At 70.5% G+C, this 107,495-nt stretch carries 131 protein-coding genes and 2 pseudogenes (1 of these 133 running past the window's edge); 45 read left to right on the plus strand and 88 right to left on the minus strand.

Going from position 1 to position 107,495, the window contains the following annotated elements; all coding sequences use genetic code 11:
- Positions 1-131: 131 nt before the first annotated feature.
- Positions 132-545: an anti-sigma regulatory factor gene (locus ACFW22_RS03065; RefSeq protein WP_384877261.1), complete on the minus strand. Its 414-nt coding sequence runs from the start codon at positions 543-545 to the stop codon at positions 132-134.
- A gap of 199 nt (positions 546-744) precedes the next feature.
- Positions 745-1,005, minus strand: a complete 261-nt coding sequence (locus ACFW22_RS03070; RefSeq protein WP_384877262.1) for a UBP-type zinc finger domain-containing protein — start codon at positions 1,003-1,005, stop codon at positions 745-747.
- Between the two features lie 362 nt (positions 1,006-1,367).
- On the opposite strand from ACFW22_RS03070, the gene ACFW22_RS03075 reads away from it, so the two are divergent.
- Positions 1,368-2,960, plus strand: coding sequence for a Na+/H+ antiporter (locus ACFW22_RS03075; protein ID WP_386398046.1), 1,593 nt, complete (start codon positions 1,368-1,370; stop codon positions 2,958-2,960).
- Positions 2,961-3,012: 52 nt separating this feature from the next.
- Here the strand turns inward: ACFW22_RS03075 and ACFW22_RS03080 are convergent, their stop codons facing one another.
- Both ACFW22_RS03080 and ACFW22_RS03085 read right to left on the minus strand, forming a co-directional pair.
- Complete coding sequence (locus ACFW22_RS03080) at positions 3,013-3,903, minus strand: 1-aminocyclopropane-1-carboxylate deaminase/D-cysteine desulfhydrase (RefSeq protein ID WP_386398048.1); 891 nt, start codon at positions 3,901-3,903, stop codon at positions 3,013-3,015.
- Positions 3,904-3,989: 86 nt separating this feature from the next.
- Complete coding sequence (locus tag ACFW22_RS03085) at positions 3,990-4,580, minus strand: N-acetylmuramoyl-L-alanine amidase (protein WP_386398051.1); 591 nt, start codon at positions 4,578-4,580, stop codon at positions 3,990-3,992.
- Between the two features lie 253 nt (positions 4,581-4,833).
- Between ACFW22_RS03085 and ACFW22_RS03090 the strand changes: the two genes are divergently transcribed.
- Positions 4,834-6,249 carry a family 2B encapsulin nanocompartment shell protein gene (locus ACFW22_RS03090; RefSeq protein ID WP_386398055.1) on the plus strand — a complete coding sequence of 472 codons (1,416 nt, stop codon included), beginning with the start codon at positions 4,834-4,836 and terminating at the stop codon, positions 6,247-6,249.
- A gap of 117 nt (positions 6,250-6,366) precedes the next feature.
- On the plus strand, positions 6,367-7,422 hold the full coding sequence (locus tag ACFW22_RS03095; RefSeq protein ID WP_386398059.1) for a family 2 encapsulin nanocompartment cargo protein polyprenyl transferase: 1,056 nt from the start codon (positions 6,367-6,369) through the stop codon (positions 7,420-7,422).
- Positions 7,423-7,437: 15 nt separating this feature from the next.
- Here the strand turns inward: ACFW22_RS03095 and ACFW22_RS03100 are convergent, their stop codons facing one another.
- On the minus strand, positions 7,438-8,013 hold the full coding sequence (locus ACFW22_RS03100) for a TetR/AcrR family transcriptional regulator (protein ID WP_386398063.1): 576 nt from the start codon (positions 8,011-8,013) through the stop codon (positions 7,438-7,440).
- A gap of 155 nt (positions 8,014-8,168) precedes the next feature.
- Here ACFW22_RS03100 and ACFW22_RS03105 point away from each other — a divergent pair, with 155 nt between their 5' ends.
- Genes ACFW22_RS03105 through ACFW22_RS03115 form a run of 3 tightly spaced genes read left to right on the plus strand, consistent with a single transcriptional unit; the run spans position 8,169 to position 9,495 of the window.
- A complete protein-coding gene (locus ACFW22_RS03105) occupies positions 8,169-8,750 on the plus strand; it encodes a dihydrofolate reductase family protein (RefSeq protein ID WP_386398068.1) in 582 nt (193 codons plus the stop codon).
- A gap of 43 nt (positions 8,751-8,793) precedes the next feature.
- Positions 8,794-9,033: a hypothetical protein gene (locus ACFW22_RS03110; RefSeq protein WP_386398072.1), complete on the plus strand. Its 240-nt coding sequence runs from the start codon at positions 8,794-8,796 to the stop codon at positions 9,031-9,033.
- Positions 9,034-9,075: 42 nt separating this feature from the next.
- Positions 9,076-9,495, plus strand: a complete 420-nt coding sequence (locus ACFW22_RS03115) for a DUF6304 family protein (protein ID WP_386398077.1) — start codon at positions 9,076-9,078, stop codon at positions 9,493-9,495.
- A 157-nt stretch (positions 9,496-9,652) separates the two neighbouring features.
- Here ACFW22_RS03115 and snpA read toward each other — a convergent pair whose 3' ends face one another.
- Positions 9,653-10,297 (minus strand): snapalysin, encoded by a 645-nt coding sequence (gene snpA, locus ACFW22_RS03120; protein WP_386398081.1) that lies wholly within the window; start codon positions 10,295-10,297, stop codon positions 9,653-9,655.
- A 186-nt stretch (positions 10,298-10,483) separates the two neighbouring features.
- On the opposite strand from snpA, the gene ACFW22_RS03125 reads away from it, so the two are divergent.
- The 10 genes from ACFW22_RS03125 (at position 10,484) to ACFW22_RS03170 (ending at position 18,184) form a co-directional block, all read left to right on the plus strand.
- Positions 10,484-11,449 (plus strand): LysR family transcriptional regulator, encoded by a 966-nt coding sequence (locus ACFW22_RS03125; RefSeq protein WP_386398084.1) that lies wholly within the window; start codon positions 10,484-10,486, stop codon positions 11,447-11,449.
- Positions 11,446-11,934 (plus strand): GNAT family N-acetyltransferase, encoded by a 489-nt coding sequence (locus tag ACFW22_RS03130; protein ID WP_386398086.1) that lies wholly within the window; start codon positions 11,446-11,448, stop codon positions 11,932-11,934. Before ACFW22_RS03125 ends, ACFW22_RS03130 begins: the two co-directional genes overlap by 4 nt.
- A gap of 250 nt (positions 11,935-12,184) precedes the next feature.
- Entirely contained in the window at positions 12,185-13,417 is a 1,233-nt protein-coding gene (locus ACFW22_RS03135) for a PP2C family protein-serine/threonine phosphatase (RefSeq protein ID WP_386398090.1), read from the plus strand.
- 188 nt (positions 13,418-13,605) lie between these two features.
- Positions 13,606-13,923 carry a hypothetical protein gene (locus ACFW22_RS03140; RefSeq protein WP_386398093.1) on the plus strand — a complete coding sequence of 106 codons (318 nt, stop codon included), beginning with the start codon at positions 13,606-13,608 and terminating at the stop codon, positions 13,921-13,923.
- A gap of 48 nt (positions 13,924-13,971) precedes the next feature.
- Positions 13,972-14,379: an SHOCT domain-containing protein gene (locus tag ACFW22_RS03145; RefSeq protein ID WP_386398096.1), complete on the plus strand. Its 408-nt coding sequence runs from the start codon at positions 13,972-13,974 to the stop codon at positions 14,377-14,379.
- A 73-nt stretch (positions 14,380-14,452) separates the two neighbouring features.
- On the plus strand, positions 14,453-15,454 hold the full coding sequence (locus tag ACFW22_RS03150) for a DUF389 domain-containing protein (RefSeq protein WP_386398099.1): 1,002 nt from the start codon (positions 14,453-14,455) through the stop codon (positions 15,452-15,454).
- 120 nt (positions 15,455-15,574) lie between these two features.
- Positions 15,575-16,027 (plus strand): DUF6325 family protein, encoded by a 453-nt coding sequence (locus ACFW22_RS03155; protein WP_386398102.1) that lies wholly within the window; start codon positions 15,575-15,577, stop codon positions 16,025-16,027.
- Between the two features lie 33 nt (positions 16,028-16,060).
- Complete coding sequence (locus ACFW22_RS03160) at positions 16,061-16,354, plus strand: SHOCT domain-containing protein (protein ID WP_386398105.1); 294 nt, start codon at positions 16,061-16,063, stop codon at positions 16,352-16,354.
- A gap of 361 nt (positions 16,355-16,715) precedes the next feature.
- Complete coding sequence (locus ACFW22_RS03165) at positions 16,716-17,417, plus strand: leucine-rich repeat domain-containing protein (protein ID WP_386398108.1); 702 nt, start codon at positions 16,716-16,718, stop codon at positions 17,415-17,417.
- Between the two features lie 92 nt (positions 17,418-17,509).
- Positions 17,510-18,184: a class I SAM-dependent methyltransferase gene (locus ACFW22_RS03170; protein ID WP_386398597.1), complete on the plus strand. Its 675-nt coding sequence runs from the start codon at positions 17,510-17,512 to the stop codon at positions 18,182-18,184.
- A gap of 2 nt (positions 18,185-18,186) precedes the next feature.
- Here ACFW22_RS03170 and ACFW22_RS03175 read toward each other — a convergent pair whose 3' ends face one another.
- On the minus strand, positions 18,187-19,263 hold the full coding sequence (locus ACFW22_RS03175) for a hypothetical protein (protein WP_386398111.1): 1,077 nt from the start codon (positions 19,261-19,263) through the stop codon (positions 18,187-18,189).
- Between the two features lie 226 nt (positions 19,264-19,489).
- Positions 19,490-20,047, minus strand: a complete 558-nt coding sequence (locus ACFW22_RS03180; protein WP_386398115.1) for a hypothetical protein — start codon at positions 20,045-20,047, stop codon at positions 19,490-19,492.
- A gap of 288 nt (positions 20,048-20,335) precedes the next feature.
- On the opposite strand from ACFW22_RS03180, the gene ACFW22_RS03185 reads away from it, so the two are divergent.
- The 3 genes and pseudogenes from ACFW22_RS03185 (at position 20,336) to ACFW22_RS03195 (ending at position 22,218) form a co-directional block, all read left to right on the plus strand.
- On the plus strand, positions 20,336-21,001 hold the full coding sequence (locus ACFW22_RS03185) for a hypothetical protein (RefSeq protein ID WP_386398118.1): 666 nt from the start codon (positions 20,336-20,338) through the stop codon (positions 20,999-21,001).
- An 11-nt stretch (positions 21,002-21,012) separates the two neighbouring features.
- A pseudogene (locus ACFW22_RS03190) lies at positions 21,013-21,366 on the plus strand (tyrosine-type recombinase/integrase); the annotation flags it as partial.
- 213 nt (positions 21,367-21,579) lie between these two features.
- Positions 21,580-22,218 carry a hypothetical protein gene (locus tag ACFW22_RS03195; RefSeq protein ID WP_386398121.1) on the plus strand — a complete coding sequence of 213 codons (639 nt, stop codon included), beginning with the start codon at positions 21,580-21,582 and terminating at the stop codon, positions 22,216-22,218.
- A 28-nt stretch (positions 22,219-22,246) separates the two neighbouring features.
- Here ACFW22_RS03195 and ACFW22_RS03200 read toward each other — a convergent pair whose 3' ends face one another.
- From ACFW22_RS03200 to ACFW22_RS03220, 5 genes are all read right to left on the minus strand, one after another.
- A complete protein-coding gene (locus ACFW22_RS03200; RefSeq protein WP_386398123.1) occupies positions 22,247-22,777 on the minus strand; it encodes an NUDIX domain-containing protein in 531 nt (176 codons plus the stop codon).
- Between the two features lie 141 nt (positions 22,778-22,918).
- Positions 22,919-23,539 (minus strand): DUF5753 domain-containing protein, encoded by a 621-nt coding sequence (locus ACFW22_RS03205; protein WP_386398127.1) that lies wholly within the window; start codon positions 23,537-23,539, stop codon positions 22,919-22,921.
- Between the two features lie 103 nt (positions 23,540-23,642).
- Positions 23,643-23,996 (minus strand): ASCH domain-containing protein, encoded by a 354-nt coding sequence (locus tag ACFW22_RS03210; RefSeq protein WP_386398130.1) that lies wholly within the window; start codon positions 23,994-23,996, stop codon positions 23,643-23,645.
- Complete coding sequence (locus tag ACFW22_RS03215) at positions 23,993-25,108, minus strand: hypothetical protein (protein ID WP_386398132.1); 1,116 nt, start codon at positions 25,106-25,108, stop codon at positions 23,993-23,995. Before ACFW22_RS03215 ends, ACFW22_RS03210 begins: the two co-directional genes overlap by 4 nt.
- Positions 25,105-25,608, minus strand: a complete 504-nt coding sequence (locus ACFW22_RS03220; RefSeq protein WP_386398135.1) for an ATP-binding protein — start codon at positions 25,606-25,608, stop codon at positions 25,105-25,107. The genes ACFW22_RS03215 and ACFW22_RS03220 overlap by 4 nt, the downstream gene beginning before the upstream one ends.
- A 67-nt stretch (positions 25,609-25,675) precedes the next feature.
- On the opposite strand from ACFW22_RS03220, the gene ACFW22_RS03225 reads away from it, so the two are divergent.
- From ACFW22_RS03225 to ACFW22_RS03235, 3 genes are all read left to right on the plus strand, one after another.
- Positions 25,676-25,969, plus strand: a complete 294-nt coding sequence (locus ACFW22_RS03225) for a multiprotein-bridging factor 1 family protein (protein ID WP_386398138.1) — start codon at positions 25,676-25,678, stop codon at positions 25,967-25,969.
- An 82-nt stretch (positions 25,970-26,051) separates the two neighbouring features.
- Complete coding sequence (locus ACFW22_RS03230; protein ID WP_386398142.1) at positions 26,052-27,050, plus strand: XRE family transcriptional regulator; 999 nt, start codon at positions 26,052-26,054, stop codon at positions 27,048-27,050.
- Positions 27,047-27,865, plus strand: coding sequence for a class I SAM-dependent methyltransferase (locus ACFW22_RS03235; protein WP_386398145.1), 819 nt, complete (start codon positions 27,047-27,049; stop codon positions 27,863-27,865). The genes ACFW22_RS03230 and ACFW22_RS03235 overlap by 4 nt, the downstream gene beginning before the upstream one ends.
- A 105-nt stretch (positions 27,866-27,970) precedes the next feature.
- Here the strand turns inward: ACFW22_RS03235 and ACFW22_RS03240 are convergent.
- Positions 27,971-28,401, minus strand: a pseudogene (locus tag ACFW22_RS03240) (DUF4259 domain-containing protein).
- Between the two features lie 102 nt (positions 28,402-28,503).
- On the opposite strand from ACFW22_RS03240, the gene ACFW22_RS03245 reads away from it, so the two are divergent.
- Both ACFW22_RS03245 and ACFW22_RS03250 read left to right on the plus strand, forming a co-directional pair.
- Positions 28,504-28,977 (plus strand): hypothetical protein, encoded by a 474-nt coding sequence (locus tag ACFW22_RS03245; protein ID WP_386398147.1) that lies wholly within the window; start codon positions 28,504-28,506, stop codon positions 28,975-28,977.
- Positions 28,978-29,094: 117 nt separating this feature from the next.
- Positions 29,095-29,244, plus strand: a complete 150-nt coding sequence (locus ACFW22_RS03250; protein ID WP_386398150.1) for a hypothetical protein — start codon at positions 29,095-29,097, stop codon at positions 29,242-29,244.
- Positions 29,245-29,294: 50 nt separating this feature from the next.
- On the opposite strand, the gene ACFW22_RS03255 is transcribed toward ACFW22_RS03250, so the two are convergent.
- Complete coding sequence (locus ACFW22_RS03255; RefSeq protein WP_386398153.1) at positions 29,295-30,209, minus strand: ATP-binding protein; 915 nt, start codon at positions 30,207-30,209, stop codon at positions 29,295-29,297.
- A gap of 209 nt (positions 30,210-30,418) precedes the next feature.
- On the opposite strand from ACFW22_RS03255, the gene ACFW22_RS03260 reads away from it, so the two are divergent.
- Entirely contained in the window at positions 30,419-30,964 is a 546-nt protein-coding gene (locus ACFW22_RS03260; RefSeq protein ID WP_386398155.1) for a hypothetical protein, read from the plus strand.
- A 535-nt stretch (positions 30,965-31,499) separates the two neighbouring features.
- Positions 31,500-31,760: a helix-turn-helix domain-containing protein gene (locus ACFW22_RS03265; protein ID WP_386398600.1), complete on the plus strand. Its 261-nt coding sequence runs from the start codon at positions 31,500-31,502 to the stop codon at positions 31,758-31,760.
- A 43-nt stretch (positions 31,761-31,803) separates the two neighbouring features.
- Here ACFW22_RS03265 and ACFW22_RS03270 read toward each other — a convergent pair whose 3' ends face one another.
- From ACFW22_RS03270 to ACFW22_RS03280, 3 genes are all read right to left on the minus strand, one after another.
- Entirely contained in the window at positions 31,804-31,968 is a 165-nt protein-coding gene (locus ACFW22_RS03270; RefSeq protein WP_386398157.1) for a hypothetical protein, read from the minus strand.
- Entirely contained in the window at positions 31,965-32,201 is a 237-nt protein-coding gene (locus ACFW22_RS03275; RefSeq protein WP_386398159.1) for a hypothetical protein, read from the minus strand. Before ACFW22_RS03275 ends, ACFW22_RS03270 begins: the two co-directional genes overlap by 4 nt.
- A gap of 275 nt (positions 32,202-32,476) precedes the next feature.
- Positions 32,477-33,661 carry a helix-turn-helix domain-containing protein gene (locus ACFW22_RS03280; RefSeq protein ID WP_386398162.1) on the minus strand — a complete coding sequence of 395 codons (1,185 nt, stop codon included), beginning with the start codon at positions 33,659-33,661 and terminating at the stop codon, positions 32,477-32,479.
- Between the two features lie 98 nt (positions 33,662-33,759).
- Between ACFW22_RS03280 and ACFW22_RS03285 the strand changes: the two genes are divergently transcribed.
- Entirely contained in the window at positions 33,760-34,326 is a 567-nt protein-coding gene (locus tag ACFW22_RS03285) for a flavoprotein (protein WP_386398164.1), read from the plus strand.
- Between the two features lie 334 nt (positions 34,327-34,660).
- Complete coding sequence (locus ACFW22_RS03290; RefSeq protein WP_386398167.1) at positions 34,661-35,392, plus strand: hypothetical protein; 732 nt, start codon at positions 34,661-34,663, stop codon at positions 35,390-35,392.
- A gap of 45 nt (positions 35,393-35,437) precedes the next feature.
- Here the strand turns inward: ACFW22_RS03290 and ACFW22_RS03295 are convergent, their stop codons facing one another.
- The 32 genes from ACFW22_RS03295 to ACFW22_RS03450 all read right to left on the minus strand — a co-directional run bounded on the left by ACFW22_RS03295 (position 35,438) and on the right by ACFW22_RS03450 (position 58,284).
- A complete protein-coding gene (locus ACFW22_RS03295) occupies positions 35,438-35,758 on the minus strand; it encodes a hypothetical protein (protein ID WP_386398171.1) in 321 nt (106 codons plus the stop codon).
- The gene (locus ACFW22_RS03300; RefSeq protein ID WP_386398174.1) at positions 35,755-35,982 is read right to left on the minus strand and encodes a hypothetical protein; all 228 of its coding nucleotides are present in this window, start codon (positions 35,980-35,982) and stop codon (positions 35,755-35,757) included. The genes ACFW22_RS03295 and ACFW22_RS03300 overlap by 4 nt, the downstream gene beginning before the upstream one ends.
- Before the next feature lie 12 nt (positions 35,983-35,994).
- Positions 35,995-36,768 (minus strand): hypothetical protein, encoded by a 774-nt coding sequence (locus ACFW22_RS03305; protein ID WP_386398178.1) that lies wholly within the window; start codon positions 36,766-36,768, stop codon positions 35,995-35,997.
- Positions 36,768-37,010 (minus strand): hypothetical protein, encoded by a 243-nt coding sequence (locus ACFW22_RS03310; RefSeq protein WP_386398183.1) that lies wholly within the window; start codon positions 37,008-37,010, stop codon positions 36,768-36,770. Before ACFW22_RS03310 ends, ACFW22_RS03305 begins: the two co-directional genes overlap by 1 nt.
- 67 nt (positions 37,011-37,077) lie before the next feature.
- A complete protein-coding gene (locus tag ACFW22_RS03315; RefSeq protein ID WP_386398186.1) occupies positions 37,078-37,584 on the minus strand; it encodes a hypothetical protein in 507 nt (168 codons plus the stop codon).
- Positions 37,585-37,587: 3 nt separating this feature from the next.
- Positions 37,588-37,989 (minus strand): hypothetical protein, encoded by a 402-nt coding sequence (locus tag ACFW22_RS03320; protein ID WP_386398189.1) that lies wholly within the window; start codon positions 37,987-37,989, stop codon positions 37,588-37,590.
- A 10-nt stretch (positions 37,990-37,999) separates the two neighbouring features.
- On the minus strand, positions 38,000-40,267 hold the full coding sequence (locus ACFW22_RS03325; RefSeq protein WP_386398192.1) for a hypothetical protein: 2,268 nt from the start codon (positions 40,265-40,267) through the stop codon (positions 38,000-38,002).
- Between the two features lie 77 nt (positions 40,268-40,344).
- Complete coding sequence (locus ACFW22_RS03330; protein ID WP_386398605.1) at positions 40,345-43,122, minus strand: hypothetical protein; 2,778 nt, start codon at positions 43,120-43,122, stop codon at positions 40,345-40,347.
- Between the two features lie 154 nt (positions 43,123-43,276).
- Positions 43,277-43,747 carry a hypothetical protein gene (locus ACFW22_RS03335; protein WP_386398195.1) on the minus strand — a complete coding sequence of 157 codons (471 nt, stop codon included), beginning with the start codon at positions 43,745-43,747 and terminating at the stop codon, positions 43,277-43,279.
- Between the two features lie 9 nt (positions 43,748-43,756).
- Positions 43,757-44,269 (minus strand): hypothetical protein, encoded by a 513-nt coding sequence (locus ACFW22_RS03340; RefSeq protein WP_386398198.1) that lies wholly within the window; start codon positions 44,267-44,269, stop codon positions 43,757-43,759.
- 13 nt (positions 44,270-44,282) lie between these two features.
- Positions 44,283-45,269, minus strand: coding sequence for a phage tail tube protein (locus ACFW22_RS03345; RefSeq protein WP_386398201.1), 987 nt, complete (start codon positions 45,267-45,269; stop codon positions 44,283-44,285).
- A 1-nt stretch (position 45,270) separates the two neighbouring features.
- A complete protein-coding gene (locus ACFW22_RS03350; RefSeq protein ID WP_386398204.1) occupies positions 45,271-45,486 on the minus strand; it encodes a hypothetical protein in 216 nt (71 codons plus the stop codon).
- A 40-nt stretch (positions 45,487-45,526) separates the two neighbouring features.
- Positions 45,527-45,994 carry a hypothetical protein gene (locus tag ACFW22_RS03355; RefSeq protein ID WP_386398207.1) on the minus strand — a complete coding sequence of 156 codons (468 nt, stop codon included), beginning with the start codon at positions 45,992-45,994 and terminating at the stop codon, positions 45,527-45,529.
- Positions 45,994-46,806, minus strand: a complete 813-nt coding sequence (locus tag ACFW22_RS03360; RefSeq protein ID WP_386398210.1) for a hypothetical protein — start codon at positions 46,804-46,806, stop codon at positions 45,994-45,996. Before ACFW22_RS03360 ends, ACFW22_RS03355 begins: the two co-directional genes overlap by 1 nt.
- Before the next feature lie 10 nt (positions 46,807-46,816).
- On the minus strand, positions 46,817-47,230 hold the full coding sequence (locus ACFW22_RS03365) for a hypothetical protein (RefSeq protein WP_386398212.1): 414 nt from the start codon (positions 47,228-47,230) through the stop codon (positions 46,817-46,819).
- The gene (locus ACFW22_RS03370; protein ID WP_386398216.1) at positions 47,227-47,532 is read right to left on the minus strand and encodes a hypothetical protein; all 306 of its coding nucleotides are present in this window, start codon (positions 47,530-47,532) and stop codon (positions 47,227-47,229) included. The genes ACFW22_RS03365 and ACFW22_RS03370 overlap by 4 nt, the downstream gene beginning before the upstream one ends.
- 64 nt (positions 47,533-47,596) lie before the next feature.
- Entirely contained in the window at positions 47,597-49,096 is a 1,500-nt protein-coding gene (locus ACFW22_RS03375) for a phage major capsid protein (protein WP_386398218.1), read from the minus strand.
- On the minus strand, positions 49,096-50,037 hold the full coding sequence (locus tag ACFW22_RS03380) for an HK97 family phage prohead protease (protein WP_386398221.1): 942 nt from the start codon (positions 50,035-50,037) through the stop codon (positions 49,096-49,098). Before ACFW22_RS03380 ends, ACFW22_RS03375 begins: the two co-directional genes overlap by 1 nt.
- On the minus strand, positions 50,037-51,371 hold the full coding sequence (locus ACFW22_RS03385) for a phage portal protein (protein ID WP_386398223.1): 1,335 nt from the start codon (positions 51,369-51,371) through the stop codon (positions 50,037-50,039). Before ACFW22_RS03385 ends, ACFW22_RS03380 begins: the two co-directional genes overlap by 1 nt.
- Positions 51,368-51,532: a hypothetical protein gene (locus ACFW22_RS03390; protein ID WP_386398224.1), complete on the minus strand. Its 165-nt coding sequence runs from the start codon at positions 51,530-51,532 to the stop codon at positions 51,368-51,370. The genes ACFW22_RS03385 and ACFW22_RS03390 overlap by 4 nt, the downstream gene beginning before the upstream one ends.
- Positions 51,529-53,007, minus strand: coding sequence for a terminase (locus ACFW22_RS03395; protein WP_386398227.1), 1,479 nt, complete (start codon positions 53,005-53,007; stop codon positions 51,529-51,531). The genes ACFW22_RS03390 and ACFW22_RS03395 overlap by 4 nt, the downstream gene beginning before the upstream one ends.
- A complete protein-coding gene (locus tag ACFW22_RS03400) occupies positions 52,997-53,245 on the minus strand; it encodes a hypothetical protein (protein WP_386398229.1) in 249 nt (82 codons plus the stop codon). The genes ACFW22_RS03395 and ACFW22_RS03400 overlap by 11 nt, the downstream gene beginning before the upstream one ends.
- A 307-nt stretch (positions 53,246-53,552) precedes the next feature.
- The gene (locus tag ACFW22_RS03405) at positions 53,553-53,993 is read right to left on the minus strand and encodes a hypothetical protein (protein ID WP_386398232.1); all 441 of its coding nucleotides are present in this window, start codon (positions 53,991-53,993) and stop codon (positions 53,553-53,555) included.
- Complete coding sequence (locus ACFW22_RS03410) at positions 53,981-54,259, minus strand: hypothetical protein (RefSeq protein WP_386398235.1); 279 nt, start codon at positions 54,257-54,259, stop codon at positions 53,981-53,983. Before ACFW22_RS03410 ends, ACFW22_RS03405 begins: the two co-directional genes overlap by 13 nt.
- 2 nt (positions 54,260-54,261) lie before the next feature.
- Positions 54,262-54,549 (minus strand): HNH endonuclease, encoded by a 288-nt coding sequence (locus ACFW22_RS03415; RefSeq protein ID WP_386398241.1) that lies wholly within the window; start codon positions 54,547-54,549, stop codon positions 54,262-54,264.
- Between the two features lie 16 nt (positions 54,550-54,565).
- Entirely contained in the window at positions 54,566-54,904 is a 339-nt protein-coding gene (locus ACFW22_RS03420; protein WP_386398244.1) for a hypothetical protein, read from the minus strand.
- 263 nt (positions 54,905-55,167) lie between these two features.
- Positions 55,168-55,596: a DUF6221 family protein gene (locus ACFW22_RS03425; protein WP_386398247.1), complete on the minus strand. Its 429-nt coding sequence runs from the start codon at positions 55,594-55,596 to the stop codon at positions 55,168-55,170.
- 17 nt (positions 55,597-55,613) lie between these two features.
- Positions 55,614-56,231 carry a hypothetical protein gene (locus ACFW22_RS03430; RefSeq protein ID WP_386398250.1) on the minus strand — a complete coding sequence of 206 codons (618 nt, stop codon included), beginning with the start codon at positions 56,229-56,231 and terminating at the stop codon, positions 55,614-55,616.
- Positions 56,231-56,737 (minus strand): hypothetical protein, encoded by a 507-nt coding sequence (locus ACFW22_RS03435; protein WP_386398253.1) that lies wholly within the window; start codon positions 56,735-56,737, stop codon positions 56,231-56,233. Before ACFW22_RS03435 ends, ACFW22_RS03430 begins: the two co-directional genes overlap by 1 nt.
- Positions 56,737-57,771, minus strand: coding sequence for a DUF2637 domain-containing protein (locus tag ACFW22_RS03440; RefSeq protein WP_386398255.1), 1,035 nt, complete (start codon positions 57,769-57,771; stop codon positions 56,737-56,739). The genes ACFW22_RS03435 and ACFW22_RS03440 overlap by 1 nt, the downstream gene beginning before the upstream one ends.
- Before the next feature lie 43 nt (positions 57,772-57,814).
- Entirely contained in the window at positions 57,815-57,973 is a 159-nt protein-coding gene (locus ACFW22_RS03445) for a hypothetical protein (protein ID WP_386398257.1), read from the minus strand.
- Positions 57,973-58,284 carry a hypothetical protein gene (locus ACFW22_RS03450; protein ID WP_386398259.1) on the minus strand — a complete coding sequence of 104 codons (312 nt, stop codon included), beginning with the start codon at positions 58,282-58,284 and terminating at the stop codon, positions 57,973-57,975. Before ACFW22_RS03450 ends, ACFW22_RS03445 begins: the two co-directional genes overlap by 1 nt.
- Positions 58,285-58,472: 188 nt before the next feature.
- Here ACFW22_RS03450 and ACFW22_RS03455 point away from each other — a divergent pair, with 188 nt between their 5' ends.
- Positions 58,473-58,766 (plus strand): hypothetical protein, encoded by a 294-nt coding sequence (locus tag ACFW22_RS03455; RefSeq protein WP_386398262.1) that lies wholly within the window; start codon positions 58,473-58,475, stop codon positions 58,764-58,766.
- Entirely contained in the window at positions 58,763-59,188 is a 426-nt protein-coding gene (locus ACFW22_RS03460) for a DUF6221 family protein (protein ID WP_386398264.1), read from the plus strand. Before ACFW22_RS03455 ends, ACFW22_RS03460 begins: the two co-directional genes overlap by 4 nt.
- A 53-nt stretch (positions 59,189-59,241) precedes the next feature.
- Here ACFW22_RS03460 and ACFW22_RS03465 read toward each other — a convergent pair whose 3' ends face one another.
- The 22 genes from ACFW22_RS03465 to ACFW22_RS03570 all read right to left on the minus strand — a co-directional run bounded on the left by ACFW22_RS03465 (position 59,242) and on the right by ACFW22_RS03570 (position 70,779).
- Positions 59,242-59,883 (minus strand): hypothetical protein, encoded by a 642-nt coding sequence (locus ACFW22_RS03465; protein WP_386398267.1) that lies wholly within the window; start codon positions 59,881-59,883, stop codon positions 59,242-59,244.
- A gap of 103 nt (positions 59,884-59,986) precedes the next feature.
- A complete protein-coding gene (locus ACFW22_RS03470) occupies positions 59,987-60,973 on the minus strand; it encodes a hypothetical protein (protein WP_386398269.1) in 987 nt (328 codons plus the stop codon).
- Complete coding sequence (locus ACFW22_RS03475; RefSeq protein ID WP_386398272.1) at positions 60,970-61,206, minus strand: hypothetical protein; 237 nt, start codon at positions 61,204-61,206, stop codon at positions 60,970-60,972. Before ACFW22_RS03475 ends, ACFW22_RS03470 begins: the two co-directional genes overlap by 4 nt.
- On the minus strand, positions 61,203-61,451 hold the full coding sequence (locus ACFW22_RS03480) for a hypothetical protein (protein ID WP_386398275.1): 249 nt from the start codon (positions 61,449-61,451) through the stop codon (positions 61,203-61,205). Before ACFW22_RS03480 ends, ACFW22_RS03475 begins: the two co-directional genes overlap by 4 nt.
- Positions 61,448-62,446: a hypothetical protein gene (locus ACFW22_RS03485; protein ID WP_386398278.1), complete on the minus strand. Its 999-nt coding sequence runs from the start codon at positions 62,444-62,446 to the stop codon at positions 61,448-61,450. The genes ACFW22_RS03480 and ACFW22_RS03485 overlap by 4 nt, the downstream gene beginning before the upstream one ends.
- A 69-nt stretch (positions 62,447-62,515) precedes the next feature.
- On the minus strand, positions 62,516-62,767 hold the full coding sequence (locus ACFW22_RS03490; protein WP_386398281.1) for a hypothetical protein: 252 nt from the start codon (positions 62,765-62,767) through the stop codon (positions 62,516-62,518).
- 85 nt (positions 62,768-62,852) lie between these two features.
- On the minus strand, positions 62,853-63,182 hold the full coding sequence (locus tag ACFW22_RS03495; protein ID WP_386398284.1) for a hypothetical protein: 330 nt from the start codon (positions 63,180-63,182) through the stop codon (positions 62,853-62,855).
- On the minus strand, positions 63,179-63,373 hold the full coding sequence (locus tag ACFW22_RS03500; RefSeq protein WP_386398286.1) for a hypothetical protein: 195 nt from the start codon (positions 63,371-63,373) through the stop codon (positions 63,179-63,181). Before ACFW22_RS03500 ends, ACFW22_RS03495 begins: the two co-directional genes overlap by 4 nt.
- A gap of 24 nt (positions 63,374-63,397) precedes the next feature.
- Positions 63,398-63,553: a hypothetical protein gene (locus ACFW22_RS03505; RefSeq protein ID WP_386398289.1), complete on the minus strand. Its 156-nt coding sequence runs from the start codon at positions 63,551-63,553 to the stop codon at positions 63,398-63,400.
- Positions 63,554-63,580: 27 nt separating this feature from the next.
- Positions 63,581-63,826, minus strand: coding sequence for a hypothetical protein (locus tag ACFW22_RS03510; RefSeq protein ID WP_386398291.1), 246 nt, complete (start codon positions 63,824-63,826; stop codon positions 63,581-63,583).
- A complete protein-coding gene (locus ACFW22_RS03515; protein ID WP_386398293.1) occupies positions 63,823-64,059 on the minus strand; it encodes a hypothetical protein in 237 nt (78 codons plus the stop codon). Before ACFW22_RS03515 ends, ACFW22_RS03510 begins: the two co-directional genes overlap by 4 nt.
- Entirely contained in the window at positions 64,056-64,280 is a 225-nt protein-coding gene (locus tag ACFW22_RS03520; protein ID WP_386398295.1) for a hypothetical protein, read from the minus strand. Before ACFW22_RS03520 ends, ACFW22_RS03515 begins: the two co-directional genes overlap by 4 nt.
- Positions 64,277-65,020 carry an ATP-binding protein gene (locus ACFW22_RS03525; RefSeq protein ID WP_386398298.1) on the minus strand — a complete coding sequence of 248 codons (744 nt, stop codon included), beginning with the start codon at positions 65,018-65,020 and terminating at the stop codon, positions 64,277-64,279. Before ACFW22_RS03525 ends, ACFW22_RS03520 begins: the two co-directional genes overlap by 4 nt.
- A gap of 2 nt (positions 65,021-65,022) precedes the next feature.
- Complete coding sequence (locus ACFW22_RS03530; protein WP_386398301.1) at positions 65,023-65,880, minus strand: helix-turn-helix domain-containing protein; 858 nt, start codon at positions 65,878-65,880, stop codon at positions 65,023-65,025.
- 73 nt (positions 65,881-65,953) lie between these two features.
- Positions 65,954-66,814 (minus strand): hypothetical protein, encoded by an 861-nt coding sequence (locus ACFW22_RS03535; RefSeq protein WP_386398304.1) that lies wholly within the window; start codon positions 66,812-66,814, stop codon positions 65,954-65,956.
- On the minus strand, positions 66,811-67,326 hold the full coding sequence (locus ACFW22_RS03540) for a hypothetical protein (RefSeq protein WP_386398306.1): 516 nt from the start codon (positions 67,324-67,326) through the stop codon (positions 66,811-66,813). Before ACFW22_RS03540 ends, ACFW22_RS03535 begins: the two co-directional genes overlap by 4 nt.
- A complete protein-coding gene (locus tag ACFW22_RS03545) occupies positions 67,326-68,144 on the minus strand; it encodes a hypothetical protein (protein ID WP_386398309.1) in 819 nt (272 codons plus the stop codon). Before ACFW22_RS03545 ends, ACFW22_RS03540 begins: the two co-directional genes overlap by 1 nt.
- Entirely contained in the window at positions 68,141-68,986 is an 846-nt protein-coding gene (locus tag ACFW22_RS03550; RefSeq protein WP_386398312.1) for a PD-(D/E)XK nuclease-like domain-containing protein, read from the minus strand. Before ACFW22_RS03550 ends, ACFW22_RS03545 begins: the two co-directional genes overlap by 4 nt.
- The gene (locus ACFW22_RS03555) at positions 68,983-69,762 is read right to left on the minus strand and encodes a hypothetical protein (RefSeq protein ID WP_386398314.1); all 780 of its coding nucleotides are present in this window, start codon (positions 69,760-69,762) and stop codon (positions 68,983-68,985) included. The genes ACFW22_RS03550 and ACFW22_RS03555 overlap by 4 nt, the downstream gene beginning before the upstream one ends.
- Before the next feature lie 98 nt (positions 69,763-69,860).
- Positions 69,861-70,226: a hypothetical protein gene (locus ACFW22_RS03560; RefSeq protein ID WP_386398318.1), complete on the minus strand. Its 366-nt coding sequence runs from the start codon at positions 70,224-70,226 to the stop codon at positions 69,861-69,863.
- A gap of 78 nt (positions 70,227-70,304) precedes the next feature.
- Positions 70,305-70,523, minus strand: coding sequence for a hypothetical protein (locus ACFW22_RS03565; protein WP_386398321.1), 219 nt, complete (start codon positions 70,521-70,523; stop codon positions 70,305-70,307).
- 10 nt (positions 70,524-70,533) lie between these two features.
- Positions 70,534-70,779, minus strand: coding sequence for a helix-turn-helix domain-containing protein (locus ACFW22_RS03570; RefSeq protein ID WP_386398324.1), 246 nt, complete (start codon positions 70,777-70,779; stop codon positions 70,534-70,536).
- Positions 70,780-70,953: 174 nt separating this feature from the next.
- Here ACFW22_RS03570 and ACFW22_RS03575 point away from each other — a divergent pair, with 174 nt between their 5' ends.
- Complete coding sequence (locus ACFW22_RS03575; RefSeq protein WP_386398326.1) at positions 70,954-71,397, plus strand: hypothetical protein; 444 nt, start codon at positions 70,954-70,956, stop codon at positions 71,395-71,397.
- A 404-nt stretch (positions 71,398-71,801) separates the two neighbouring features.
- Positions 71,802-73,166 carry a hypothetical protein gene (locus tag ACFW22_RS03580; RefSeq protein ID WP_386398329.1) on the plus strand — a complete coding sequence of 455 codons (1,365 nt, stop codon included), beginning with the start codon at positions 71,802-71,804 and terminating at the stop codon, positions 73,164-73,166.
- A gap of 134 nt (positions 73,167-73,300) precedes the next feature.
- Here ACFW22_RS03580 and sodN read toward each other — a convergent pair whose 3' ends face one another.
- Positions 73,301-73,696: a superoxide dismutase, Ni gene (sodN, locus tag ACFW22_RS03585; protein ID WP_041131199.1), complete on the minus strand. Its 396-nt coding sequence runs from the start codon at positions 73,694-73,696 to the stop codon at positions 73,301-73,303.
- 162 nt (positions 73,697-73,858) lie between these two features.
- Between sodN and sodX the strand changes: the two genes are divergently transcribed.
- Positions 73,859-74,293, plus strand: a complete 435-nt coding sequence (sodX, locus tag ACFW22_RS03590; RefSeq protein WP_384877306.1) for a nickel-type superoxide dismutase maturation protease — start codon at positions 73,859-73,861, stop codon at positions 74,291-74,293.
- Here the strand turns inward: sodX and ACFW22_RS03595 are convergent.
- On the minus strand, positions 74,197-74,826 hold the full coding sequence (locus tag ACFW22_RS03595; protein ID WP_386398334.1) for a CGNR zinc finger domain-containing protein: 630 nt from the start codon (positions 74,824-74,826) through the stop codon (positions 74,197-74,199). The genes sodX and ACFW22_RS03595 overlap by 97 nt on opposite strands.
- A gap of 94 nt (positions 74,827-74,920) precedes the next feature.
- Between ACFW22_RS03595 and ACFW22_RS03600 the strand changes: the two genes are divergently transcribed.
- Positions 74,921-75,670: a class I SAM-dependent methyltransferase gene (locus ACFW22_RS03600; RefSeq protein WP_386398337.1), complete on the plus strand. Its 750-nt coding sequence runs from the start codon at positions 74,921-74,923 to the stop codon at positions 75,668-75,670.
- A 62-nt stretch (positions 75,671-75,732) separates the two neighbouring features.
- Here ACFW22_RS03600 and ACFW22_RS03605 read toward each other — a convergent pair whose 3' ends face one another.
- From ACFW22_RS03605 to ACFW22_RS03615, 3 genes are read right to left on the minus strand one after another with little or no spacing between them, the layout of a single operon-like run.
- Entirely contained in the window at positions 75,733-76,500 is a 768-nt protein-coding gene (locus ACFW22_RS03605; protein WP_386398339.1) for an amino acid ABC transporter ATP-binding protein, read from the minus strand.
- A complete protein-coding gene (locus ACFW22_RS03610) occupies positions 76,497-77,444 on the minus strand; it encodes an amino acid ABC transporter permease (RefSeq protein WP_384877313.1) in 948 nt (315 codons plus the stop codon). Before ACFW22_RS03610 ends, ACFW22_RS03605 begins: the two co-directional genes overlap by 4 nt.
- Positions 77,445-77,475: 31 nt before the next feature.
- Positions 77,476-78,432: an ABC transporter substrate-binding protein gene (locus tag ACFW22_RS03615; protein ID WP_386398342.1), complete on the minus strand. Its 957-nt coding sequence runs from the start codon at positions 78,430-78,432 to the stop codon at positions 77,476-77,478.
- Positions 78,433-78,971: 539 nt separating this feature from the next.
- On the opposite strand from ACFW22_RS03615, the gene ACFW22_RS03620 reads away from it, so the two are divergent.
- The 3 genes from ACFW22_RS03620 (at position 78,972) to ACFW22_RS03630 (ending at position 82,850) form a co-directional block, all read left to right on the plus strand.
- Entirely contained in the window at positions 78,972-80,183 is a 1,212-nt protein-coding gene (locus ACFW22_RS03620) for an NADP-dependent malic enzyme (protein WP_386398344.1), read from the plus strand.
- A 164-nt stretch (positions 80,184-80,347) separates the two neighbouring features.
- Complete coding sequence (locus ACFW22_RS03625; RefSeq protein ID WP_386398347.1) at positions 80,348-81,313, plus strand: zinc-binding dehydrogenase; 966 nt, start codon at positions 80,348-80,350, stop codon at positions 81,311-81,313.
- 94 nt (positions 81,314-81,407) lie between these two features.
- On the plus strand, positions 81,408-82,850 hold the full coding sequence (locus ACFW22_RS03630) for a cellulase family glycosylhydrolase (protein ID WP_386398608.1): 1,443 nt from the start codon (positions 81,408-81,410) through the stop codon (positions 82,848-82,850).
- Between the two features lie 171 nt (positions 82,851-83,021).
- Here the strand turns inward: ACFW22_RS03630 and ACFW22_RS03635 are convergent, their stop codons facing one another.
- Together ACFW22_RS03635 and ACFW22_RS03640 are read right to left on the minus strand one after the other, a co-directional pair.
- Positions 83,022-83,921 carry a helix-turn-helix transcriptional regulator gene (locus ACFW22_RS03635; protein ID WP_386398350.1) on the minus strand — a complete coding sequence of 300 codons (900 nt, stop codon included), beginning with the start codon at positions 83,919-83,921 and terminating at the stop codon, positions 83,022-83,024.
- Position 83,922: 1 nt separating this feature from the next.
- Complete coding sequence (locus ACFW22_RS03640) at positions 83,923-84,795, minus strand: DUF4097 domain-containing protein (RefSeq protein ID WP_386398353.1); 873 nt, start codon at positions 84,793-84,795, stop codon at positions 83,923-83,925.
- A 150-nt stretch (positions 84,796-84,945) separates the two neighbouring features.
- Between ACFW22_RS03640 and ACFW22_RS03645 the strand changes: the two genes are divergently transcribed.
- Positions 84,946-85,911, plus strand: coding sequence for a hypothetical protein (locus tag ACFW22_RS03645; protein WP_386398355.1), 966 nt, complete (start codon positions 84,946-84,948; stop codon positions 85,909-85,911).
- A gap of 22 nt (positions 85,912-85,933) precedes the next feature.
- Here the strand turns inward: ACFW22_RS03645 and ACFW22_RS03650 are convergent, their stop codons facing one another.
- Positions 85,934-86,116, minus strand: a complete 183-nt coding sequence (locus tag ACFW22_RS03650; protein WP_005312030.1) for a DUF6104 family protein — start codon at positions 86,114-86,116, stop codon at positions 85,934-85,936.
- 98 nt (positions 86,117-86,214) lie between these two features.
- Between ACFW22_RS03650 and ACFW22_RS03655 the strand changes: the two genes are divergently transcribed.
- The 7 genes from ACFW22_RS03655 to fxsT all read left to right on the plus strand — a co-directional run bounded on the left by ACFW22_RS03655 (position 86,215) and on the right by fxsT (position 97,860).
- Complete coding sequence (locus tag ACFW22_RS03655; protein ID WP_386398359.1) at positions 86,215-86,742, plus strand: CU044_2847 family protein; 528 nt, start codon at positions 86,215-86,217, stop codon at positions 86,740-86,742.
- Entirely contained in the window at positions 86,739-88,784 is a 2,046-nt protein-coding gene (locus ACFW22_RS03660; protein ID WP_386398362.1) for a trypsin-like peptidase domain-containing protein, read from the plus strand. The genes ACFW22_RS03655 and ACFW22_RS03660 overlap by 4 nt, the downstream gene beginning before the upstream one ends.
- A 121-nt stretch (positions 88,785-88,905) precedes the next feature.
- Complete coding sequence (locus ACFW22_RS03665; protein ID WP_386398365.1) at positions 88,906-89,922, plus strand: AAA family ATPase; 1,017 nt, start codon at positions 88,906-88,908, stop codon at positions 89,920-89,922.
- A gap of 7 nt (positions 89,923-89,929) precedes the next feature.
- Positions 89,930-93,130, plus strand: a complete 3,201-nt coding sequence (locus tag ACFW22_RS03670) for an SAV_2336 N-terminal domain-related protein (RefSeq protein WP_386398370.1) — start codon at positions 89,930-89,932, stop codon at positions 93,128-93,130.
- Between the two features lie 90 nt (positions 93,131-93,220).
- Entirely contained in the window at positions 93,221-93,427 is a 207-nt protein-coding gene (locus ACFW22_RS03675; protein WP_386398375.1) for a hypothetical protein, read from the plus strand.
- 78 nt (positions 93,428-93,505) lie between these two features.
- Entirely contained in the window at positions 93,506-94,783 is a 1,278-nt protein-coding gene (locus ACFW22_RS03680) for an HEXXH motif domain-containing protein (RefSeq protein ID WP_386398378.1), read from the plus strand.
- Positions 94,784-94,842: 59 nt separating this feature from the next.
- The gene (fxsT, locus tag ACFW22_RS03685) at positions 94,843-97,860 is read left to right on the plus strand and encodes an FxSxx-COOH system tetratricopeptide repeat protein (protein ID WP_386398381.1); all 3,018 of its coding nucleotides are present in this window, start codon (positions 94,843-94,845) and stop codon (positions 97,858-97,860) included.
- A gap of 86 nt (positions 97,861-97,946) precedes the next feature.
- Here the strand turns inward: fxsT and ACFW22_RS03690 are convergent, their stop codons facing one another.
- From ACFW22_RS03690 to ACFW22_RS03725, 8 genes are all read right to left on the minus strand, one after another.
- Complete coding sequence (locus ACFW22_RS03690) at positions 97,947-101,711, minus strand: multifunctional oxoglutarate decarboxylase/oxoglutarate dehydrogenase thiamine pyrophosphate-binding subunit/dihydrolipoyllysine-residue succinyltransferase subunit (protein WP_386398385.1); 3,765 nt, start codon at positions 101,709-101,711, stop codon at positions 97,947-97,949.
- A 269-nt stretch (positions 101,712-101,980) separates the two neighbouring features.
- Complete coding sequence (locus ACFW22_RS03695; RefSeq protein WP_386398389.1) at positions 101,981-103,111, minus strand: ATP-binding protein; 1,131 nt, start codon at positions 103,109-103,111, stop codon at positions 101,981-101,983.
- Positions 103,108-103,845 (minus strand): response regulator transcription factor, encoded by a 738-nt coding sequence (locus ACFW22_RS03700; protein WP_384886224.1) that lies wholly within the window; start codon positions 103,843-103,845, stop codon positions 103,108-103,110. The genes ACFW22_RS03695 and ACFW22_RS03700 overlap by 4 nt, the downstream gene beginning before the upstream one ends.
- Positions 103,846-103,916: 71 nt before the next feature.
- Entirely contained in the window at positions 103,917-104,588 is a 672-nt protein-coding gene (locus ACFW22_RS03705; protein WP_386398394.1) for a spermidine synthase, read from the minus strand.
- A 229-nt stretch (positions 104,589-104,817) separates the two neighbouring features.
- The gene (locus ACFW22_RS03710) at positions 104,818-105,426 is read right to left on the minus strand and encodes a hypothetical protein (RefSeq protein WP_386398397.1); all 609 of its coding nucleotides are present in this window, start codon (positions 105,424-105,426) and stop codon (positions 104,818-104,820) included.
- Positions 105,423-106,742, minus strand: coding sequence for a hypothetical protein (locus ACFW22_RS03715; RefSeq protein WP_386398400.1), 1,320 nt, complete (start codon positions 106,740-106,742; stop codon positions 105,423-105,425). Before ACFW22_RS03715 ends, ACFW22_RS03710 begins: the two co-directional genes overlap by 4 nt.
- Positions 106,739-106,885, minus strand: coding sequence for a hypothetical protein (locus tag ACFW22_RS03720; RefSeq protein WP_386398403.1), 147 nt, complete (start codon positions 106,883-106,885; stop codon positions 106,739-106,741). The genes ACFW22_RS03715 and ACFW22_RS03720 overlap by 4 nt, the downstream gene beginning before the upstream one ends.
- Positions 106,882-107,495 carry the 3' portion of an ABC transporter ATP-binding protein gene (locus ACFW22_RS03725; RefSeq protein ID WP_386398407.1) on the minus strand. It continues 184 nt past the right edge of the window, so the window shows 614 of its 798 coding nt (coding positions 185-798); its start codon lies beyond the right edge, outside the window; it ends in the stop codon at positions 106,882-106,884. The genes ACFW22_RS03720 and ACFW22_RS03725 overlap by 4 nt, the downstream gene beginning before the upstream one ends.

Below are 107,495 nucleotides of genomic sequence, written 5' to 3' on the forward strand. Positions count from 1 at the left end.
CAACCGAGATCAACACTCAAAGAGAACATCGGGGTGCTGCTCGTGCTCGCTCATCTGGTCCGCCTGCTCCGTAGCGACCCTGTTCGGCCGCGCCTGCTGCTCAGGGATGCCGGCCGTCGCGTCCCCGCTCCTCACGCCGGGCCTGGCCCCGCGCCGCGCTGTTTGTACAGGCTGATCGACACCGTACGGTCATCGGACACCGACGATTCGACCTTCCCCGCGAGTGCCGACAGCACCGTCCAGGCGAAGGTGTCCCGCTCGGGGGCCCTGCCGTCCGTCGTCGGGGCGGAGACCGTCACGTCGAGGGAGTCGTCGACCAGCCGGAAGACACAGCTGAGGACGGACCCCGGCACGGCCTGCTGGAGCAGGATGGCGCAGGCCTCGTCGACCGCGATCCGCAAGTCCTCGATCTCGTCGAGGGTGAAGTCCAAGCGCGCCGCGAGGCCGGCCGTGGCCGTACGCAGCACGGACAGATAGGCACCCGCAGCGGGCAGCCGGACTTCCACGAAGTCCTGGGTCCCGGGCTCGCCTGCGATCTGGGACACCCTCACCTCCAAGGTGGCACAAACTCATTCGGGGCTCGGAGGAGAGGCCCCCGAACCGGGGCGGTGCGCAGGGGGTCTGCGCGGTCCGCCGTGACGCTATCGCGATCCATCCTGCCGTGTCGCCGTGAGCCCGGGGCCCACCGGGTTTCCCCCGCCCCGGCGGCCGCGGAGACCCGCGGAGGGGTGACGTACCCAGCCGTCAGACGATCGAACCGTCCACGAAGCACCAACGCCAGGTCTCGCCCGGCTCGAAGGTGCGCATCACGGGGTGTCCGGTGGCGGAGAAGTGTCCCGTCGCGTGCCGTCCCGCGGAGGAGTCGCAACACCCCACGTGCCCGCAGCTGAGACAGAGCCGCAGCTGGACCGGGTGCGTGCCGTCCGCCAGGCACTCGGGGCAGGTGTCGGCCAGCGGAGCCGGTTCGGGACGCGGCATTTCGGCAAGGTGCAGGCACTCGCTCATCGGATCCCTCCGTGGATGTTCCGTCCTTCGGGGCGAGGGGGGAAGCGCGACCGGTGGCTCCCTCCCGCCCGGGCCGTGCTCCCCCCGCGGCACCCTGCGGGACGCGGTGCCGCCCGCCGTCCGCACCCGGAGGCGCGTCCGGGCCCGCGCCCCGGCACGCGGGCGCGGGGCGGGGACGGCCGGTCCCCGGACGGGCGGCGTCGGCCGGTGGGGCCGGTGCAAGACCTCAACGGGGTCCTCCGGATGGGCGGTCGGCAAGGAACCGGGAAGTACCGCGGCGCGAGCCGTGGGAATTCCCCCCTTCAGGGGGGAGGGCGTCAAGATGACCAGGTTACGTTGCGGCACGGGACGGGGTCGGGATCATGGACGCACTGCAGTTGGTGGGGCTGGTGGCGGCGAGCGCCGCCGTGGCGGGCCTCGCCCGCAAGACCCCGGTGCCCGCCCCGCTGCTCCTGGTCGCCGCCGGACTCGCCGCCTCGTACGTCCCGGGAGTGCCGGACTACACCCTCGACCCGCACATCGTGCTGCCGCTGATCCTGCCCCCGCTCCTCTACACGGCCGCCATCGACTCCTCCTACCTCGACCTGCGGGCCAACGCCAGGCCCATCGCGCTGCTCTCCGTCGGGTACGTCCTCTTCGCCACCGTGGCCGTGGGCTGGCTCGCGCACCTCCTCGTCCCGGACCTGCCGCTCACCGCAGCCCTCGTGCTCGGTGCCGTGGTCGCCCCGCCGGACGCGGTCGCGGCCACCGCCATCGCCCGCAAGCTCGGTCTGCCCAACCGGATCACGACCATCCTCCAGGGCGAGTCCCTCGTCAACGACGCCACCGCGATCACCGCCTACAAGGTGGCCCTCGCCGCCGCCGTCGGCGAGGGGGTGAGCTGGGCCGGTGGCATCGGAGAGTTCGCACTCGCGGCGATCGGCGGCGTCGGGGTCGGCCTGGTCCTGATGGTCCCCCTCCACTGGCTGCGCCGACACCTGCGCGAGGCCCTGCTGCAGAACACCCTCTCGCTCCTCATCCCCTTCGCCGCCTATGCGGCTGCCGAGGAGCTCGGCGCCTCGGGGGTCCTCGCCGTCGTCGTGGTCGGCCTCTTCCTCGGCCACCGCGCCTGGCAGGTCGACTTCGCGACCCGGCTCCAGGAGGAAGCCGTGTGGAAGATGGTCGCCTTCGTCCTGGAATCCGCCGTCTTCGCCCTGATCGGCCTCCAGCTCCCCTACGTCGTCCAGGGCCTCGGCCGGTACGGCATGGCGGAGGCGGCCTGGTACGCGGTCGGGGTCTTCGTCGCCGTAGTCCTCGTCCGCTTCCTCTGGGTCTATCCCGCGACCTTCCTGCCGCGCCGGTTCTCCGCCCGCGTCCGGGAACGCGAACCGGGCGTGGACTGGAGGACCCCGCTGATCGTCGGCTGGGCCGGCATGCGCGGAGTGGTCTCCCTCGCCATCGCCTTCTCCATCCCCGTGGTCGCCGACGGCGAGGAGTTTCCGGCCCGGAACCTCGTCCTCTTCCTCACCTTCACCACGGTGATCGGCACCCTCGTCGTCCAGGGCCTCAGCCTGCCGCCGCTCATCCGGGTCCTCGGGCTCCCCGGACGCGACCGGTACGCCGAGACCCTGGCCGAGGCCCAGGCGCAGAGCGAGGCCTCGCGGGCCGCCGAGGAACGCCTCGACGCGCTCCTGGCCGATGAGCGCAACGCCCTGCCGCAGCCCCTCGCCGAACGTTTGCGCACGGTGCTGGAGCGACGCCGCAACGCCGTCTGGGAACGCCTCGGCGCGGTCAACGAGGCCACCGGCGAGACCGCGGACGACACCTACCGGCGCCTCTCGCGCGAGATGATCGAGGCCGAGCGCGAAGTCTTCGTCCGGCTGCGCGACGCCCGTCGGATCGACGACGAGATGATGCGCACCCTGCTCCGCCGGCTCGACCTGGAGGAGGCCGCCGCCTACCGGGAGACCGACTGAAGGGGGTCGGGCAGGCGCTGCCCCGCCCGCACGCCGGCGCCCGCGGCACGCTTCACGGCGCGCCCGTGACCACCGCCACCAGGCGACTGCCGGGGGGAAAGGCCCCCTGCTCGGCGAGGGCCACGAGGGCGTACAGCATTTTGGCCACATACAGTCGCTCGATGGCGAGTCCATGCCGTGCCTCGAAGTCCCGGGCGAACTCCTCCAGGGCCGGGGAGGTGCGTGCGTAGCCCCCGCCGTGGAACCCCTCCGCCAGCGTCCAGTCGCCGCGCGGACCGCCGAACGCCGCTTCCTGGAGCGCACGGACCTCGCCGTCGAGGAAACCGCCCTTGAGCACCGGTACGCCCAGGGCCCGCTGCCCCGGGAGGAGGCCGGCCGCCAACCCCGCGAGGGTGCCTCCGGTGCCGCAGGCGACGGCGACCGCGTCCGCCGTCCCGGCGAGCTCGCGCCCCAGCTCCACGCACCCGTGCACGGCGAGCGCATTGCTGCCGCCCTCCGGCACGACGAACGCGTCCGCGGGGGCCCGCTCACGGAGCGCGGCGAGCGTGGCCGGGTCGCCCTTGGCGCGGTACGTGGTCCGGTCCACGAACTCCAGCCGCATCCCGTCCGCCGCGCACCGTGCGAGCGAGGGGTTGAGCGGGCGTCCGGCCAGTTCGTCGCCGCGGACCACGCCGACCGTCGGGAAGCCGAGCAGCCGGCCGGCGGCGGCCGTCGCCCGCAGGTGGTTGGAGTACGCGCCGCCGAAGGTCAGCACGGGCCGTCCGGCCGCCTCGCGCAGATTGGGCACGAGCTTGCGCCACTTGTTGCCCGGCAGCTCGGGGTGGATGAGGTCCTCGCGCTTCAGCAGCAGCCGGAGGCCCCGCCGGGCGAAGCGCTCGTCCTCCACCGGTTCCAGGGGCGAGGGGATCCGGGGCCGCAGGCGGGAGGGGTCGAACGCGTTCACCCGGCCATTGTGTCGTCCGCGGCGGCGGACCGCCGCGGAGCCCGCACCCGGGCGGTTCCGTCCGGGGCGGTCGTGGACGGGAACGCCTAGCGCAGCTGGTCGGCGATCCTCTCCCGCATCGAGGCCATCGTGAAGCCGCGCGGATCGATCTTGCCCGGCTGCCACTCCAGGTGCCCGATGACCGAGCGGTGGGTCCAGCGGTGCACCCGGCAGACCGCGGCCGCGGCCTTGGCGATCGCCTCCAGCTGGACCTTGGGCCAGGGGTCCACGCCGTCCCCGAGGTTCTCGCACTCGAAGCCGTAGAAGTGCCGGTTGCCGTCGGTGGTGGCCTCGTCGTCCGGCGGCAGCCTCCGCTCGGCGATGACCGCGCGGAGGACCTCGTCGTCCCCGAGTCCCGCGTGGTTGGTGCGGCCGTAGCCGACGAGGTGGACCGTGCCGTCCTTGGCGATCACGCCGTGGCACAGCGGCCCGGGCAGGCCCGCGTAGCCGTCCCGGCAGATCCGTACGGTGCTGGCGGTGCCCCGGGTCACGGTGTGGTGGATCATGACGCCGTGCACGGGGCCCCACGGGCCCTTGTGGTTGCGGTTGTGGGTGGTCCAGTGGCCGACCTGGACGACCGTGAGGCCTTCGCCGCGCAGGGCGCTGAGGAACCTGCTCGCCGACATGGGTGAGGACATGACCGACTCCTTCCGGAGGACGGGGTGAACTTCCGGAGTACCGGAGTCCGCCACTCCGCTGCCATCCGTTCGGGCCGTGTGCGAGCCGATCCGGACAGATCGTCACGAGGCGTGCGGGGCTGCGCCGTTCGGATGGAAAACGCAGGACATGCCCCGAAGATCGTCGAACAGTCCCACCCGATTGTGTAATGGCGTCAACACATTCCGTGCTGAAAGGCTTCTCTCGTCACTCAGTCATACGAGAGGGAGTTCCATGTCCGTTGGTTCGGTTGGCGACGAGACCCGCGCGGAGCAGCGAGCCCCGCAGCAGAGCCTCGGCACCGCTGCCGCGCGGAACCTCGCCACGACCACCAAGTCGGCCCCGCAGATGCAGGAGATCACCTCCCGGTGGCTGCTGCGCGCACTGCCGTGGGTCCAGGTGCAGGGCGGCACGTACCGGGTGAACCGAAGGCTCAGCTACTCGGTGGGCGACGGCCGCGTCACGTTCGTGCAGACCGGAGAGCGCGTCGCGGTGATCCCCGCCGAACTCGGTGAACTCCCCGCGCTGCGCGGTTACGAGGACGAGGGCGCCCTGGTGGAGCTCGCGTCCCGCTGCACCCAGCGGGAGTACGGGGCGGGCGAGATCATCGCCGTGGCGGGCGCCGCCACCGACCGGGTGTACCTGCTGGCCCACGGCCGCATCGAGCAGATCGGCGAGGGCCCCTACGGCGACGAGGCCGTCCTCGGCGTCCTGGCCGACGGCGCCTACCTCGGCGAGGCCGCCCTGCTCCGCGAAGACGCCACCTGGGCCTGGACCGCCAGGGCCGCCACGGCCTGCACGGTCCTGGAACTCACCCGGGACGACGTCCGGAACCTCGCCGAACGGGCCGGCTCGCTCGCCGCCCACCTCGCGGCCGCCGCAGCCCTGCCCGACCAGCGCACCAACCCCTACGGCGAGGCCTCCATCGACCTCTCCGCCGGTCACGTCGGCGAGGCCGTCGTCCCGCACACGTACGTCGACTACGACGCCTCGCCCCGCGAGTACGAACTGAGCGTCGCCCAGACCGTGCTGAAGGTCCACAGCCGCGTCGCCGACCTCTACAACCAGCCGATGAACCAGACCGAGCAGCAGTTGCGCCTCACGGTCGAGGCGCTCCGCGAGCGCCAGGAGCACGAGCTCGTCAACAACAAGGAGTTCGGCCTCCTCGCCAACTGCGACTACGGACAGCGGCTGCAGCCGCACGACGGCGTCCCCAGCCCGGACGACATGGACGAGCTGCTCTCCCGCCGTCGGGGCTCCAAGATGTTCCTCGCCCACCCGCGTGCCATCGCCGCCTTCGGCCGCGAGCTCAACAAGCGCGGCCTGGTGCCCGAGACCATCGAGATCGCGGGCAACCGCATCCCGACCTGGCGGGGCGTGCCGATCTACCCGTGCAACAAGATTCCGGTCTCGGACGCCCGGACCACCTCGATCATCTGCATGCGTACCGGCGAGGCCGACCAGGGCGTGATCGGCCTGCACCAGACCGGCCTCCCCGACGAGATCGAACCGAGCCTCTCCGTCCGCTTCATGGGGATCGACGAGCAGGCGATCATCTCCTACCTGGTCACCGCCTACTACTCGGCGGCGGTCCTCGTCCCCGACGCGCTCGGCGTCCTGGAGAACGTCGAGGTCAGCCGCTGGCGCTGAGCCGGCTCCGCCCGGGGCGGGTACCGAACCGCCCCGCCCCGGGCGCTCCCGGCCCGTCACGGCGGGGCACCGCCGTGACCGATCGCCGTGGCGGACGCCGCGGAGGATGTGAAGGAAATGACCGTGACCACGAGCAGCGCGGATGCCGTCGTCGAAGGGCAGGGGGCCCTGGGGCTCCTGGACCGGACGCGCACCGCCGTCGACCCCCAACTGCGCGCCACCGTCGAGTCCCTGCCCGGCTCCGTGCGGCGGGTGGCGATGTACCACTTCGGATGGGAGCGCGCCGACGGCACCCCGGACGCGGGGCGGGCCGGCAAGGCGATCAGACCCGCCCTCGTCCTCGCGGCGGCCCGGGCCCTGGGCGCCGAAGAGGCCCAGGCGGTGAAGGCCGCCGCGGCGGTGGAGCTGGCGCACAACTTCACCCTGCTCCACGACGACATCGTCGACGAGGACCCGACCCGACGGCACCGGCCCACCGCCTGGACCGTCTTCGGCGTTCCGGACGCCCTGATGGCCGGTGACGCGATGAGCGCGCTGGCCCTGCGCCTGCTCGCCGAGGACCCCCACCCGGCTTCCGCCGCGGCTTCCGCCCGCCTCGCCGCCTGCATCATCGAACTCTGTGCCGGCCAGCAGGCCGACTGCGCCTTCGAGCGCCGCGATCCGCGGAAGGTCTCGCTCGACGAGTGCCTCGCGATGGCCACCGCCAAGACCGGTGCGCTGCTCGGCTGCTCCTGCGCCCTCGGGGCCCTGTACGCGGGCGCGGGGGAGGGGGCGGTCGCCGCGATGGACTCCTTCGGCCGGGAGGCCGGCCTCGCCTTCCAGCTGATCGACGACCTCATCGGCATCTGGGGCGATCCGGAGCACACCGGCAAGCCGGCCGGTGCCGATCTGGCCGCCCACAAGAAGTCGCTTCCCGTGGTGGCGGCACTCACCTCGGGCACCCCTGCCGGGGAGGAGCTGGCCGAGCTGTACGCCCGGCCGACCCTGGACGTCGCGGCGGTGCGGGCGGCGGCGGACGCCGTCGAGCGGGCCGGTGGCCGTGACTGGGCCCAGGCGCAGGCCGCCGAGCGGATGGGGCGCGCCGTCGAGCACCTGGCGCGGGCGGTTCCGGACCTGGCGGCGGCGGATGACCTGCTCGCCCTCGCGGAGTTCGTCACCCGGCGCAGCCGCTGACCGTGCGGTGACCGCTCATGCCTCGGGAACGATCCGGGTGACCACGGTCTCGATCAGTTCGTCCAGGTCCCGGTCGCCGAGGAGTCCCGGCACCGTGAAGTGGTCGAGCAGCAGGCCGGTGAGGGCGAAGTAGAGCGCGCGGACCGTGTCCGCGTCCCCCGGCATCCCGGAGTCGAGGTGCAGCCGGACGTTCATGTCGAGGTCGGCCCGGAGCACTTCGGTGAATCGTTTCTGGAGTTCGGGACGGCGCGCGGCCTCCAGGCGCAGTTCGAAGAGCCCGAGGTAGCAGGTGCGCTCCGCCGTCAGGCGTCGGGCGAGCCAGCGCATCAGCTCGACGACCAGGGCGCGGCTGGGTTCCCCGCGGAGCGCGGTGTCCACGGCGCCGGACTCCGGGGTCAGTCGTACGAAGATCCGGTCGGCCACCTGCGTGAGCAGCCGGTCCCGGTCGCTGAAGTAGTTGGACGAGGTGCCCGTGGGGACCCCCGCCCGGGCGTCGACCGCCCGGAAGGTCAGTCCGCGGGCGCCTTCGTCCGCCAGTACGTCGATCGCGGCGTCGAGCAGGGTCGTGCGGCGCTCGGGGTTCCTCGCCACGTGGGGCTCCTCTGTGCGGGGCGGGATGCATCCGCGTCGAACGCTTCGCATCGGACCGGTCGGAACAAGGGGCTTGCCCAACCACTACAGGTGAAGCACTATGAGCGTCGTGGTTGTAGGGGCAGCCTACTCCCTCCAGGACGAAGAGGACCGGTTTGCGCAAGCTCACGTACTACGTCGCCTGCACCATCGACGGCTTCATCGGCGACCCCCAGGGCGACGCCAGTTCCATGTTCAAGTACTCCGAAGCCCCCTACACGGCCTGGATGGCCACCGCATACCCGGAGGTCGTTCCGACCCACGGGCGGGAGGCGCTCGGCGTCACCGGCGCGAACAAGCACTTCGACACCGTCGTCCAGGGGATGCGCTCGTACCAGCTGGCCCTGGACGTCGGCGTCACCAGCCCCTACGCCCACCTGCGCGAGTTCGTCGCCACCCGTTCGCTCGCCGAGTCGCCCGACCCCCACGTCGAGCTGATAGCCGACGACCTCGTCGGCCGGATCCGCGAGCTCAAGGCCGAGGACGGCCCCCTGGGCATCTGGCTCTGTGGCGGGTCCACCATCGCGGGGCAGCTCGTCGAGGAGATCGACGAGCTCGTCATCAAGACCTACCCGCAGGTCTACGGCACCGGCATGCCGATGTTCGGTGCCGGCTTCACGCCCCGCGACTTCGAGCTGGGGGAAGTGCGCGCCTTCGGCAACGGCGTCCTGGTCCGGACGTACACCAGGAAGCGGTAGCGGCGGGGGAGCGGTGCCCGGGCGGGCGGCCTACCCTGGAGGCATGGGTGACGAGGCGCCTCGCACGACGCGGGACCCGCTGGCCGAACGGCACTGCCCGGCCTGCGGCGAACCCCTCGCGGTGGTCGCCACCCGGCACAAGGTCCTCGGGGCCTGGGTGCCGGAGTGGCAGGTGCAACCCTGCCGCAACCCCGAGTGCCCGCTCTCCGAAGGGGCGGAAGCCGCTACCACGCACGTGACCGGCAAGAACGGCGAGAACGGGAGAAGTCCGGCCCCCGGGTGACCGGACGCGCGGTGGAGCCGGTCATACCGCTACAGTCCGCGCATGTCATCGGAGTCGACAGAAGTCTGGACCGGCTGGTACCGGGACCGCAGCGGCGCGGAAGCGATCGTCATCACGGCCGACGGGCGGCGCGTCACCACCCGCATCAGGGGCATCGAGTACACCGGCGAGGGTTTCGCCGCGCTCCGCGCCACGGACGGGGACGGGCAGCCCCTCGGGGGGTGCGTCCTGGAGTGGGACCTGCCCCTGCCCGTCGTCGTGGACGGCGCTTCCCATCGGGCCACGCTGGCCTGCCTGCTGACCCTCAACGAGCGGGCGGACCTCAGCCTGACGCTGCACTACGAGGGCGCCGCCTTCGAGGCCTGCATCGCCGGCGGCGACTTCGAGGAGGCACTGGAGCGGGTGCGGAGCCAACTGCCGGCCGGCGCGGACTTCGGCCGCAGGCTCCTCCAGACCGCCTAGGGTGCGGGGCGCCCCGGCGTCGACGACGCGGCGGTGGCTCCCCGGAGGGGGAGAAGCCACCGCCGCGGGTGACCGTTCATCACTTCCCCGGGGGAGCCGGCCCTCGAACGGCACGGACGGTGTCCGTGCGAAGCGGCCGGATCCCCGCGTGCTTCCCTCAGCCCTTGAACGCGGAGGTGAGGCCGTAGCGCCACAACTGGTCGACGCGGTACCGCTCCTGTGCGTTCGGCTGGGCGTTCTGACAGGACGTGCCGGGACCGCCGCCCGACATCAACTCGCTGCACGGGCCGCTGTAGTGGTCCGGCAGCCCGAGGACGTGACCGGTCTCGTGGGCGGTCACCCGGGTCGAGTTGTACTGCTGGTTCTGCCGGTAGTCGAGGAAGATGTAGCCGCGACCGTGGCCGTCGGTGCTGGCGTACGAGCCACGGGAGTCATTTCCCTCGTAGTACGCGAAGTCGGGGTTGCTGCCCTCGACGAGACGGACGTTCGCCACCGAGCCGTTCCATATCTGTGCGGAGCGTGCGATCTGGGTGCGGAAGCTCGGCGCGTAGGCGGCGCTGTACACCACGGTGACGGCGGTCGCGCCCTGGGTGGTGGCCCGCTTCTTCGCCACGGACTTCATGACGGCGTCGAAGAACGCCTGGTTCGCCTTGGCCTCCTCGGCCGAACCGGCGTACGCCACGCGGGCGGTGCCGGCCCCGCCGTTGCCGACCGCCGCCGCCGGCGCCGCACCGAGCGATGCGGCGAGACCGAGTCCGAGGGCGGTGGTCAGCACGGAAGTGAGGACCTTGGGGTGTCGCATGGGGGGCTCCTCCTGTAGGGGATGAGGAGAGTCTCGGGGGAGTCGAGCGGCTCGGGATGATGTCAGCCGCCGATAGCCCCGGAGCATCACCCGGATGCGAATTTCCCTCAACTCCCTTCAATTGCAAGGTGATTGAGAAGGTTTGGGCATCTGGTGTCACTCTCGGAGCCGCCCTAACCTCGGGGCATGGAGCTGGAGGTGAGACACCTGCGTGCGCTCTGCGCCATCGCGGACACGGGCAGCCTGCACAAGGCCGCCCGGCAACTGGGCATGAGCCAGCCCTCGTTGACCACCCAACTGCGCCGGATCGAGAACTCCCTCGGTGCCGAGCTCTTCTCCCGCGGCCGCACCGGTTGCCGCCCCACCCCACTCGGCCGCTCCCTGCTCAGCCGGGCCCGTCCGCTCGTCGCCGACATGGCCGCGCTCATCACCGAGGCCCAGGCCGCGGCCCGCAGCGACGGTCCCGGACTCCGCGTCGGATCGACCGCCAGCAGGGCGCTCCCCGGCTGGCTGCGCCGACTCCGCCAACGCCTGCCCGGCACCGACGTCGGCCTCCGGGTTGACGTCTCCGCCGACGCACTGCTGCGCACGGTCGCCGCCGGGCAGCTCGACGTGGCGTTCGTGCACGAGGTGGAGGGCTCCCCGCTCCGGGTTCCCCAAGGCCTCACGGAGCGCGTGCTGGTCGCCCGCGAACCCCAGTTCATCTCCATGGCCCGCGACCATCCTGCCGCCGCCCGGCCCGTCGTCGACCTCGTCGACCTCGCCGCGGACCACTGGATGGTCGATCCGGCCGTCGACGGCGAATGGGCCGGACTCCGACGGGTCCTCGCCGCCGCCGGCATCGACCCGCCACTGCTGCACGGCGACTACCACACGGCCGCCTCGCTCATCGCCCTCGGCGAAGCCGTCGCCCCCTGCCAGCCCACCTCGAGTCCGCGCGAGGACATGGCCGTCCGTCCCCTCCGCGGCGATCCGCTGGGCGTTCGGCTCCTGCTGTACGGCCGGCCCGGCGCGCCCCTGGACGTGCTCTACGCGGAACTCGCCGCGGCCTACCGGGAAGTGGCCCTGCGTGCGGCCCCGTACCGGGAGTGGCTCCGCCGACAGGGAGCGGCGGCCGGGGCGTCGGTGGGACCGTGCATGATGACCGCATGAGCCAACGCGAGGACGGCCCCGGCGGAACGGCAGTGGTGCGGCACGCGCGCCCCGAGGACCTGCCCCGGGTGGTGGAGCTCATCACCGAGCACGCCGCGTACGAAAGGTCCGTGCCCCCGAAGCCCGGCCTCGCGGACCGGCTCGCGGACCTCCTCTTCGGCCCCGGCCCGCGCCGCCTCGGCTGTTTCGTCGCGGTCCTCCCCGACGGCACCCTCGCCGGCTACGCCACCTGCGCGCCCACGCCGTCCACCTGGGACGGCACCGAATACCTCCACATGGACTGCCTCTACCTCGCGGAGCGCTCCCGCGGCCACGGCATCGGCCCGCTCCTGATCGCCGCGGTCCGCTCCGAGGCCCGGGAACTCGGCCTCCCGGAACTGCAGTGGCAGACGCCCGAGTGGAACGAGCGGGCGATCGCCTTCTACGACCGGCTGGGCGCCACCTCCCTGTCGAAGCGCCGCTACACCCTTCCGACGGAAGGCTGAGGGGGCCGGTCCGCCCGGCGGTCGCCGGGCGGCGAGGGCGTACAACCGCGACAATGACGTCATGATCCAGGGCATGTGCCTTCGTCGAGTGCGGCGCGTGCGACGACCGGCTTCCCCGGAGGTCCGCCCGTGGCGGGACCGCCCGGCCGACGACCGGGAGTAGCGGACGGTGCCGGACCGGTAACGTGGAGTTTCCGCACCCATCGGGAAACCGCAACACAGAGACGGTCGGCGTCGAGGTGAGCAGCACATGAGGGAACCGCAGATCGACTACGCGGCGGTCTTCCACGCCCTGCCCGGCATGGTCGCGCTGCTCACCCCCGACCTCGTCTACGCCGACGCCAGCGAGGACTTCCTCCGCTTGGCCGGACGCACCCGGGAGCAGCTGCTGGGCCGCTACATCTTCGACGTCTTCCCCGAGAACCCGAACGATCCGGCCGCGGCCGGCATGCGGGAGACCCAGGCGTCGATGCTGCGGGTGGTGGCGACGGGCGAGCGCGACACCATGGCGCTGCTGCGCTACGACATCGAGGACTCCGAGCGGCCCGGCCGTTGGGTGGAGCACTTCTGGAGTCCGGTCAACGCGCCCGTACTGGGCCCGGACGGGCGGACCGCGTTGATCCTGCACCGGGTGGAAGAGGTCACCGAGCTGATCCGTGCCCGGGGCGGGGCGGGCGGCGACGGCAACCGGGCCCGCGTGCTGGAGGCCGAGCTCTACACCCGCTCCCGCGAACTGCAGGAGGTCAACGAACGCCTGCGCAGGGCCCATGCGCGCGAACGCGAGGTCGCCCTGACCCTGCAGGCGGCGATGCTGCCGGCGCCGACGCTGGTCGGACACCACAGGGCGGCCGTCCGCTACCGACCCGCCGTCGGCACGCTCAACGTGTGCGGCGACTGGTACGACCTCGTCGACCTGCCCGGGGACCGCGTCGCGGTCGCCGTCGGCGACGTCGTCGGCCACGGCCTGGAAGCCGCCGGCGTCATGGGGCAGCTGCGCAGCGCGCTGAGCGCGGCCGCCCGCGTCGCCGAGGGCCCGGCCCGGGCGCTGGAAGCCCTCGGGCTCTACGCCCGCCGCGTCGACGGCGCGGAGTCGACCACGGTGGTGAAGATCTACATCGACTGGGACGCCCACACCCTCACGTACAGCAGCGCGGGCCATCCGCCACCCGCCCTGCTCCACCCCGACGGCACGGTGACCTTCCTGGACCGGGCGACCGATCCGCCCCTGGGGGCGCGCCCGGAACACGTTCCGCGGCCGGAGGCGACCACGACCTTCGCCGAGGGCGCCACCGTGGTCCTCTACACGGACGGTCTGATCGAACGCCGCGACGAGGACATCGACGTCGGTCTGGCCCGCCTCGCCGACTCCCTCGCCCGGCACGGCCAGGCCGACCCGGAAGCCCTGGCCGACGCGCTCCTGGCCGACCTCCTCCCGTCCACGGGCAACACCGACGACACGGCCCTGGTCATCATCCGCCTCTGACGGCCCGCCCGGCCCCTCCCGGTCCCGCCCGGCCCCTTCCGGCCCCGCCTGGCCCCGCCCCGGGCCTCCCCGGGCCGGACCCAGGCCCGGCCCGCTCCAGAACCCGCAACGCGCCGTGACGGGAAGCCCGGAATCGACTGCATGCCCGATTTGACTCTCCGGGCGGTTCTGCCAACGTGGTGAGTGTCATGTCCCACGCATCTCGCAGTTCCGTTCGCACGGGCGCCGCCGGGACCCTGACGCCGAACGGCGAGCCCGTTCCCACCGTCCGGCGCTCCGTCCGCGGCGTTCCGGGAACCTTCGCCCGCGGCGTGCCGGGGACGTGCGTCCACGCCCCCGGACGACCGGGTGCCTCCCCCGATCCGTACCTGTTCGACGTCGGCGCCGCCGACGACATCCTCGTGCTCCCGGAGAGGTTCCGGGGCACCCTCGTGGCCCTCGCCCCCGTGGTGGGCAGCACCCCGCGCGGTGACCGCCGCGCGGCACCGGGAACGCCTTCGGGCTGACCCCGTTGCCCTTGCCCTGGGCGGAGGCGAGGAAGAAGGAGCGATGACATGAACCTGGCCTACGACTACCCGGTCCTCGGAGCCTTCTGGACGGTCATGTGGATCTTCCTGTGGGTCCTGTGGATCGTCCTGCTCTTCCGGATCATCGGCGACATCTTCCGGGACGACGAACTCAGTGGGGTGGCCAAGACGATATGGCTGCTCTTCGTGGTCGTGGTCCCCTTCCTCGGCGTCTTCGTCTACGTCCTCGCCCGGGGCAAGGGCATGGGGCAGCGCGAGGTGAAGCACGCCCGGGCCCAGCAGCGGGCCTTCGACGACTACATCCGCGAGACGGCGGGCAGCGGGACGGGGCCCGGCAGCGAGGCGGACCAACTCGCCAAGCTCTCCGAGATGCGTGCCAAGGGCGACATCACCGACGCCGAGTTCCAGCGGGCCAAGGAGAAGATCCTCCACTGAGCTCGGGTCCGGAGGCGGTCATCCGCCCGTGTCCTGCCCGTGGAAACCGTGCTGGTCATGGTTTTTTGGAGGAATGAAAAGCAAGGTTCGCGCCCGTGTTCTGCCGGCCTCTCAGCGCCGCTCGCTGGACGAACTGATAGGGGATCTGATCCTCTCGTCCGGGGACGCCGCGTCCAAGCGCTCGGCCTTCTGGACGATGCTGACGCTGTCCTCGGTCATCGCGGCCGGTGGGGTGATCACGGACTCGACGGCGACGGTGATCGGAGCCATGATCATCGCGCCTCTGTCCACGCCGATCATGGGCATCGCCCTGGGCTCGGTGCAGCGCCGCCGTACCGGATCGGCCAGGACCGTCCTCCTGGCGTGCCTGCTGGTGATCGCGGTCGGAGTGGTCATGTCGCTGGTGCTGCCCGGCAACTACGACCTGCTGTCGAACAGTCAGATCTCCTCGCGGACATCGCCCGGCCTGATGGACCTGATCGCCGCCCTGGCGACCGGCTTCGCCGGCGCGGTGGCACTGGCCCGCCGGGACGTCGCCGCCGTACTGCCCGGCGTCGCGATCGCCATCTCCCTCGTTCCGCCCCTGGTGGTGGCCGGGGTGTGTCTGGGGCAGACGTCGGGCTGGCTGGCCCTGGGCGCGCTGGCGCTGTTCGTGTCGAACCTCTTCGCCCTGGTCTTCGCCGGCATGGTGATGTTCGCCTCGCTCGGTTACGCCTCGGAGGCGGACAAGGCGGCCGGACGCCCCGCCCGCAGGACGGCCGTCGCCATGGCCCTGCTGTTCGTCGTGGTGTTCGTCCCGCTGACGGCCAACACCGTGACCACACTGCTGCTCAACGTCTGGACCGGCCGCACCAAGGCCGCCGCGGAACAGTGGCTCGCCGGGGATCCGGACGCCACCGTCACCAGCGTCGACGCGACCTCCCGGACGATGTACATCCAGGTCCGCACCCCCGGGGACCTCCCCCCGCTGGAGTCCCTGCTCGACCGGCTCGAAGGACAGATTCCGGACGGCATCCCCGTCGTGGTCGACGCCTCGCGGGGGCGACGCATCGACGTCGGAAGAGTGGGCGGCTGAGCACCGCCCCGCAGGACCTCCGCCGTATCGAGGTGCGACGGGCGCGACCCGATGATGCAATTGGGGTGCGTGAGGTGGGGGTGTCAGAGGGAAAAGCCACCAGCTTCCAGAGGTGACGCAGTGAGCGACGCATTCGAAGGAACGGACGAAGTCGGCCCGATCGACTACGTGATCGTCGAATTTCCCGGCAACCGGATGACCGGGGAGGGATTCCCCCTCCTCGTCGACCTGGTGGACCGCGGCCTCATCCGGATCCTCGACCTGACGTTCGTCAGGAAGGACGAGGACGGAACCGTGACCGGCCTGGAGATCGCCGATCTCACCGGCGACGGCGAGCTCGACCTGGCCGTCTTCGAGGGCGCGTCGTCGGGGCTGCTGGGCCAGGACGACCTCGAAGAGGCGGCCACCGCACTGGAGCCCGGTAACTCCGCCGGCATCCTGGTCTACGAGAACCTCTGGGCGGCACCCTTCGCAGCCGCCCTCCGCCGCGGCGGAGCGCGGATGGTCGCCTCCGGGCGGATCCCGGTGACCGACCTCGTCGCCGCCCTCGACGAGACCGAGAGCGCCTCCTAGGACGGCGCTCACCCGTACAGAAGGGACACGACCATGCCAGGTCTCATCCGCGGGGTCGCGCGCACCGCGGTCGTCGCCGGAACGGCGACCGCCGTGTCGAACCGCGTGTCACGCCGGCAGCAAGGACGATGGGCGGCGCAACAGGCGTACGAGGCGCCCCCGCAGCAGCAGGCCTACCAGGCCCCACCGCCCCCGGCTCCGGCTCCGGCTGCTCCCGACATGAGCAGCAAGATCGACCAACTGAAGCAGCTCGGCGAACTCAAGGACCAGGGCGTCCTCACGGAGGCCGAGTTCGAGGAACAGAAGCGCGCGATCCTCGGGTCCTGACCGGCCCGGGCGACGGCGGCGGCACGACGGGGCCCGCCCGCGCGCCGGCTGCCACGCTCCGGCCCCGTCGGCCCGCGCAGCGGACGTCAACCGGGCCTGACGGGCCTGACGGACCCCGTAGGCCCCACGGCCCCGTATGCCCCGCCGCCCCGTAGGCCTCGGACCCGTTCCCCGCTCGGCCGGGTCCACGGACGTCCGCCCCTCGCTGCCGATGCGCAGCAGCACGGTGCGGCGGCCTCGGTAGTGTGGGGCCATGAAGGACGGGGGAGCATCTGACCGCTTCGTGAACCGATGGGGCGACACTTCGGCTCCGGACCCGGAAGGGCGTGGGCCCCGCCAGGACGCCTGCTCCTGTTTCGACATGTCCAGGCTCCGCCCGCGGGCCCGCGTCGGTTTCCACGCGGAGCGGCAGGACCCCACCGCTCCGGGCTGGCGCCGTCTACTGGAGCTGATCGAGGAGGCCGCGGACGACGGGCGCGAGGAGTTCAAGCCGCTGATCGGGTTGAGTCCGGAGCACCGGCGTCAGGTCGTCACCCTGCCGCCGAGCATCGGCACGCTGACGGCGGTCAGGCACCTCGTGCTCTACGGCAGCAACCTGGTTCGGCTCCCGCCCGAGATCGGGGCGATGACCGGCTTGGAGGAGTTCACCCCGTACACCTCCTACCGGCTGCACTGGTTCCCCTACGAGATCACCCGCTGCCGACGGTTGACCCGCAGTACGGTGAGCACGCGGGCCCTCTTCGGAAACCGCAAGTTCCGGCCGCCCTTCCCGAAACTGGCCTCGTCGCCGGACGTCCTCAGGGGTCTCGATCCGGAACGCCCGGACCCAGGGCGTTGGGGTCCCACGAACCTCCGGGGCTGCAGCGTCTGCGACGGCCCGATGGCACCGGGCGGACTCCAACAGGCATGGATCTCCCTGCGCGTGGCCACGGACGTGTTGCCCCTCCTGGTCAACGCCTGCTCGCCGAAATGCCTTGCCGCCCTCCCCCGTGGTGCTGACGACCACATCCCCACGGCCCACAGGGGCGGTCGAGTCGACCAGCCGCCGCCCCGCCGGGGCTGAAGGACGTTGTACACAGGGGCACGCCAACGGCGGAGCCGGTGGGGGAGCCGGTCGGGGAGTCGCGCCCCCACGCGGATGTTCCACGGGTTCCGATCGGGCGCTCCGGGGCCCCGAGCGGATGCTCGGCGGGACGGCACCACCATCCGTCCAACAGCCGGTCACCGCAGTGTGGGCGGCGTACGGCGGGGTTGTCGCTAGTCGGCCTCGACATCGCTCCCGGCATCCTTGCCGGCGTGCCCGGCCCGGTCGCCGTGGCGGACGCCACGCGGCTTCCCTTGGCGGCGGGGAGCGTCGACGCGGCTCTCGCGCTCCACATGCCGTACCACGTGCCCGACATCCCCCAGGCGGTCAGGGAACTGGCCCGGGTCGTGGCGCGTGACGGGTTGGTGGTCGCCTCCACCAACAGCGACCGGGACAAGGTCGAGCTCGATGACCTCTGGCGGCGGGCCGCAGGCGACGTCCTCGGCGTCGGCCGGGGCCCGGCCCGCATCTCGCTCGGCGCTCGCTTCTCCCTGGAGCAGGCGCCGGCCCTCCTCGGCGAGGAGTTCAGTCGCGTGGAGGTCGTCGAACTGCCGGGGACCATCACCGTCCGCGACCCCGAGCCCGTCATCGCGTACCTGGCTTCGTACCGCGCCTGGGCGGACCAGCACGATGTCCCGTTCGACGCGACCATCGACCGCGCCCGCACGCTAGTGGCCGACCACATCGCGCGGCACGGGGCGTACGAGATCACCTGCCTGGGCGGCATCCTCGTCTGCCGCCGGTGAGATCAGCCCAGTGGCGGCCATGGCACGGCGAGCAGGTGTCCTGCCTCCTCGACGATCGCTTCCGCCAGCTGGTCCCGGTCGCCGCGTCGGATCGCCGCCCAGTCGTTGTAGGCGTTGGTCTTGTCGACCAGCGGCCTGAGCGACTGCGGCCGGGCCAGTGCGCACCACCCTTCGTACGTGATCAGGTCGCCGCCGGCTCCGGGGTCCAGGCTGCCGTTCACGATCAGCTGGAGCCACCAGCGGACGAGTTCCCAGCGGGCCGCTTCCCATGGGAGGTCGGTGGTGTCGGCCGGGAGGTCCTGGAGCAGGCCGAGTTCGTCAAGCACCTGGTCGAAAAGGACGTCGGCCTGCTCGTGCTCGGAGCGTGACAGGCCGGCGAGGAGGGGGAGGGACTTTGTCTCGACGTCGAGGACCAGGGCCGTGAGGCCTGCTTCGATGAGCTGCTCTGGGTGGTGCCGGCGGCCGACCAGGCGTTCCAGGGCCAGCTTCCTGATGCAGTCGACGGCCTCCTGTGCGCTCCTTGCGTACGGCGTGAACGGTGTGGGCAGGGAGACGTCGATGCCTGGACCGCCCTCGACGAAGTACGACCAGAAGTCGACGGTCGCGTGGGCGAGGAAGCTGCTCGACCGGCCGGCGAATTCGTGCTGGATGTAGTCGGTGAGGTTGTCTCCGTACAGGATGATGTCGGTCTGCCAGACGGATAGGACGGGATGCCCGTGCTCGCCCGCCGTACCCGGCAGGTAGCGGTGTCCGTAGACCGGGACCAGCTGCGGTGCGCTCTCCAGCTCGGTCCTGGCGGCGCGCAGTGCTTCGGATGTCTCCGTCGGCCTCGACGGCCAGGCGGGATGCCAGAAACCGTTGTGCTCCACGTCGAAGAGCACCCCCTCCACCGGCCACGCCAGCTGCCCGGCCAGGTCCTCGGGGGCGCCGTTGCGCCAGTCGGGCCACCGCGACGAGCCGTGCGGGAGCCCGGCGGCGAGGAAGACCCTGTGATCCGCCGAGAAGGTGAAGCCGAACCGTGTCTCGACCGCGTCGAGCTCTCGCTCGGTGAGCCCTGGCCCGATCTCGGTTCGGAGCATGCCCTGAAGGGCACGGGCCGCATCCAGGGTCAGTCGGGGCGTCGACGGCGTGTGCACGTCTGCCAGCGTAGTGAGCGGTACGGCCGCACATGCCAGGACGCTGTGGCAGTCCGCTGCCTCATCACGCATTCGCTGCGACGGACTGCGACGACCCCGGCGCCGTTCGGGCTCCCCGCAGTGTCCGCCCGGAGGGAGGCGATTGGCAGGTCCGCCGGTGTGGTGGCGCCTACCCGAGTGCGGCGGCAGCGGCCTTGTAGTCGGCGGCCTGGGTCGGGGTGAGGTAGTGGCTGACGCGGATGAGTACGGTGCCGCTGACAAAGTCGTACTCGGCGAGCACGGGCATGCCCTTGGTGACGTTCTGGATGTAGTCGGCGCGGGCCCGGGAGTCGGCTGCGGTCGTGAAGACCTCGATCGCTCCGCCGAGTCCGACGCTGCCGGGCTCGGCGTCGGCGACGTCGTCGACCTTGATGCGGGAGTCCGTGAACGTGACCTTGCTGGTGTATTGGTTGGGGCGGCCGAGGAGATGGTTCGGGTCGTCGTCCTCGGTGACAACGCCGGAGAGCTTGGCGGACGCGACCTTGCCGGAAAGGGCCTTGAAGGCGTCGCTGGCGGTGAGTTCCTTCGCGGCCGGCTTGGTCGGGGCGCCAGCGGTTGCAGTGGTGGTGTTCTTCGGTTGGTCGTTCTTCTGACCGTTCCCCGAACCCGAACCCGAACCCGAACCGCATGCCGTCATGGCCGCGAAGGCGATGACGAGGGCGGCAGCAGACAGGGCGGGCTTACGCATGATGGCTCCGAAGCGTGGCGGGCTTGGGTGTGTTGATCAGGTCGCAGAACTATTGCACTGCGATGTCGCAGTGCGTGCGGATACGGGAAGACCGACTGGTGTCAGTCCACGGCCGGGTAGGCGGCGGGCGATTGCGGAGGAGCGCAGGGACTTGTCCGATGGCGTCTATCGGCAGCTCCGGATGTTCAGACGTGCGGAATAGGGCCATCGACCGGGGGAGGGCCGCTTCTGGATGCGGAGTCTGGACCTGGGCGCGCTCTCCCGCGGCCACGGGATAGCGTCCCTCGGGTGAATCTTCACCTCATCAACGATGTGCCCGACGGCCTGACCCGACGAGCGCGATCCTTTGTCTCCGCGCATGGCGTCAAGGTCGACGTTCCCCCCGTCGAGGGGCACCGGCAGCGGTGGCTTGAGCGGGACATCCCAGCAGCGGTGATCGATCGAGTGGCGGCCTACCAGGAGCGATGGGGCGGTCTGCTCTTGCCCCCCGCACCGCAGTACGACGGAGGCCCCAAGTACCTCGATCCGGACTCGCCCGAAGAGGACTCCGCAGGATGGTGGTTCGAAGCCGGGATGCAGCGGACCGCAGTACCCTACTCATTCATGATCAGTCCGTCTGGTGAGTTCGGTATCCAGGGTGGTCGATGGGCGCCCCTCCACACGACCGTCGAGGGCTGGGTGGAGTCGCTTGCCTTGGCTCGCCACGCATCTATGTGGGCAAGGCAGGTCACCAAGCTCGTCGGCGATGACGTCGACGGCATCGACCTGAACGGCTATGCGCCGGTGCGCGAGGTGATGGGCCTGGCGGACACCTGGTGGAGAGGGCCCGACTCGCTGGTAGCCCTCTATAGCGGGGAGGCCACGGCGCTCGACTTCCCCAGAGGCCGCGTCGCAGTGATCTACTCCGGCCTCGATGAGTGGGGACTGCGAGGAGGCGTGGACGACGATGGCTGACCTCGTCGTTCCACTACCGGCGGTGGAAGACCGAGTGGAACGGGGCTCGCAAGGCGCTCCAGGCAGCCGAGAGCGGGGCCGCCGAGCGCGAGGGCCGCAAGCCCGTTGAGCTGCCGCACATGGTGACCCACGACCTGCGGCACTTCTACGCCTCCGCGCTCATCGCCGGCGGCGCGAGCGTCAAGCAGGTGCAGCTCGTCCTCGGGCACGCGTCCGCCGTCATCACGGTGCGGATCTACGCGCGCCTGTGGCCGGGCGAAGAAGACCGCACCCGGGCCGTCAGGGACGCCGTGCTCGGCGGCCTGCGGACCGGGTGCGGACAGGTAGGCGACATGACCAGCGAAACCGCAGGTCAGGCGGCCTAGCCAAAGATCAGGCCTTCTTGGTCTCCTAGTAATGGGCCGGGTCGGTGACCTGCGGGGATCTTCCCTGTAGGTCGCTGACCTGGCCTTTTGCTGATGGCTGGCGATGGGGTACGACGGTCCTGATCGGGTGTCCTGCGGACTGTGTGCGGACTGGGGCGGGCACTCTTCGGTATTCGAATGCGCCGGCCCGCAGGGATGCCGCACACTCTCCGGATGATCGTCCTGCAGCCCGTCCTGGAGACCTGTGCCACCGATGGCTTCGACCTCTGGCCGGTGGCCGAGTGTGGGGCTTACGACTTCCTTGCGCTCGGCGGTGCGCTCAGCCCTGCCGAGGTCGGCACGGCTGTCATGTGTATTGCCGAGTGCAACAACGTCGACCTGGAGGGTGAGGGGCGACCGCAACGGCCTACCGATCCGCTAGGGAACTTCCTGCACGGGCTCCTCACTATGGACAACCTTTTCGCCGCCGGCGGCCTGCGGGTGACTGATACAGCAACCGGCATCGCCCTGTCGCCGGGCTGTTGCAGCGGGCTGGACGAACGACGCGACTGGCTTGCGGTCATCGATGGAGATGGCTGGGCCTCCTTCGGCCATGACCCCTCTCCGCTCGCCGAACGGATGGGCGACGTGGTGCGGCTGACCATTGACGCTGAGCAGCAGGACAGCCCTGTGATCGAGCTGCCCATCATCGATCTGCGTCGCCTGCTCGCCGATGCGGAACGCGACCTGGCTGCCTTCCATCGCCTTGCCATCGGCTGGGCAGCCCTGCACTTGCCTGACCATGCTGACCCCGTTTGTGCGGCTCTTGCTCGTGCCCTTGACCTGCCCGCGCCTGCCGTCCCGAAGCCGTAGGGCGACGACGTGCCCGTACCTGGCGCTTCTATCGCCAGCCGCACAGGGAGACCTCCGGGCCTCCGGTGAGGTACCGGTGGAGGGCACTTGACGTGGTGTCCACGAAGTTCTCGGGGATGGAGTCGGCGCGGACCCAGCCGACTTGGGCGTGCTTGAGCGGTTCGCGGTTCTCGGGCTCGCCTGCCCACTCGTGGGCGACGAAGACGACTGTGAGGAAGCCGTTGGGGGCCTCCATACCCCAGGCACCGTGGATGACGTGGACGACCCTGAGGGACTCGGGCTTCACGCTGAGCCCCGTCTCCTCGTGGAGCTCGCGTACGGCGGTTTCGGTGATGGGTTCGCCCGGCTCGCTCTTGCCGACGGGGAGGTCCCACAGGCCCTGGGCGAACTTGGCGTTCTCGCTGCGCTGGAGGAGGACGACTTGGTTGGTGGCCTTGTCGTGGACGATGACGGCCGCGACCAGCAGGGTCATCGATTCGAGCGCCGGTTTCAGGGCCTTCGGCTGGTCGTCGGCCTGCTGGGCCACTGGGTCCCCTTCCTCGGGCGGATTGCCGGGCATGTGAGGGAGATGGCCTCGGCGGCACTGGTTTGGATGGCGAGGCTGTCGCCGAGGTTCTGACTGCGGGCGATGGGGCGCGACGGTCTTGATCGGGTGCGCTTCGGACTGCTGCGTGGCGCTCCGCCGCTGGAGGACGAGGGGCTACTGCCGGAGCGGGGTGTTGGTCCAGAAGGAGTGGGCCTTCTTCAGGAGCCCCTCGGCGGCGTCGCCGTATGATGCCGCACTGCTCAGCGCGGTGAAGGCTTTGTTGTAGAGGTCGAGTTCGCTCTGTTCCGTGATGTCCACGGAGGAGGAGACGAGTTCGACGTGGGCCCGGTCGCCATCGCCGTAGATGTTGAACGCGTGGACGGGGAACAGGTCCACCCGTGCGGTGGAGGGAAGGATCCCGAGTGTGAGAGAAGCCAGGCCGAGCTCTCGCAGGAGGCGCTCGATCTGTTCTTGCATGACTTCGGGTCCGCCGATGTTCGTGTAGAGCGCCTGCTCCCCGAGGACGACGTCGTAGTGGTGCTCGCCGTTGTACAGAACCTCCTGTCGCTGCATGCGCTTGGCGACGCCTGCCGGTACGTCGTTCGGGATGCCGAGGAAGTCGACGACCTGGCCGAGGATCACGGTGGCGTACGCCTCGGTCTGGAGCGTGCCCCAGATCATCGTGGGCACGTACGCCTTGCCTTCGCGCGTGCTCTGGTACCAGCCCACCACGTCGTCCTGAGTCGCTTCCGTACCGGTGGACAGACGATCCGTCCAGCGAACTGAACTGGTCACCGCATCCCCTCCTGGGTGGTGCCGCCGGGGGCGGCTTCGATGGGCGTTGCCGTTCCGGTCGAGGATGGCTCCGAGTATCCGATCTTGTAAGAGCGGGAATCGGTCAGGCCATGCGCTTGATCTCGATGGCGAGGGCTCCGAGGGCTTCCTTCTCGGGCCCGTAGATGGTGCGGATGTTGGCCAGCTGCTGGTCGCGGGTGGCGGTCGGGTTGACGCTGGAGGGGCCTTCGCCGTCGAGGAGGGCCTCGAAGTCGGGGTACTCCGTCACCCGGAGGACTTCGACGTCGCAGGTTTCGTCGGTGTCCTTGATGCGGAAGCGGATGGTGTCGCCGGCGGTGAGGTCCGCGAGGTGCGGGTACTTGACCCGCACCTCGATGGTCTTGGTGCCCGCGGCGACGAGCTCGAAGTACTGGCGGTAGAGGTTGAGCTCGCGGACGCGGGCGGTGCGGTCGGTCATCGGGAGGGAACGCTCCTGGGGGACGGTGCGGTGATCAGGCGGCCGATCTCGGCGGCCGAGTACGAGCGGAAGAAGTGGCGGGGGTCGGAGAGCAGGGTCTCGGCCATGGCGAGCAGCTGGTCGGCGTACTCGATGACGGTGCCGGGCCACTGCCGGGTGTCGAGCATCCAAGGGGCGGCTCCCTCGGGCAAGGGGGCACGGCCTTCTCGTATGAGCGATTTCGACAGCTTGGCGCCGGTGTCGGTGACGACCTGAGGGCAGAACAGACGGGCCGGCAGCTGGGCGCGGGTGAGGCCCACGGCCCGGAGGGCCTCGTCGACGAGGTGGGAGCCGAAGACCCAGTCGCCGCCCTTGACCATGACGTGCAGGGTGCCCTGGGGGCTGGCCGGGGCGAGTTCCTTGACCAGGTTGCGGTAGAGGGTGGCCAGGTCGAGGTAGCCGCCGGCGGTGGGCGTGATGGTGACCTCGTACGGGCCGTGGTGGAGGCAGACGGCGGAGACCACCGCCGACTCGGGCCCGGTGAGGCGGACCCGGGTGCGCTCGGCGTGCTTCTCCGCCCAGCCGCAGCCGGGGTGCGGGCAGGGGACGCGGAGGTGCGGGGTGCCGGTGGAGGGAGCGAGCCACCAGCGGGCGGCGTCGATGCGGGGGAGGAGCCGGAGCCAGGTGCGGCGGTAGTGCTCGCTGGCCTGCTGCTGGGTGTACGTCTCGATGCGGTGCGGGATGCCCAGGCGCCTGGACAGAGCGGTGAAGAGGGGCTGGTAGAGGGCGGTGACGAGGTCGATCAGGGCCTGCTCGCCGAGGGCCTGGGCGTAGGCGCGTTGGTAGCGGTGGCCACTGGCGGGGTCGGAGGCGAGCTCGTGCGGGGCGTTGTCGAGGGCACTGAAGAGCACCTCGGTGGGGAGGCCGAAGCGGTTGCGCAGTCGGGCGGCCATGGCGAAGGCCAGGGACTGCACGAGCGAGGTGCCGATGTGCGGGGCGCCGTTGATCTGGGTTCCGACGACCAGCACGATCCGCTCGGGCGGGGTAGCCAGGATGCGCGGGGTCAGGACGTCCTCGGCGTGGTGCAGGGCGTTGGCGAGAACGGTGTTCGGCGAGACGGGGTGGGTGGTCATGTGGTGCCTCCCTGGTGGGGGCCGGTGGTGTGGGGCGGCAGGGGAGCGGCCCCGTTCTTGGCACGGTCGAATGCGGCCCAGACGCACTTTCCGGGGCCCGTCCGCTCCTTCACGCCCCAGCTCTCAGCGGTCGCGGCGACGATCAGCAGACCGCGGCCGTCGACGGCGGACTCCTCGGGAACGCGCTTCGTCGGCCTCTTCTCGCCGCTGTCGTGGACCTCGATCCGCAGCTCCGCGTCAAGGGACTCGACCCGTACGAGGACGAGGCGGCCCACGGCCGCCCCGTGAAGCACGGCGTTGGTGACGAGCTCCGAGGTGCACAGCCGCATGTCGTCGAGGCGGCTCGTCTCACCCCATTCGGTCAGCGTGGCGGCGACGAAGTCGCGAGCGGTACGCGGCGTGGTCCGACGGCGGGGGAACAGTGTGGTGCGGTGCCGACCCGTGCCCGGAAGGAGGTCCGGGGCGGCGTCGATCGCCTGGTTGGTGAGTCTGCTTGCCATGGTCAACAGCAAAGCGAATTAACTCATTTGGGTCGGGAGCCAGCACGGGGCCAAGACGGGGGCCACTATGGGGGCCAGAGGTCACGTGTTCCTGGGGGACGGCATGGGCGACACCGGGATCGGCGCCTTGCTCGTCCGGCTGCGCAGCGCGCGCGGCTGGAGCCAGCAAAGGGTTGCCGACGAGTACAACGCCCTGGAGGGGCGCTCCGCGAAGACCGGCAAGGAGATCGGGCGGTACGAGCGCGAAGCCCGAGTCCCTGTTCCCTACACCCGGAAGTACCTGGCGCAGCTCTTCGGTGTCGATGTCGCCGTACTCGACCAAGCCGTTGCCATCAGCAAGGGGCAGCGGGACGGGGGCTGACGCCGCCGAGGTCGAGACCGTGCCGTCGGTGCTGCCGCCCGAAGACACTCACGTCCGTGGAGACCCGCTTTCGGAGGACGCGGTGCGTTCGGCGGACTTCGCCCGCTTCATCGCGCAGCGGAACGCCGACGAGTTCGTCGTCGAGCAGCTGGAGGCTGATGTCGGCCGGCTCGCCCGTACGTACGTCAGCCACCCGTTGATGGAGCAGTACGTCGAGATCAGGTGGTTACGGGACGGGGTCTTCGAGCTGCTGCGCGGGCGCCAGCACCCCCGGCAGACCACTGACCTCTACCTCTCCGCTGCTCGCCTCTGCGGCCTGTCCGCGCACGTCTGCCTCGACCTCGGCGACTATGACTCCGCCGCCACCCACGCCCGTACCGCGCGGGCCTGTGCCGAAGCGGCCGGGCACGAGGGGATGCTGGCTTGGGTACGGGCCGTGGAGTCATTGATCGCGTACTGGACCGGGCGGTACGAGCAGGCGGCCCGGCTGGCGCAGGCCGGTCGGCGGCATAGGGCCAGCGGCAGCATCGGCGCACGGCTGGCGAGCCTGGAGGCGCGGGCGTTGGCGATAGTCGGCGACTCGGCAGGCGCGCTCGCCGCCCTGTCGGATGCCGAACGATCGCGCGAGGCGATCTCGGGCCGGGACGAGGTACTGGGAGTCTTCGACTTCCCCGCGGCCAAGCAGTTCGCGTACGCCGGAACGACCCTCTTGGCCGTAGGCGGGCAGGAGCACGTCCACCGGGCCATCGTCAGCGCGGAGACGGCGATCCGCCTCTACCGCAGCGCGGACGGAGATGACCAGTCGGTCGGTGACCTGTTCGCCGCGCACCTTGACCTCGCCAGCGGGCACCTGCTCCTGGGCGACCTGGACGGCACGGAGAAGATGCTCGGCTTCGTTCTCCAGTCCTCGCCGGAGCGCATGTCGGCCAGTATCGTGCGCCGGCTCACCGTTCTCGGGCGGGAGCTGGAAGGGCCGCAGTACGGTGGAGCCGCGCAGGCAGTGCACCTGCGCGAACGACTCCAGCACACGGCCGTCCGTGCGTCCCTGCCCGCCGCCCACCCACCGGAGTTGCCGACGTGACCGACCTGTCCGCCGCCCACGACGCCGCCGTCACCGACCGGGCCCGCCTGGCGGGCAGCGCCTACAACGGAGACCGGGACCTGGCCGCCCGGCAGTCGCTCTACCAGTGGCAGACCCCTCGGTACGACCTCCCCGGCCTCGTGGCCGAGCAGCTAGGCGACGTACGCGGGCGGGTTGTCGACATCGGCTGCGGCAACGGCAAGTTCATCCAGCGGCTCCGCCAGGACCGCCCGGACCTGTCCCTGCTCGGCTTCGACATCGCGCCCGGCATCCTCGCCGGCGTCCCCGGCCCGGTCGCCGTGGCGGACGCCACACGGCTTCCGCTGGCGGCGGGCAGCGTCGACGCCGCTCTCGCGCTTCACATGCTCTACCACGTACCCGACATCCCTCAGGCGGTCAGGGAGCTGGCCCGGGCCGTCGCCCGTGACGGGCTGGTGATCGTCTCCACCAACAGTGACTGCGACAAAGCCGAGATGGACGACCTCTGGCAGCGGGCCGCCGGCGACGTCCTCGGCGTCGAGCGCGGCCCGGCCCGCATCTCTCTCAGTGCCCGCTTCTCCCTGGAGGAGGCCCCGGCCATCCTGGGGGAGGAGTTCAGGCAGGTGGAGGTCGTCGAACTGCCCGGGACCATCACCGTCCGCGACCCTGAGCCCGTCATCGCCCACATGGCCTCGTACCGGGCCTGGGCAGACCAGCAGGACGTGCCCTTCGATGCGACCATCGACCGGGCCCGCACGCTGGTTGCCGACCATGTTGCCCTGCATGGGGCGTACGAGATCACTTGCCTTGGCGGCATCCTTGTCTGCCGCCGGTGAGATCACCGCCCGTGGAGGCCAAGGCCCGGCGAGTAGGCGGGTGGTCGTGTGGCTTTGTTCACGACAACGGGTTCTGGCTCAACTTCCGTGCTGAGTGACGCTCCGTTACGACTGAACATCGAAGAGAGCAATGGACGGGGGCGGCGGGACAAGCACTACGCGAAGGCGCGCCAGTATGGCTCGCCACTGCTTCCAGTCCTCCGGGTCGACCCAGTTTGCGGCCGGTCCGTCCTCGTCGCCGACGATGCGGGCAGGGCTTCGTCGGCGAGCACCCGAAGGTCTGAAGGGAACACGGGCATCGGTGTTTCCGGGCCGTAGGACATATCGACGGGTTCGCCTCCCGGGCATTGCGCCGCGATCAAAGCAGCGGCGGCCACCGCCTCTTCCGCTTCCGTGAGATAGCCAGTTGCGTCGATCGTCCGGATGAGGACGTCTCGGATCAGGGCTTCGCGAGCCTCGGGCTCGGCTTCGTCGAGGGCGTTGGCGAAGTCCGCGGCTGTGTCGTTGTCGAAGGGACCGGTATCCCAGGTGCCCATGCTGATCTCCTTGCGTATTGTCGCCCGGATCCTCGCATCAAGCACTGACAACACGACTACGGGGCGAGCAGGACCTCTTGTCGGGTGAGGTAGAAGGGCAGCATGGATACTGCCGTACTTGAACAGATGCTGGACGAGACCTTCGATCACGCGGTCGTGCACCACGGATACACCAACTACATGCGCGACTACGAGGTCGTCGTCTATGCAACGGCTGATCCCCGTACCGGCGTCGCGCCGGCCCACCTCCGGTATCTCTTTCGGTACTGCGTTGAGGCGCGGTGCGAGACGTCAGTGCCGGCGGAGACTTGGCGGGTCTCTTTGGATGACCGGCTCATCGACCATGAAACCGGTGTCGATCTCGACGGATACGTCTGGGGGGTGAAGTGGCATGACCTGTATCCGGGAGCCAAGGTTCTGCCTGAGTCGGAGGCGACCCGCCGCTGGTCGAAGGCCGTCGGGATCGACTTCCACGAGGTACGCATCGAGACGAACGCACACAACCTGACCTTGATCTTCGCTGACCTTCAGGTCAGCGAGGTCCCGGCTGGATACGCACCATTCGTTGCCGAGTAGGGATCAGGGGTCGTGTGATCACGCGACCGGCGGGTGGTCGGATTCGCTCAGACCCCCCTGGACAATGAGCCCGTCCTACGGTCCGTACCGAGTGCCTTCTGCGGCAGGATGACGCCCATGGATCAGGGGGTGGCGGCCGTCATAGCGGCCGGAGTAGCGGGTGTCGTCGGTGTGACCGGCAGTCTCATCGGCATGCGGATGGGGCGTCGACAGGTGAGCGACCAGGCACAGGTCGAGCATGAGCAGTGGGTGTGGACGATCACGTAATTCCCCAGGGGTTGTGGTCACGTAATTCCCCAACCCCTGGGGTGCCGTGATCAGCTGGCCGACGGCTTGTCGTTCTTGTCGATCGGGTTCCTGGGGCGCTTGTTCGGCCGGTAGCTGGGTCCGTTCATGATGACTTGGTGGCTGGTGTTGACCAGCCGGTCGAGCAGGGACTCGGCGACGACGGGGTTCGGGAAGAGGGGATACCAGTCGCTGGGTGCCCGGTTGCTGGTGGTGATCAGCGAGCGTCCCTGCCGTTCGGAGACGAGTTCGTAGAGGTCCGGCCGGTCCACCGCCGTGCGCAGGTTGTCCGGCACCAGCCGGCGCGGGACACCCCCGAAGAAGCGAAACGCTTCGACATGGGCCTGGGTCCAGGCGTGCTGGTCGATGTGAACGACCGGCCGCACGAACATGTGCCGTGAGCTGGGTAGAACCATCACGAACGCCCAGATCCGGTGCCGCTTCCCGGTCGCCGGGTTGATCCACTGGCCCAGGAAGCCGTAGTCGACCTGGGCCTCCGAGCCCGGCTCCACGTCGTCCCGCAGCACCGTCACTCGCGACCTGGCCGACTCATCGGGAAGGTTCTCGGTCACCCACCGGCGGAACGTCGACAGCGAGACTGTCAACTTCCCTTCTTCTCGAAGGCGTTGATGGATCGTGGAGACCGTCGTGGTCTCCAGCAGGCCCTTGACGTACTCGCGGTGCGGCTCGATCTCCGCCCAGGTCACCTGGTTCAACCAGCGGCTTGCCAGCTCCGGGAACCAGACCTTGAGAAGCTTCGCCCACTCCTCCTCGCTCATCGGCGGCCCGCCCGGGATGATCCCGGCCTCCTCCGCCGGCGCCAAGTACTTCCTGATCGTCTTTCGGTCCAGCCCCAGCGAAGCCGCGAGCTGGTTCTTCGACCGGCCCGCATGCCAGTGGACGTAGATCTCGACGACATCGACCACCGTGAACGTTCTCCTTGCCATCCGGAAGTCCGCCGACCTCTCGGCCTTCGGTCGAGGGACGATGACGACTCCGCGATGGTCAGGACCCTCAACCCGGCACCGACATGCCCATGGGGATCCTGAACAATTCGGTCCCAGGGCCTCATTGGCGTTCAAACCACTCGATGCGGGAATCGCCCCACCGAAGAATGGGGCTGACCAGCATAGATGGCTGTGGCATGCTCACCCGCGTGACTCATGACCCAGACGGCGGATGGTCCTTCACGACCGCTCGTGAGCCGGCCAGCTTCGGCGCCGGCCAGCTCACGGGCGAGCCCGGCGTCGACCACGCCATGGGCGAGAGCGGGACGCTCTGCGGCATTCCGGAGCACCAGGTCACCCGCTATATGCATCTCTTCGAACCAGCAGAGCCCGAGGCCTGTCCGGACTGCCGCCAGCGGGCCGAAGCGGCTCCCACGAAGCCGTGCGCTCAAGAGCGACTTCACAACAGGCTCCAGGCCGCCGACCCGGGACAGGCCCGCGACGACCTCCTCGCCGCCCTGCGGAAAGGGGCCAAGGTGCGTCTATGGATCCGCGGTCCCGCCGCAAACCTGGCCAGACACTACGCCCGCCTCAACTCACTGACCGACGGCGCCGAGCCTGCCGTCGAGGCTTTCAACACCGCCAGGAGCATTGGTCTGGCCCGTGTCGAAGACGACGACTGGGGCTACCTCGCGGTCCTGCCAGAGGACGACAGCCGGCCGCTCGTCGCACGTGGGCCCCGCACTCTCAGCTGACGCCACCCCTGCGGCCGCGAGCGGCGTCCCCTTGGGGAGACCTGACCGCCGGGGTGGGGAATTACCTGACGCGAAAGCCGTCACCGCTGGGGAAATCGCTGACCGTCGACAGGCGAAGAAGACCGCACCCGGGCCGTCAGGGACGCCGTGCTCGGCGGCCTGCGGACCGGGTGCGGACAGGTAGGCGACATGACCAGCGAAACCGCAGGTCAGGCGGCCTAGCCAAAGATCAGGCCTTCTTGGTCTCCCAGAAGATGCGGTCGATCTGTCGGGCCGCTTCGCCGCCCGGATCGCGACCTGCGCTTATGCCGCTGACCTGCGGCGCAGCGGTGCGGAGATCTAGCAGTATCTAGCAGGAATTGGCAGCGTTGCGTATCTACTCTCCATGATCATCTCCCATGGAATCTCCCACGCCTCCCACACCCGGCCCCGGGCAACAAGAAGACCGCCCGCCCGCCGGGGGTGCTCGGCGGACGGACGGTCGCTCTTGGGTGCCCGTATCATGATCAAAAAATGCGTCACTGCTGACGCTGACATGGGATCATGCAGCTCACAGCGTTGTCGAGTGCCTCACGACCAACCCCCCTGGGTCCTCGCCCACCGCCACGAACTCGGGCGACGCATCCGCGACCTCCGGATGCACCGAGGCCACACGCAAGAACATCTCGTGGAGATGACCAATATCGACCGCAGGACCTTCCAGCGGATCGAGGCCGGCTCAAGCGACCCCCGCTACGGAGACCTTCTCCTCATCGCCGCCGCCCTGGACGTCCCGCTCGCCGAGTTAGTCAGGTAGGGCCCTGCCCGCGGGCGGCCGGCGTCGCCCGCGGACAAGGAGTTCAACGGCCGGCCGTCCCAGCGGGCTGGATGCACGCCGACCTGTCCGCGTGCACCGTTGCGTCAGGCCGGGCCCCGCTGCTGGAGAACCGCGGCACCTTCTTCACTGCGCCGGTGATCGGCCGGCCGCACTGGTCGCAGTACACGGTGTCGTAGGGGGCACTCATGCGCTTCCCTCCTCGCTCGTGAGACAGGTCCTCAGCTCGGCCGAGACGACCTCCCGGTACCGGCGGTGTCCGGTCCGGCCGCTGTGTGCCAGGGCCCACGTCTCCGGTGGGGCCTGCTGGGTGTCGACAGGGGAGGTGTCTTCGCAGTCCTGGCACGCGATGTAGCGCACGGGCGCCGGCCGGTCCTCGGCGGCCCGCAGCACCCAGGTGTCGAATCGCAGTGTCGTTGTCACCGGCGTTCACCCGCCTCGGCAACGAACACGTACAGCGGGGGCATGCTCCGGCGCGCGGCGCAGCTGCGGTGGGCGTAGATGTGCTGGCCGCCCTCTGCGGCTGTCTGCGCTCGTACGCAGGAGTCAGCGCCTGGGAGCGGGCAGAAGTTGCAATGTCGCGGCTTGCTTGTTCTGGTCGGCATCGCACACCTCCGGCTCGTCGGTGATCAGGAACATCACCATCATGACGAGCCGGAAAGGCGAGAACGCTCACAGATTTGTGAGCGCTGTGAGCGTTACATACCGACCCAGGCAGCCATGCTGCCCAGCGATTCCGGCGTACGCCGGGACAGATGAACGAGGCCGCGGATCGTCTCCCGCGCGCCCGGGTGGTAGCGAGTCTGCTCCGGCGCCGCGCGGCGGGCCGCAACGAGGGACTTCAGCGACGCCTCGGTGTGACCGAGCTCCATCTCCGAGCGGGCCCGGTCGATGAGGAAGTGTGCCCGGCGCGAGGTCGCCATGCCCGCGGGCGGCTGGATCTTCTTCGCCTGCTTCAGCGCCTCGTCATAGTGGTGCATCTCCACCGCTGCGGACATGCGGTGCATGGCCACGTTCGTCGGCCCGAAGCTCAGCCAATGCACATCCGACGCATCCCCCACCCGGCCGGCCACCGCGGTCGCCTCCTCGATGTGGGCGTCCACCGCGGTCTCGTCGTCCGCGCGGGCGGCGATGACGGAGGCCCCGAGGTGGAGCTGCCCGGCCACCGCGAGGGACTCGCGGGTCTCGTCGCTCTGGCCGAGAATGCCGTGCCCGGATCCGATCAGGCGCCGGCCGATGGTGTATTCGCCCTCGCGGAAGTACACGAGGGCGCGCATGTACTGGCGCACGGCGGCCAGGCACGGATCCGAGGCGCGCTGCGCAGCCCAGTCCATCCGGTCCAGCGCGACGCTGGATAGGTCGTAGTAGCCGAGCTTCACCGAGACGTCGTGCGCTGTCCGGTACGTGGAAGCGAGGGCCTGCCACAGGGCCGTGGACGGGGCCCGCCACGCCGCGGTGGTCAGCTCCGCGATCGTGCCAGGAAGAGCGGTAGCCGCCGCGTGCAGACGCGTCGCACGCACCTGGGCGCACAGGTCGTCGGCTGCGGCCGTGAGCTGCTCGACGGGCCGGACGTGCAGGTCTGGGTCGACGCCGAGGTCGTACAGGTCGAGTGCCTCGCGGATCGGGCGCACGAGCTCGGCGAGGTGGTCCTGGTGGAGTTGGGTCACGTAGGGCTGTCCTGTCAGCACGGTGACGTCGACTCGGAGGGCGCGTGCGACAGCAGCAACAAAGTCAGCGGTGGCCGGGCGGGCGCCGCACTCCACCTGATTCAGCAGGCTGTAGGAGTACGGAATCCGGTCCGCAAGCTCACGTTGGGAGAGGCAAGCGAGGCGTCGCTGTTCTCTGATGCGAGTTCCGGTGTGGTCGTCGTCGAGTGGCGGCATACTGGTCTCCGTTCCTGACTCGTCATCTGGAACGGTACTCGTCTCCGCCCCCGACTCCACCCGGATCGGGGGCGGTTGCGTGTGGTCGGATAGGGGACATGAGTACTCGGACGCTGTACCTGTTCAGCAGCGCGGCCCCGCCCGTCTTCGACATTGCCCGCACCATCGAGGACGCGCAGGCCGACGGCTGGGACGTCTGCCTTGGCCTCACCCCAACTGCCGCCCGCTGGCTCACGGACTCTCTTGCCGGCCTCGCCACGCTCACAGGGCATCCCGTGCGCTGGGACTACAAGCTGCCCGGCGAGTCGGACGCGTGGCCGAAAGCAGACGCCATCCTGCTGGCGCCAGCCACGTTCAATACGATCAACGCGTGGGCGCTCGGGATCACGGACAAGTTCGTCGTTGGGGTCGTCGCGGAGGGCATCGGGAAGGGGATCCCGACCGTGACCATGCCGTGCGTGAACGCGGCCTACGTGCAGCACCCGCAGTTCGAGCGGTCCGTCGAGACACTGCGGGGCGCCGGGGTGTGTGTGCTGTACGGCGAGGGCGGATTCGTGCCGAACCAGCCGGGCCAGGGCAATCCGGCTAGCTACCCGTGGCGTGTGGCGCTCGATGCGGTCAGTGCCGCCACGTACGATTCCGGCCGTGGCGATCGAACTATCTGACGAGCTGGTGCAGCTCGAAGAACGGGCGTGGGCAGAGATCCAGGCCAACGCGTTGACGGTGGAGACGGCGGAGGCGGTGTAGGCCGCGATCACAGCCCACGCGGCAGCCACCGGCCAGCCCCGATACGACATCGAGACGGCACTGAAGAAGCAGGTACGACACCCCGTACCGCCGTCCGAGGGCTGACCCCGGGCAAGCGTGAAGGCGCCCCCTCCGCATGTAGGCGGAGGGGGCCCCTATGGCACCCCTGCCATTGACATCCAATGGCAGGGGTGCCATAGTTCTGGTGTCAGCAAGGGAACGGCCCAGCCGAACCACCCAGGGAGGACCGCCATGCATCTGCTCACCGGCACCGACATCATCAACTTCCACAACGGCCGGGACGACCTGCTCATCCTCACCACCGACGGAGAGTTCACGACCGCCGACCACTCCGCGATCGTAAGCAGCCCCCACAAGGACGGACAGGCCACCGCCTACGACCTCGTGGTCCTGGACGACGGCACCGAGGCGCAGGTGATGGTCGCGCGCTCCACCATCAACGAGGGCGACTGGTTCCCCGACGCCCTCGGCGACGACGGCCACCTCAACGCCTCCGTCGCCGACGAAATGGCCGCCATCATCAACACCGACGCAGGCCTCACTGGCCTCCTCCAGATCCACGAGATTCGCGAGACGACCGCAGCATGGGAGAAGGCCGACCAAGAGGCCAACCGTCTCGCGGGCGAACGAGCCCAGCGCGTGGCCGCGTTCGTACAGCACTGCGGCGGGAACCAGTCCGAGGCCGCACGGCGCCTCGGACTGGACCAGTCCACCGTGAACAAGCTGGTACGCAAGGCGAAGGGGGCCACCGCGAAGACGCACAATCAAGGCCGCGCCCTTACGGCCTTCGACGAGACCCGCAGCATCGTCGAATGGGCACGCGACCCCCGCTGTCGGGTCAGCTACACCACCCTCATGCACCGCTCCGCCCACCTCGACGAAGGTCAGGACGCCGCCGAGATCATCACCACCCCTGGCCACATGGACCCGCGCCTGATCGGGCGCCCCGCGCCGCCCGCCTGATCCCAGACACGACGAAGCCGCCCCCTCCCGAAGGAGGGGGCGCGCTCACTTCACCAGGATGGACACCAGCCACCCACCCGCCGGGACCGCAAGAAGCCCAACACCGATCGCCGTCCAGGCCACCTTCTCCACCGCAGCCAGCCGCGGCCCATGCGTCGCCGCCGCCTTACCATCCGCCTCCAACACGTCGACCCGCTTCTCCACCGCCTTCAGCTCGTCGCCATGCTGTGTCAGCGCCCGGTCGGTCTGATCCGACCGCTGCACCAGCAGAGCCAGCGAGCCATCCACCCGGGCGAACCCGGTCTCCAAGATGCCCCGCAACCGCTCCAACTCCAACGCCACCTGCCCCGACTCAGCCGGCGTCACCGCCACAACTCCGGGCCGTCGGTCCGCAGCCAGCGCGGCAACAGCGCCTGCACCGCGGGGACCGCCATCACCCGCGTCACCGCGCCCGCCACCGCGAGAGCGCCCGCCACCCACGGCAGAGTCGCCGGGATACCCGAGGCATCGACGATGGCAGGGAGCACGACGGCGATACCAATCGCGGCCTGCAGGATGGTGCGCGCGGTGCGCTTCGCAGCATCAGACATGAGAGATCCTCCTCAGTTGGCGAGACGGGCGGCGAGCTTGTCGGCGACGAGCTCAGCGAGATGATCAGCCTGCTCGGGCGTGAGACCCGTGGTCTCCAACGCATCCACCCGAGCAGCGAGCGCACGCGTCTCGTCACGAGCCTGCCGGGCCAGCGCGTTCGTATCGCGCTGATACCAGTAGGCGTCACGCGTCTCGCCCCTGCCCTTGTAGGCCCAGACGTCGACCGGGTCCATGCCGTCCTCCTCGATGATGGTTTTGCCGGTCGCGCGGGCCACAATGCCCGGGAACACGACCTCGCGGAACTGGCGGATACGAGCCGCACCAGGACACGCCGTCCCCGAAACCGACCACTCCGGGAACATCGCGTGATAGCCGAACCCCGGGTCGTCATGCGTGCGACAGATCCGCAGCGGCACCCCGTGCTCCTCGTGGACCCAGACACCAACATCGATCAGCTTCTCGATCTGCTGCGGCGTCCACGGGTCCGTGTGCTCCAGGTTCGACGCGCTCTCCAGAGAGACCGCACCCGTACCGTCCGCCCGCCGGTTCGCCTGATAGTTGGCGTCCGCGCGGGTCTGAGTTCCGATGAACTGGCCGAGGTCGCCCTCGTACCCGAGACCGAAATGGGACTCCAAGTTGGTGGAGTCCCGCCAGAATTCGTACGTTCGCTTCGCCGTCCACGGCGCCGCGATGCTGTGGAAGATGAGCTGCGTCGGCCGGATGGCCGGCTGCTGATCGGACTCCGGCTGCAGCTCCATCTTGGTGGCGCCGGGATACCAGGCCATCAGACACGCTCCGGCCAGTGCCAGGAGCCACCCTCGTGCGAGCCGTCCGCCTTGGGCTCGCCGTGGGTCACTTCACGGTTGAAGAACAGCCCCTCGGGATTCAGCACTGCGAGATCCACGAGGAACGGGCCGTGCACGGCCGTGACGATCGCGGCCCGGCACTGCGCGGTGTACTCGCCGCCGGGGGTGCCGTAGCTGACGTAGTGCACGATCCGGCCGACGGACGGGGTGGGCTCAGGCATGAGGCCTCCAGAAATGCGAGAACCCCGGCCGGGTGGCTCGGGGCGGGGATTGGGGGTTGGGTGGGGGTCAGGCGGTCTCGAACGCGACCTGTCCCTGAAGGTAGTTGCTGCTGAGCGCCGCCCACGAGTGCGGCTGGGACGACGACCACTCTGACGTACCGGTGTGCGAGTAGATGCGGGCGACGGAGGTGTTCTTCAGGATGCCGACCGTGCCCGTGTACCAGGCCGTCGCGGAGTGGCCGCGGGCGGAACCGAGGTAGCTGAAGTTGGTGGTCGAGCTGCCGGGGTTGGCTGCGGTGAAGGGGGCGGAGAACCCCCACACCCCGGTGCCGAAGGTGGTGGTCGTGCCTGCGAGCATCTCGAAGTTCACGATGCACAGCTTGCCGATCAGCTTGTACCGACCGAACAGGCTGCCGTTGCCGATAGCAGGCGCCGTGCCCGTCGATGTCCAGGACGGCGTGTAGCTGGTCCATCCGGAAATCAGATCGTTGAACTGGTCGCGGATCTCCGCGTTCATGTATGCGGCGGTCACGACCTCGCCGACTACCCACGTACGAGGCACTGCGAGCGTCATGGGTCATGCCTCCAAGGTGGGTCGGTTCGGATCGGTCGGATCGTCGGCTGCCCACCAGTTGCGGTCGGCGACAGGCAGATCGGCGAGCTGCTGCTCAACCGCGTCCACGTCCTCGGGGAACACGACTTGCCACCAGCCGGTGCCGCACTCCACGCACCACATGCGCGGGTCGGCAGGGGTGACAATCTGCGCGGACATGCACGTGCAGTCGGCCACCCACCGGCCATGGTTGATCCGGGCATACAGCGGGGTCAGCAGCGTGCCGTCGCCGACAGCGATACGACGCTGGTTTCGCTCCTCCCACCAGCGGATCACCCGCTCCGCCGGCGGGACGCTGTCCCACTTGGTGGGCGGCAGATAGGGCGGGGGCAGGTAGAAGCCTTCCGCCCGCATGATCACCGTCATGAGGGGCCTCTCAGTAGGCGAGTCGGGTGCTGGTGCCGAGCACCGAATACGTGGTGTCGTCGAGGACCCACACGGCCCCGATGTCCGACCGCGAGGTGTGGAAGTTGATGGTGTGCGGGCCCGTCGTGATCTGCTCGACGTAGCCCTCCACGGTGATCGTGGACGTGGGCGAGATCGCCTCGTCGGGCAGGTCAGTGACCGTGAAGACCGTGGAGATGTCGGCGTCGAGGAGCGCACGGTAGGTCGCCGTCGACAGCGTCCCCGCCTGGACCGGGGCCTGCCGGATCTCCGGCTGCGGGTCGGCATAGCGGATCACCAGCCACGTCGCCGCGTCGATGACCTCAGCATCCGTCGTCTTCAGAATCTCCAGGGGGATCTCGGCGATCCCATCGAGGGCGATCGAGTCGGGGTTCCGGATCCGCTGCGTCGCGCCCCCGGGCCGCATGGCCACCACCGAGTTGACCTGCTTCTGGTCGTCGTCGGAGACCTCCACCTCCTGGGTCTCCAGGTCCTCGTAGGACAGGGTGGCGACGCTGGACGGGTTGTAGCGCACCGTCCTGGACTGGAACACCAACCAGGCTGACGCCCGGTCGGCGTACAGGCGGCCGTTCTCTGTACGCTCCACGTCCTGCATGTGCGACAGCGGCGCCGACCCCAGCTGTCCCTGTGAAGCCACCGCGGAGAAACTCCCCTGTGGGATCACGCCAGGGATCCGGGCGTAGCCGGCGAGCCGGTACATGCGGAGCCACGACGACTCGCCAGCCTGCCCGGTCATGCCGGCCGCGTAGTGGTCGACGAGCTCGGAGATCGACGGGTCCCCCTCGTCGTCGCGGACGTAGGCGGCGACGTGGCTGATCGTGCCCGACCACAAGTCGGTGCCCGTGCTGTTGGCGCCGACCGTCAGAAACGCCATGTCCTCGTGGGTGGAGGTGGCCGCGGAGTATTGGACGCCGTCGACCCACACCTTCTGGTTTTCCTCGTCCCACACCAGCTGGTGCACGGCCCCGTCCGCGAGGTTCGCTGTGGCCACGGTGATCGTGGACGTGCCCAGCGAGTTGTACTCCACAATCTGGATCTTTCCGGTGCCGGACTCCAGCTTGAAGTAGATGCCGGTATCGAACGTAGGCACGAAACCCGCGTTCAGGGTCATGATGACCCGGCCCGTGGTGGACGTGGAGAACCACACCTCTAGCGCGAGGTCCCCGGGGATGGGGGTACCCGTTGCCCCGCTGGACGTCAGCAGAGGGTAGATGGAGCACTTCAGGTACTTCCCGGCCGTCGAGGACGACGGTGTGAACGTCGGCGTGGGAAGGTCGTCCGACGGCGGCCCAACCCCCGTGCCGAACGTCAGCGTGCCACCAGACCCGGACTGCTGGATCGTCAGTGAGGGCCGGGAGTAGCCGGACTGGTCACCGGCTGACGTGGACGACTCCGGCTCCGACAGCGGGTAGTACAGCTTCGCCCCGTCGCCCTGGATCTCCTCCACCAACATCGGGCCCAGCGACGGGCGCCTCGACAGCCACTTCATCATGTCCGACGCGGTGATGGTGACCGTCGAGTGCAAGCCCGCCCAACCCATCGGCCACGATGTCACCATCCCGTAGAACCGGGCGTGATGCGTGGCCGCAGTCGACGACCACGACGACGGGGTGGCCCCCTCCTCCACCTGCGCCTCGTCCATCCACACCACATCCCCGATCGTCGGGGACGTGGTGTTCGTGGTGATTCGCAGCAGGTGGGAGGCAGCGGTCGTCATCCACGTGACCGTGATCCGCTCCCACTGGTCATTGAGCGAGGACGCTGTACCGACCGTGGTGCCGTCGATGTCGAGCCGAACCGCCGGGTCGCCTGTCGGCACCCACACGTACACCGACGCCGTGTACGTCACACCGATCGTCAGCCCGTACAGCGGGCACTGCATCACCCCGCCAGTGCCCGAATCCGTCCACCCGATCTTGAGGCCGTAGGTGCCGGACTTCACGTGATCGGTGTCGATGGTGGCCGAGTCAGGCTCCAGCGCCACAGGTGAATCCCACCCGTTATCGGACACCTCGAACCCTGGCTCCGTCAGGTAGTTCACGCCACCGAGGACCGTGGTAATGACCCGGATCGGGCAGTTGCGGCGCACGTGGGGGTAGTACGGCGACGACGCCCGCCCCGGGGTGAACCGGCCATCAGCATTGTCCAGGGAAAGCACCATTTTCCCGGTCTGGATATCCGCGAGCTCGTCCGCGGCCCCGCGGGTGATGGAGATCCCCGCGGTGGGCGTCAGCTTCATGTGCTCGGTGATGTCGGTCCAGGCGATGTCCGAATCCACCGCCGAGTAGCCGAACCCGGCCTGCACCGTCAGCCTTGTCATGAAACTCCCAGCCCCCCGCCGCCGTTGGTCCGCTTCAGCTTGATCAGTACCTTCTGCACCTCCTGGCCAACCCGGACCGGATCCATCGCCCCCTCGATGTGCACGTTGGTGACGAACGCGGTCGGGCCCGAGGACACCACCCCGCGGCCCGGCTGCACCGCCCCAGCAGCCACCCCCGCCGGCACCAACGCAGGAGACCCAGCACTGCTCGGCACCGCGGTGAACCCGGACACCATGTCCATCGAGGTCCGGTGGTCATACACCGTGGTCCCGGCCTGTCGGAACTGCACGAGCTCCGGGCCCTCCTCACCGACCCACGCCCACTCGCCGGCGCGCGGGTTACCGCCCCCGGCGTAGCCGCCGATCAGCTTGGTGAAATCGGATGCACCGGAGTTCTTCGTCCGGTACTCGATCATGATCGAGACCGTCTTGCCCTTGACCGACGCGATCTGCCCCTTCGCCCGCCTGATCTCCGCTTCAAGCTGAGCGATATTCGCCTTGATCTGCGCCTTCCGCCCATCGGGCACCTTGCCCAGCTTGTCCTTCGCCGTACGGAGCTTGGCCTCCAGATCCTCCAGGTTTCCCCGCAGCCGCGCAGTCTTGTCCGGCGTCTTCAGAATCTGGTCCGCCAGCGCTTTCGCCTGGTCTTCCGTCAGACCCATCTGCTGCGCGTTCTTGATGAGCTGACGGCGGCCCTTCTCGTAGATCCCGTTGACCGTCTCCCACGACGCCCCCGACTCACGCGCCGCGCCCGTCGCCTCATCGGTCTTCGCAGCCAGGTTGTTCAGCGCCGTCGCCGCCGTCCGGGACTTCTCCGTCCCCAACACCAGCTGCCCATCGACCATCTCCAGCGCGTCGATGTTCTCCTGCGCCGCCTTGGTGCTGTCGTCGATCGCCGCCTCGAACGCGATCTGCGCGCTGATGCCCTGCCGGTTCACGTCGTTGAGCGCGACGATCGCCTGCCGCAGACCATCCGCCGACGCCTTCTGTGCGTCCAACTTCTCCCGTGTGGCCTGCGCCTGCTCACCGAACAGGCCCATCCCCTCGGCAGTGAGTTCCGCCTCGAACGCGACGTCCTTCAGCGTCTCGCCGTAGTTGGTGAGCTGGGCCCGCAACTCGCCCTCGGTCAGGTCACCCATGCGCCCGGCGACCTTGCTGATCGCCGCCTCAGCCAACTCCGGATGCCCGTTTCGCACCAGACCGGCGAGCGCATCATCGAGCGCGCCGATCTGCTCCTTCGCCACCCCGACCGGCGCCGAGTCGATTCCCACGAGGTCACCGATCCACTGGATCGCACCCTCATAGTTCGACGGCCGCGACAGGGTCCGCAGCGACGTCTCCAGCTCACCGAAGTTTGCGCCCAGGATACGGGCGGCCTCGCCCGACAACTCGCCAGTGCGCGCGAACCGAGCGATCGACGACGACATCTTGTCGAGGTCGGCCGGCACCCCGCGGCTGGCCGACGACAGCTGCGACAGCAGGATCACCAGCAGGCCGATACCCGTACCCGCGATCGCGATCTTCGCTGCGCGAGACAGCGTGCCGATCGCCGCCCCGGCCGCCGCCAGCGGGCCGGGCGCCCCCGCCGCCGCCGTCCGCATCGCCAGGATCTGCGTGCCGAACGCGGCCAGCGCCGTACGGGCCGCCGCCGTCCCCGCCATCACCAGGTTGACCGTCTTGATCGCGATGGCCAACTGCAGCAGCACCGCGATCGTCTCGGGCGGCACCGCCGACGCGAGCTTCGCCAGGACGCTGACCACCTGCAGCATCCCCACGCCCACATCCGACGCACCGTCCAGGACATTGACCAGCGCCTCACCCAGGTCCCGCAGCACCTCACCGACCAGCGGGCCCTGCGCGCGCGCCCAGTCCATGAACTCGCCGATGCCCTCGCCGACCCGATCCCTGTCCAGCGTCCGCAGGAAGTGCACCAGGTCGTCGTTCGCCCGCTGCAGCACACCGGTGGAGAACGCGCCCATCCGGCGCGCAAACGCGTCGAACCCAGGGGAGGCGACACCGCCGCCCGCCAGCGTGATCGTGCGATCCAGCTCGCCAGCAAACCCGCGAACCATCGGCGTCAACTTCGGCAGCAGCGCCTGCATCACACCGAACGAGTGGGTCAGCGGGGCCATCGTGTCCTTGGCGAGGCTGTCCGACCAGTCCTTGTACTCGGCCCTCAACACCGACAGCGCGGCAGCGGCCTTGCGGGTCTCCGGCGGCAGCTTCGCCATCGCCCGGGCGTACTCCACCGACGCCTTGGCCGCCTCCTCCGACGTGGCCCCCGACTCCTCGACCGCATCGGTGTACTTCTTCTCCGCCTCCGACGCCTCCATCAGCGCAGCGACCTGCGCGCCGACCGCCAGCGCATACACGCCCGCGGCAGCCGCACCCGCCAGCACGGCCGGAGCCAGCGGAGCAATCGAAGCCGCCGCCGGAATCGCAGCCGGAGCCAGCGAGATCAGCGCCTTCCTCAGCGCCTCCCCAGCCTTCTTCGCCTCGTCCGCAGCCTGCGACCACGACGTGGTCGGCCGCTCCAACTCGCCCGTCCGATGCGCCAGCAGCGCGGCAGCGTCCGCCGTCGAAACGAGCCGGCCTTCCATGTCCCGCAGCCGGCCGTCAGCATCCTGGGTGAGGGTGAGGATCGCGCGACCGGACCCGTCAGACGCGTCCTCCATCGACGCACGCAGCCGATCAGCCGACTCCCCTGCATGCCCCAGCACGCGCGACAGGTGATCGCGGCCCTCCAGGGTGAACGTCAACCGCTCCGACGCCATCACCCACCACCTCCTCCGGCCGCCTGCTGGGCCTGCTGGGTCTGGTACTCGTCGAGCCACACGACAAGCGACTCGAAGTCCTCGACGAGGAGGTCATCCACCTGCGGCGGCGTGATGTGCAGCAGATGCGCGAACAGACCGAGGTACTCGGCCCTCAGCTCGCAGGTGTCTCGCTGCGGTCGCTCGACTGCTTGGGCGGGAGCGCCGCATCTTTTGGGCGCTCGGCCGCCAGCTCGGCGACGACACGCTCGGCGTGCTCACGGTCGTCCGCCACCGTGGGAATGATCCGCATGGCCGCGGCCACAGACACGGGCGTCGCCTCCGCGTCCATCCACGCCACCTCAGCAGTGGCCTGCGCCCACCGCTTCACCTCGTCCCGGTCCAGCCGCGTCTGCAACTCCTCCACCCCAGGGTCGAAGTCGCCGTACCGCAGGGATGGATGGCTGCGCTTCTTGATGACCCACGCCACCACCCGCATGGCCTCCAGGTCCTCACGCAGACCGTCCCTGATCTCCGGCCACGTCCGGCCATCCGTCCGGGCCGCGATCGTCGTCTCCGACACCCGCAGACTGCGGGCATCGAACCGCTCCACGTCCCCGTCGGTGGGGCTGTACACGATGAGCACGGGCTACTCCTAGGTGATGGTGCGGCGTACGTCGCTGAGGACCCGCTGGACCTCGGCACGCATCCGGGGCTTGTGCCTGTTCACCGTGGTGTCCCACCACGGCGGAGACGCCCACTGGGTCACCCAGCGGCGCCGGTTGCCAAATACGGGGTGCCGGATCCGCCCCTCGTTGATCACCGAGGCCATGTTCCGCAGGTCAGACGGCAGACGGGACTTGTCGACCCACATGCGGGCGCCCGGGTTGGCGCCCGTGCGCACACTGAGCCGCACCGCGTCAGCGATCGTCGCCCGCAGAGGGCGAGACGTCGGCGACGCCCCACCCCGCGAACCCTGCTTCCGACCCGGAGCGTTGATCGACACTGTCCGGATCGCGTTCTTCGCGTCGTTGTACATCGGCTCCGCGGCCCGCCGGATCCGGCGCGAGAAGTTCGCCTTCAGCCGGGGGCCGCCTGCCTGCTTCAGGCGCCGCGACAACTCGATGAGCTCGCCGGTGCCGGTGATCTGAACAGAACCGACGGCCATAACGCACCCCCGGTCACACGGTCGTGTCGGTGGACATGTACTCGATGAACGGCAGATTCGTGCCGTCGTACAGGCCCGTGAAGTTGTACGTCGTGCGCACCACCCCGTAGCCGTCGACCTGCGGCGGAGAGTCATCCACCTTGATCGCCGGCAGTGTGATCCGGAACGTCTCGTCATAAGTCGACTCGATGTTCGGGCCGACGAACTCCCACACCAGGCTCGTCGCCGCATCCGACGTGTGCAGGTCGTCCAGGGTCGTGGCGACGTAGTCCGCCTCCAAGCTCCCCGACACCCGCACCAGATCGTTGCTGATCGGCTCGGCCTTCAGCGCGGACGAATTCGCGTAGAACCGATCCACCGCCTGCGGGCGCTCGATCTTCATCGACACCTTGCGCACCCCGTCGAGCGCGGTCTCCGCACCGAACGTGCCCGCCTTGACGGCCATCTGCCCGAAGTGGAACGGCGACATGTTGCTGTAGCTCGCGGCCGCCAGCGTCTGCCCCTCGTCGCAGTCCTTCCCGTCGAAATCGACCGACGCCATCAGCATGCCGCCGGACTCGCACGAGAACTCCGCACTGGTGACCTTGCAGCCCACCAGGGACTTGTCCGTCACCGTCCCCGTCGTCAGCGGGATGCCCTTCTGGATCGTCAGGGACTTCCCCGCCGTATCCGCCAGCGTGTGCGTCTGCAGGTACGCCGCCGTCGACGCCTGCTGCACCGGAGTCACCGTCGTCCCCATGAGCGCCTGCAACAGCAGCCCCATGCCCTTGTTGACGACCTCCAGGCCCAGCGACCCAGCCACCTCCCGCTGCGTCACCACACGGCGCGACGAAAGCGCCAGCAGCCGGCCCGCCGCGATCCCCGTCGACTGCGCCGTGGTCTTCTTCAAGACCAGCGACTCCTGCGTGAACTCCAGGAACCTCGTCGGCGCCACGAACGTGCCGTACGTCGACTCAGCCGCGATACCGATCTGCGCGCCGAGCCCGGACCCGATCGCCATCTCAGGCCTCCTTCGCTGCGGACTTCGCCGCGGTCTTCTTCGGAATCACAGTGCCGCCCGCGGCCGGTTCCTCGACCGGCTCCCACGTGCCGGGCTGGCACACATAGCCCGGGTACCGGGCATCCGGCACCTCAACCACCTGGTCCGGCTGGATCTCACGGCCCCCGAGCTCCGGCACGGTGACCGGCTCCGGGCCGATGAAGCGCACACGCGCCATCGCTGTACTCCTTCGATCATGAAAAAGGGGAGGGGTTGGGTCAGATGCGGGCGAAGTAGGAGACGGTGAACCCGATGCCCGCCCGAGCACCCTGATCGGTGATGGCCTGCCTCAGCGATCCGGCAGTCAGGTGCGACCACTGGACAACGCCCCCAAGCGTGGGTGCATCCGGCGCTGCACCGGAGGCACGTAGCGCGTCCTCAACGACGGCCAGCAGCTCGAAGGCCCGCTGCCGCCGAGGCTGGATCTCCACGTCTCCGCTCCAGCAGTCGATCCAGCAGTCGATGACACCGTCCTCGTTGCGGCGGCGTGCGCCCGCGTAGGCGAACTCCTGCACCATCGAGGCAGACTCGCCGTCCCCCGGCTGGTAGCCGACGCACAACTGGTCGGCGACAGACTGGTCATTGACCGGCGGTCCGTCGACGATCTGCACATCGGCCAGCTCGGGGGCTGCACCCAGGATCGCCAGCAGAGCATCGATCGCCTCCGGCATGGCGGACGTTGCCATCAGCCCACCCCCGGCGGCAGTCGATGCGGCTCCATCAGCTGCAGAGCACGGTTAGGGATCGCGTACCCGAACGACGGAACAGGCTCGTTCACATCGAAGTCACCGGTACCAAGCGGCGGGCGCTGCGGGCCTTGCTTCGTCTGCCACAGGTGCCGCAGGATGATCCGGGCCGCCGAGGTGAGCGCGGCCGGCACGACCAGCCGGCCTGCCCGCGAGGTCGCGATCAGCGGGCCGATGAACATGCAGCCGTTCAGCCGCCGCACGACCCCGGTATCGAGGTCGACGTCGAGATCTGCCGGGTCGTATGAGGTACCACCGGTGTGCACCGGTTCCAGGGAGATCAGCTCCAGGACCGGGGTGTCACGCAGGGCGATCGATGCTGCCCTGCGGATGTCGATCCGCTGGGTGACGGTCCGGGCCACGACCGGCCCGCACATGCCCTCGATCCCGGACGTGATCGACTCGATCCACGTACGCAGCTCGTCGTCCTCCGCCGTGCTGGTCAGCCGCAGGTAGGTCTTGGCGTCGGCGAGCGAGAGGATCCCCGGCGGGGCTGCCTCCCGCACATCGAAGCTGTCGGTGTATGCGTCAGCCGGGCCCGTGAAGACCCAGCGGATCACATGCCGTCCAGCCTGCGTGGTGGCGTAGTCGACCAGGTACTGGCCGGTGCTCGACTCGCTCGCGGACGGGGTGGCGGACGTCCCGTCCGGCAGGGTCACCGTCACCGTGACCCCGCTGGCGGTGGTGAGGGTGCCGCCCGGGTCCCGGCACTCGGCGGTCAGGCGCGCGGTGGCGCCGAGATCGTACGGCACTCCTTCCCCCTTACGCCCGCGCGGGCGGCATGCGCCGCGGCCACCCCAGCAGGATCTCCGCCGCGTACACGCCGCCGGTGGACGGCGAGCCAGACGCCGTGACGACCACCCGCAGATACCGCTGATGACCGGTGTATCCGATCTCGTGGATCCGCTCGTCGTTCGCCGACGTCAACGCAGGCTCGGTCCCCTGCAGGTACTCGTCCGCGACAGCGGTCCAGTCCGAGTCGTTGGGCGAGTCCTGAACCTCGACGGTGTGCGTGCCATCGGTGACGGTCCCGGCATGGACCACGACCAGCGCGGAACGGAAACCGCCCTCGTCGGTCATGCGGTCCACCGTGGCACCCGTGGTGGACGCGGTACGGGCCGCGGCAGGCAGGATCGTCGACTGCGCCAACGCCACGTTGTACAGGCTGTGCCTCATGACCTGCCCTCCTGCTGCTCTGCGCCGCCATGGACGGTGGTTTCGGATGTGTCGGCAGACGGCCGGCCGGCGCCCTTCCTGCCAGCCCTGCGCGACGGCAGGGACCGCTTCTCGTCGGGCTCCGCGCTCGCCGTCTCGGCGCGCCCGGACCGCCGGGACACGTAGGTGTTGACGTCTTCGAAGAGCTGCTCGCGGCCCTTGAAAACGGAGTCGGTGTCCTCGACGAGGGTGCCGACCGTCACGACGCGGGGGGCGCCGTCCACGACTGCCGCGAACGCAGATGTGCACCGCTTGATCGCCATGTGGTGATCTCCCTTCCTCCAGCACGAAGGGGGCCGCGCTGTGCGGCCCCCTTACAGCGGCAGATCAGGCGGTGGTCGCGATGTTCAGCAGGCGGAACGCAGCGTCGTTGACGCTGTCAGCCCCCACCCGGTAGTAGGCGTACCAGCCTCGCTGACCGGTCGGCCGGTTGTTCGCGCCCACCAGGTGCGGCAGGAACTCGACCGTCATGCCGATCCGGTCGGCGATGACGTAGTGCTCGAAGTCGCCGAATAGCAGAGCGTAGTTGTTCTCCGTTGCGGCCGGGTCGAAGGTGCCGTCCATGTCCTCGGCCTCCAGCGCCGGACGCCCCAGCAGCATCGGAGGCACGTCCGCGCCCAGACGCTCCCACAGGTCCGCGCCACCACCGGTGTCGAACCGGCGCACCAGGTTGTAGATGGCCCGGTTCGCCATCCACGACCCCATCGCCCGGTAGCGGGCGGGCAGGGCCTGGTCGAGCTTGTAGACGTCGGCGACAGCGAACGTCTCCGCCGTGGTCGGCGCGACCTCGGACGATCCGCCGGCGAGGGCGGTGATGATGCCCGTCGGCTGGCCCGACCCGGACCCCGTGGTGAAGGCCGCAGCCTCCAGGGTGTCCTTGCCGAACGCGAGCAGCCGGCCGACCTCCTGGGTGACGTTGGCCTCGTCCTCCAGGGCCTCGATGCTGATCGGCACGAAGCCATCGGCCTTGTGGACCGGCACCGTCGGCTGGGCGAACGTCGGAGCGTTGTCCCCTGCCTCCGTGCCTTCGGCGGCCCACCGCCACGACACGGCCCCGGCCGAGACACCGTTCCACACGTCGCCGGTCGCCACGACCTGGCGGGCCGCCTGCCGGATCTGGTTACGCGACCCGTTCGACGTGATGATGACGGTCGGGTCGAGCTGGAAGGGCACCAGGTAGCCGCCCGCGCTGTCGGTCAGCGACATGGCCCGCTCCAGAGCGCGCTGCTCGTCGGGGGTCACCATGTGGCCCTTGCCGCGGGCCAACTTGGACCAGGCCCGCAGGTACTCCGGCGAGGACGTGGCCAGGCACATGCGGGCGATGGTGCCCCGCTTGTCGTCCCAGCGCTCCAGGATGTCCGTCGCCACGGACCGGATGCCGTCGTTGGCGCCGGACATCTTCTCCACCGCGCACAGCGCCCGGGCCCGCAGCTCCTGCCCGGTCTCCTCAGGAGAGCGGCCGAAGGCACGCATCTCGTCGAGGTCCCACGGGTTGCGGAAGCGCCGGTCCTCCACGCTGTCGGGGTTCAGGATCGGGTCGGTGTCGTACGAGCCGCCACCGCCGATCGGCGTGCCCCGCTGCACCGACAACGAGGCCGGAGACCGGTCGCTCACCTGCGTACGGGCCCGTACCCGCTCCAGGGCAGAGCGGCGCTCCAGCTGACGACGGTGGTCGTCGACGTCGGTGAACTCCTGCGTCAGCTCGTCGAACTGCCGCTCGTCCTCCTCGGTCAGGTCGTCGCGCGTCTCCAGCTCCTCAAGCTGGGCACGAATGTCCTTCAGGCGGATGACCGCCTGCTGGTGGGAGAGGTTCTTGAGGTCGGGCATCAGCCCTGCTCCTTCGCTTCGATCGATGCCAGAACGTCGTCCATGACCGCACCGATCTCTCGGATGTGGCCGCGGCGGCGTTCCGTGCTGGGTGAGGGCGACGGGTGCCCAACCTCGGGCGGCGCGTCAAGGGGGGTCGGCGGGTGCTCCCGTTCGAGCGGCGCGCCAGGTGGTGTGGTCTCAGGGGCCAGATGGCTGGGCAATTGGCCGGGGGCACTGCGGTAGAGAAGCGCGGTCGCTACCTCGCGGCGCAGCGCCGGGTCATCAGGGATCTGCGGGGCTGCGGCGTCACGCGCGAGGGAGGCGCGGATCTGCCGGGTCAGCTGGTCGTCGGCGGCCAGGCCATCCGCCATGTCCCGGGCCCGCACGGACACGCTGGTGCCCGCGTAGGCGGGAAAAACGACCGGCCCGAGCTCGCGGCACTTCAGCTCGATGAGTTCGCGCTGCAGCGGCCCCCGTTCGCCTGGTTGCCACAGCAGCTGGCCGATCTCGTCCTCTCGGACGACCTTGCCGTGCACGTCGGTCCACTGCTCGCGGACGACCTCGAATCGGAACGACATGCCGTTCACGGTCTCCTCGGCGATCGCGTCCCGTACGGGCTGCATCAGCCAGTTGTCCGTGATCCGGGCCTCGACATACAGACCCTCGTCGTCCTCGCGGAGGTCGACGATCGAGCCGATCGGCAGCGAGCCGATCAGCGGGTGCCGGCCGTGGTCGAACTGCAGGACCGGGGTCTGTTCGCGGATCGTCTTGCGGAACGCGCCCTTGCGGATCGTCTCGGTGAACGTCCCTTCCCACGAGTCGATCTCCGTGGCCTGCCCGAAGACCGCGGCGTACCCGCGCAGGGTCCGGCCGTCGCCGTCCGACTCGCCGTCGGCCCGTTCGAACGAGAAAGGCGCGGACCTGGTCAGGTCACGCGCCGTAGTGTGCAGGGTGCCCATTAGGTCCCCTCCTCAGGTGGCGTGGGCGTAGTGGACGATCTGGTGCCAGGCCGTTGGAGCTGGACGGAGAACAAGCCGGTGTGCTCCAACAGAGACCAGTCCTCGGCCTGTACCGCGCGCTGTACGGACTCGGGCGTGTAGCCGGCGTCGACGAGCGCGCGGATCGTGCGGGACTGGATGCCCTGGATCTCAGCGGCGTCCTTCCGGTCCTCACGCAGGAACGGCACCCCGGTCACGTCGTACCAAAGCCGGGTCGCCACACCAGGGGACCGCAGCAGAGGAGCGAAGGACCCGGCGACGTTCCCCCACAGGGGGTGAATGGTGCCGTCCGCGAACCGGCGGCGGGCCTGCCCGTAGTTCGAGTACGTGGCGGCCTGGAGCCCCTCGGACAGGCCGACGATGATCGGCGGAGTTCCGGCAGCAGCCGCAATCCGAGTCTCCCCGGCGCCCTGGACCTTCGCGAAGTCGAGCTGCTGAAAATCCTTCCCGACGACCGTGACGTCCGCGCCACCGCCGAGATACAGGGTCTTGTAGGCGTTCTCCACACCGCGGTGCCCCGAGTCCATCTTGGCCTTGAACTTCTCGAACGCCTCCGGAGTGACCTCGCGGGCCAGGCGCACGACCAGGTTCGGCGTGGCCGCGTTCTCCAGGAACGCACGCTTGTGCCGCACCATCAGGTTGTCGGTCTGCGTCTCACGCAGAACCGGCGTCAGCCAGGACATCCCCCGGTACGTCGCCAACGGATCGGGAGTGGGCGCGAAGTGCGCAACCTCCTCCGGCCACAGGAACACAGGCTCCTCGCCAGGCTCCTGATACAGGTAGCCGTACCGGCGCCAGCCAAGGGTGCCGCCATGCATCGTGCGGCGCTCCAGGACGATCTGAACCCAGTCCGGCCGCATACGGACCACCTCGGGCCCGTCAGCAACCCAGTACGAGTTGCCCGCCAGGTCAGCATCCTGAATGACCCGGGCCAGAAGATCCTGCGTCGTCCCACCAACCCACGGCGTCTCCAGGCGCGCGAGCTCGGTGTTACCGAACAACTCGCTGGGACGACCGTTGTTCATGCGCTGCCAGGTGAACCGGGCCGAGGAGAACACCGACTGCCGGGCCACCATGCACGCCCAGATGATCGGGTTGGTGGCAAACAGCGTCGCGTACCCCGGGAAGTCCCCCGGCGCCTTCTCCGCGACCTGACCAGGCTGACTCTGGGTGATACCCAGCGGCGACCACCCGCCGTACCCCAGCGAGGCCTGTAGAGCCTCGGCGTAGTCGTCGATCGTCGAGATGGCGCGCGCATCGTCCTGGCGGCGCCGGGACCTCCACAGCGACGTCATGAGCTGTCACCACCTACGTCCGCCACGAAGAGGCAGTAGGCGACGAGGAGCACCCCACCGACCATCAGGGCCGTGGCGGCGCCGAGCCAGAGCCCGGCACCGCCCGCCACCATCCCACCGCCAGCCAGGACACCACCACGAGCCCTGCTCTGACTGCTCACCCGAAGGCGACCCACGGTTCCACCTCCTCCTCCGGCTCCTCGACGTCGGCCGTCAGGCCCCAGCGAGCGAGCGTGACGCCCACCAAGGGGCTGATGTCGACACCGACGCCGCGCCGGGCCCACGCCCACGCCTCGCCGAGATCGCGCTTCCTGGCGCCCGCAAGCGCGACGGAGAGCGGCGCCTGGCCGATGTGAACGAGCTGCTGCGATACGACCGCGTCATAGAACTGGCCGGTGGCCTGCGCCACGTCCCGAGCGCGCGGCGTAACCACCTCGATCCCCAACCGCTCCTCCAGCTCCTTGATGAAGGAGCCGGCGGGGCTGGACGGGTCGATGACCCAGCAACGAGGGGACCACTTCGCATGCAGCTCGGCGGCCCGGTCCACCACCCACTGAGTACCAGGCCTGTTCTCGATGACCTCCACATGGAAGGACGCCTCTGAGCGGGCCGCGATACAGATCGAGGTGTGCGAGCGCTCCGGGGTCGTATCGATCGCGAACGTCACCGGGTCGTCGGCCTGGCTGTCGCCATCGATGAGCGCCTCCCAGGCGTCCTTACCGATGACCGACCAGGCGTCGCCCTCCTCGTCCGGGTAGTCGCCGACACCGAGCCGCTCACGGGCGAAGATCTCCGGGCCCATGGTTCGACGCTCACGCTCGGTGTGCTCCAGCGTCAGTCGGTACCCGAGCGCCGGGTTCGCCAACGCCACGGACTCCGGGGCGAGCGGGTCATCGTGGTCCGTGCAGTTGGTCGCGCACTCCCTGACGTGCGCGTTGATCGACCATTCCAGGTAGACCAGTGACGGGTCCGGCTCCCCGGACTCGACAGCAGCGAGCGCGCGACGTCGGAGGCGGGCCAGTTGGACGGACTGCGGACCGATGCCGGCCGACCCCAAGTACCAGACCTGCGGGTCGTCGACGGCTGCCATGGTGGGCATCAGGGCGCCCATGGCGTCGTCACCCAGGATCATGTCCTCGTCGAGGATGACGCAGTTGCCGGTGAAGCCGCGGCCGGAGCCACCGGAGCGGGCGAGGAACCGCAGGCGCTGGCCGGTGATGAGCTCGATGGCCTCCTCGCCCGTCGTCCGCCGGACCCTGGCGACGCGTTTGCGCAGGTGGTCGGTGTTCACGATCAGCGACTCGATCCGGCGGAAGGCCTCGATCGCGGTCTTGAACTCGTGGGCCGAGTGGATGATCAGCTCCTCGCCGAGGAGGAACAGGCCGGCGAGCTCACGGGCCTCGATGATCGAGCCCTTGCCGTTCTGACGACTGACGGTGACGGCGCACTCGAAGGCAGCCCAGCGGCCGTTGGGGTCCTCGCCGAGCCCGACGGTGAGTGCGTGCTGCTGCCACGGGTCGAGGAGCAGGCCAGCGGATGCCGCGAGCTCAACCGCCTCAGGGCCCGAGGAAGCGACGTACGGGGGGACGGTCTCGATTCGCGGGCGCTGGGCGCCGTAGAGCTTCTCAGGCGCCACGACGGGCCCTCCTGCGGGCCTGTAGCTCGTCGAGCTGGTCCCCGTCCGAGCGGACCGGAGCCAGGCTCCGCAGTTCCCGCATTAGCGCTCGCAACTCGCGGGCGGCGACGGCCTTCGCTGTAGGGGCGGTGGCGTCATCGATGGTGACGGCTAGGGCGAGCGCAAGGGCCGCTTGACCTGGGGCGATACTCTCCACGGCGAGCGCTTCGAGCTCGCGCTGGATGGCGGAGGCGAGCACGGGTACCCCCTAGGTCGTTTGCTCAAGTGAATTCAAGCGAATGGCGATTGGGGGTTGACAGGTGACTCTCAGTGTGCTTGCCCCGTTGATCTTGGCCCGCGCGCAAAACAGGGCGACAAGGGCTTTTGGGTCGCCCGCCCTTCGGATCTCACGATGCCCAAGCACCCCCCTCCCCCGGGGGCGAACCTGCTGGTCAGGGCCGGTCTGCGCTGCTGTGGAGGCTCGCGCCGCGTGCGGTCGTGGCTGCCTGCGGGGTGGTGGTGGGGCCGGGGTGGGGGCCGTAGTGGGAGTGTGCTGGGTGACTGGGTCACCAGCTACGGGAGGCCTGCCGGGTCACTCTGTGTGAGGGCTGCTTGGCTGCCTCGCGGTACCAGCGGGTGGCGACGGCCTGCATGTGGGGGGCTCGCATGTCGGCGATGCGCTGCATGACGATGTCGCGGCCGGGGTCGACGGTGATCAGCTCGGCCTGGTGGCGTCGGTACTTGGCGAGCGCGCGGGGGCTGGGTTGGGTGTGGATGAGGTAGATGTCGACGGTGTCGCGGTGGGCGAGGGCTTCCTCGATGGCGGCGAAGCGGGCGCGGTGGGCGACCTTGAGGAGGGTGGGGTCGTGGTTCCAGCTGGGTGCCCCCGGTCCTGCGAGGGCGGTGGCGATGAGGTCCAGGTCGATGACGATGTCGCGGGCCCGGGCTCGGGCTCGGATCCAGCTGCTCTTGCCGGCGGCGGGCGGGCCGGTGATTACGTAGAGCACGGCGCCTCCCCGTGCTCGCAGCAGTAGTCGCCGCCGCAGCCGCAGCAGCGTTCCGGCTCGTGTGTGAAGCGGTACTTGCCAGCGGGTGTGAGCCAGGGCCGAACGGCCGAGACCCCGTAGTCGAGGAGGCCGGCCGATGTGTCCCGGGCCATGGCTGCCGCGACGATCTTCGGCGGGTAGTCGGCTTCGAGGTGTTCGAAGGCTCGGCTGCCGTACGTCGCCACGGCCGTGAGCACTGTCTCGGTGGAGAGGTCGGAGCGCTTCACCGTCACCACCTTCGAGAGGCTCGCTGCGGGGCGCGTGCTGTTGTTCGGTTGCCCCGTGCCGAGTTGCAGCGGCGGTGTGCGCTGCGGGCGTTGGCGGGGTCGAGGAGGCTGCCGCCGCGGCTGAGGGGGGTAGCGTGGTCGAGCGTGAATGCCCAACTGGAGCGTCGGGCGGCGTCGCCGGTGATGCGGTAGTCGATGTCATGGCCGCACCACCAGCATGGCAGTCCGAGTGCGCGTTGCTGCTCGGTGAGGCGGCGGTAGGGGCGCCCGTTGCGGGGGTTGCCGGGCACGGGCGCCTCCTTGGGGTTAGGAGCCGGGGGTGGCTGCGGAGGCCGCGTCCTCGATGGCCTTCTGGAGTGCGTCTTGGCCGTCTTGGTTGGTCTGTTGGATGACGGCGAGGACGGTCTGTAGGTAGTCGGCCTCGGCCATGCTGGCGCACTCGGGGGGCTTGGGGAGGTCGGTGGCGGTCTTCGCGTCTTGGATGGCGGCGTAGACGGCGTTGGTGCAGGCCTGAGCGGCTGCTTCGGTGTCGACGGTGGCTGTGGTTGTGGGCGCCGGCGGCTTGGGGTCGTTGCTGCCGCTGCTGCAGCCGGTCAGTAGGAGGAGTGTGGTTGCGAGGGCGGTGGCGGTGGTGTGTCTGCGCATCGGGCCAGGGTGTCGGACGTGGCGCGTGTGGGGTGGCGGTGTGTCCGTGTCGTGACATGGCGAAGGCCCCGACCGTGGTGGTGGGGCCGTGTGTCTGGGCATGCCGGAGGCGTCTCCATCATGGGGCAGGGGCGGCCGGATTGCAACTACGGGTGTAGTGCCCCGCCGTCCGGGCGCTGTTCCGGGGGCGGGGCGGGGTCCGAGTTGCAGCCGTCGAAGCTCGGATGGGATGTGTCTACGGTACTTGCGGGGGCTGACAGCGGCTACGGCCGCCACTCGGCGCGGTAGTCGGGATGGTCGGCGTACACGGCGGCGAGAGACTTGATCGCCCAGTAGTGAGCGGCGTCGAAGCCCCCCTCGGGGTACTTCGCTTCGCACTCCCCAGCGCACCACTTATCGTGCGCCCGCAGGATGCGCCGCTTAGCGTCGACCTCGGCCAGCATTCGTGTGGAGCGTTCCTCCTCATGGGCGGTGATGCGCTCCCGGATTGCGTCTCGGGACGCGTCGGCGATGACGTCGTTAGCCTTCACGTCCCACTCCTCGCGGGGGAAGTGCTCGCGCCATGCCTTCCACGCCCGCAGGTGGGCGCTCGGGGTGAAGAGATCCCAGTGCGTGTCGCTGTAGTAGCCGCGGCGGGCGCGGCGCTCGTCGTCGTCGAGGCGGGCGCGGAGGAACGTGGTCAGGTCGTCCATGTTGTTCATCATTCCCTTCAGCGGCTGATGGTGTGGTGGCGGTTGGCTTCGGCGGGGGTGTGGATGACGGCCCCGGCTTGGCCGATGGGGTCTACACGCAACCCCTTCTCGGTCCCCTCTTCGCTGGTGTTGTTGGCGTTGGTGTTGGCATGTGACCTGCACAAACAACGCCCGGAAGGGGGTGCCTCCTCGCGGGGGATGTCGTCGCGGTGGATGCCGGGCCCGTTCTTCCCGCCCGCGCGGACGCCGGGGCGGATGGGGATGCCGGCCTCGTCGAGGAGGGCGCGGACGGCCTTCGTGTCGGGCAGGCCGGCGGCCTCTTGGAGCTGGGTGAGGCGGACGTTCTCCTGGCCTTGGGAGAGGCTTAGGAGAACGGCGACGATGTCGACGGGGTCGGCCTCTTCCAACTGCTCGTCGGCGTGTTCGCGGCGCCCGGCGATCCAGCTGCGGGTCTTGCGGAGGGCCATGGCGGTCCCGAGGCCGGCGGCGTAGTAGGCGGTCTCCGGGACGGCGACGGCGACGGCCCCGCCGACTCCGATGGCGATGGCGAGGAGGCAGCCGGCTGCGGCGCGTTCGGTGCGCTGCTCCGCGGCGGCTGCCTGCTCCTCTCCTGTGGTGGGGGTGGTGTCGTCCATCAGAAGTAGGTGGTGATCGGGGAGCCGAGGGCGTTCACGGCCGAGGCGAGGGGTACGGCGGCGATGCCTGCGATGGTGCCGGCCAGGGAGAGGAGAGCGCCGGAGAGCGACCCGGCGACGATCTTCCCGGCGGGGATGTGCTTCCGTGCCCACAGCAGCAGCGCGACCATCACGACGGTGAGCAGGAGGAGGACGACGTAGCCGCCGGAGTCGAGGACGAGGGGGGTGGCGCGGGTGACGTCGCGGTCCTGTCCTCCGACGCCCCAGACGAGGCCGATGTGTCCGGCGAAGTTGCCTGCCCAGATGCCGAGCCAGGTGATGGCGCCGAGGGCGGAGACGGAGTTGTAGGCGGAGAGGGCGGCGAGCATGCCGTAGATGAGGGCGAAGACGAAGGGGAGGAGTGCGGTCCAGCGGCGGCCTTCTTTGAAGTACCAGCGGATGAGGAACATGGCGATGATGGCGAGTCCGGTGGTGACGCCGCCGAGGCTGATCACGGTGTACGGCATCAGTTGTACCCCCCGCCGCCTTGCCCGACCTCGGGGGTCGGGTTCGGCTCCGGCTTCGGTTCCGGGATGTCGTTGAGGTAGCGGCGAACGGTGTCCTGGCGGACGGGCCGGCCAAGGAGCCGGGACACCTCGGCGGTCGCGTCGACCTCGTCGTAGATACCGCGCTGCGCGACGAGCTTCGTTGCGTCCAGGACGGTGACTGGGGTCGGTCCGGATTGGTTCGGATCAGGGTCCGGGCCGGTCAGCGGCTTCTCACCTCCTGGGGGGAGGGCCGATTCCGGACCGGATCCGGTGGGCGTCGGGCGCTCGACCCAGACCTTTGGTGGCTGGTAGCCGAGGACGAGCGCGACCTGCACGGCACTGACGTGGACGCCGTACGAGACCAGCTCGGCGGCGAGTTCGGCGGGCGGAGTGGTTGGCTTCGCGGAGTGTGCGAGGCGGATTGCCTCGTCGGGGTCCATGTTCTCGAAGTGGGCGCGCAGCTTCGCGGTGGCGGAGTGTTCCAGGCGCGGTTCGGATTCGGTCCGGATCGCATCCGTGCTGGTCACGTGGTTGACCGCACGCGCCCGGGTCGCGGCCCACGCCTGCTCGCCCGCGAGAATCCAGCCCCACAGTCCGTAGCGGGGAAGGGTCACGGGGCGGTCGCCGGCCGCTGCGCGCTTCCGGGCTCGGGTCGCGGCCCACGCGAGGTCGGCGACGATCAGCAGGGCGGCGGTCGGCGCGGCGAACAGCAGCAGGGCGGGCACGCCGCCGTTGATGTGGTCGGCGTGCTTGGCGTTCAGGCTGACGGAGACCGCGGCCAGGGCGAACACGGCGAGCCGCGGGCCGGCAGCGGACCGGCCCTCGTTCGTGGCGGCTGAGGCGAGGTACAGGCACGCCATGGCGGCGCCGTCGAACACGGCGGCCGTGAGTAGGGCGAGGTAGTGGGGGACGCCGTAGAGGTCGTGGGCGACGACGTAGAGGGACCAGCCGGTCATGCCGGCGGCGGCGGCGCCGATGACGAGCAGGGATGCCCACCAGACGATTCGGTTCACAGGTGCCGTCCGATCAGGTAGGCGAGGAGGTGGAGGAAGCGCATCAGGCGGCCCTCCGCTGCTTGTCGAGCGTGGCCCGAACGTCGGGCGCCGCGGCGTAGTCCTCGGCGCACGCGGCCGGTGTCGCGGGAGCGTCGACGATCCGGTTCGACCGAGGGGCGCGGTCCGGCTCGGGGGCCGGCTCGTAGGTGGGGGTGTCCATCAGGCCACGACTCCCGTCGCTTCGAGGCGGAGGCGGGCGGCGTAGGTGTCGCGGGTCTCGCCGGGGAGGATGAGCGGGAGGGAGTCGATGAGGGCCTTCTCGACATGGTCGGAGTACGTGCCCTCGCCGTAGGTGGCCTCGGTCACGCGCAGCGCCTGCGCCTCGGCGAGTTTCTGGGTCATGGGGTGGTCGGCGTGTTCGGCGTCGAGGCGGTCGGCGAGGGCGAGCTGGAGGACGCCGAGGCGGAGTGCGCCGTTGCGAGCGAGTCGCAGGGCTTCGTCGGGCTGGGTGAGGTGCGTAGAGTCGTGCATCAGCCTGCTCCTGTCGTGTTCAGGGATGGGCTGGCCCCGGCGGAGTTGCACCTCCGGCCGGGGCCGACTGCGTGAGAGACCAGGGAGCGGCCTCGCACCACACAAGCTAGACCCTAGGGTCTAGTGATGCAAGACCCTAGGGTCTATCGTGGTGTGCAGCCGCACTTCCACAGGAACGGAGGAGCGGGATGGCGGACCAACCCGAGGAGGCGCGGAGGCTGGTGGAGGCGATCGAGGCCCTGGAGGCCATCGAGGACGACGCGGAGGCCGCGCGCGCGGCGACTGCTGTGTTGGAGGCGTGGCCGGCGCACCACGCTCGGCTGCGGGAGCTGCGGCAGGAGCGCGTGAAGGCGCTGAAGGCCAAGGGGATGACGTGGCAGCAGATCGCCGAGGAGGCTCTTGGCGGTGTGCACCCAACCCGCGCGCAGCAGATCGCGGCGGGGAAGCGCGGGACGAAGCGGCCGAAGGCGGAGGAGGGGTGACAGTGGATCTGGTGGAGTTCCTGACCGCCCGCCTCGACGAGGATGAGCGGGTGATCGAAGCCCCGGAGACTTGGACGGCCTTCGACGAGAACGAACCGACAGGAACGCGACGCGTGGACGTGGACCATTCTTTCGAGCGTGTCACCGCCTGCACCCGAGCGTGGCGCGGCGTGCACATCGCCCGTCATGATCCGGCGCGGGTGCTCGCCGAGGTCGACGCCAAGCGGCGGATCGTGGAGCGGCACGGCCCGGCAGTCCTGTGCGGTGGGGGTGGCGCCCAGTACTACAACACCACCAGGGTCTGCCGCTCCTGCGAGTCGCCGAAGCAGTTTCCCGAGCAGGCGTGGCCGTGCCCGACGCTGCGCCTGCTGGCCCTGCCGTATGCCGGCCATGCCGACTACGACGAGGCGTGGCGCCCGTAGCCGCGCCCCGTGGCCCCCGCCCGGCTGGGTGGGGGCCTTTGTGCTGTCCGGGGTCAGGCCGCGACGATGCCGCGCTCGGTCCAGAGTGCCCCACAGCCTCGGCAGTTGGCGGTGGGCTGGTCGCCGCCGCCGCCGCGGATGACGATGCGCCCGCCGCAGGGGCATCGGTGGTCGCCGGACAGTTCGCGCTGCCCGTGGGCGAGGTCGAGTGCGGTCTCGACGCGGTGGAGGGCTTCGCGGGCGATGCGGCCGAGGTGGCGGTGTTGGGGCTCGGTGAGGGCGCGTCCGGGCCAGAACACGCCGTCAGCGCGGGCGGCGAGCCAGAGGGCGGTGTGGATGGCTCCGGGGCGGCGTCCGGTGAATGACCACCGGTGGGGGTGGCTGGTGTGGACGTTGTGTTGGTTGGCGGCGGCGATCTGGTCGGCGGTTTCGTAGAGCACGGCTTCGACGGCGCGCATGGTGTCCATGATCCGCAGGTTCACGGGGACGGGTCGGGTGCCGAGCTGGTCGGGGTTGCGTTCCAGGGCGCGGAGGGCGGCGGCGTCGGTGGGGTCGTGGTGGCCGAGGGCGTCGAGGTAGTTGCGGAGCTGGGGCGGGGGCCACGCGTGTTGGGTGCGGTCGGCGAGGGCTTCGTGGAGGTCGGGCCAGAGGAGGGCGACGGTCTGAAGCTGCTGAGCGGTGGCGGTGGTGGTCATCGTGGTGCTCCTGTGGTGGCGGGGCGGTACGGTGATCGCACCGTGTGGGGCGTGCCTGCGGAGTCTTGGCGGACTGGGCACGCCCCGTCGCTGTGTCTGGGGTTCAGTCGCTTGAGTCGCTGCCCGCCGGCTGCTCCCCGCCGTTGTGGCAGTGGCAGATGCAGGGCGCGGGACACCACTTGCACTGTGCCGACCTCTTGGGTCCTGCGATGCCGCGGTTGTTGTTGCAGTAGTCGTGGTGGTCGTGGAGGCAGCTGGTGGAGAGGTAGCGGTGGCCGGGTTGTTCCTCGTCGAGGGCGGCGAGGACTTCGGCTGCTGCAGCGCCGTGCTGGGTTTGGGCGCCCCAGGTACGGACGCGTTCGATGGTGGCCTCGGCCTTGTTGGCTCGGTCTCGCTGGTCCAGCCACTGTTGGGCGGTGGGGGAGCAGTCGCCTCGGCCGCAGTGCCCGCAGTAGCCGGTGGCAATGGCCTTGAGCGCGGTCAGCTCGGCTTCGGCCCGCTTGGCGCGGGCACCGGATTGGGCGGCCCGAAGCGTGGCGGAGGCGAACGCCTTGTCGCAGGTGGCGAGCTGGCGGGCGAGTTCGGTCTGCTGAGCGGCTTCGAGCTGCTCGTAGAGGGCGTCGAGGGCGTCGCTGGTGATCGTGTCGACGGTGTGCCGCTCGGCCTGCTGGGTGGGTTTGTACAGCGTTTCGCGGACGCAGGGGTTGAGTCCGCACTGGCAGTTGGCGCAGGGCCAGCAGAACGGCTGCTCGCGGTAGTTGTGGTAGGTGACGTCGGGGCTGCCGCACACGCAGCACTGCTCGGCGGGCTGGGCGGCTGGCTGGTGGAGGAGGTCGTCGGCTGCGCAGGGGTTCGGGCAGTCGATGCGGGCGCAGGTGACGTGGCCGCCGGTGCCGAGGAAGAGGCTGGTGGCGTGGCAGGCGGGACAGCGGCCTTGGACGGTGGGGTTCGCGCTGGGCTGGCGCATCCACCAGCGCATGCCGGTGTGGTCGGCGTGGCTTCCTTTGTGGCCGGGGCGGAGGACGCATTCGGTGGGTTGGCCGATGACGGGGTCGGGCTGGTGGCCGCAGTGCTCGGCGGGCTGGGTCATGTGGGGTCTCCGTTGAGGGCGCGGGCGAGGTCGAGGGTGGCGCCGATGAGGTCGCAGGCGTAGTCGTCGCAGGTGTCGCGGTCGTGGTCGTCGCCGAGCTCGGGGTAGGCGGTGACGGTGTCGGCGGCGGTGTCGAGGAGGGTGCGGAGGTGGTTGCGGAGGTTGATGTCGATGCGGTGGTCGCCCATGCGGAGGCGCTCTTCGGCGGCGCGGAGTTCGTCTGCGGGGGTCACGTGTGGGCCTCCTCGGCCTTCTGGTCGAGCATGTCGGCGGCTTCGAGGACGTTCTCGTGGGAGCCGTACTCGGGGGCGTTGAAGTCGCCGTCTTCGGCTCTTGTGCGGATGAGCTCGGCGGCTTCGCGGAGGACAGCGGCCCGGTACTGGTCGAGGAGGTGGCCTCGAATCTGTGCGTGCTGCACGCCCTTGGTGAGCCCGTCGTACAGGTTGTCGTAGGCCTGCTGGTTGGTGGGCTGGGTCATCGCTTGTCCTCCACGGTCCAGGTGGTGTCCTCGCGCACGAGGCGGCGGTCGACGGGGGTGCCGTCCTTCCAGGTGGATCCGACGGCGCGGGCGTGGGCGAGGGCGGCTACGGCGCGGTCGCGGTCCGAGTAGCGGGTGCCGGGTACCCACTCGTCGGCGAGCGGGTCGTGCAGCTCGGCGGCCCATCGGTGGACGGGCGGCCGGGCCTCGTCGGTGTGTGGTGTTTCGGCCGGCTGCCCGACAGCGGGGGCGGCCTCGTCGTTGGTTCCGGTGTCCCAGGTGGGCGGGCAGAACGTGTGCGGCGCCGTGATGCCACAGGAGCAAGGCCGGATGAAGGGGGCGTCGTCGTGGGTCGCGGTGTGCTGGCGGATGGTCATGCGGGCGTGGGCGTAGATCAGGGCCTGCGCGGTGTCGTGGTCCTCGCCGGCGGCGCGGAGGCGGGCGTACAGGTCGGCGCCGGGGTGGTCCTGCGGCTCGACAGCGGTGGTGGGGTCGTTGGCGGTGGTCGGGTCCGGCTGGTCGGCATCGCGGCGGTCTGCGGCGGGCTTCTCGTCGGTGGGGCAGCCGCATCCCCAGTTGTGGGTCTCGGGGGTCGGGCAGTGCTCGGTGTGCTCGATGCCGGCGTCGCAGGCGGGGCAGTCGGTGTCGTCCTGTCTGGTGGTCTGGCGGGCGGCTACACGAGCGGCGTTCCGGACTACGGGCGCGTGATGCCGGGCCTCGGCCGCGAGCCACTCCGGCCAGCCGTCGGGGCCGTCGACGTAGTGCTGGGCCACCTTGTTTCCCGGCCGTACCTTCGTCCCGTTGCGCGTGAGGTAGCCAGTCACGGAGGCGCTGATACGGGCCGGTCGGTCACCGCGGGCGGCAGAGTAGATGAGCTCGACGAGTGCGGGGATGACGCCGAAAGCGGGGAGGTCGGGATTGGGGAGGTGGGGTGCGCCTGTTACGCCGTATCGGATTTTGTGGGCGTAGGGGGTGCGGACGGTCTGCTCGGTCACGGCGTGTGGCTCCTAGTGGTGGGATGCGGTGGGGGCCGCCCGGACGGACAGCCCCACGGACGGACGGGGTCAGAGGCGGCTGGGGTGGGCCGCGATGTCGGCGTCTGCCTCGGCGGCGAGGCACTCGGCCTTGAGCTCCTCGTAGCTCTTGGCCGGGGTCTCCTTGGCGCCGGTGACGGCTTCCAGGAGGCTGTGGAGCTTGTCGCCAGGCGTGCTTACCTTCGTGGCCGGGATGCCGCCGAGGTCGTCGCGGACGGCTGCGGCCTCCTCGGTCGTGAGGGTGATCTGGACGATGCCGTAAGCGGTGAGGGCGATGTTCATGGTTGGTGCTGCTTCCTTCGGGGTGTGGGATGTTGTGGCTGGTCCCGCTCGCATAGCCCGCGAGCGGGGCCGGCTTGCGTCGGGGTCAGACGGCGGGGATGAGCGCGGCTTGCACGGGCTCGGGCTCGGGCGTGGGAGCGGGGTCCAGGAGAGGGGCCGGGTCCCACTCGATGTGCGCGCGCTCCCAGGACGTGGCGCGCATCTCGTCGAAGTCGAGTGCGGACACCCACTGCTGGCCGGCCATGACGGTGGTGAGATGCCCGTCGGGGTGGAGGGTGCAGTCCTGGGTACGACCTTCGGGGTGGTGGACCCGGAAAGGGCGCGGCTGGTCGGGAAGGGTGACCGGCTCGTGTACGACGGGAGCCTCGGCGGGCTGGTCGGTCGTGCGGCAGCGGAGGCACTTGCAGGCGCTCACGATGCTGGCCCTTCCTGAAGGAGGGCTGCGGCGGTGTCCTCGCTGATGCAGAGGAGCGCTGCGATGTCGGGGAGGGTGCGGCCGGCGTGGGCGTAGTCGGTGGCCATGCGGGCCCATTCGGTGGGGCGGTCGGTGGGGTGGATGTAGTCGTGGTCGGTGGGGTCGGCGTCGTAGGGGTAGTCGAGGTTCATGTCTGCTCCTGGGTGGTGGGCGGGTCAGTCGTCGGCGATGAGCAGGGTGGCGAGGCCGAGCCAGGTGAGTACGGCGGCGATGGCGGCGACGATCGCGGCGAGCTGCCCGTCAGCGGTGAGGCCGTAGGTGATGCCTCCGGACAGGCCGCCGAGGGCGAGGCCGAGAAGGAAGAGCGGCATGGTCGGATCTCCTTCGTGGTGGGCGGGTCAGGTGGTGATGTGCTCGACGGCGTGGACGGCGCGCTGGGTCCACGCGTAGCGGCCCTTGCGGTCCTTCCGGCGCTGCATGAGGCGCCAGGTCTGGCCGGGGCGGTGCTCGTCCCAGCGGTGCTCGTACTGGTCGGCGGTGCTGTACCGGGTTTCGGCGGTGAGCGCGGCGCTCTGTGCGGCCTGGAGGGTGGTGGCGCTGTGGGTGGGGGTGGCGCCGATAGTGGCGACGTAGGCGAAGGTCATGGCTGCTCCTGGGTGGTGGGTGTGCGGTTTTGGTAGCGGTCGCGTTCGCGGGTGCGGCGGGTGGTGTTGTAGGGGTCGTTCCAGTCCCAGCCGTTGAGGGCGTCGAGGAGGGTGCGGCGGTGTTCGTACTGTTCTTGGGGGGTCCAGGGGCGGAGGGGTGGGCGTGGTCCGCCGAAGGTTCCGGTGGGGGTGGCTTCGTTGAGGGCGTCTGCGAGACGCCGGGCCGCGGTCACTGGCGTGCCTCCAATTCGGCGATGCGGGCTTCGAGGGCTGCGATGCGTGCGGCGTTGCTGTCTTCGGTGGGAAGAGAGCGGTTGGCGGAGCAGGTGCACCAGGTGAGGAGTCGCGCGGTTTCGGGCTGGCCTTGGTTGGAGGCGGTGCCCATGCAGCCGGGCATGACGTCGTCGTCGAGGTCGGGGCAGCGGTGGCAATTCGGCGGGCACCGGTGGGTCATGCGGCGCCTCGGCGGCGGCGGTCGTTGCCGGTCATGGGGACGACGGTGGTGTCCTCGGAGAGGCGGGACACGATGCGTTCGCCGAGTGCGCTGGTGAGGTCCGGGCCGAGTGGCCGGCCTTGCTCGTCGAGGGGAGCGCGGGCGGGCAGGTTGGAGGTGTAGATGGTGGGGCGACAGGCGTTGTACCGCTCGTTCACCAGCCGGTAGGTGACTTCCTCGGTCCACTCGGTGGCTTTGGCGGAGCCGAGGTCGTCGAGGAGGAGGAGGGGGACGCGGGCGAGGCGGCGGAGTTCTTCCTCGGCGCCGCGCTCGGAGCCCTTGGGGCGGAGCAGGCCGTACATGTCGGCGGCGGTGGTGGCGCGGATCTCGTAGACGGAGGGGCCGGCTTCGGCGATGCGGCGGAGGGCGCCGTAGGCTTGGTGGGTTTTGCCGGTGCCAGTGGTGCCGGTGAGGAGGAGGTTTCCGGCGGTGGTGGGGTTGGCGGCGACGCGGGCGGACCAGGCTTGGACGACGGGGTGCATGGCGTCGGCTTCCTTGTAGCGGGGTGGGGTGGCGGCGGCCCACCGGTCGAGGGCCCATTCGGCGCGTTGGCGGCGGTGGTATTCGGGGTGGCCGGGTTCGTCGGGGGTGGGGCTGTCTTCGACGGGGCCGGCGGGTACCTGGTCCATGCCGCGGGCGGCGAGGCCGGCGTTGAGGCGGGCCATGGCGGCGGCGTTGTCGAGGATGATCGGTTCGGGCATGGTCAGAATCCGTTCTCGTACACGGATGGGTCGATCGGGTTCTGGTAGGGCTGCCAGCCACCGGACACGGCGCGGAGGGGCGGGCGGGTGGCTCGTTCGGATGCCCACTTGGCGGAGCGGCGGATCCACTTCTGCCATTCGGCTGGCCAGTTGTTGCGGCGGCTGCCTTCGGCGCGGTGGTGGTCGACGAACTGGGCGGTCTCGTAGTCGATGTTGATGGTGGGGCCGAAGGTGTCGAGGGCCCATCGGCGCATGGCGTCGGTGAGGGTGAAACCGTCGTCATCGATGGGCGCCGGGCGGGGTGACGTGGGCGTCACCCCGTACCCCCCCTGGTTCATCGGGGGGTTAGTGGGTGGTTCAAAGGATGGTTTGGGTGACGTGGGCGTCACCCCGTTCGCGACGTCCACGTCACCCCGTTCGGACGTGGGCGTCACCCCGGTGGTGACGTGGGCGTCACCCCGTCCCGGTGACGTGGACGTCACCCCGGACTTCTTTCCGCCCCGAGCCCGAGACGACGCCAGCTTCGCCACCGCCGCCCGAGCCTCCTCATCACCAGCCCGACCACCCGGCACCACCCGCTCGACCGCGAGGTCATACACCTCGGGCCGACGGTCGGCCGGGATATGGGCCACGAGAGACTCGTCGCCCGACCGGATCAGCCCGGTCTCCCGCAGGCCCTTGAGGTCACGCTGCACGGACCGCTCGGACTTGCAGGTGTACGCAGCAAGCGTCGGAATCGAGGGGTACGCGCCTCGGCCCTTAGGGTCGGCGTGGTCAGCCAGGCCGAGGAGCGTGCCGAGGTACTGCGGCGGCATCGGCGGGGCGAACTTCAGCGCCCACACGGTGGCTTCGACGCTCAACGCTGGCCTTCTCTCAGGTAGTGCGGGGGTGGGTGGTTCGAGGCCCGGGGCACGGTGGCCCCGGGCGGCGGGGTCAGGCAGCGTTGCGGAGCTCGCGGAGCCGTTCGACGACGTACTGCCGCTTGAGTCCGAGCCGGTCGGCGATCTCCTCCGGGGTGGCGCCATAGGACGCGAGGTGGAGGATCTCCGTCGCGCGCAGCTTGGCCTGCTCATGGAAGTTGAGCGGCTGCTCCGCCTGCGCCGGATCGAACGCGGGGTCGTCAATGTGACCCATGTCGTCCCACCACAGCGGATCCCGCCAGCCCCGACGCTCCGCGAGCGCCCGGGACTTTTGGGCACCGACCCGCGAGACACCGTGGTCCTCAGGCGTCTGCGCCTTCAGCTGCTCGTACGTTGCGGCGATCGAGTCAGCCGTGGACTTGAAGATGAACCGCTGGTAGGTGATCCGGCAGACGCTCCGCGGGTCCATGCCGACGTACGTGGCCAGAGTGGAGAACGGCCAGCCGATGGCAACGAGCGCCTGCAAGCGGCGTGCGCTGCCCGTGACCGGCAGGACTTTCCGCTGCATGCCCTCGACGGTGAGCGCGAGAATTGCCTGCTCCGTGGCCGGGCGTACCTGCTTGGAGCGGCCCTTGGCGATGCGGCGCACGTGGTTCTCATGCAGCCCCGACTGCCTGCCGATCTGGCTGTAGGAGATGCCGGCGCGATGCAGCATGAGCAGGTGCTGGCGGGCCGGGGTGGCGTCGATGTACGGCTGCCAGGTGCCGTAGCCGCGGCGTCGATACACCTGCCGCTGGTAGGCGTTCTTCACGGCACGGCACTTCTTGCAGCTGCATCGCTTCGTGAAGACCCAGGTGGGTGATCCGTGGCCGCGGTTGGTGCCCGCGCCCGGGAGGGGAGTCGTCATCCCGGGCGCGGGAGACTCGGTGGTCACGCGTCCTCCTTGATCCCGAGCACAGCCCGGGCCGCGGGGAGCAGCGGCTCGCCCTGGTAGCCGGTCGTGTCAAGGAGCTGATCCGTCAGCCGGCTGATCGTGCGCCGGTACGCGGCGGCCTGCCGACGCTCGGCCGCGACCGCGCGCAGGGCGCGGTGCAGACGGCGCTGCTGGTCCTCGTAGCAGCGCCGCCCAAGCGGCAGACGGCCGCTCTCGGTCCAGGCATCGATCAGGCGCAGCGCCTGGGCGTGCTGCTCCGAGGTGATGGCGGCGATGAACTGGTCGGCCAGCTGCTCGCGGAACACGTCGCCCATGCCGGAGCCCCACAGCGACCAGTCGATGAGGGACCACAGCTCGGTGTGCTCGACGGCGGCGGGCTGCTCGCGCTTCGCCAGGTCGGCACGCAGGTCAGCGAGTTCGGCCTGGGTGGCTTCGAGGTCGGCGCGGATCCCGGCCGTCGCGACAGCGACAGCGGCAGCCGCACGGCGGCGGGAGATGAAGGGGAGTCGCATCACGCCTCACCGCCCGGCTGCGTCGAGGTGATCTCGTCGAGGGTGACCCGCGAAGGGAACTCTTCCTCGGCCGAGATCTCGCCCTGCTGGATCGACCGGAAGATCACCTGGAGTTGGGCCACGTCGTGCTCGGTCCACTTCCCCGACAGCCGGCCGAACTTCCCCTCAATGCGGTCGGCCGTGACGCCGATGCCCTCGAAAGCCCGGATGGCGTCAGCGACCCGCTGAGGCAGCGACTTACCACCACCGTCCCGGAGCGTCTGGGAGCACAACTCCTTCGCCTCCTCGACGAACCAGGACGGGAGGATCGCGAAGATCGCCTCACGCACGCGGCGGGCACCGTTGTTGGCGTTGTTCTCGTAGATGTCCCGCATGTCAGTGAGCTGCTTCGGACCATTCTTCTGATCCCTCTTGTGCGGAACGATGAACGTCGACGACGTGCGGGTGTTCTTCTCGACGTCCCACGCGTACGCCTTCATCTCCGACTCGCCGTACGCGTCGTCGCGGCGCATCTCCACAAGGCCGTAGTCGACGTTCCCCCAGCACGAGGCCAGCGCCCGCGCCAGGTGCACCGACGGGCCCGAGATCGCGCCCTGCCCCCGGGAGTAGCGGAAGAACGCCCGCTCGGCGAGGAACGGCTGCGTGCACACCTGCCGCATCTCCGCGATCGCCGCCGAGATGTTCCGCGGGCACTGCTGGGCCACGACGATCGCGGCCTGCACCTCGGCCACCGCACGGGACTGCTCGACCGCCGTGCCCTGCCCAACCCGCTCCGGCATCGCTGCCGGGTTCATACGCTCCATCTGCTGCTGGCTCACAGGTACTCCTCGGTGTCACGGTTCATCGCCCACGCGGGCAGGGAGAGGTAGAAGGGCTCGTGCTCGGGCACGTAGCCAGGCCAGCGGCCGGTTTCGACGCACATGCGGTACATGTCGAGGGCGCGCTCGTTCTTCGCGACCCCGATCCGCAGCGTCGGCATGTCCAGCTCGACCACGGTGATCAGGTACGGAGCGGTCTTCTCCTGGAACACCAGGAGGAACGCCGGCTTCTCGTCCAGCTCCAGGGCCCGGATGCCGTCGAGGTACCAGGCCGCCTGCTGGTGGTAGCCGTAGGTTTCCACCGACCGGGCCAGCGCCTCCGGGTGAGCGGACACGGTCGTCTTGTAGTCAGGGACGATCAGTCGGCCATCACGCGGGTTCGGCAGCCAGTCCGTCCGGGCCCGCCGCATGATGCCGGTCCGCTCGTCGCGCCAGAACAGGGACTGTTCCGGGCGCCCGGAACCCGGTGCGAACAGGGCGGATGCGATCGGGTGACGGCGGATCGCATCCGCCATCTCGTGAACCCGGTCGTAGTCCGCGGCGAGGAGACCGATGCCGCCGGCCGCAGCGACCTCGTCGCGTTCCTCGCGGGCTGCCTTCGTCCGCCAGTCAGTCGCTTCGATCGCGACCAGCTCCGGGCCGTCACCGAGGACGACGCGGTGGGCGGCGGTGCCGAAGTCGAACGTGTCGCGGCGGGGCTGCGGGTGGTCCTGCTCGTACCGGTGCAGGGCGGGCGCCTTGAGCATGATGCGGGCGCCGGTCGACGACAGGGACGTCCGCTGGGCGTGGTACTCCTCGGCGGTGAGATCGGGGTACAGACCCGGCTCGACGATCTCGCTCATGCGGCACCTCCGCAGGTGCAGTCCTCGAACGTGCCGCCGCAGCGGGGGCAGCGGCCGGTTACCTGCCGCGGGATGGTCGGCAGGTCGCGGCCGAGCGCGTAGTCGTGGTGCAGATCCGAGTCGTGCGGATCCTCCAGCTGCCGCTGCTGCGGAACCGTCTTCCTGGCGACCTTCGTGGGCACGAACTGCTGGACGTCCCAGTCGTCCTCGCCGTACTCGTACGGCTCCCACACGCCCTTGAAATGCCGCCACCCCAGCGCCGTTCGCTCGCCGTCCTCGGGGTGAGTGGTCACCAAGTCGCAGCGAAACTTCCAGTCGTACTTCGAGTCCACGTCCGTGTACGTGTAGCCGGGCCGGTAGAAGTTGGAGTCAACCTTCCCGGCGGAGGCCTCCAACTCGGCGATCCGGTCGCGCTGCACCCGCAGCTGCTTGGCCGCGTCGGACAGCGCCTCGTTCGTCGAGTGCCGCTCCGCCTCCAACTCGTCCACCCGAGCTGAAGCGGCGTCGGCACGCATCGACTCCCACAGGCCCAGCACCGCGCCGAGACCGATGTCGAAAGCGCCCGTGTCCCACATACCCGGGAAGTAGCCGCGGGTCACACAGCTGGTCGGCCACTCACGGCAGTGGCACAAGTCCTCGTGGTAGTGGTCGTTCAGCGCCCGATTCCCGGCGTCGCTCAACGCGTCACGCTGCTCCTCGGTGAGGTCGAGAGGCTTCGCGTCCATCAAGGACCGCAGCCGCACCAACTCGGCCGCTGTCTCCGACGACTGCAGCAAGCCCGCCGCATCCAACGCCGCCGCAATCCCCGCAGCCGTCTGCCGCCCCTTCAACGCAGCGAGAACCACACCCTCCGCCGCACGCACACGCCGCGCATTCACGCCGCACGCTCCACCAGCTCGGCCGCCGGACGCTCCGCCAGAATCGGCAGGCCGGAGCCGGACAGAACCACCCGACACGACACCTCACGGCGACCGAGCGTCTTCGAGTACACGCCCCCGATATCCAGGAACGAGTACGTCTCCGTTGACCGCAACCGCACCTCGGCTGCATCGAATCCGAGGGCCGTCCGCCATGCCTCGAAGTCGCCGTGATCGACCGACACGGTCACGTACGGCGTGCTGTACCGGGCGAACGAGATGTACGGGGTGGGCAGCGACGGCTGTTCCAGGGCCAGCCAGACGAACAGCTCTAGCACACCGTTCTGATCGCCGAACGTCGGGGTCGGGATAGGGTTGTTCATGGATCCACTCCATTCAGTGGGTTCGCAGGGGCTGCCAGGGACCGGCCAGGGTCCGGCGGCCCCGTTCTTTTCGGGGGATCAGGCAGCGCGGCGACGGCGCTTGGGCTGCGCGGGGATGCGGTGCATCTCCGCGATCTCCGCCCGGTCCTGCGGGCTGAACATCAGCCGGCGGCCCATGCGGTGGGCAGGGAAGCCCATGTGGTTGACGCCGTCGCGGAGACGGCGGACGCCGATGCCGAGACGCCTGGCGGTCTCCGTGACGTCGGTGAAGTCCTCCACAAGCGCGGTGGCGGGCATTCGGGTCACCTCATTCGGTGTCGGTCTCGCTGTGAGCGAGGAGCTGGGGACTGTCGGGCGGCAGGCCGAGTGCCTCGCGGAGGGCCGTGTACTTCGGCGGGCGCATGTTGCGGCGTCCGCCTGTTTCCAGCCGCGAGAGGTAGCTGGGGGTGATGCCTGTGCGACGGGCGAGGTCAGCGATCGGTAGGCCGCGTGACATGCGGATCTTGCGGATCGCCGCCCCGTCCACCTCGAAAGTGGGTCGGGGTGCCTGCATGTAGAGAATCTAGCAGGAGTTGCTAGCAGCTTCTAGCAGTACTAGGTAGTAACTGGCAGGAGTTGCCAGGAGGTGACTGTCGATCCTTAAGGGAGGTTCAAGGGGGAGTCACAGAGCGATAGAGGCTGAAAGCCGTTCCTGGCGGTACCTGGGAGTTCCTGGGAGCATGTGCGTATGACCACCCCCGGCCCCGCCGACAGGCTCAGACTCGCCAAGCTCGTGACTTGCCGCCGCCGAGAACTCGGCTGGCACAAGGTCGAAGCAGCCAAGGCGGCAGGCCTGACGCACACGACCTACATGCGCGTCGAGAACGCGCAGACCGTTCGCGACGTCACCTACGCGGCCGTCGAGAAAGCCTTCGGCTGGGCGCCCGGCGCATGCCATGCGATCCTCGACGGGATCGAGGAAGCGCCCCTCGCGGGTGAAGTCACCGATGGGGCAAGGTTCGCGCCCGCGGTCAACATCGACGAGGAAGCCCGGAAGGCCGTTCAGGACGTGGTCATCGCAGTCGCCCCGGAGATGCCGGCCGGGACGATGGCCGAACTGGAAAAGGCCATCGTGGAGATGCTCCGTCAACGCGGCGTGATCCCGCCCAAGAGTGAAGAATCAACCCCGTAGCTGTACAACCTTTCCCCTGTAACGGCATTGTTACGGTGGGTTCGAATATGTCTTCTGACATATGCCTTTCGGTCGAACGTTCAACGTGTGATGCTCGCAACACTGGGGTTCCATCGCACCGAAGGGAGGCCCATGCACGAGTTCATCGCGTACGACCCTGTGCCCGGGTTCATCGGAATGGCGGGCAAGGTCGGCGAGAAAATCGTGTGCGTAGCGACGCCCAAAGTCCGTACCGACCCGACCATCAGGCGACAGGCACGGGAACTGATCCGGCGTCAAGGAGGTGACTGCGACGCGTGCCAGCAGAGCTGCCCGCTCCGCAAGGCCGCGTAAGCAGTCCATGAGTAGGTGATCGACAGTCAGGGGTGCCTGTCGGCCACCGTCCGCACCAGGAGGGCGGGACCGTGGCATACGCGGAAAAGCGCGGCAAAACCTGGCGAGTCCGGTATCAGCTGCCGGACGGCCGATACGACTCCGAGAGCGGCTTCGAGACGAAGCAAGACGCACTCGACCACGGGCGCGCACAGGAGACCGACGTCCAACGGAAGGTCTTCGTCAACCCCAAGGACGGCCGCCAGACCCTAGGATCCTGGGCAGAACAGTGGGTCGAGGTCATGGACGTAGCCGAGACCAGCGACCGCACGTACCTCAGCCGCCTGAACGCCGTGATCCTCCCCAAGTGGAAAGACACCCCCCTCGGCGACATCACCGCCACCGCCTACAAGGCCTGGCGCAACAAGCTCGCCGACGAGTTCAGCAAGAACTACGTCGACGGCATCGAGGGCATGATGCGAATGCTCCTCGACGACGCCGTGGAAGAACGCCTCATCCCGTTCAACCCGATGCCCTCCAAGTCGAAGAGGCGCCGCGGACGGCACGCACCCGTGGACACCGAGGACACCTACGTGTGGCCCACCCCCAGGCAAGCCCTCCTCGTCGCCGAGAACGCGCGCGCCCTACGAGGCGACCAGTGGTACGCCATGATCCTCACCATGGCCTACACCGGCATGCGCATGGGCGAGATCGCCGGGCTCCGCCGCGACCAACTCCGCCTCCTCGGGTTGGAGTACGGCCGACACCTCCGCGTGCAGTGGCAAGGGCAGTGGCTCTCCACCCACGCCAAGCACGAGGTGGCCAAGGGGGAAACCTGTGAGTCCATCGCTGAGCTTCGCCTTGCGGACCCGGCCCGGGCCGCCGAGATTGCCGAGCTGAACGAGATCGAGCCGGGCGCCCGGTTCCGGGTCAAGCGGAAGCTGCTGCTGCCGAAGGGGTTCACGCTCGTCCCGCCGAAGTACAGCTCGTACCGGACGCTCATCCTCCCGCCGTTCCTCGCCGACCTCCTCGCCGAACAGCTGGCCACGAAGGCGCACGACATCCTCGTCTTCCCCTCGCAGCGCGGCCGGCCGCTCCGAGTCGACGACCAGTTCTACGGCCGCTTCTGGCACCCCCTCCTCAACGGGCAGGACGAGGAGCCCAAGCGCCGCGGGCGCCCCGCGCAGAAGGCGCTGCCCGCCGTTGCGGGGGTCGAGGACATGGTTCCTCACGGCACGCGACACGGGCACAAGGTGTGGCTCGATGGCCAGGGGCACCCGCGGGTGGCGGTCGAGGAACGCATGGGCCACAAGCTGAAGGGCGTCGAGGGTACCTACTCGCACACCTCTGGGGAGATGGAGCTCGCCATCGCGCAGGGGCTACAGAAGCTCTGGGAGGCGTCCCAGTCGGCCGAGGAGGCGGTGGGGGAGAACTGGGCCCACCGCCGGTCTGGGTGAGCGTCTTTTGCCTCGTCTCCCATTTCTCTCCCAAAGGATCTTGAAAGCGGTAGCGGCCCGCCCGGTCATCCCGGAGCGGGCCGTTACTTTTGCCCCCTGACCTGCTGTGGAGCAGTGGGCGGGAGAGGGCCGGGTCAGGCCTTCTTGGTCTCCCAGAAGATGCGGTCGATCTCGGCGATGAGCTCCAGCGCCTTCTCGCCCGTCTTCGGGTCGGTGGACGCCTTGGCGGCCGAGAGGGCCTTCAGGGTGTCGTTGACCAGCTGGTTGAGCTCGGGGTACTTCTCGAAGTGCGGGGCCTTGAAGTAGTCGCTCCAGAGCACCGAGACGTGGTGCTTGGCGAGCTCCGCGCGCTGCTCCTTGATGACCGTGGCGCGGGCGCGGAAGTGCGGGTCCTCGTTGGCCAGGTACTTCTCCTGGACCGCCTTGACGGACTCGGCCTCGATGCGGGCCTGGGCAGGGTCGTACACGCCGCAGGGGAGGTCGCAGTGGGCGCTGACCTTGACCTTGGGGGCAAACAGGCGGGAGAGCATTGAGCCGTCCTTCCTCGTGATCGTCTTCTCAGGTGGGACATTACTCGGTGAGAAGGGCGTTTTCGCGGGCGCCCCCTGGGGCTTAGGTCAAAAGTCCAGGGTCACCATGGGACTCGTGTGCGAGTGGACGAGTCGAGGCAGGAGCGGACCGGGAGGTGCCGGATGACGGGGTCGGGGCGGGATCGGGGAGCGGAGGTCGCTGCTCCGTTCGGGATCGCCGAGGTGACGGGCGTCTCGATGGTGCCCACGCTGCTGCACGGGGACCAGTTGCTCGTGCAGTACGGGGCGCGGCTGCGGGCCGGTTGCGTGGCCGTGCTGCGCCATCCGTTGCAGCAGGATCTGCTCATCGTGAAGCGGCTGATCGAGCGACGCGACGGCGGCTGGTGGGTGCTCGGTGACAACCCGGACGCCGAGGGGGACAGCCGGGTCTTCGGGGCGGTGCCGCCCGAACTGGTCCTCGGGCGGGTCCGGGCCCGTTACCGGCCGGTGACGCCGGGGCGTCAGCGCTCGCTGGGCGTGAGGCTCTCCTGGTTGGTGTCCTCGGTGCGCCCCGTGCGGTCCGACCGCTCGGCTTCCAGGCGCTTGCGGGCCCGGTAGGCGGCCACGTTGGCCCTGGTCGCGCAGCGGTCCGAGCAGTAGCGGCGGGAGCGGTTGGTGGAGGTGTCCAGGTAGGCGTTGCGGCAGGGCGGTGCCTGGCAGAGGCCGAGCCGGTCCGCGCCGAACTCGGTCAGGTGGAAGGCGAGGCCCATCGCCGAGATGGCGGCGTAGCCCGCGGTCGCGTTCGAGGAGTGGTCGGCGAGGTGCATGTGCCAGCGGGGCCGGCCTTCCTCGTCGAGGAAGTCGTGTCCGGAGATCTGCGGGCTGACCGGGAACTCCAGGAGGAGCGAGTTCAGGAGGTCGACCGCCCCCGTCTGGTCCCCCTCGTCCGCCGCGGTGAAGACCGCCCGCAGCCGGGCGCGCACGGCCCGGAAGCGCGGGAGGTCCGCCTCGGTGACCCTGCGGGCCATCTGGGTGGCGGGGCCGAAGAGGTCGCGGAGCACCTCGACGGAGATCAGGGCGTCCTTGTTCCGGGCCGGCTCCTCGGTGTTGACCAGGCGTACGGCGAAGTCCGAGTAATGGGCCAGTTCCACTTGTAGTCCTTACTTCGCGGGGCTAGTGTCTCGACCGGAAGGGGTAACGGCTGTGTCCCCTTCGAGGGTATTACGAACACGGGGAGGAACGACCGTGACCGGAACCGACTGGGTGGCCTGGCAGGAGAGCTGGGACCGCCAGCAGGAGTGGTACATGCCGGACCGCGAGGAGCGGTTCCGCGTGATGCTCGACATGGTCGAGGCGCTGGTGGGGCCGAAGCCCCGCGTCCTCGATCTCGCCTGCGGTACGGGAAGTATCACGGATCGGCTCCTCAAGAGGTTCCCGGAGGCGACCAGCACCGGTGTCGACCTCGACCCGGCCCTCCTCGCGATCGCCGAGGGCTCCTTCGCGGGCGACGGGCGCGTCACCTTCGTGGCGGCCGACCTCAAGGACCCCTCGTGGACCGCGCGCCTGCCCCACGGCTCTTATGACGCCGTACTGACCGCGACCGCCCTGCACTGGCTGCACGGCGAGCCGCTGACGGCGCTCTACGGACAGCTCGCCGGGCTGGTGCGCGAGGGCGGCGTCTTCATGAACGCCGACCGCATGGTCGACGGGGCCACCCCCCGCATCAACGCCGCCGAGCGCGCCCACCGGCACGCCCGGATGGACCGGGAGAAGGCCGCCGGGGTCCTCGACTGGGCCGACTGGTGGGCGCTCGCGGCCGAGGATCCGGTCCTCGCCGAGCCCACCGCCCGCCGCTTCCAGATCTACGGGGAGCACGCCGACGGCGACACGCCCTCGGCCCACTGGCATGCCGACACCCTCCGTTCCGTCGGTTTCGGCGAGGCGAGGGCCGTCTGGTCCTCCCCCTCCGACGCGCTCGTCCTCGCCGTGAAGTAGCCGGACGCGCGGGAAGGGGTGGTACGGGTTCTCCGTACCACCCCTTCCCGATGTCGCGGGTCCTACAGGACCTTCGAGAGGAACGCCTTCGTCCGGTCGTGCTGCGGGTTCGTCAGGACGTCCCGCGGGTTGCCGGACTCGACCACCACGCCGCCGTCCATGAAGACCAGCGAGTCGCCGACCTCACGGGCGAAGCCCATCTCGTGCGTGACGACGATCATCGTCATGCCCGACTCGGCCAGGTCCCGCATGACGTCGAGGACGTCACCCACCAGCTCCGGGTCGAGCGCCGAGGTCGGCTCGTCGAAGAGCATCAGCTTCGGCTCCATCGCGAGCGCACGGGCGATCGCGACGCGCTGCTGCTGGCCGCCGGAGAGCTGGGACGGGTAGTTCCCCATCTTCTCCCGCAGGCCGACCCGGTCGAGCAGGCGCTCGGCCCGCTCGCGCGCCACCGCCTTGGTCTCGCCCTTCACCTGGACGGGCGCCTCCATGACGTTGCCCAGGGCCGTCATGTGGGGGAAGAGGTTGAAGCGCTGGAAGACCATGCCGATGTCACGGCGCTGGACCGCGACCTCGCTGTCCTTCAGCTCGTACAGCTTGTCGCCCTTCTGGCGGTAGCCGACGAGCTCGCCGTCGACCGAGAGCCGGCCGCCGTCGATGCGCTCCAGGTGGTTGATGCAGCGCAGGAAGGTCGACTTGCCGGAGCCGGACGGGCCGACCAGGCAGAAGACCTCGCCGTTCTGCACCTCCAGGTCGATGCCCCGGAGGATGTGGGCCGCGCCGTAGGACTTGTGGACTCCTTCGGCCTTGACCATGGGCTGGCCGGTCATCCGGACACCGCCGATCGCTTGAAGGTGGTCAGGTTCGCCTTGACGCGCTGCCACGGGGTGGGCGGCAGGTTGCGCGTCGAACCGCGGGCGAAGCGCCGCTCAAGGTAGTACTGGCCCACGCTGAACACGCTGGTCAGCGCCAGGTACCAGATGGAGGCGACGAAGAGCATCTCCATCACGGCGCCGGCCGTGTTGCCGATGTTCGACGAGGCCCGGAGCAGTTCCGTGTACTGCACGGCCGAGACCAGCGACGAGGTCTTCAGCATGTTGATGAACTCGTTGCCCGTCGGGGGCACGATCACCCGCATGGCCTGCGGGAGCACGATGCGGCCCATCGTCTTGGTCTGGGACATGCCCAGCGCGTGCGCCGCCTCGGTCTGGCCCTCGTCGACCGACTGGATGCCGGCGCGGACGATCTCCGCCATGTACGCGCCCTCGTTCAGACCGAGGCCGAGCAGGGCCACCATGAACGGCGTCATGACGTCCACGGTCTCGTTCTTGTAGATCGGACCGAGGTCGATGTACTGGAAGATCAGCGACAGGTTGAACCAGACGAGCAGCTGGACGTAGACCGGCGTGCCGCGGAAGAACCAGATGTAGATCCAGGCGACCGCACCGGTCACCGGGTTCTTGGAGAGCCGCATCACGGCGAAGACGACGCCGAGGACGAGGCCCAGCGCCATGGAGGCGACGCTGATGATGATCGTGTTCCACAGTCCGCTGATCACGGACGAGTCGAACACCTTGTCCCACACGGTGTCCCAGACGACGTCACCCTGGGAGAAGGCGACGACGAGCCATCCGAGGAGGGCGACGACCACCACGGCGCTGACCCACCGGCCGTAGTGCCGCACGGGGATCGCCTTGATCGCCTCGTACGGGACGCCCGAGGGGGCGGACCCGGCCGGCGTGGGGGCCGGGTCCTTGCTGATCTTGTCAGTCATGACGACTGCCCTTCAGTGGTACGAGGAGGGGTCACTTGCCGGCGTTGATCGTGGCCGACGTGACCGCGCTGCCCTCGACGTCCCACTTCTTCAGGGCCGCGGCGTAGGAACCGTCCTTGATGATCGCGTCGAGCGCTTCCTTGACCGCGTCGCGCAGCTGGGTGTTCTCCTTGGAGACGCCGATGCCGAAGAGGCCGACGTCGCTCTGGTTGCCGACGACCTCGAAGTCGTTGCCGTTGCCGGAGGTCTTCGCGATGTAGGAGGCGACCGGGTAGTCGTTCAGGTCGGCGACGGCGCCGCCCGCCTTCACGCGGGTCTGGGCCTCGGCGTCGGAGTCGAAGGCCTGGATGGTCAGCTTCTTGTCACCGCACTTGGCGGCCTGCGCCTTGAAGGTGTCCTCGTAGATCGTGCCGCGCTGGACGGCCACGGTCTTGCCGCAGAGGTCGTCGAGCGAGTTGATCTTCTGGGGGTTGCCCTTCTTGACCAGCAGGGAGACGCCGGAGCTGAAGTAGTCGACGAAGTCGATGCCCTTGCCGATCTTCTTCCCGTCGTCGTCCAGGCCCTCCTGGCGCTTCTTGTTGTCCGTCATCGAGGACATGATCAGCTGCTGGCGGCCGGTGTAGATCGAGGTGATCAGGCCGTCGAAGGTGCCCGAGACGAACTCGAGCTTGACGCCGAGCTGCTTGCTCAGGGCCTCGGCGATGTCGGGGTCGACGCCGACGATCTTGCCGCCCTCGGTGAACTCCATCGGAGCGTACGAGGCGTCCGTGCCGACCTTGATGACGCCCGCCTTCTGGATGTCGGCCGGGAGCTTCGAGAAGAGCGGGGCGGAGTTGGCGGGGGCGCTGCTCTCCTGCGTCGAGCCACTCTCGGTCTGGTCACCACAGGCGGTCAGCAGCATCGAGCCGGCGACCGCGATGGCGGCGACCGCGGCAAGACGGGAGGTGCGGGTCTTGGCGGTCTTACCGTGCGTGGAGCGTGCGGTCATGGTCGGGTTCCTCCGGCGTGTGAGGGGAGTTGCCAGGTGGTCGCGTACGCATCTTCGAGTGTCGCGACCTCGTGTGATTACGGCATCTTGCCATTCGGACCGCCTCAAACCGACGGCCACGGATGTCAAAATCGGGTAACGGGTGATCCCCGAATCCCGACAGGCCGGTACATCAAGGCCGGATCTTCTGCGGGATGCCTTCCCCGTCACCGAAAAATCTCCGGTCCATCTCGCCATCTGGACGAGTGAAAGGCCGCCATTCGGGTGTGGAAACCATCTATCCGGACAACGGGTGACGTGTCGACATCCTTCTGTGCCCGGGTGCAGTCGGTATGAGTCGTGTCACCGAGGGGATACAGACTCGTCTGCGGTGCCGTCCGTCCGGTAAGAAGGATCCTTACACCCCTCATCCGGGGCTCAGGGCGCGTTGTGCGGCGCGCCCGCGCGGCTGCCAGACAGGGCGGCCGCGGGACCCGCCCACCGCTCCACACCAGGAGCGGCCCACCCTCAAATGAATGAAGACTTAAGGGGTCAACCCAATGGCAGCGGAGATCGTCAATCCTCGCAACGACAGCGCTACGGAAGGAGCTCCGGAGGAGCCCTTCGATCCTGTCTTCGCCCTTCACCGGGGCGGCAAGATGGCCGTGCAGGCCACCGTTCCCCTGAGGGACAAGGACGACCTGTCCCTCGCGTACACGCCCGGCGTCGCCAAGGTGTGCACCGCCATCGCGGAGCAGCCCGAGCTGGTCAACGACTACACCTGGAAGTCCCAGGTCGTCGCCGTCGTCACCGACGGCACCGCGGTGCTCGGCCTCGGCGACATCGGCCCGGAGGCCTCCCTCCCGGTCATGGAGGGGAAGGCCATCCTCTTCAAGCAGTTCGGCGGCGTGGACGCGGTTCCGATCGCCCTCGCCACCACCGACACCGACGAGATCGTCGAGACCGTGGTCCGGCTCGCCCCGTCCTTCGGCGGCGTGAACCTGGAGGACATCTCGGCCCCGCGGTGCTTCGAGATCGAGCGGAAGCTCCAGGAGCGCCTCGACGTCCCGGTCTTCCACGACGACCAGCACGGCACCGCGATCGTCACCCTCGCGGCCCTCCGCAACGCGGCGAAGCTGACCGGTCGGACCCTCGGCGACCTGCGCGGAGTCATCTCCGGCGCCGGCGCGGCCGGTGTGGCCATCGCCAAGTTCCTCCTGGAGGCCGGCCTTGGGGACGTCGCCGTCGCCGACCGCAAGGGGATCGTCAGCCGCGACCGCGACGACCTCACCGAGGTCAAGCGGGAGATCGCCGAGCTCACCAACAAGGCCGGCCTGAGCGGCTCCCTGGAGAGCGCCCTGGCCGGTGCGGACGTCTTCATCGGCGTCTCCGGCGGAACGGTGCCCGAAGCGGCCGTCGCCTCCATGGCGCCGAACGCCTTCGTGTTCGCCATGGCCAACCCGAACCCCGAGGTCCACCCCGACGTCGCCCACAAGTACGCGGCCGTCGTGGCAACCGGACGTTCGGACTACCCCAACCAGATCAACAACGTCCTCGCGTTCCCCGGCATCTTCGCCGGTGCGCTCCAGGTCCGGGCCTCCCGGATCACCGAGGGCATGAAGATCGCCGCGGCCAACGCCATCGCGGACGTGGTCGGCGACCAGCTCGCCGCCGACTGCGTGATCCCGTCGCCCTTCGACGAGCGGGTCGCCCCGGCCGTGGCCGCCGCGGTCGCCGCCGCCGCCCGCGCAGAGGGCGTCGCCCGCCGCTGACGCGCCTCCGGCACCCGAAGGGCCCCGGCCCCGGTCCACCAAGGCCGGGGCCGGGGCCCTTCGCGGCTCGCTGCGGCTCCCCCGGGCGGGGGAGCCGGGGTGGGGTGTGCGTCACAGCGAGGAGTGGTTCCGTCACGGACCCGCCGCCCCCTAGGGTCGGGGCCATGTTCGCTGCCTACGCCGCCCGAATCGACCGCGACCAGCCCCTGAACGGCCTCGAACTGGGCGAACGCCCCGAGCCCGAGGTGCGTCCCGGCTGGACCACCGTCACCGTCAAGGCCGCCTCGCTCAACCACCACGACCTGTGGTCGCTGCGCGGGGTCGGACTGCCCGAGGAGAAGCTGCCGATGATCCTCGGTTGCGACGCCGCAGGCATCGACGAGGATGGCAACGAGGTCGTCCTGCACTCCGTCATCGGCCAGACGGGCCACGGCGTCGGCCCGAACGAGCCCCGGTCCATCCTCACCGAGCGCTACCAGGGCACCTTCGCCGAACGGGTCACCGTGCCCCGCTGGAACGTGCTGCCCAAGCCGAAGGAGCTGTCCTTCGAAGAGGCCGCCTGTCTGCCCACCGCCTGGCTCACCGCGTACCGCATGCTCTTCACCAACGCCGGTGTGCGTCCCGGCGACTCCGTCCTGGTGCAGGGCGCGGGCGGCGGCGTCGCCACCGCTGCGATCGCCCTCGGCAAGGCGGCGGGCCTGCGGGTCTTCGCCACCAGCCGCGACGAGGCCAAGCGCAAGCGGGCCGTCGAACTCGGTGCCGTCGAGGCGTACGAGCCGGGAGCGAGGCTTCCGCAGCGGGTGGACGCCGTGATCGAGACCGTCGGTGCCGCGACCTGGTCGCACTCGGTCAAGTCGCTGCGTCCCGGCGGCACGCTCGTCATCTCGGGCGCCACGAGCGGAGACCGGCCTTCGCACGCCGAGCTGACCCGGATCTTCTTCCTGGAGCTGAAGGTCGTCGGCTCGACGATGGGCTCCAAGGACGAACTGGAGGACCTGCTGTCCTTCTGTGCGGCGACGGGCCTGCGGCCGGTGGTCGACGACGTCCTGCCCCTGGACCGGGCGCGTGAGGGCTTCGAGAAGATGGCGTCCGGCGAGCTCTTCGGGAAGATCGTCCTGAAGACCTCGTGACGACCCCTTGATGACGCGTCAGTCATGCTGATGGGATCTCCGACACCACGAAAGGTGAACAACTCTCACGTCGTCGTGTCGGAGGTCCTCCTTGTTGCGCACCACTCTCGCCGCGGCCGTCGCCGTCGCCGCGCTGCTCGCCCCGACCGCCGCCCAGGCCCGTCCGGCGGATCAGGATCCTCCCGCGGGAACGGCGCACCCGGTCGCCCGGGGAGCCGTGACGGGCGCCTCCGGCCGGGCCAATGGGGCGGACGTTCCCGCCCTCACCGACTCCCGCGGTCGCACCCTCACCCTGCGCGGCTGGAACGTCGGGGACAAGGCGCACCGCGGTGACGCCGCACTTTCCGCCATCACCGAGAAGCACTTCCGTGACATGCGGGCCCAGGGCTTCAACTTCGCCCGGGTCCTCGTCTTCTGGGACGACCTGGAGCCCAGCCCGGGGCGGTACAGCCAGGCGTACCTCCACAAGGTCGAACGGATCCTGGACTGGGCCGCGCGCCATGACGTCAAGGTCGTACTCGATGCCCACCAGGACGTCTTCGGGCCCGCCTTCGACCACCGGGGGATACCCGCCTGGGCGACCAGGACGGACGGGCTGCCCTTCACCCCCCACCCCGACGACTGGTTCTCCGAGTACTTCGAGCCCGCCGTCCAACGGGCCTTCACCCACTTGTACGAGGACGAGGACCTCCAGCGGGCCCAGGCCCGCATGTGGCGGGTGCTCGCCGATCGCTTCGCCCGCCACCCGGCCGTGATCGGCTACGACCCGATCAACGAGCCGATGGGTGAGCTGCGCGGCGGCGAGGACCTGGCGACGGCGGCCCGCCGCATCGAGCGCGACCAGCTGACCCCCATGTACCAACGGATCGCGGACGCGATCCGGTCCGTCGACGACAGGAACTGGATCTTCGTCGAGCCGACCCCCATCGTGGGCGAGGGGGTGCCGACGGGGCTCGGCCGGATCGACGACCCGAAAATCGTCTACGCCCCGCACTTCTACAACGGCGCGATGGAGGCGGGCGGGGACTACGACCCGGACGCCGGCTGGATCGAGAACTACGAGCAGGCCGTCACCCTGTACCCGAAGGAGCACAAGGTGCCCGTGGTGGTGGGCGAGTGGGGGCCGCTCAACAATGCCCAGCCGAACATGAACCGCTTCTACCGCGAGGCGATGGCCTCGCTCGGCCGCTACAGCTCCGGCTGGGCCGGCTGGGAGTGGTGCTACGGCGGTGGCTACTGCGCGGTGGACGGTACCGGTGCCTTCCGCACCAACAAAGAACTGACCGCCGAGCCGTATGCGGAGGCGCTCGCGGGCACGGTCCGCTCCGCCTCCTATGACCTTGAAGCCGGCACGTACCGCCTGTCGTACGACGCGACCGGTCTCCGGGGCGCCCGGGTCACCGAGCTCTCCCTGCCTGCCGGTGACTGGCACGTGAAGGTCCGTGGTGGTGCGCTGGTCCTCCGCAAGGGCCCCGGCCGGGCCTGGATCCTTGCGGCGCCGAACGCCCGTGTGACGGTCACGGTCACCAGGCGCTGAACGGCCCCCGTCCTTCTCGCCGGCCGGCCCGAGGCGCTCCCGGGCCGGCCGAGCGGTGATCCCGTGCGGCCCGCCCGGCTGCCCCGTCCGTCCGGTCCCTGTTCCGCCCGCCCGCGCGTCCGGCCCGTTCGCTTCCGTCGGGTCGGCTGCGTGGTGTCGGGGCCTCGTGCCTCAGGCCTTTCTGGCCGGATCGAGCAGAGCCGTGATGCCGAGGGCCGCCGTCGCCAGATGGTCCCGTGCTCGGACGAGTTGGTCCTCCGTCACCCCGTGGTCCCGGGCCGCATCGCGGATCTCGTCACGGAAGCGATCGAGGAGCCGGTCGAGGTCGCGGGCCGGGTCGCCGGTTCCTTCCGTGTCCCATGCCCACTCCGGTGCCCCGCCGGACGGCTCCGGCGCGAGCGGCGACCCCTGCGAGGCGGCCTTCGGGTGGGTCGTTCCCGCCACCAGATCGCCCAGTTGGGCCGTGATGCCCGAGAGACCCTCCCAGACCCCCTTGGGCCAGTCGCCCTGTGAAAGTCGGTCCTGAACCTCCTCCTGCACCTGCTGGGCGATCCGCTGGAACTCCTTCGCCTGGCGGCGCGCCGACCGGGCCTCCTCCCGGGCCTCCCGGGCCTGCTGCTTCCATTCCTGTCGGACCCGGCGCAACTCGTCCTTGGCATCGGCGAACGAGGAGGGACCCGTCGCGCGGTTCTGGCCCGCCGCCGCCCGCATCTCGCTGCGCACCCGGCCGGCCGCGCCCCGCACGTCCTCGCGTATCTCCGCCGCCAGTTCCGATACCGACTCGCGGATCTCCCGCTCCAGATCGTCCAGTTCGGTGCCGCGTCCGGCGAGTTCGGCGCGACCGGCGTCGGTGATCGAGTAGACCTTGCGACCGCCTTCGCTGGCGTGGGTGACGAGACCCTCGGCCTCCAGCTTGGCGAGCCGGGGGTAGACGGTGCCGGCCGAGGGTGCGTACAGCCCCTGGAAGCGCTCCTCCAGCAACCGGATCACTTCGTACCCGTGGCGCGGGGCTTCGTCGAGCAGTTTGAGGAGGTAGAGGCGGAGGCGTCCGTGGGCGAAGACGGGCGGCATGTCAGAGCACCTTTCCGTTCGTGGAGGGGGCGGACGAGGGGGCGGGGCCGTCGTCCTCGGGCTCGGGGCGGCGGAGCAGGGCGATGGAGCCGGAAACGGTGGTCGCCTTGAGCGTGCCCCGACCCGAACCGAGCGTGCCGGTGATCGACTTGGCGCCCCACTGACCTCCCACCCGCAGGTCCTCGAAGGCGTTCGACACCGAGCCGCTGGTGGTGCTGGCCTGAACCCGGGCGTCGGTCGGATGGGGGAGCCGAATGGCGACCTCGCCGGAGACGCTGGTGAGCCGGATGTCGGCGGGCGATCCGTCCAGTCGGGCCGGATCGAGATCGATGACCATGCTCCCGCTGACCGTCTCGGCCTTCACGGAGGAACCCGAGGCCTCGATCACCGTCACGTCGCCGGTGACGGAGTTGGCGCGCAGCGGGCCGGTGACCGACTGGGCTTCCAGGTGGCCGGAGACGCTCTCGGCGCGGATCGGGCCGGAGAGCCCGAGGAGGGTGGTGCCGCCGGTGACGCCCCGCACTTCCGTGCGCCCCCGGATGCCGGTGACGACCGTCTCGGCGCCCACCGCCACCACCTCGACGTCGACGCCTGCCGGCACGGCCACCGAGACGACGGCCCGCCGTCGATACTCCTTGCGCTCGAACCACTTGAGGAAGCTCTTCCACTGGAGGTCCTCGTAGGTCACGGTCAGGGTCGAGCCGTCCTGTGTCACGACCAGCGGCGGACCCTCGACCTCGGAGACCTCCACGCGGGCGGAATCCCCGTCGGTGCCCACCACGTTCACCGCTCCGTTGACGATGCGGACCTGGAGGAGCGTCACGGGGTCGGCCGGAGCCAGCTTCGTCGGCTCGGTGACGGACCACTTCGTCATGGTGCTGACCTCCCGTATCGATGACACGACATATCGCGTCTCTTGTGGAAGACGATATATCGCGGTCGATCGAAGTCAACCCTGACTCTTCCCTGATGCGGGGCGTCGATAAGCGTCCGTAGGGGGACAAATTGCCCTAGCGTAGGGCCCATGAACGCAGCATCCGGACCGAGTGCCGCAGGGGCCCTGCTGCTCTGCCGTGCCGATCCCCCGACGGTCCGGCCACCGGCCCAACTCCTCCGGGAACACCTGCTCCTCGCCCCCGCGGGCACCGGGTGGAGCGTGCTCGTGCCGGAGGGAAGACCCTGGCTCCACGGCGGGGAGTCCGTCGAGCAGGTGGTCACCGGCTGGTCCACCGCACTCGCCGTCTCGGCCGCCGGCTGGCCCGTCGTCGCGCTCTGGTGGGATCGCGACCGGGCCGGCCTCACGCTCGCCGCCGGCTTCCGGCGCACCGTCGGCTACACCTGGCTCGCGGACGGCACCCCCGTCGGCGAGGACGAGGCCATGCGCACCTTCGCCAACCGGCTCGCCCTCGATCCGGTCCTGGACGTGCAGGCGCTCGAACCGCTCACCGCCTCCGACCCGGACGCCGACGCCCGAACCCGGCTCCTCGGCGTCGTCGCGGTCCTCGCCCGCACCGGACTCGCCCTGCCCACCGGCCTCGTCCCCGGCGAGGGCGCCGAACGGCTCCGCTCCGCAGCCCTCGCCCAGGGCGCCGAACAACTCGACCGGTCGGGGGAGGAGGCCTCGTCCGACCGGGCGGAGCCCGGAGGGCGGGGGAACGACGGCCTGCGCACCGAGCCCGACGAAGCGGGGGGCGGCTCCCCCGGTCCCCACCCGCGCGCCCCGCACCCGCGCGCCCCGTACCCGCATCCCCTCGGCCCGCATCCCCTCGGCCCGCATCCCCTCGGCCCGCATCCCCTCGGCCCGCATCCCCTCGGCCCGCACCCGCGCGGCCCCGAGGCCCACGTGCGGAGCACGGTGGAGATCCTGGTGGGGATGCCGCTGCTGGTCTGGGGCGCCGGCCGGCGCAGCGGCGGTTGGGTCGCGGCGGGGGCGCTGCTCGTCCTCCACGGCGCGTTCGGGCTCGCCTACGACCGCCTGCGGGAGCGGTGACCCCGCCGCGGGGCCGGGCCGCCTACTCCTCGTCGTCCTCGTCGTCCAGCCGGGCCAGCCAGGTCGCGAGGCGCTCGACCGGCACCTCGAAGTCGGGGTTCAGGTCGACGAAGGTCCGCAGCTGCTCGGCGAGCCACTCGAAGGTGACCTCCTCCTCGCCGCGCCGCTTCTCCAGTTCCTCGATGCCACGGTCGGTGAAGTACATGCGATCAGGATAGGCCGTGCCCTCCCGTCCCCTGTCGCCCGCCGGCCGCACCGATTAGCCTGCTGGATCCAACATCGCTTCGGTGAGCGGGGGCCGCTGTGGCACACGGGATCGCCCGGATTCGACTGGACGACGGCACGCCCGTCTGGGCGCGGGTCAGCGACATGGAGGAACTCGACGGGGGCGGGGGCTTCCAGGACACCGGGGTCCGGGACCGGGTCGTCTCGATGGCCGGCGGACTCACGGACGTGGTGCGCGGGGTCGTCCGCTCGCTGCGTGCCGGACTCGACCCGCGGGGACCGGTCGAGGTCGCCGTCAGCTTCGGCATCGAATTGTCCGCACAGTCCGGAAAGGTCATCGGCGTCCTGGCGGACGGGTCGGGCACGGCCTCGGTGAACGTCTCCCTCACCTGGACCGAACGGGGCCCGCAGCACCCCGCCCCGACGCCCGCGGACTCGACGGCGGCCACCCCGGCCGCAACGTCCGCCCCCACGACGCCCGCCCCCGCGCCCCCGGTGCCCGAGGTCCCTCCGGCGCCGGGCACGCCCCCCGCGCCGGGCACGCCTCCCGTACCGGACGCACCCCCCGTACCGCATGCGCGCCCGGCGGCCGATGGGCCCGCATGAGCGCCTTCGACGCACTCGTGCGCCCCGCACTGGTGCGCATCGCCGCCCCCGGCTGTGGGTATGACCCGCATGGCGACCGGTACTGGGGCAGCGGCTTCTTCATCGCCCCCGGCTGGGTGCTGACCTGCGCCCACGTGGTGGCCGAGGGGGGAAGCGCGGTGTGGAGGAGCGAGCCGGCCGTCGGCATCACCTGGGAGGACGGCAAGACCGCCCGCGAGACCACCGGCACCGTCGTGCTCGCCCTGCCCCACCCCGACCGGCCCGAGGCCCCGCCCGACCGGTGGGCCTTCCCCGACGTCGCGCTCGTCCGCGTGCCCGGTACGGCGAAGGCGTCCTGCGTGCGCCTCAGCGAGCGCCCCGCCGTCTGGCCGGCCGCGGTCAGCCTGCACGGCTGGTCCCGCGAGACCGGCGAACTCGGAGTGCGGAACGTCCACGGCACCCTCAACGGCAGTGACGGGCAAGCGCTCGTCACCGACGGCGTCATGCCCGTCGAGGGCTGCTCCGGCGGCCCGGTCGTCGACCACGCCCAGGGCGCCGTCATCGGGATCAACAAGGGGCGCGGGCGCGACGGCGGCGCCGTCGTCCCCGTCACCGCCCTGCGCAGGCTGCACGACCTCCCCGGTGGCGAGCAGATGGCCGAGGCGCTGCGCGCCCACGACCGGTACCACCTGCACCGCTACCGTTCCCTCGACGACCGCCCCGACTGGACCCGCGCCCAGCGGCGACTGCCCGCGTCGAGCGGCGTCGGCCCCGGGCTGCGCACCCAGCTGTACGGGCACCTCGCCGAACTGCCCGCCCCCACCGCACCCGGCGAGATCATGGACCTGGTCGACCGGGTCAGGGCCTGGATCAGGGACGACGACCTGCCGGACGCCCTGGAGGACGACCCGCGCACCTGGAGCCAGGGCGCCGGGTTGCTCCGCGGCCTGCGCGCCCCCCGGAGGGACGGTGCCCAGGCCCACGACCTCGACGCGGTCCTGCTGTACGCGGCCCATGTCGTCCGGCACGTCTCCGACCGCCACCGCGAGCGCGCCGACACCAGCGGCCTCACCCGCTGGATCGTCGACGAGTCGGGCGACGCCGACCGCCACCTCCGGCGCGAGGTCGAACGCCTCGTCACCCCGGGCGGACCCTCGCCCCTGTCCGCGCGGGGGCCCCGCGCGCGGGCCGACGTCCTCCTGGAGATCGACACCCCCCGCTACGACCGGCGCTACCCCTGGCGGGTCAAGCTCCTCCTCGACGGGCACACCGTCAGCCCGCTCCACTGCGACGACCGGGGCGTCGAGCGGGCCAAGCTCAAGGAGACCCTCCGCGAGCCCCTCGCGGACGCGCTGAGGCGCGGCGACAGCGGGTCCCACCTGGCCGCAGTGGAGGCCGTGCTGCCGCGCGAGCTGTTCGACGAACCCCTCGACACCTGGCGGCTGGAACCGCCCCACGGTCCCGACGACTCCTGGACCACCACCCTCGGCCAGCGCAGGATCGTCGTCATCCGTGACGCCCGCCGCCACGACCGGGAACCGGCCCCCGAATGGCGCGAGCGCTGGGAGGCCGCGGAGCGCGGGCCGTTGCACACGGCTCCGCTGCGCGCCGAGGCACCGGGCGCGGGCCCGGACGCGCACACCCCGCGCGTGCGCCGGGAAACCTGGGCGGAGACCTACGACCGGCTCCGCGAGGCCCAGGGCGGCACCGTCCCCGTCTACTGCGGCCGGGTCGGCAGCGGCGACGGGCTCATGGCGATGAACGCGGCGCTCGCCGCCGGCCACCCGCTGGCCCTCTGGCGGACGGACGCCCACGACCATGCCGACTGCGCGGAGTTCCACGAGCGGGTCGGCCAACTCCTCGCGGGCGCGGTCACCGCCTGGGACGTGCGCGGCCCGGTCCGTTCCCTGCGCACCCGGGCGCAGGACCGGGCCGCCGGCCCCGAAGCACGTGCCGCCCATGCGTGGGCCGAGTCCCTCGCCGTGCTCCTCGACCCCCCCGACCGGCCGCCGCACGGTGGACGCCTGGAGGCCCCGCCCCTGCTCGGGGAGGGGGAGCAGTGACCGGAGGGGCCGACGGGACCGAATGCCCGCGATCCGTCCGATTACGGCATCGGCAGGCCCCGTTCCCGGGCGGTACGGTCGACGGGCCCGGCACCGACACCACAGCCAGGAGGAGTCCCAGGTGAACGATTGGCGGATCTACCGTGGTGCCGGTCTCCCGCACGACGAGATACGGCGGCTGCCCGCCCCGCCGCCCTGGCGCGACTTCTCCGCGGGGGGCGCCGACGACACCCTGGCCGGCTCCGACCGGCGGCTCGGCGTCAAGCGCAGACTCGTCCAGAACCACCACCCCCGACCCGCCGAGACCGACGCCGTCAACGCCGCCCTGTACCTGCGCCGGCCGCTCCTCGTCACCGGCAACCCGGGCACCGGCAAGTCGACCCTCGCGCACGCCGTGGCCCACGAACTCGGCCTCGGACGCGTCCTGCGCTGGCCGATCGTCAGCCGCTCCACCCTCCAGGACGGCCTCTACCGCTACGACGCCATCGGACGGCTCCAGGACGTCCAACTGGAGCGCGCCCGGGACGGCGCACCCGGCCCGGCCGCCGCGACCCCGGCCGGCATCGGCTCGTACATCCGGCTCGGGCCGCTCGGCACCGCGCTGCTCCCCTCCGAGCAGCCCCGCGTGCTGCTCATCGACGAGCTCGACAAGAGCGACCTCGACCTGCCCAACGACCTCCTGAACGCCCTGGAGGAGGGCGAGTTCGCCATCCCCGAACTGGAGCGGCTCGCCGATCGCGAGCCCGTCGTCGAGGTGCTCGGCGACGACGGCCGGAAGGTGGCCGTGCACGGCGGCCGGGTCCGCTGCACCACCTTCCCCTTCATCGTGCTCACCTCCAACGGCGAACGGGACTTTCCCGCGGCGCTGTTGCGCCGCTGCATCCGGCTGGAGCTCGAACCGCCCGGCGAGGAACAGCTCGGCGCCATGATCGAGGCCCACCTCGGAGTCGACGCCGCCTCCGGCGACGGCGAACGGGACCTGGTCCAACGCTTCCTGAACCGCGAACCCGGCGAGGTCATCGCCACCGACCAACTCCTCAACGCCCTCTACCTGACCCAACACGCCTCCCACGCCGAGCGGGTGACCAGGGAACGCATCGCGGACATGCTCATGCAACCGCTCGATCAGCCGAGGTGACGTTCGGATGCACCGGATGCATCTGGAAGAGCTCGCCCGCAGACTGCGGGCCGGCGGACAGGACCCCACCGCCGAAGACATCGCCGATGCGCTCTGGCTCGCCCGCTGGCTCCCCGGCCCCTCGCCGGAAGGGGCGGGCACCGGGCCGCCACCCCACGCGATCGGGGACGCGCCCGCCGTCGACGCCGCCCGGTCAACGGCCCGGCGCGCCGACGGCCCGGCCCCGGACCGGACCGGGGACGCGGACACGGACCCGAGCGGCGGGACCGACCGGGCCGCCCGACCGGAAGACGCGCCCCGGGAGTCCGTCGCCCTGCACATGAAGGCCGGAACCGGCGGAGCGCGCAGCAGAGCCGGGCGGACGGAGCGGGGCGCCACCCTGCCCGTCCGCGCGCCCGTCGCCAACGCCCTGCCCGGCCTCCTCGGCCTGCAGAAGGCCCTCCGCCCCCTCCGCGACTACGCCCCCGCCCCGCCCCGACCCGGCGAGGGAACCCTCGACGAAGAGGCCACGGCCGAGCACAGCGCCGCCGCCGGCATCCTCACCCCCGTCCTGCGTCCCGCCACGGGCCGCCGCCCCGACATCCAGCTCCTGATGGACACGGGCCCCGCCATGGTGGTCTGGAACCGGATGGTCGAGGAACTCCGCCAGGCCTGCCAGCAGTCGGGTGCCTTCCGGGACGTCCAGGTGCACCGCCTGTACGACACCGGCGAAGGCCCCCCGCTCGTCACCACCACCTCCGACGCCGACGGCAGCCCCCGGCTCCGTCCCGTCGACCAGCTCCACGACCCGACCGGACGCCGGCTCACCCTCGTCGTCAGCGACTGCGTCGGCCCCCTCTGGCAGCGCGGCGCCGCCCAACGCTTCCTGTACCAGTGGCCCCACCACTCCCCGCTCGCCCTGGTGCAGCCGCTGCCGCCGCGACTCTGGCCGCGCACCGCACTCCCCGCCGACCCCGGCACCTTCCAGCGCTCCGCAACCCCCGGCGGGCACCCCGCCTTCCGCTCCGACGACGAACCCTGGGGCCCCCTCGCGCCGGACCGTCGTGCCGTACCCGTGCTCACCCCCACCCCGGAGGCCTTCGCCTCCTGGACCCGCCTGCACACCGGTCACGGCGGCAACCTGGTACGGGGGTGGGCCGCCTGGCTCCACCCCGAACCGACCGGACCACGGGCTCCCGGCAGGCCCCGGGCCCCGCGCAGCGACGAGGAAATCCTGCGGGCCTTCCGCGCCGGCGCCTCGCCGGGGGCGCTCCGGCTCGCCGTCCACCTCGCGGCGGCTCCGCTGACGCTGCCGGTCATGCAACTCGTCCAGCGCGCCATGCTGCCCGACACCGGCCCCATGGAGCTCGCCGAAGTCCTCCTCAGCGGGCTGCTGCGGCGGCTGCCCGGCCCCACCCCCCACCCCTGCTTCAGCTATCCGCCGGTCATCCAGCAGCACTTCCTCGGCTCGCTCGACCCGAGTGCCGCCGCCCTCGTCCTCAAACACTGCTCCGCCTATGTGGAGCGCAATTTCGGCCAGGGCACACGGAACTTCCCGGCCCTCGCCGCCGCCCGCCTCGCCGGGGCGGAGAGCAGCACCGTTCCCGAACCGGGCGGCCCGGCCCCGGGGCGCCCCGGGGCACCCCCCGACGGGGCCGATGCAACCGACGAGACCGACGAGACCGACGAGACCGACGAGCCCCTCGGCTCCGAAGGGGCGGAGACCGAACTGTTCGCGCGCATCCCCGCCCGCGTGCTCCGCTTCTACCACCCCGACCTCATCACCCCCGACCCCCTCACCGAGGCCCGTCGCCTCCTCGAACAGGGGCGTGCCCAGTCCGACCCCGCCCTGCTCTCCGCCGCCCGCGAGCGCGCCGAGGAGGCGCTCCCCACCGCGCCCGCCGAGGCCCGGATCGTCCTCGGCCGCGTCATGTACGCGGAGGCGGGTACGGGGGCCGTCCGGCGTGCGGGACGTCGCCGCGAGCTCCTCGACCGGGCCGACGGCATCCTCGTCGACGCCGCGGAGCTGGCCCGGCCGGGGGACGAGCACTGGGCCGAGGCCCGCCTCGAACGGGCGGTCGTCCAGCACGCCCTGTGGCAGGAGACCAAGGACGCCCGGCGGCTCGACGCCGCCCTCGCCACGCTCGCCGGGGCCGCGGACCAGTGGCCCCCGACCGCCCGGCCCACCCTGCACCTGCGCCGGGGGCGGCTGCTCCTCGCGCGCGGCGACGGCGCGGCGGCGGCCGAGGAGCTCACCGCGGCCCTCGCCCTCGGGGAGAGCGCCGCGGCCCTGCTCGACCTCGCCGACGCCCTGCACCTCGCCGAGGCGGGACCCGACCGCATCGGCCCCGTCCTCGACCGCGCGGAGGCACTCCTGGGCGGCGGGCGGGCACTGAGGCTGCGGCACACCGCCGCGCGCGCACGGCTGTACGAGACCGCGGGCGACGGGCCGGCCGCCGACGCGGCCTACGAGCGGGCCACCCTGCTCGCCCCCACCGAGGGCGAACAGCGCGGCCGGCTCCTGCTCACCTGGGGCGAGTCCCTGCTGCGCCGCGCCGCCGCCGGCACCGGGACCCGGCCGGTCGACCGCGCGGAGTCCGTGCTGCGCGAGGCCTTCACCTGCCTCCCCGCCGGTTCCCCCGCCCGCGAGCAGGCCAGGATCCTCATCGGCAACGTGCTCGCCCTGCGCTTCGACCGCGCGGGATTCCTGCCGGACCTGTACGAGAGCCGCCATCTCCTCGACGAGGCCCTCCGCACCACCCGCGACCCGGCGAGCAGGGCCGAGGTCGGACTGCAACGGGGATGGGTGCAGCTCCAGTTGAGCGAGACGGCGAGGGACGGGCAGCTCGTCGGCGCCCTCACCGCGTTCCGGCGCGCCGCCGACGACTCACGCGCCGCCCGCGGGGACGCCCCCGGCACGGTCACCCTGGCGCGGGCACTCCACGCCCAGGGCGCGGTGCTGTACCTGATGGGCCGCGTCGGCCACGCCGCGACGGTCCTGGCGGAGGCCGCCGAGCAGTGGCGGCGGCTCGACGGCATGCTGGTGCCGGTCGACTGGTCGGACGTGGAGCGGACCAGGGCCCTGCTCGCCGAGGTCGGGGCGGACCCCCGCCCGCGACCCGACCGCCTCTCCCGCGAGGAACGGCGCCGGATCGCACCGCCCTGGTGGGCCTGGCGCGAGGAGGACGCGGAACGGCTGGATAGCGGGGGCGCGCATGAGCGCAGTTGAGGCGAACCGGTTTCCGCCTCTGAGGTGTCGGGAAGAACCGCTCCGCCGCTACGACCGTGGGGGACAAGGGTCGGTGAGGAGGAGCCGAGGGTGTTGGAGCACACGAAGCGGGTCGCAGGCGTCGACCGGGCCGGCGAGCGGCCCCGGCACCTGCCCGATCTCAATGGCGTGGACCTGCGGACCCTGCGCTTCATGGACGATCCCGCCCTGGCGGCCGCCGTCGAGAAGGTGCTCTGGCACCCCCAGGAGCTGGCCGATTCCTGGGCGGAGACCGCCGGGGACAAGGTCCACGGCTGACCTTCGGTGGAGCGTCCGCCCCGACCGGCAGTTTTCGGTCAGATGCGCGCCCCCCGCCGTAGGTGCGTGGAGGCGGGAGTGAACAGCGCGCCCCTGCCCGCGCCCGTCTTCGTCCGGCTGGCCCGGCTCAGCCCCGCCCCGGACGGGCTCACCCTGCTGCGATCCGCCCTGCACACCCGGCGGTTGCTGCTCCTCAAGGCACTCCTGGTGCGCGTCCACCGGCACCGGGAGTCCGTCGGACCGGCCGCGCTCGGCCGGTTCGAGCGCGCGTGGGAACTGCTCGAACGGGTCGAGCGGCACCATCCCGCCGTCGTCCGGGACGTCCTCGACTACCCGACGACCGGAGCCTGGCTGGCCGGCGCGCTCGCCGAGCCCCCGGGGCCGGCCCTCGACCGGCTGCTCGGCCACCTCGATCGCCTCGCGGTCACCGCCGCCCTGCGCGCCGGAGGCCCGCTCGACCTGACCGTGGAGACCCCGGACGGCCTGCTCCCGCTGCCCGGCGTGGGCCGGCTGGCGGTGGCCGCGGACCGCGTCAGGGTCAGCGCCGGCGAGCGGACCGTACGGTTCCACCCGGACGGCGCCCGCCGCGCCGTGCCCGCCGTCCTGAAGCTGACCGGCCGCCGCGACGGGGTCCTCTCCGGCCACGGGCCCGGCTGGCACGCCGTCCGCCCGCTGCCCGGCGGCAGCGCGCTCCTGGACGATCTCGACCCGTACCGGGTGCCGTTCGGCGCGGGTGGCGGCACGGTGGTCGCCGTGGCCGACCCCGCCGACACCGACCACGCCGCCTGGGCCGCCACCTGGTGCGCCGCCCGGGCCCTCCTCGCCCGTACGGACCCGGGCCGGGCCGCCGAGGTGGCACGCGGCGTCCGCGCGGTCGTCCCGGTCCTGCCGCGCGGGCCCCGGCACCTGGGCGCCACGCTGAGCGCCGCCCCCGGAGCCGTACTGACCTCGCTGCCCGCCGAAGGGCGGGGGATGGCCGAGACGCTCGTGCACGAGCTGCACCACAGCAAGCTCGCGACGCTCCACGACCTCGTGCCGCTGTACGGCCCCGGGCGGGGCGCCGTGCACAGGGTCGGCTGGCGGTCGGACCCACGGCCCATCGCCGGTGTGCTGCACGGCGCCTACGCGCATCTGGCCCTGGCCGACCTGTGGTGGCGCGCGGTCACCGCCGACGGAGTGCCGGCGGCCTGGCGCTCCACCGCCGGTCAACAGTTCGACGACATCCACGATCAGGTGGGCGAGGCGCTTCCGATCCTGCTTGAATCCGATGAACTGACTTCGAGTGGGCGGGAGTTCGTTCGTCAAATGAGACTGCACCACGCGAGCCTTGGCGCGACCCCTCTGGTCGCCGGGTAACACTGTGCTCACGGCACAAGACACTGCGTTGCGCGGGAGCGGGACGGGAGGCACGACAGATGGCGGAACAGCGATCGGGCGGTGCGGCGGATCACGGCGTCGGGGGCGCGCCGCAACACGTCCTCGTGGTCTTCCCCGGTTATCACCGCCCGTGGGCCACCTGGATCAACCAACGGCTCGACGCGTACGGAGTGCGCGCGAGCCTCCAGCGCTGGGACCCGCCGCGCGACGCACCCCTGGAGGACTCGCTCGGCGACCTGCTGCTCGCCCGCGGCCAGGTGCTGCTCGTCCTGGACGACTGGTTCTTCCAGCTCGGACCGCGCGCCGCCGGCGAGTGGAACGACGTGCTGCGCGGCTTCGTCGCCGCCCACGCCGAGCGGTTCGCCGCCGTCAACCTCACCAACCGGACCCTGCTCCCGGCCACCGCCGTCCTCGAACCCGTCAGCCTGTGGGGCGTCGGCGAGGAGGAGGCCGAAGCCCGGCTGCTCAGCCGGCTCGGCGTCGAACCCCGCCGCGCCACCGGCCGCCGGCTGCCCGCCGGATCACTCGTCCGTTTCCCCGACACCCCTCCCGAGGTCTGGGGCGAGATCCCGCGCCGCAACCCGCGCTTCACCGGCCGGGACGACCTGCTCGCCGAGCTCCAGGAACGGCTCATGGACGCCGAGCGCGGCAACGCCGCATGCACCCTGCTCGGCATGTCCGGCATCGGCAAGACCCAGGTCGCCGCCGAGTACGCCCACCGCTTCAGCTCCGACTACGACGTCGTGTGGTGGGTCAGCTCGGACGACCGCAACGTGCAGCGCGACCGCTTCGGCGAGCTCGCCGCCGAACTCGGCCTCGCCACCGGCAACGAACCCGGCGAGCGCATCCGCGCCGTCCGGGAGGCCCTGCGCCGGGGCGACCCGCACTCCCGCTGGCTCATCGTCTTCGACGGCTGGGACGACACCGACGGCGCGAACGTGATCCTGCCGCACGGCCCCGGCCACGTCCTCGTCACCTCGCGCAACCGCGGCTGGGGCGACTACACCGACATCCTCGAAGTTCCCGGCTTCGACCGAGCCGAATCCACCGCCTACCTGATGCGGCGCGCCCCGCACATCACGGCGCCCGAGGCCGACGAGGTCGCCGCCGAGTTCGGGGACGTACCGCTGCCGCTGGTCCAGGCCGCGGCCTGGCTGGGCGAGTCCCGCATGGAGGTCTCCGAGTACCTGCACATGGTCCGCGAAGGACGGATCTCCGCCGTCGAGCCGTCCGGCGACGGCTTCCCACAGGCCTCCCTCACCTCCTGGTCGATACTGATCAACCGGCTCCGCCGCGCCCAGCCGCAGGCCATCGACGTACTCAGCCTGTGCGCGTCCTTCGCCCCCGGCCGCATCCCGCTCGGTCTCATCCGCGCCTATCCGCAGGCGGACCTCCCCGAAGACCTGCGCTGGATGGTCACGGACCTCGCCGCCTGGTCACGGGCCCTGGACACCCTGGTCAACTACTCGGTGCTCACCCGCGAGACCCGGGGCCCCGTCAACAACGCCGAGGTGGGCCCCCACCAGGAGTCCGTGCACATGCACCGGCTCGTCCACGACATCGTCGCCCGGCTCACCGAGGGCGACCACCGCGCCGCCCACCGCCAGGCCGTCCGCACCCTGCTCGCCGAGGCCGACCCCGGCAACCCCATGGACAGCCGGCACTGGCCCCGCTACGCCGAACTCCTGCCCCACCTGCAACCCTCGGGCGCGCTCCTCAGCCACAACCCGCGCACCCAGACCGCGGTGCTCAACTGCCTGCGCTACTGCTTCCGCAGCGGCGAGTTCAAAGCCGGCATCCAGCTCGCGGAGAAGATCCGGGACAACTGGTCCACCTTCATGGACCCGCTGGACCAGCCCATGCTGGACCTCACCACCCAGCAGGGGAACATCCTGCGCTCCTTCGGCCGCTTCCGCGAGGCGTACGACCTCGACCTCACCCAGCGGGAACGCCTCGCCGCCGCCCAGCCCCCCAACGAGCTCGGCACCCTGCTCTCCAGCAGCGCCATCTCCAGCGACCTGCGCTTCCTCGGCCAGTACAAGGAGTCGGAACGGCTCCAGCGCGTCGTCCTCGCCGACGCCGAACGCCTCCTCGGCGACAGCGAGTTCTCCACCCTCGTCGCCCGGCACAACCTCGGCGTCACCCTGCGGCAGCTCGGTCACTTCCAGGAGGCGCACGAGTCCGACACCGAGACCCTCGCCCAGAGCGAGCGGGTGCTCGGCAAACGCCACTCCCACACCCTCAACTCCAGCAACGCCCTCGCGCACGACCTGCGCCTGCTCGGCCGGTACCGCGAAGCCCTCGCCCGCCAGGAGGCCAACGTCCTGCGGCACGTCCAGGTGCTCGGCCCGCAGCACCTGCAGACCCTGTACGCCCGCACCCAGCTGGCCCTGTGCCGGCGCCGCGAGGGCGGCTTCCAGCAGGACCTCGGAGCCACCATGGCCAGCCTGCTCGAACAACTGGAACAGGTGCACGGCCGCACCCACTACGTGACGCTCTCCTCTCTCAACAACTACGCCAACTACCTCCGGGAGCACGGCGACCTCGACCAGGCCCGCGAGCTCATCCACGAGGCCGAGGCCGGCTACCGCACCCTCCTCGGCCCCGCACACCCGGTCGCCACCGGCGTCCTCGCCAACACCGCCCTCGTCCTCCAGGCATCCGGCGAACGCACGGACGCCCTCGCCATCCTGGAGGCCGCGCTCGCCGGACTGACCTCCTCTCTCGGCTCCGACCACCCCTGGGTCCTCGGCTGCGCCCTCAACACCTGCGCCGCCCGCAACTTCAACGGCCGGGTGGCCGGCGCCGCAGAGCTCAGCCGGGACACCCTGCGCAGGGCCCGGCACACCCTGGGCAACGAGCATCCGCTCACCCTGTCGTCCCAGGTGGCCCTCGCCACCGACCTGCGCGGGCTCCGGGAGAACGAGGAGGCGGGCAAGCTGGAGGAGGACGCCCTGCTCACCCTCACCCGCACCTTGGGGGCCCAGCACCCGCACACCCTGTCGGCGCGTCAGCGCAACCGTCCCTACTGGGACTTCGAGGCCAACCTGGGCTGAGCCCCCTGCACCGGGCGGAAACGCCGGAGGCCCGGCACCCCGAGTGGGGTGCCGGGCCTCCTTCCGTACGCGTACGGAGCGGTCGATCAGGCCTCGAAGACCTCGGTGACCAGCTGCTGCTGCTCCACCTGGTGGCGCTTGGCCGAGCCGACCGCCGGGGAGGAGGAGTGCGGTCGCGAAATCCTGCGCAGGCGCTCGCCCGCCGGGATGTCCGCGCCGACCGCCAGGTCCAGGTGGTCGATCAGGTTGAGCGCGATGAACGGCCAGGCACCCTGGTTCGCCGGCTCCTCCTGGGCCCAGATGTACTTCTCGGCGTTCGGGTACTTGGCGATCTCGGCCTGCAGCTCGGCACCCGGCAGCGGGTACAGGCGCTCCAGACGGATGATGGCGGTCTCCGTGTCACCGCGCTTCTGACGCTCGGCCTCCAGGTCGTAGTAGACCTTGCCGGCGCAGAAGACGACCTTGCGGACGCCGGCCGGGTCGACCGTGGTGTCGCCGATGACCGGGCGGAAGCCGCCGGTGGTGAACTCCTCCACCTTGGACGCCGCGGCCTTCAGGCGCAGCATCGACTTCGGGGTGAAGACGATGAGCGGCTTGTGGTGCGGGTTGTGCACCTGCCAGCGCAGGAGGTGGAAGTAGTTCGACGGCAGCGTCGGCATGGCGACCGTCATGTTGTCCTGGGCGCACATCTGGAGGAAGCGCTCCGGGCGCGCGGACGAGTGGTCCGGGCCCTGGCCCTCGTAGCCGTGCGGCAGGAGCAGCGTGACGCCGGAGGTCTGGCCCCACTTCTGCTCGGCCGAGGAGATGAACTCGTCGACGACGGTCTGCGCGCCGTTGACGAAGTCACCGAACTGGGCCTCCCAGATGACCAGGGAGTCCGGGCGGGCCAGCGAGTAGCCGTACTCGAAGCCCATCGCCGCGTACTCGCTGAGCAGCGAGTCGTAGACGTTGTAGTGGGCCTGCTCGTCCGTCAGGTAGAGCAGCGGGGTGTAGTCCTCGCCGGTCTCCTGGTCCACCAGGACCGCGTGGCGCTGGCCGAAGGTGCCGCGGCGGGAGTCCTGGCCCGACAGGCGGACCGGGGTGCCCTCCATCAGCAGGGAGCCGATGGCGAGGGTCTCGCCGAAGCCCCAGTCGATGGTGCCGTCGTCGATGGAGGCCGCACGGCGCTGCATCTGCGGCAGCAGGCGCGGGTGGACCGTGATCCGCTCCGGGACGCTGACCTGGGACTCGGCGATCCGCTTCACGACCTCCTGGGAGACCGCGGTGGTGACGGGCACCGGGAACTCGGCCCGCGCGTCCGGGACGTGCGTCGGGGCCGGCGCCGAGGTGGCCTCGCGGACCTCCGCGAACACCTTCTCCAACTGGCCCTGGAAGTCCTGGAGCGCCTGCTCCGCCTCTTCGAGGGTGATGTCGCCGCGACCGATGAGCGACTCGGTGTACAGCTTGCGCACCGAACGCTTCTTGTCGATCAGGCTGTACATCTGCGGGTTGGTGAACTGCGGGTTGTCGCCCTCGTTGTGACCGCGGCGGCGGTAGCAGATGAGGTCGATCACCACGTCCTTGTTGAACGTCTGGCGGAACTCGAAGGCGAGCCGCGCGACGCGGACCACGGCCTCCGGGTCGTCGCCGTTCACGTGGAAGATCGGCGCCTCGATCATGCGGGCCACGTCGGTCGCGTACATCGAGGAACGCGAGGACTCCGGGGCGGCGGTGAAGCCGACCTGGTTGTTGATGACGATGTGGACCGTGCCGCCGGTGCGGTAGCCCCGCAGCTGCGACATGTTCAGCGTCTCGGCGACCACGCCCTGGCCGGCGAAGGCCGCATCGCCGTGGAGGGCGATCGGGAGGACGGTGAAGTCCGTGCCGCCCTTGTTGATGACGTCCTGCTTGGCGCGGACGACACCCTCCAGGACCGGGTCGACGGCCTCCAGGTGCGAGGGGTTGGCGACCAGGGAGACCTTGATCTGCTCGCCGTCGAGCCCGGTGAAGGTGCCCTCGGCGCCCAGGTGGTACTTCACGTCGCCGGAGCCGTGCATCGACTTCGGGTCGAGGTTGCCCTCGAACTCGCGGAAGATCTGCGCGTACGACTTGCCGACGATGTTCGCCAGGACGTTCAGGCGACCGCGGTGCGCCATGCCGATGACGACCTCGTCGAGGCGCGACTCGGCGGCCGAGTCGATGACCGCGTCGAGCAGCGGGATGACCGACTCGCCGCCCTCCAGGGAGAAGCGCTTCTGGCCGACGTACTTCGTCTGCAGGAAGGTCTCGAAGGCCTCCGCCGCGTTCAGCCGGCGCAGGATCCGCAGCTGCTCCTCGCGCTCCACGCGGGAGTGCGGGCGCTCGACGCGGTCCTGGATCCACTTGCGCTGCTTCGGGTCCTGGATGTGCATGAACTCGACGCCGGTGGTGCGGCAGTACGAGTCGCGGAGCACGCCGAGGATGTCGCGGAGCTTCATCATCGACTTGCCGGCGAAGCCGCCGACCGCGAACTCCCGCTCCAGGTCCCACAGGGTGAGGCCGTGCTCGGTGATGTCCAGGTCGGGGTGCTTGCGCTGCTTGTACTCCAGCGGGTCGGTGTCGGCCATGACGTGGCCGCGGACCCGGTAGGAGTGGATCAGCTCGAAGACGCGCGCCGCCTTGGTGACGTCGTCGTCGTGCGAGGCGTCGATGTCCCTGAGCCAGCGAACCGGCTCGTAGGGGATGCGCAGGGACTTGAAGATCTCGTCGTAGAAGCCTTCCTCGCCGAGGAGGAGGTTCGCCACGATCCGCAGGAACTCGCCGGAGGCGGCGCCCTGGATGACGCGGTGGTCGTACGTCGAGGTCAGGGTCATGACCTTGGAGATGCCCAGCTTGTTCAGGGTGTCCTGGGAGGTGCCCTGGAACTCGGCCGGGTAGTCCATCGAGCCGACGCCCATGATGACCGACTGTCCGGGCATCAGGCGCGGCACGGAGTGGACGGTGCCGAGGCCGCCGGGGTTGGTCAGGGAGACCGTGACGCCGGAGAAGTCCTCCATCGTCAGCTTGCCCACGCGGGCGCGCTTGACGATGTCCTCGTACGCCTGCCAGAACTCGAAGAAGTTGAGCGTCTCGGCCTTCTTGATGCCCGCGACGACGAGCTGGCGGTCGCCGTTGGGCTTCACCAGGTCGATCGCGAGACCGAAGTTCACGTGCTCCGGCTTGACCAGGGTCGGCTTGCCGTCCTTCTCCGCGAAGGAGTAGTTCATCGACGGCATGGCCTTGATCGCCTGCACCATCGCGTAGCCGATCAGGTGCGTGAAGGAGATCTTCCCGCCCCGGGCGCGCTTCAGGTGGTTGTTGATCACGATCCGGTTGTCGAAGAGCAGCTTCACCGGGACCGCGCGGACGGACGTCGCCGTCGGTACGTCCAGGGAGGCGTTCATGTTCTTCGCGACCGCGGCGGCCGGGCCGCGCAGCGTGATCAGCTCGGGGCCGTCGGAGGCCACGGCGGGCGCCTTGGCCTTGGCCGGCGCCGGAGCGGCGGCGGGCTTCGCGGCGGCCGGGGCGGCGGGAGCCGCGGCCGGCTTGGCGGCGGCCGGGACCGGCGCCGGGGCGGGCACGGTCGCCGGAGCGGCAGGCGCGGCCTGTGCGGGGCTCGCCTGCGGCGCGGCGGGTGCGCTCGCGGTGGTGGTGGCCGGGGTCTCCGACGCACCGGGCTTGTAGTCGGCGAAGAAGTCCCACCAGGCACGATCGACCGAATTCGGGTCCTGGAGGTACTGCTGGTAGATCTCGTCGACGAGCCACTCATTGGCGCCGAAGGCGGTTGCAGGGTTCTGGCCCTGCCCGTCTTGGTCGGTCGGGGAGCTCGGGGTACTGGGGGACTGAGACGACACGGCGGCAACCGCCCTCTTCCGCTTCACAAGGTGATGGACAGCGGAAATAAAGGCTACGCCTGTCCGGCCGAGAGGTGCAGGCCGGGCACTCCAACGTCGCGCAAGTCACACTTGGCGAGGTGTTTCGGCGCCGTGAATGGCGGGAAACATACGCGGTTCTGCGCGTGTGAGGGTACAGAAAAGCGCGAGCACGGCCCGATTTGGCCGCACCCCTGATCACGTCCCGCCCACGTACACGCAGAACGTGCGCTTCCGGTTCGAACCCTACGTCAATCCCGCGGGGGAAAACTGCCCGGAAGGGTGACTCTGATGCGGCAGCCGCGTGATGATTCGGCCACTCCGATCCCGCCGCCGTGCAGATCCACCGCCCAGCGGGCGATCGCCAGCCCCAGACCGGTGCCGCCGTCGCTCCCCGGACCCTGTCCGTCGGGCGTCGAGCCCCGGTTGAACCGCTCGAAGACCTTGTGCCGCTCCGACTCCGGAATGCCGGGGCCCTCGTCCTCGACCTCCAGCACCAGCGAGTCGGGGTACGGGCCGCGCCGGGCCCTGACCGTCACGCGGCCGTGCGGCGGGGAGTGCCGCACGGCGTTGTCGATCAGGTTGGTCATCACCTGGTGCAGCCGCTCCGTGTCCGCGTGCGCCACCAGCTCCGGCGGCGACACGTCCAGGTGCAGGTGCACGCCCGCACTGCGCTGTGACCCCGTGGCCGCCGAGGGGCCGCGCCGGGACGCGGCCAGGTTCGCTTCCCGCAGAACTCCCGAGAGGTACGGCCAGACCTCGAAACGACCCACCCGCAAGGCGACGACACCGTTGTCAAGGCGTGACAGGTCGAGCAGCGTCTCCACCAGCCGGCCGAGCCGCTCCGTCTGCTTCAGCGCCGACCGCATGGTCTCGGGGTCGGCCTCCGACACGCCGTCCACCACGTTCTCCAGGACCGCTCGGAGCGCCGCGATCGGCGTGCGCAGTTCGTGCGAGACGTTCGCCACCAGTTCCTTGCGGTGCCGGTCCACGGCCTCCAGGTCGTCCGCCATGCGGTTGATCGTCGAGGCGAGGTCACCCAGCTCGTCCCGCCGGTCCGCGCCCCGGACCCGACGGTTGAAGTCCCCGCGCGAGATCGAACCCGCCACCGCGTTCATCTCGTCCAGCGGTGCCGTCAGGGACTGCGCCACGAACTGGGTGATCAGCAGGGTCGCGATCATCGCGAAGATCGTGATGTAGCGGAACTCCGTGGAGGTGCGGATCGCCACCAGGGCCAGGCAGGAGGTCAGCAGGACCGCCCCGACGACCAGGGCGCCCAGCTTGGTCTTGATGGAGATCGCGATCCGGCGGGGGCGACGTCCCCCGTCCGGCCGCCCCGCGCCCCGGGACCTCCCCGGCCCGTCCGGTCCGAGCCGGCTCACGGCGCCGGGGTCTCCAGTGCGTAGCCGACGCCGTGGACCGTACGGATCCGCTCGGCCCCGATCTTCCGGCGCAGCGCCTTGATGTGGCTGTCCACGGTCCGGGTGCCGGACGCGTCCGCCCAGTCCCACACCTCCGCGAGCAGCTGCTCGCGGGAGAGGACCGCCCGGGGGGTGTTCGCCAGACAGACCAGCAGGTCGAACTCGGTCGGGGTCAGGTGCACGTCCTCCGCGCGCACCCGCACCCGGCGCTGTGCGTGGTCGATCTCCAGGTCGCCGAGGCGCAGGATCCCGCTGCGCGGGGTGACCGCCGCGAGTGCGGCCCGCTCGACCCGGCGGAGCAGCACGTGCACCCGGGCGGCCAGCTCGCGCATCGAGAACGGCTTGGTCATGTAGTCGTCCGCGCCGACGCCGAGGCCGACCAGCATGTCGGTCTCGTCGTCACGGGCGGTCAGCATGAGGACCGGGACGGGGCGCTGGGACTGGACCCTGCGGCACACCTCCAGGCCGTCGAACCCGGGCAGCATCACGTCCAGGACCATGAGGTCGGGCTGCCAGGCCTCGGCGGCGTCGACGGCTGCGGGGCCGTCGGTCGCGGCCTGGACCAGGAAGCCCTCGGCGCGCAGCCGGGCGGAGATCGCCTCTGCGATCGTGGTGTCGTCCTCGACCACCAGAACGCGCCGCTGAGCTCCGGGAGTGGCTGCCGCGCCGTGGTGGGTGGTGTGTGTCTGCTCCATTGCCCCGCCTCGCGTCGCCGGTGTCGGTGCAGCAGCCTAGAGGTACCGACGGCGTCGCGGCTATCCGGTAGTTACCCCGGGTGGACGGCGAGGTGGACCACGTCGGGGACGCCCCGGGCAACCGGGATCTCTTCCGTCCGTACCCCGCTGAATCCGGCATTCCGCAATGACTCTTCGAAATCGGCGGAGGGTCGTGCGGACCACACCGCGAGGATTCCGCCGGGGTTCAGCCGGGCCGCACAGACCGCCAGCCCCTCGGGCGCGTACAAGGACCCGTTGTCCTCCGTGACCGTCCAGTCGGGTCCGTTGTCGATGTCCAGACAGAGGGCGTCATAGGTGTCCGTGGTGGTGCGGAGGTAGTCCACCAGGTCGGTGTGGAGGACCACCGTCCGCGGATCGGCGAGCGCGGCCCCCGAGATCGAGGCCAGCGGCCCCTGCCGGTGCCAGTCGATGATCGCCTCCTCCCGCTCGGCGACCGCGATGCGGCGCCAACGGGAATCGGCGGCGGCGTGGGCGAGCGAGAAGCCGACGCCGAGACCGCCGATGAGGACGGACGCACCGGACCGGGAGGGCTCGGGGAGGGCCGCCATGGCCGCGTCGACCAGCAGCCGTTCGGAACGCCCGTCGGAGGTGTCCATCAGGAAGGTGCCGTTGGCGATGATCTCGTAGTGCTCGGCACGGCGGCGCAGGACGACTTCACCGTGGGGTCCTTCACGGCGGTCGAGGGTCACGGGGCTGGTCATCGGTCACTCCGTTCTCGTCGGCTCGATGGGGCCCGGCCATCCTCGCGGGGCGGCGGCGGCCGGGACAAACCCGTATCGAGCGGGACGGCCGTGGTGGCGGTCGGGCGGTGGGCGGGAGATGACCGGGGCGGGACGCCCGGTCGGCGTGCGGTCGCGGGCCGTACGGAGACGGACCGCGTCGTCGAGGGCCGGGGGAGGCGGGCTGCGCGGTGACGGACGGAGGCCCGGCTCACGTCCCCCTTCCCCACCGGGCGCCTCGCCGGGCGTACAGCGTGGTGCCGGCCGCGAACGCGACCGCCGCCGCCGTCCACGCCCCGCCCGCCGTGCCCGGTTGCACCAGCCATCCCCACCAGTTCGCCACAGCGGGCGGCCCGGCCCGGAACGCCAAGGAGACCGCTCCCACGTACAGCAGCGGCGGCAGCCAACTCAGCCGGGCACCCAGCACGGCGGCGGCTGCTGCTGCCGTGCCCACCAGGCCCAGGGTGTTGCGCACGGCTGCGGGCGCGCCGCACGCCTCCGCTGCGCCCGGCACCGCGAGGGCGAGCAGGGCCGCCCCGAGGGCGGTCACGACCAACAGGTGGGCCAGCCTGCGGGGCCACCAGGCCCGGACCGCCGTGCGGTCCAGTTCCTCGCTCGGCGCGTGCAGTCCGGTGCCGATCGTGCCGGCCACGAACAGGGGGGCGAGGACGACGGCCAGGAGCCGCGCGGTGGGGTCGGCCTCCGGAAGCGGCACCAGCCACCGGGTCGACCAGACGGCCCCTGCCGCGACCACGAAGGCGGCGAGGCTCCCGGGCAGTCCGCGGGAACGGGCGTAGAGGGCCAACGGTGAACGTCTCACGGGATCGGCACCCCGCCCGGGAGGCACCGGTTCGCCGTCAGGTACCGGGCCAGGTAGTCGCGTTGGGCAGTGGGCGACTTGGCGCGCAGCCGTGCGAGAGGGCGCCGGCTGTCCGCGTGGGGTTCGAAGCCGTTCGGGGCGGGGGCCAGCCACTCGACCACGGCGGAGTTGACCGCCCTCGCCCGCTCGGCGTCGGCATCGCCGAGGTCGTCGGGCCGGCACGTGTCGGAGAACAGTTGCATCACGGCGGAGGCGCGGTACGCAGCGGGGTCCGCCACGCGCCCGTGCACCACGTACTGCGCGGGTTCGAGGAGTTCCACGTCGCCGGGGCGGGGGTCCAGGGGCCCGATCGCCCAGCGGGTCGGGGCACCGGGCAGGTCCCGCAGCCGCGCGTTCACCGGATGGAGGGCCTCCGACAGGGCCGGAAGCAGCTTCCGGTCGAGGGCCGTCACGCACACCCGTGGAACGCCGTCGTCGCAGACGGCGCGGCTCAGCGACGGGGCGGGCCGCCAGGGCCCTTCGTCGGACGGCAGGCGCAGCAGCAGCACCGCGGAGGTGACCGCGAGGGCCAGCGGGACCAGCGCGCGCGCCCGGAGGCCCGCGGTCTCCGCCCCGTGCAGGAGGAGGGCGGTGAGGGCGAGTCCCGCCGTCCAGGCCATTGACACCGGCCCGAACCACCACACCGGCCAGGCCCAGGGGTTCGTGTACTCGGCGGCCGGGCTCAGCCAGCGGGCCCCCGATTCGGTGTACGTCCCGAGGCCGAGCCCCACGTATCCGACGACCCCCAGGAGCGGGGCCGCCACCCGCCGGGGAAGGACCCGCCCGGCGACGTGCCCGAGCGCGCCGAGGGCACCGACGGCGACCACGTCCGCGGCGAGGAGTTCGAGGAGGGGGCGGCCCCCGGAGACGTACGGCCGGGTGGCCCACAGGCACACGAGGTCCGCGAACAGCAGCCCGGCGGCGGGCCACAGCGCGGACGGAGCGACCGCGAGGAACAGGCGGCGCAGCGGGGAACGGGGGACGGACCCCCACAGTTCCGCCGTGCCCCGCCGCCCGTCCCGACCGCCCTGCCAACACCCCGCCGCGAGGGCGAGGGGACCGCCGAGCAGTCCGCCGGCTGCGTGCAGCAGGCCCGTCGCATCCGTCCAACGGGTCTGCCACGACGGGGCCGTGTCGTACATCGCCAACAGAACGGTGAGCGCCACCACGGCTCCGATCCAGGGGCCGGACCCCCGACGCAGCTCGGCCCGCAACGGAGGGACGGTCCGCGGGCGCGGGGGAGCCTTTGCGCGGGAGGGCGAGAGGGTACCGGTCATCGGCGCCATTCCTTCGTACGGGGGCGGGAGCGCGAGCGGGAGGCGGCCGCGGCGCGGGTGCGCTCGCGGTGGGCGGCGGCCCGTGCGCGGGGCGCCAGGAAGGGCGGGGGCAACGGCCCGGCCCGGGTGGGGGCCAGGGTCACCGCGGCACCTCCTGCCCCCGGACGGCCGGGTTCCGGTGGGCGCGCAGGGCGGCCGTGTAGCCGCGCTCCACGGTGCTCGTCCCGGAGCCGTCGGCGGCAGCCGGTTCGCCGCCGAGCGCGACGAGTTCCGCCGTGGTGCCCTGGAAGGCGAGCCGCCCCTCCTCCAGGAGTGCGACGCCGGTGCAGGCGGTCGCCACGTCCTCGACGAGGTGCGTCGAGACCACCACCGTTGCCGTCGTGCCGAGTTCCCGGAGCAGCGCGCGGAAGTCGACCCGCTGCTCCGGGTCGAGTCCTGCGGTGGGTTCGTCGAGCAGGAGCAGTTCCGGATCGTTGACGATGGCCTGCGCGATTCCGGCGCGCCGCACCATCCCGCCCGACAGCGTCTTCATGCGCGCGTCGATCCGGTCGCCGAGCCCGACCCGACGCACGGCCCGCTCCACGGCCGCCGGGGTCCGCTCGGCCGGCATCTCCTTGAGCCAGGCGACGTATCCGACGAACTCCCGCACGGTGAAGGCCGGGTAGTAGCCGAACTCCTGCGGGAGATAGCCGAGTCGGCGGCGGATCCCGGTGCGCTCGGCGCGGTGCGAAACGTCCGCGCCGAGCAGCTCCA

This window comes from Streptomyces sp. NPDC058872, from assembly GCF_042743065.1.
Lineage (GTDB): Bacteria > Actinomycetota > Actinomycetes > Streptomycetales > Streptomycetaceae > Streptomyces.

What these genes read in the sequence shown, in the direction of transcription:
- ACFW22_RS03070 (WP_384877262.1), bottom strand. Translation starts at nt 1,005, where the DNA reads ATGAGCGAGTGCCTGCACCTTGCCGAAATGCCGCGTCCCGAACCGGCT.
- ACFW22_RS03075 (WP_386398046.1), top strand. Translation starts at nt 1,368, where the DNA reads ATGGACGCACTGCAGTTGGTGGGGCTGGTGGCGGCGAGCGCCGCCGTG.
- ACFW22_RS03085 (WP_386398051.1), bottom strand. Translation starts at nt 4,580, where the DNA reads ATGTCCTCACCCATGTCGGCGAGCAGGTTCCTCAGCGCCCTGCGCGGC.
- ACFW22_RS03090 (WP_386398055.1), top strand. Translation starts at nt 4,834, where the DNA reads ATGTCCGTTGGTTCGGTTGGCGACGAGACCCGCGCGGAGCAGCGAGCC.
- ACFW22_RS03095 (WP_386398059.1), top strand. Translation starts at nt 6,367, where the DNA reads ATGACCGTGACCACGAGCAGCGCGGATGCCGTCGTCGAAGGGCAGGGG.
- ACFW22_RS03110 (WP_386398072.1), top strand. Translation starts at nt 8,794, where the DNA reads ATGGGTGACGAGGCGCCTCGCACGACGCGGGACCCGCTGGCCGAACGG.
- ACFW22_RS03115 (WP_386398077.1), top strand. Translation starts at nt 9,076, where the DNA reads ATGTCATCGGAGTCGACAGAAGTCTGGACCGGCTGGTACCGGGACCGC.
- snpA (WP_386398081.1), bottom strand. Translation starts at nt 10,297, where the DNA reads ATGCGACACCCCAAGGTCCTCACTTCCGTGCTGACCACCGCCCTCGGA.
- ACFW22_RS03125 (WP_386398084.1), top strand. Translation starts at nt 10,484, where the DNA reads ATGGAGCTGGAGGTGAGACACCTGCGTGCGCTCTGCGCCATCGCGGAC.
- ACFW22_RS03130 (WP_386398086.1), top strand. Translation starts at nt 11,446, where the DNA reads ATGAGCCAACGCGAGGACGGCCCCGGCGGAACGGCAGTGGTGCGGCAC.
- ACFW22_RS03135 (WP_386398090.1), top strand. Translation starts at nt 12,185, where the DNA reads ATGAGGGAACCGCAGATCGACTACGCGGCGGTCTTCCACGCCCTGCCC.
- ACFW22_RS03140 (WP_386398093.1), top strand. Translation starts at nt 13,606, where the DNA reads ATGTCCCACGCATCTCGCAGTTCCGTTCGCACGGGCGCCGCCGGGACC.
- ACFW22_RS03145 (WP_386398096.1), top strand. Translation starts at nt 13,972, where the DNA reads ATGAACCTGGCCTACGACTACCCGGTCCTCGGAGCCTTCTGGACGGTC.
- ACFW22_RS03150 (WP_386398099.1), top strand. Translation starts at nt 14,453, where the DNA reads ATGAAAAGCAAGGTTCGCGCCCGTGTTCTGCCGGCCTCTCAGCGCCGC.
- ACFW22_RS03160 (WP_386398105.1), top strand. Translation starts at nt 16,061, where the DNA reads ATGCCAGGTCTCATCCGCGGGGTCGCGCGCACCGCGGTCGTCGCCGGA.
- ACFW22_RS03165 (WP_386398108.1), top strand. Translation starts at nt 16,716, where the DNA reads ATGTCCAGGCTCCGCCCGCGGGCCCGCGTCGGTTTCCACGCGGAGCGG.
- ACFW22_RS03175 (WP_386398111.1), bottom strand. Translation starts at nt 19,263, where the DNA reads ATGCTCCGAACCGAGATCGGGCCAGGGCTCACCGAGCGAGAGCTCGAC.
- ACFW22_RS03180 (WP_386398115.1), bottom strand. Translation starts at nt 20,047, where the DNA reads ATGCGTAAGCCCGCCCTGTCTGCTGCCGCCCTCGTCATCGCCTTCGCG.
- ACFW22_RS03195 (WP_386398121.1), top strand. Translation starts at nt 21,580, where the DNA reads ATGATCGTCCTGCAGCCCGTCCTGGAGACCTGTGCCACCGATGGCTTC.
- ACFW22_RS03200 (WP_386398123.1), bottom strand. Translation starts at nt 22,777, where the DNA reads ATGCCCGGCAATCCGCCCGAGGAAGGGGACCCAGTGGCCCAGCAGGCC.
- ACFW22_RS03210 (WP_386398130.1), bottom strand. Translation starts at nt 23,996, where the DNA reads ATGACCGACCGCACCGCCCGCGTCCGCGAGCTCAACCTCTACCGCCAG.
- ACFW22_RS03215 (WP_386398132.1), bottom strand. Translation starts at nt 25,108, where the DNA reads ATGACCACCCACCCCGTCTCGCCGAACACCGTTCTCGCCAACGCCCTG.
- ACFW22_RS03220 (WP_386398135.1), bottom strand. Translation starts at nt 25,608, where the DNA reads ATGGCAAGCAGACTCACCAACCAGGCGATCGACGCCGCCCCGGACCTC.
- ACFW22_RS03225 (WP_386398138.1), top strand. Translation starts at nt 25,676, where the DNA reads ATGGGGGCCAGAGGTCACGTGTTCCTGGGGGACGGCATGGGCGACACC.
- ACFW22_RS03245 (WP_386398147.1), top strand. Translation starts at nt 28,504, where the DNA reads ATGGATACTGCCGTACTTGAACAGATGCTGGACGAGACCTTCGATCAC.
- ACFW22_RS03250 (WP_386398150.1), top strand. Translation starts at nt 29,095, where the DNA reads ATGGATCAGGGGGTGGCGGCCGTCATAGCGGCCGGAGTAGCGGGTGTC.
- ACFW22_RS03255 (WP_386398153.1), bottom strand. Translation starts at nt 30,209, where the DNA reads ATGGCAAGGAGAACGTTCACGGTGGTCGATGTCGTCGAGATCTACGTC.
- ACFW22_RS03265 (WP_386398600.1), top strand. Translation starts at nt 31,500, where the DNA reads ATGGGATCATGCAGCTCACAGCGTTGTCGAGTGCCTCACGACCAACCC.
- ACFW22_RS03270 (WP_386398157.1), bottom strand. Translation starts at nt 31,968, where the DNA reads ATGAGTGCCCCCTACGACACCGTGTACTGCGACCAGTGCGGCCGGCCG.
- ACFW22_RS03280 (WP_386398162.1), bottom strand. Translation starts at nt 33,661, where the DNA reads ATGCCGCCACTCGACGACGACCACACCGGAACTCGCATCAGAGAACAG.
- ACFW22_RS03285 (WP_386398164.1), top strand. Translation starts at nt 33,760, where the DNA reads ATGAGTACTCGGACGCTGTACCTGTTCAGCAGCGCGGCCCCGCCCGTC.
- ACFW22_RS03290 (WP_386398167.1), top strand. Translation starts at nt 34,661, where the DNA reads ATGCATCTGCTCACCGGCACCGACATCATCAACTTCCACAACGGCCGG.
- ACFW22_RS03300 (WP_386398174.1), bottom strand. Translation starts at nt 35,982, where the DNA reads ATGTCTGATGCTGCGAAGCGCACCGCGCGCACCATCCTGCAGGCCGCG.
- ACFW22_RS03305 (WP_386398178.1), bottom strand. Translation starts at nt 36,768, where the DNA reads ATGGCCTGGTATCCCGGCGCCACCAAGATGGAGCTGCAGCCGGAGTCC.
- ACFW22_RS03310 (WP_386398183.1), bottom strand. Translation starts at nt 37,010, where the DNA reads ATGCCTGAGCCCACCCCGTCCGTCGGCCGGATCGTGCACTACGTCAGC.
- ACFW22_RS03315 (WP_386398186.1), bottom strand. Translation starts at nt 37,584, where the DNA reads ATGACGCTCGCAGTGCCTCGTACGTGGGTAGTCGGCGAGGTCGTGACC.
- ACFW22_RS03320 (WP_386398189.1), bottom strand. Translation starts at nt 37,989, where the DNA reads ATGACGGTGATCATGCGGGCGGAAGGCTTCTACCTGCCCCCGCCCTAT.
- ACFW22_RS03325 (WP_386398192.1), bottom strand. Translation starts at nt 40,267, where the DNA reads ATGAAGCTGACGCCCACCGCGGGGATCTCCATCACCCGCGGGGCCGCG.
- ACFW22_RS03330 (WP_386398605.1), bottom strand. Translation starts at nt 43,122, where the DNA reads ATGGCGTCGGAGCGGTTGACGTTCACCCTGGAGGGCCGCGATCACCTG.
- ACFW22_RS03340 (WP_386398198.1), bottom strand. Translation starts at nt 44,269, where the DNA reads ATGGCCGTCGGTTCTGTTCAGATCACCGGCACCGGCGAGCTCATCGAG.
- ACFW22_RS03345 (WP_386398201.1), bottom strand. Translation starts at nt 45,269, where the DNA reads ATGGCGATCGGGTCCGGGCTCGGCGCGCAGATCGGTATCGCGGCTGAG.
- ACFW22_RS03350 (WP_386398204.1), bottom strand. Translation starts at nt 45,486, where the DNA reads ATGGCGCGTGTGCGCTTCATCGGCCCGGAGCCGGTCACCGTGCCGGAG.
- ACFW22_RS03355 (WP_386398207.1), bottom strand. Translation starts at nt 45,994, where the DNA reads ATGGCAACGTCCGCCATGCCGGAGGCGATCGATGCTCTGCTGGCGATC.
- ACFW22_RS03365 (WP_386398212.1), bottom strand. Translation starts at nt 47,230, where the DNA reads ATGAGGCACAGCCTGTACAACGTGGCGTTGGCGCAGTCGACGATCCTG.
- ACFW22_RS03370 (WP_386398216.1), bottom strand. Translation starts at nt 47,532, where the DNA reads ATGGCGATCAAGCGGTGCACATCTGCGTTCGCGGCAGTCGTGGACGGC.
- ACFW22_RS03375 (WP_386398218.1), bottom strand. Translation starts at nt 49,096, where the DNA reads ATGCCCGACCTCAAGAACCTCTCCCACCAGCAGGCGGTCATCCGCCTG.
- ACFW22_RS03380 (WP_386398221.1), bottom strand. Translation starts at nt 50,037, where the DNA reads ATGGGCACCCTGCACACTACGGCGCGTGACCTGACCAGGTCCGCGCCT.
- ACFW22_RS03385 (WP_386398223.1), bottom strand. Translation starts at nt 51,371, where the DNA reads ATGACGTCGCTGTGGAGGTCCCGGCGCCGCCAGGACGATGCGCGCGCC.
- ACFW22_RS03420 (WP_386398244.1), bottom strand. Translation starts at nt 54,904, where the DNA reads ATGCGCAGACACACCACCGCCACCGCCCTCGCAACCACACTCCTCCTA.
- ACFW22_RS03425 (WP_386398247.1), bottom strand. Translation starts at nt 55,596, where the DNA reads ATGGACGACCTGACCACGTTCCTCCGCGCCCGCCTCGACGACGACGAG.
- ACFW22_RS03430 (WP_386398250.1), bottom strand. Translation starts at nt 56,231, where the DNA reads ATGGACGACACCACCCCCACCACAGGAGAGGAGCAGGCAGCCGCCGCG.
- ACFW22_RS03435 (WP_386398253.1), bottom strand. Translation starts at nt 56,737, where the DNA reads ATGCCGTACACCGTGATCAGCCTCGGCGGCGTCACCACCGGACTCGCC.
- ACFW22_RS03445 (WP_386398257.1), bottom strand. Translation starts at nt 57,973, where the DNA reads ATGGACACCCCCACCTACGAGCCGGCCCCCGAGCCGGACCGCGCCCCT.
- ACFW22_RS03450 (WP_386398259.1), bottom strand. Translation starts at nt 58,284, where the DNA reads ATGCACGACTCTACGCACCTCACCCAGCCCGACGAAGCCCTGCGACTC.
- ACFW22_RS03455 (WP_386398262.1), top strand. Translation starts at nt 58,473, where the DNA reads ATGGCGGACCAACCCGAGGAGGCGCGGAGGCTGGTGGAGGCGATCGAG.
- ACFW22_RS03465 (WP_386398267.1), bottom strand. Translation starts at nt 59,883, where the DNA reads ATGACCACCACCGCCACCGCTCAGCAGCTTCAGACCGTCGCCCTCCTC.
- ACFW22_RS03470 (WP_386398269.1), bottom strand. Translation starts at nt 60,973, where the DNA reads ATGACCCAGCCCGCCGAGCACTGCGGCCACCAGCCCGACCCCGTCATC.
- ACFW22_RS03480 (WP_386398275.1), bottom strand. Translation starts at nt 61,451, where the DNA reads ATGACCCAGCCCACCAACCAGCAGGCCTACGACAACCTGTACGACGGG.
- ACFW22_RS03490 (WP_386398281.1), bottom strand. Translation starts at nt 62,767, where the DNA reads ATGAACATCGCCCTCACCGCTTACGGCATCGTCCAGATCACCCTCACG.
- ACFW22_RS03500 (WP_386398286.1), bottom strand. Translation starts at nt 63,373, where the DNA reads ATGAACCTCGACTACCCCTACGACGCCGACCCCACCGACCACGACTAC.
- ACFW22_RS03505 (WP_386398289.1), bottom strand. Translation starts at nt 63,553, where the DNA reads ATGCCGCTCTTCCTTCTCGGCCTCGCCCTCGGCGGCCTGTCCGGAGGC.
- ACFW22_RS03510 (WP_386398291.1), bottom strand. Translation starts at nt 63,826, where the DNA reads ATGACCTTCGCCTACGTCGCCACTATCGGCGCCACCCCCACCCACAGC.
- ACFW22_RS03520 (WP_386398295.1), bottom strand. Translation starts at nt 64,280, where the DNA reads ATGACCCACCGGTGCCCGCCGAATTGCCACCGCTGCCCCGACCTCGAC.
- ACFW22_RS03525 (WP_386398298.1), bottom strand. Translation starts at nt 65,020, where the DNA reads ATGCCCGAACCGATCATCCTCGACAACGCCGCCGCCATGGCCCGCCTC.
- ACFW22_RS03540 (WP_386398306.1), bottom strand. Translation starts at nt 67,326, where the DNA reads ATGCGACTCCCCTTCATCTCCCGCCGCCGTGCGGCTGCCGCTGTCGCT.
- ACFW22_RS03550 (WP_386398312.1), bottom strand. Translation starts at nt 68,986, where the DNA reads ATGAGCGAGATCGTCGAGCCGGGTCTGTACCCCGATCTCACCGCCGAG.
- ACFW22_RS03560 (WP_386398318.1), bottom strand. Translation starts at nt 70,226, where the DNA reads ATGAACAACCCTATCCCGACCCCGACGTTCGGCGATCAGAACGGTGTG.
- ACFW22_RS03565 (WP_386398321.1), bottom strand. Translation starts at nt 70,523, where the DNA reads ATGCCCGCCACCGCGCTTGTGGAGGACTTCACCGACGTCACGGAGACC.
- ACFW22_RS03570 (WP_386398324.1), bottom strand. Translation starts at nt 70,779, where the DNA reads ATGCAGGCACCCCGACCCACTTTCGAGGTGGACGGGGCGGCGATCCGC.
- ACFW22_RS03575 (WP_386398326.1), top strand. Translation starts at nt 70,954, where the DNA reads ATGACCACCCCCGGCCCCGCCGACAGGCTCAGACTCGCCAAGCTCGTG.
- sodN (WP_041131199.1), bottom strand. Translation starts at nt 73,696, where the DNA reads ATGCTCTCCCGCCTGTTTGCCCCCAAGGTCAAGGTCAGCGCCCACTGC.
- sodX (WP_384877306.1), top strand. Translation starts at nt 73,859, where the DNA reads ATGACGGGGTCGGGGCGGGATCGGGGAGCGGAGGTCGCTGCTCCGTTC.
- ACFW22_RS03605 (WP_386398339.1), bottom strand. Translation starts at nt 76,500, where the DNA reads ATGACCGGCCAGCCCATGGTCAAGGCCGAAGGAGTCCACAAGTCCTAC.
- ACFW22_RS03610 (WP_384877313.1), bottom strand. Translation starts at nt 77,444, where the DNA reads ATGACTGACAAGATCAGCAAGGACCCGGCCCCCACGCCGGCCGGGTCC.
- ACFW22_RS03615 (WP_386398342.1), bottom strand. Translation starts at nt 78,432, where the DNA reads ATGACCGCACGCTCCACGCACGGTAAGACCGCCAAGACCCGCACCTCC.
- ACFW22_RS03620 (WP_386398344.1), top strand. Translation starts at nt 78,972, where the DNA reads ATGGCAGCGGAGATCGTCAATCCTCGCAACGACAGCGCTACGGAAGGA.
- ACFW22_RS03625 (WP_386398347.1), top strand. Translation starts at nt 80,348, where the DNA reads ATGTTCGCTGCCTACGCCGCCCGAATCGACCGCGACCAGCCCCTGAAC.
- ACFW22_RS03635 (WP_386398350.1), bottom strand. Translation starts at nt 83,921, where the DNA reads ATGCCGCCCGTCTTCGCCCACGGACGCCTCCGCCTCTACCTCCTCAAA.
- ACFW22_RS03640 (WP_386398353.1), bottom strand. Translation starts at nt 84,795, where the DNA reads ATGACGAAGTGGTCCGTCACCGAGCCGACGAAGCTGGCTCCGGCCGAC.
- ACFW22_RS03645 (WP_386398355.1), top strand. Translation starts at nt 84,946, where the DNA reads ATGAACGCAGCATCCGGACCGAGTGCCGCAGGGGCCCTGCTGCTCTGC.
- ACFW22_RS03650 (WP_005312030.1), bottom strand. Translation starts at nt 86,116, where the DNA reads ATGTACTTCACCGACCGTGGCATCGAGGAACTGGAGAAGCGGCGCGGC.
- ACFW22_RS03660 (WP_386398362.1), top strand. Translation starts at nt 86,739, where the DNA reads ATGAGCGCCTTCGACGCACTCGTGCGCCCCGCACTGGTGCGCATCGCC.
- ACFW22_RS03670 (WP_386398370.1), top strand. Translation starts at nt 89,930, where the DNA reads ATGCACCGGATGCATCTGGAAGAGCTCGCCCGCAGACTGCGGGCCGGC.
- fxsT (WP_386398381.1), top strand. Translation starts at nt 94,843, where the DNA reads ATGGCGGAACAGCGATCGGGCGGTGCGGCGGATCACGGCGTCGGGGGC.
- ACFW22_RS03700 (WP_384886224.1), bottom strand. Translation starts at nt 103,845, where the DNA reads ATGGAGCAGACACACACCACCCACCACGGCGCGGCAGCCACTCCCGGA.
- ACFW22_RS03705 (WP_386398394.1), bottom strand. Translation starts at nt 104,588, where the DNA reads ATGACCAGCCCCGTGACCCTCGACCGCCGTGAAGGACCCCACGGTGAA.
- ACFW22_RS03715 (WP_386398400.1), bottom strand. Translation starts at nt 106,742, where the DNA reads ATGACCGGTACCCTCTCGCCCTCCCGCGCAAAGGCTCCCCCGCGCCCG.